100 protein-coding genes, 14 pseudogenes and 1 riboswitch (2 of these 115 cut by a window edge) are annotated in these 115343 nt (G+C 48.8%); of the genes and pseudogenes, 45 read left to right on the forward strand and 69 right to left on the reverse strand.

Annotation, left to right across the window (positions count from 1 at the left end):
* The 4 genes from RJD28_17320 to RJD28_17335 all read left to right on the forward strand — a co-directional run.
* Positions 1–183, forward strand: partial view of a hypothetical protein gene (locus RJD28_17320; GenBank protein ID WNV57899.1) — the final stretch only. It extends 213 nt beyond the left edge of the window; only the last 183 of its 396 coding nucleotides appear in the window; its start codon lies off the left edge, out of view; it ends in the stop codon at positions 181–183.
* Positions 164–2365 (forward strand): YodL domain-containing protein, encoded by a 2202-nt coding sequence (locus RJD28_17325; GenBank protein WNV57900.1) that lies wholly within the window; start codon positions 164–166, stop codon positions 2363–2365. Before RJD28_17320 ends, RJD28_17325 begins: the two co-directional genes overlap by 20 nt.
* Before the next feature lies 1 nt (position 2366).
* Positions 2367–2591, forward strand: coding sequence for a transposon-transfer assisting family protein (locus RJD28_17330; GenBank protein WNV57901.1), 225 nt, complete (start codon positions 2367–2369; stop codon positions 2589–2591).
* Positions 2592–2778: 187 nt separating this feature from the next.
* Positions 2779–3072, forward strand: a complete 294-nt coding sequence (locus RJD28_17335; protein WNV57902.1) for a hypothetical protein — start codon at positions 2779–2781, stop codon at positions 3070–3072.
* Here the strand turns inward: RJD28_17335 and RJD28_17340 are convergent.
* Positions 3056–3865 carry a hypothetical protein gene (locus tag RJD28_17340; protein ID WNV57903.1) on the reverse strand — a complete coding sequence of 270 codons (810 nt, stop codon included), beginning with the start codon at positions 3863–3865 and terminating at the stop codon, positions 3056–3058. The genes RJD28_17335 and RJD28_17340 overlap by 17 nt on opposite strands.
* Between RJD28_17340 and RJD28_17345 the strand changes: the two genes are divergently transcribed.
* The 6 genes and pseudogenes from RJD28_17345 to RJD28_17370 all read left to right on the forward strand — a co-directional run bounded on the left by RJD28_17345 (position 3864) and on the right by RJD28_17370 (position 14394).
* Positions 3864–4217: a TnpV protein gene (locus RJD28_17345; GenBank protein WNV57904.1), complete on the forward strand. Its 354-nt coding sequence runs from the start codon at positions 3864–3866 to the stop codon at positions 4215–4217. The genes RJD28_17340 and RJD28_17345 overlap by 2 nt on opposite strands.
* Positions 4145–6754, forward strand: coding sequence for a hypothetical protein (locus RJD28_17350; GenBank protein WNV57905.1), 2610 nt, complete (start codon positions 4145–4147; stop codon positions 6752–6754). The genes RJD28_17345 and RJD28_17350 overlap by 73 nt, the downstream gene beginning before the upstream one ends.
* A gap of 163 nt (positions 6755–6917) precedes the next feature.
* Positions 6918–12570 (forward strand): annotated as a pseudogene (locus RJD28_17355) (SNF2-related protein).
* 2 nt (positions 12571–12572) lie between these two features.
* Entirely contained in the window at positions 12573–13670 is a 1098-nt protein-coding gene (locus RJD28_17360) for a DUF3849 domain-containing protein (protein WNV57906.1), read from the forward strand.
* A complete protein-coding gene (gene mobC / locus RJD28_17365) occupies positions 13628–13966 on the forward strand; it encodes a plasmid mobilization relaxosome protein MobC (GenBank protein WNV57907.1) in 339 nt (112 codons plus the stop codon). The genes RJD28_17360 and mobC (RJD28_17365) overlap by 43 nt, the downstream gene beginning before the upstream one ends.
* Positions 13967–14103: 137 nt before the next feature.
* Positions 14104–14394 carry a CD1845 family protein gene (locus RJD28_17370; protein ID WNV57908.1) on the forward strand — a complete coding sequence of 97 codons (291 nt, stop codon included), beginning with the start codon at positions 14104–14106 and terminating at the stop codon, positions 14392–14394.
* A gap of 110 nt (positions 14395–14504) precedes the next feature.
* Here RJD28_17370 and RJD28_17375 read toward each other — a convergent pair whose 3' ends face one another.
* The 3 genes from RJD28_17375 to RJD28_17385 are packed head-to-tail and all read right to left on the reverse strand — an operon-like array spanning position 14505 to position 16391.
* Positions 14505–14747 carry a hypothetical protein gene (locus tag RJD28_17375; protein ID WNV57909.1) on the reverse strand — a complete coding sequence of 81 codons (243 nt, stop codon included), beginning with the start codon at positions 14745–14747 and terminating at the stop codon, positions 14505–14507.
* Position 14748: 1 nt separating this feature from the next.
* On the reverse strand, positions 14749–16185 hold the full coding sequence (locus RJD28_17380) for an ATP-binding protein (GenBank protein ID WNV57910.1): 1437 nt from the start codon (positions 16183–16185) through the stop codon (positions 14749–14751).
* Positions 16182–16391 carry a helix-turn-helix transcriptional regulator gene (locus RJD28_17385; protein WNV57911.1) on the reverse strand — a complete coding sequence of 70 codons (210 nt, stop codon included), beginning with the start codon at positions 16389–16391 and terminating at the stop codon, positions 16182–16184. The genes RJD28_17380 and RJD28_17385 overlap by 4 nt, the downstream gene beginning before the upstream one ends.
* 119 nt (positions 16392–16510) lie before the next feature.
* On the opposite strand from RJD28_17385, the gene RJD28_17390 reads away from it, so the two are divergent.
* From RJD28_17390 to RJD28_17420, 7 genes and pseudogenes are all read left to right on the forward strand, one after another.
* Positions 16511–17911 carry a relaxase/mobilization nuclease domain-containing protein gene (locus RJD28_17390; GenBank protein ID WNV57912.1) on the forward strand — a complete coding sequence of 467 codons (1401 nt, stop codon included), beginning with the start codon at positions 16511–16513 and terminating at the stop codon, positions 17909–17911.
* A gap of 544 nt (positions 17912–18455) precedes the next feature.
* Positions 18456–19040 (forward strand): matrixin family metalloprotease, encoded by a 585-nt coding sequence (locus RJD28_17395; protein ID WNV57913.1) that lies wholly within the window; start codon positions 18456–18458, stop codon positions 19038–19040.
* A gap of 23 nt (positions 19041–19063) precedes the next feature.
* Positions 19064–19666 (forward strand): hypothetical protein, encoded by a 603-nt coding sequence (locus RJD28_17400; GenBank protein WNV57914.1) that lies wholly within the window; start codon positions 19064–19066, stop codon positions 19664–19666.
* A gap of 1 nt (position 19667) precedes the next feature.
* Positions 19668–20009, forward strand: a complete 342-nt coding sequence (locus RJD28_17405) for a hypothetical protein (GenBank protein WNV57915.1) — start codon at positions 19668–19670, stop codon at positions 20007–20009.
* Between the two features lies 1 nt (position 20010).
* A complete protein-coding gene (locus tag RJD28_17410; protein WNV57916.1) occupies positions 20011–20250 on the forward strand; it encodes a hypothetical protein in 240 nt (79 codons plus the stop codon).
* Between the two features lie 25 nt (positions 20251–20275).
* Complete coding sequence (locus RJD28_17415) at positions 20276–20842, forward strand: hypothetical protein (GenBank protein ID WNV57917.1); 567 nt, start codon at positions 20276–20278, stop codon at positions 20840–20842.
* A 780-nt stretch (positions 20843–21622) separates the two neighbouring features.
* Positions 21623–21771, forward strand: a pseudogene (locus RJD28_17420) (sigma-70 family RNA polymerase sigma factor).
* Between the two features lie 189 nt (positions 21772–21960).
* Here RJD28_17420 and RJD28_17425 read toward each other — a convergent pair.
* Positions 21961–22287: a helix-turn-helix transcriptional regulator gene (locus RJD28_17425; protein WNV57918.1), complete on the reverse strand. Its 327-nt coding sequence runs from the start codon at positions 22285–22287 to the stop codon at positions 21961–21963.
* A 453-nt stretch (positions 22288–22740) separates the two neighbouring features.
* Here RJD28_17425 and RJD28_17430 point away from each other — a divergent pair, with 453 nt between their 5' ends.
* The 5 genes and pseudogenes from RJD28_17430 (at position 22741) to RJD28_17450 (ending at position 27838) form a co-directional block, all read left to right on the forward strand.
* A complete protein-coding gene (locus tag RJD28_17430) occupies positions 22741–23163 on the forward strand; it encodes a sigma-70 family RNA polymerase sigma factor (protein ID WNV57919.1) in 423 nt (140 codons plus the stop codon).
* 585 nt (positions 23164–23748) lie between these two features.
* Entirely contained in the window at positions 23749–23943 is a 195-nt protein-coding gene (locus RJD28_17435) for a hypothetical protein (GenBank protein WNV57920.1), read from the forward strand.
* 138 nt (positions 23944–24081) lie between these two features.
* The gene (locus RJD28_17440) at positions 24082–25746 is read left to right on the forward strand and encodes a recombinase family protein (protein WNV59671.1); all 1665 of its coding nucleotides are present in this window, start codon (positions 24082–24084) and stop codon (positions 25744–25746) included.
* Positions 25730–27368: pseudogene (locus RJD28_17445) on the forward strand (recombinase family protein). Before RJD28_17440 ends, RJD28_17445 begins: the two are co-directional and overlap by 17 nt.
* A gap of 14 nt (positions 27369–27382) precedes the next feature.
* Positions 27383–27838, forward strand: coding sequence for a recombinase family protein (locus tag RJD28_17450; GenBank protein WNV57921.1), 456 nt, complete (start codon positions 27383–27385; stop codon positions 27836–27838).
* A gap of 65 nt (positions 27839–27903) precedes the next feature.
* On the opposite strand, the pseudogene RJD28_17455 reads toward RJD28_17450, so the two are convergent.
* The 20 genes and pseudogenes from RJD28_17455 to RJD28_17550 form a co-directional block, all read right to left on the reverse strand.
* Positions 27904–28308 (reverse strand): annotated as a pseudogene (locus RJD28_17455) (recombinase family protein).
* A gap of 100 nt (positions 28309–28408) precedes the next feature.
* On the reverse strand, positions 28409–28591 hold the full coding sequence (locus RJD28_17460; protein ID WNV57922.1) for a transposon-encoded TnpW family protein: 183 nt from the start codon (positions 28589–28591) through the stop codon (positions 28409–28411).
* Positions 28588–29445 (reverse strand): ATP-binding protein, encoded by an 858-nt coding sequence (locus RJD28_17465; GenBank protein ID WNV57923.1) that lies wholly within the window; start codon positions 29443–29445, stop codon positions 28588–28590. The genes RJD28_17460 and RJD28_17465 overlap by 4 nt, the downstream gene beginning before the upstream one ends.
* Complete coding sequence (locus RJD28_17470) at positions 29442–30200, reverse strand: phage replisome organizer N-terminal domain-containing protein (protein ID WNV57924.1); 759 nt, start codon at positions 30198–30200, stop codon at positions 29442–29444. The genes RJD28_17465 and RJD28_17470 overlap by 4 nt, the downstream gene beginning before the upstream one ends.
* Positions 30190–30382 (reverse strand): annotated as a pseudogene (locus RJD28_17475) (hypothetical protein). Before RJD28_17475 ends, RJD28_17470 begins: the two are co-directional and overlap by 11 nt.
* A gap of 186 nt (positions 30383–30568) precedes the next feature.
* Positions 30569–32192: pseudogene (locus RJD28_17480) on the reverse strand (relaxase/mobilization nuclease domain-containing protein).
* Positions 32164–32562: a plasmid mobilization relaxosome protein MobC gene (mobC, locus tag RJD28_17485; GenBank protein ID WNV57925.1), complete on the reverse strand. Its 399-nt coding sequence runs from the start codon at positions 32560–32562 to the stop codon at positions 32164–32166. Before mobC (RJD28_17485) ends, RJD28_17480 begins: the two are co-directional and overlap by 29 nt.
* Positions 32563–33095: 533 nt before the next feature.
* A complete protein-coding gene (locus RJD28_17490; GenBank protein WNV57926.1) occupies positions 33096–33299 on the reverse strand; it encodes a helix-turn-helix domain-containing protein in 204 nt (67 codons plus the stop codon).
* Positions 33289–33735, reverse strand: coding sequence for a sigma-70 family RNA polymerase sigma factor (locus RJD28_17495; protein WNV57927.1), 447 nt, complete (start codon positions 33733–33735; stop codon positions 33289–33291). The genes RJD28_17490 and RJD28_17495 overlap by 11 nt, the downstream gene beginning before the upstream one ends.
* 204 nt (positions 33736–33939) lie before the next feature.
* Complete coding sequence (locus RJD28_17500) at positions 33940–34707, reverse strand: class I SAM-dependent methyltransferase (protein ID WNV57928.1); 768 nt, start codon at positions 34705–34707, stop codon at positions 33940–33942.
* Positions 34708–35030: 323 nt separating this feature from the next.
* On the reverse strand, positions 35031–35375 hold the full coding sequence (locus tag RJD28_17505) for a helix-turn-helix transcriptional regulator (protein WNV57929.1): 345 nt from the start codon (positions 35373–35375) through the stop codon (positions 35031–35033).
* Positions 35376–35456: 81 nt separating this feature from the next.
* Positions 35457–37377, reverse strand: a pseudogene (tet(32), locus tag RJD28_17510) (tetracycline resistance ribosomal protection protein Tet(32)).
* 362 nt (positions 37378–37739) lie between these two features.
* Positions 37740–37961 (reverse strand): annotated as a pseudogene (locus RJD28_17515) (phosphotransferase).
* Between the two features lie 251 nt (positions 37962–38212).
* The gene (locus tag RJD28_17520) at positions 38213–38353 is read right to left on the reverse strand and encodes a Maff2 family protein (GenBank protein ID WNV57930.1); all 141 of its coding nucleotides are present in this window, start codon (positions 38351–38353) and stop codon (positions 38213–38215) included.
* Between the two features lie 95 nt (positions 38354–38448).
* Positions 38449–40284, reverse strand: a complete 1836-nt coding sequence (locus RJD28_17525; protein WNV57931.1) for a type IV secretory system conjugative DNA transfer family protein — start codon at positions 40282–40284, stop codon at positions 38449–38451.
* Positions 40271–40669 (reverse strand): PcfB family protein, encoded by a 399-nt coding sequence (locus tag RJD28_17530; protein WNV57932.1) that lies wholly within the window; start codon positions 40667–40669, stop codon positions 40271–40273. The genes RJD28_17525 and RJD28_17530 overlap by 14 nt, the downstream gene beginning before the upstream one ends.
* 124 nt (positions 40670–40793) lie before the next feature.
* Positions 40794–41507 (reverse strand): antirestriction protein ArdA, encoded by a 714-nt coding sequence (locus RJD28_17535; GenBank protein ID WNV57933.1) that lies wholly within the window; start codon positions 41505–41507, stop codon positions 40794–40796.
* On the reverse strand, positions 41507–41848 hold the full coding sequence (locus RJD28_17540; GenBank protein WNV57934.1) for a hypothetical protein: 342 nt from the start codon (positions 41846–41848) through the stop codon (positions 41507–41509). Before RJD28_17540 ends, RJD28_17535 begins: the two co-directional genes overlap by 1 nt.
* A 283-nt stretch (positions 41849–42131) precedes the next feature.
* Entirely contained in the window at positions 42132–43577 is a 1446-nt protein-coding gene (locus RJD28_17545) for a ParB/RepB/Spo0J family partition protein (protein ID WNV57935.1), read from the reverse strand.
* 197 nt (positions 43578–43774) lie between these two features.
* Entirely contained in the window at positions 43775–45376 is a 1602-nt protein-coding gene (locus tag RJD28_17550; GenBank protein WNV57936.1) for an exonuclease domain-containing protein, read from the reverse strand.
* Positions 45377–45988: 612 nt separating this feature from the next.
* Here RJD28_17550 and RJD28_17555 point away from each other — a divergent pair.
* Positions 45989–46936 carry an arginine deiminase family protein gene (locus RJD28_17555; protein WNV57937.1) on the forward strand — a complete coding sequence of 316 codons (948 nt, stop codon included), beginning with the start codon at positions 45989–45991 and terminating at the stop codon, positions 46934–46936.
* Between the two features lie 160 nt (positions 46937–47096).
* Complete coding sequence (locus tag RJD28_17560) at positions 47097–47972, forward strand: transporter substrate-binding domain-containing protein (protein ID WNV57938.1); 876 nt, start codon at positions 47097–47099, stop codon at positions 47970–47972.
* A gap of 216 nt (positions 47973–48188) precedes the next feature.
* Here the strand turns inward: RJD28_17560 and RJD28_17565 are convergent, their stop codons facing one another.
* The 5 genes from RJD28_17565 to RJD28_17585 form a co-directional block, all read right to left on the reverse strand.
* Positions 48189–48863, reverse strand: a complete 675-nt coding sequence (locus tag RJD28_17565) for a hemolysin III family protein (GenBank protein WNV57939.1) — start codon at positions 48861–48863, stop codon at positions 48189–48191.
* Between the two features lie 128 nt (positions 48864–48991).
* Positions 48992–49243, reverse strand: coding sequence for a GIY-YIG nuclease family protein (locus RJD28_17570; protein ID WNV57940.1), 252 nt, complete (start codon positions 49241–49243; stop codon positions 48992–48994).
* A gap of 238 nt (positions 49244–49481) precedes the next feature.
* Complete coding sequence (locus RJD28_17575; protein ID WNV57941.1) at positions 49482–50000, reverse strand: M23 family metallopeptidase; 519 nt, start codon at positions 49998–50000, stop codon at positions 49482–49484.
* Positions 50001–50046: 46 nt separating this feature from the next.
* Complete coding sequence (locus RJD28_17580; protein WNV57942.1) at positions 50047–50406, reverse strand: hypothetical protein; 360 nt, start codon at positions 50404–50406, stop codon at positions 50047–50049.
* Between the two features lie 169 nt (positions 50407–50575).
* Positions 50576–52183, reverse strand: coding sequence for a gamma-glutamyltransferase family protein (locus tag RJD28_17585; protein ID WNV57943.1), 1608 nt, complete (start codon positions 52181–52183; stop codon positions 50576–50578).
* Positions 52184–52452: 269 nt separating this feature from the next.
* On the opposite strand from RJD28_17585, the gene RJD28_17590 reads away from it, so the two are divergent.
* The 3 genes from RJD28_17590 to RJD28_17600 all read left to right on the forward strand — a co-directional run bounded on the left by RJD28_17590 (position 52453) and on the right by RJD28_17600 (position 55098).
* Positions 52453–53118 carry an amino acid ABC transporter permease gene (locus RJD28_17590; GenBank protein WNV57944.1) on the forward strand — a complete coding sequence of 222 codons (666 nt, stop codon included), beginning with the start codon at positions 52453–52455 and terminating at the stop codon, positions 53116–53118.
* The gene (locus RJD28_17595) at positions 53105–53827 is read left to right on the forward strand and encodes an amino acid ABC transporter ATP-binding protein (GenBank protein ID WNV57945.1); all 723 of its coding nucleotides are present in this window, start codon (positions 53105–53107) and stop codon (positions 53825–53827) included. Before RJD28_17590 ends, RJD28_17595 begins: the two co-directional genes overlap by 14 nt.
* A gap of 269 nt (positions 53828–54096) precedes the next feature.
* On the forward strand, positions 54097–55098 hold the full coding sequence (locus RJD28_17600) for an arginine deiminase family protein (GenBank protein ID WNV57946.1): 1002 nt from the start codon (positions 54097–54099) through the stop codon (positions 55096–55098).
* A 111-nt stretch (positions 55099–55209) separates the two neighbouring features.
* Here RJD28_17600 and RJD28_17605 read toward each other — a convergent pair whose 3' ends face one another.
* The 10 genes from RJD28_17605 to RJD28_17650 all read right to left on the reverse strand — a co-directional run bounded on the left by RJD28_17605 (position 55210) and on the right by RJD28_17650 (position 64501).
* On the reverse strand, positions 55210–55788 hold the full coding sequence (locus RJD28_17605) for a cytidylate kinase-like family protein (protein ID WNV57947.1): 579 nt from the start codon (positions 55786–55788) through the stop codon (positions 55210–55212).
* A 66-nt stretch (positions 55789–55854) separates the two neighbouring features.
* Positions 55855–57300, reverse strand: coding sequence for an MATE family efflux transporter (locus RJD28_17610; GenBank protein ID WNV57948.1), 1446 nt, complete (start codon positions 57298–57300; stop codon positions 55855–55857).
* A gap of 202 nt (positions 57301–57502) precedes the next feature.
* Entirely contained in the window at positions 57503–58360 is an 858-nt protein-coding gene (locus tag RJD28_17615; protein ID WNV57949.1) for a sugar phosphate isomerase/epimerase family protein, read from the reverse strand.
* The gene (locus tag RJD28_17620; GenBank protein ID WNV57950.1) at positions 58357–59205 is read right to left on the reverse strand and encodes a sugar phosphate isomerase/epimerase family protein; all 849 of its coding nucleotides are present in this window, start codon (positions 59203–59205) and stop codon (positions 58357–58359) included. The genes RJD28_17615 and RJD28_17620 overlap by 4 nt, the downstream gene beginning before the upstream one ends.
* Positions 59206–59225: 20 nt before the next feature.
* Positions 59226–60065 carry a sugar phosphate isomerase/epimerase family protein gene (locus RJD28_17625; GenBank protein ID WNV57951.1) on the reverse strand — a complete coding sequence of 280 codons (840 nt, stop codon included), beginning with the start codon at positions 60063–60065 and terminating at the stop codon, positions 59226–59228.
* Between the two features lie 18 nt (positions 60066–60083).
* Positions 60084–60917: a TIM barrel protein gene (locus RJD28_17630; GenBank protein ID WNV57952.1), complete on the reverse strand. Its 834-nt coding sequence runs from the start codon at positions 60915–60917 to the stop codon at positions 60084–60086.
* A 107-nt stretch (positions 60918–61024) separates the two neighbouring features.
* The gene (locus RJD28_17635) at positions 61025–62002 is read right to left on the reverse strand and encodes a transporter substrate-binding domain-containing protein (protein ID WNV57953.1); all 978 of its coding nucleotides are present in this window, start codon (positions 62000–62002) and stop codon (positions 61025–61027) included.
* Positions 62003–62081: 79 nt separating this feature from the next.
* Positions 62082–62882, reverse strand: coding sequence for a BtpA/SgcQ family protein (locus RJD28_17640; protein WNV57954.1), 801 nt, complete (start codon positions 62880–62882; stop codon positions 62082–62084).
* Positions 62883–63005: 123 nt separating this feature from the next.
* Positions 63006–63743, reverse strand: coding sequence for an amino acid ABC transporter ATP-binding protein (locus RJD28_17645; GenBank protein WNV57955.1), 738 nt, complete (start codon positions 63741–63743; stop codon positions 63006–63008).
* On the reverse strand, positions 63743–64501 hold the full coding sequence (locus RJD28_17650; protein ID WNV57956.1) for an amino acid ABC transporter permease: 759 nt from the start codon (positions 64499–64501) through the stop codon (positions 63743–63745). The genes RJD28_17645 and RJD28_17650 overlap by 1 nt, the downstream gene beginning before the upstream one ends.
* A 535-nt stretch (positions 64502–65036) precedes the next feature.
* Between RJD28_17650 and RJD28_17655 the strand changes: the two genes are divergently transcribed.
* Both RJD28_17655 and RJD28_17660 read left to right on the forward strand, forming a co-directional pair.
* Positions 65037–66551 carry an FGGY-family carbohydrate kinase gene (locus RJD28_17655; GenBank protein ID WNV57957.1) on the forward strand — a complete coding sequence of 505 codons (1515 nt, stop codon included), beginning with the start codon at positions 65037–65039 and terminating at the stop codon, positions 66549–66551.
* A gap of 41 nt (positions 66552–66592) precedes the next feature.
* Entirely contained in the window at positions 66593–67357 is a 765-nt protein-coding gene (locus RJD28_17660; protein WNV57958.1) for a DeoR/GlpR family DNA-binding transcription regulator, read from the forward strand.
* Positions 67358–67464: 107 nt separating this feature from the next.
* On the opposite strand, the gene RJD28_17665 is transcribed toward RJD28_17660, so the two are convergent.
* The 4 genes from RJD28_17665 to ileS form a co-directional block, all read right to left on the reverse strand.
* Positions 67465–68241 (reverse strand): HAD family hydrolase, encoded by a 777-nt coding sequence (locus RJD28_17665; protein ID WNV59672.1) that lies wholly within the window; start codon positions 68239–68241, stop codon positions 67465–67467.
* Between the two features lie 100 nt (positions 68242–68341).
* Entirely contained in the window at positions 68342–69406 is a 1065-nt protein-coding gene (locus RJD28_17670) for a DMT family transporter (protein WNV57959.1), read from the reverse strand.
* A gap of 254 nt (positions 69407–69660) precedes the next feature.
* A complete protein-coding gene (locus RJD28_17675; GenBank protein ID WNV57960.1) occupies positions 69661–72138 on the reverse strand; it encodes a glycogen/starch/alpha-glucan phosphorylase in 2478 nt (825 codons plus the stop codon).
* Positions 72139–72150: 12 nt separating this feature from the next.
* Positions 72151–75300: an isoleucine--tRNA ligase gene (ileS, locus tag RJD28_17680; GenBank protein ID WNV57961.1), complete on the reverse strand. Its 3150-nt coding sequence runs from the start codon at positions 75298–75300 to the stop codon at positions 72151–72153.
* A 642-nt stretch (positions 75301–75942) separates the two neighbouring features.
* Between ileS and RJD28_17685 the strand changes: the two genes are divergently transcribed.
* Together RJD28_17685 and RJD28_17690 are read left to right on the forward strand one after the other, a co-directional pair.
* Positions 75943–76638, forward strand: coding sequence for a serine hydrolase (locus RJD28_17685; protein ID WNV57962.1), 696 nt, complete (start codon positions 75943–75945; stop codon positions 76636–76638).
* A 1-nt stretch (position 76639) separates the two neighbouring features.
* Positions 76640–77557: a hypothetical protein gene (locus RJD28_17690; protein ID WNV57963.1), complete on the forward strand. Its 918-nt coding sequence runs from the start codon at positions 76640–76642 to the stop codon at positions 77555–77557.
* A gap of 80 nt (positions 77558–77637) precedes the next feature.
* Here the strand turns inward: RJD28_17690 and RJD28_17695 are convergent, their stop codons facing one another.
* A complete protein-coding gene (locus RJD28_17695; GenBank protein ID WNV57964.1) occupies positions 77638–77817 on the reverse strand; it encodes a hypothetical protein in 180 nt (59 codons plus the stop codon).
* Positions 77804–78586, reverse strand: a complete 783-nt coding sequence (locus RJD28_17700; protein ID WNV57965.1) for a 3'-5' exonuclease — start codon at positions 78584–78586, stop codon at positions 77804–77806. Before RJD28_17700 ends, RJD28_17695 begins: the two co-directional genes overlap by 14 nt.
* A 192-nt stretch (positions 78587–78778) precedes the next feature.
* On the opposite strand from RJD28_17700, the gene RJD28_17705 reads away from it, so the two are divergent.
* Positions 78779–79090, forward strand: a complete 312-nt coding sequence (locus RJD28_17705) for a hypothetical protein (GenBank protein ID WNV57966.1) — start codon at positions 78779–78781, stop codon at positions 79088–79090.
* A 70-nt stretch (positions 79091–79160) separates the two neighbouring features.
* Here RJD28_17705 and RJD28_17710 read toward each other — a convergent pair.
* Positions 79161–80559 (reverse strand): annotated as a pseudogene (locus RJD28_17710) (sodium-dependent transporter).
* Positions 80560–80800: 241 nt separating this feature from the next.
* On the opposite strand from RJD28_17710, the gene RJD28_17715 reads away from it, so the two are divergent.
* Positions 80801–82354 (forward strand): ABC-F family ATP-binding cassette domain-containing protein, encoded by a 1554-nt coding sequence (locus RJD28_17715; protein ID WNV57967.1) that lies wholly within the window; start codon positions 80801–80803, stop codon positions 82352–82354.
* 139 nt (positions 82355–82493) lie between these two features.
* Complete coding sequence (locus tag RJD28_17720) at positions 82494–83012, forward strand: isochorismatase family cysteine hydrolase (protein ID WNV57968.1); 519 nt, start codon at positions 82494–82496, stop codon at positions 83010–83012.
* A gap of 49 nt (positions 83013–83061) precedes the next feature.
* Here the strand turns inward: RJD28_17720 and RJD28_17725 are convergent, their stop codons facing one another.
* The 9 genes and pseudogenes from RJD28_17725 to RJD28_17765 form a co-directional block, all read right to left on the reverse strand.
* Entirely contained in the window at positions 83062–84207 is a 1146-nt protein-coding gene (locus RJD28_17725; GenBank protein WNV57969.1) for an aldo/keto reductase, read from the reverse strand.
* 78 nt (positions 84208–84285) lie between these two features.
* Positions 84286–85143: a DegV family protein gene (locus RJD28_17730; GenBank protein WNV57970.1), complete on the reverse strand. Its 858-nt coding sequence runs from the start codon at positions 85141–85143 to the stop codon at positions 84286–84288.
* A gap of 90 nt (positions 85144–85233) precedes the next feature.
* The gene (locus RJD28_17735; GenBank protein WNV57971.1) at positions 85234–86562 is read right to left on the reverse strand and encodes an MATE family efflux transporter; all 1329 of its coding nucleotides are present in this window, start codon (positions 86560–86562) and stop codon (positions 85234–85236) included.
* Positions 86563–86590: 28 nt separating this feature from the next.
* Positions 86591–87446, reverse strand: a pseudogene (locus RJD28_17740) (YitT family protein).
* A 437-nt stretch (positions 87447–87883) separates the two neighbouring features.
* The gene (locus RJD28_17745; GenBank protein ID WNV57972.1) at positions 87884–88507 is read right to left on the reverse strand and encodes a PD-(D/E)XK nuclease family transposase; all 624 of its coding nucleotides are present in this window, start codon (positions 88505–88507) and stop codon (positions 87884–87886) included.
* 118 nt (positions 88508–88625) lie between these two features.
* A pseudogene (locus RJD28_17750) lies at positions 88626–88777 on the reverse strand (helix-turn-helix domain-containing protein).
* Between the two features lie 203 nt (positions 88778–88980).
* Complete coding sequence (locus tag RJD28_17755; GenBank protein WNV57973.1) at positions 88981–91266, reverse strand: ATP-binding protein; 2286 nt, start codon at positions 91264–91266, stop codon at positions 88981–88983.
* Between the two features lie 2 nt (positions 91267–91268).
* On the reverse strand, positions 91269–93113 hold the full coding sequence (locus tag RJD28_17760; GenBank protein ID WNV57974.1) for an ABC transporter substrate-binding protein: 1845 nt from the start codon (positions 93111–93113) through the stop codon (positions 91269–91271).
* A gap of 89 nt (positions 93114–93202) precedes the next feature.
* Positions 93203–93424 carry a response regulator gene (locus RJD28_17765; protein WNV57975.1) on the reverse strand — a complete coding sequence of 74 codons (222 nt, stop codon included), beginning with the start codon at positions 93422–93424 and terminating at the stop codon, positions 93203–93205.
* Between the two features lie 242 nt (positions 93425–93666).
* Positions 93667–93757: riboswitch (cyclic di-GMP riboswitch) on the reverse strand.
* Positions 93758–94270: 513 nt separating this feature from the next.
* Here RJD28_17765 and RJD28_17770 point away from each other — a divergent pair.
* Together RJD28_17770 and RJD28_17775 are read left to right on the forward strand one after the other, a co-directional pair.
* The gene (locus RJD28_17770) at positions 94271–95845 is read left to right on the forward strand and encodes a diguanylate cyclase (protein WNV57976.1); all 1575 of its coding nucleotides are present in this window, start codon (positions 94271–94273) and stop codon (positions 95843–95845) included.
* A 317-nt stretch (positions 95846–96162) separates the two neighbouring features.
* A pseudogene (locus RJD28_17775) lies at positions 96163–96705 on the forward strand (relaxase/mobilization nuclease).
* Between the two features lie 308 nt (positions 96706–97013).
* Here the strand turns inward: RJD28_17775 and RJD28_17780 are convergent.
* Positions 97014–98435 (reverse strand): putative DNA binding domain-containing protein, encoded by a 1422-nt coding sequence (locus RJD28_17780; GenBank protein ID WNV57977.1) that lies wholly within the window; start codon positions 98433–98435, stop codon positions 97014–97016.
* 172 nt (positions 98436–98607) lie between these two features.
* On the opposite strand from RJD28_17780, the gene RJD28_17785 reads away from it, so the two are divergent.
* Complete coding sequence (locus tag RJD28_17785) at positions 98608–99315, forward strand: S24 family peptidase (GenBank protein ID WNV57978.1); 708 nt, start codon at positions 98608–98610, stop codon at positions 99313–99315.
* Positions 99316–99658: 343 nt separating this feature from the next.
* On the opposite strand, the gene RJD28_17790 is transcribed toward RJD28_17785, so the two are convergent.
* The 9 genes and pseudogenes from RJD28_17790 to RJD28_17830 form a co-directional block, all read right to left on the reverse strand.
* Positions 99659–100231: a CDP-alcohol phosphatidyltransferase family protein gene (locus RJD28_17790; protein ID WNV57979.1), complete on the reverse strand. Its 573-nt coding sequence runs from the start codon at positions 100229–100231 to the stop codon at positions 99659–99661.
* 11 nt (positions 100232–100242) lie between these two features.
* Entirely contained in the window at positions 100243–101286 is a 1044-nt protein-coding gene (locus tag RJD28_17795) for an FUSC family protein (GenBank protein WNV57980.1), read from the reverse strand.
* Between the two features lie 33 nt (positions 101287–101319).
* Positions 101320–102363: a HAMP domain-containing sensor histidine kinase gene (locus RJD28_17800; GenBank protein ID WNV57981.1), complete on the reverse strand. Its 1044-nt coding sequence runs from the start codon at positions 102361–102363 to the stop codon at positions 101320–101322.
* On the reverse strand, positions 102363–103073 hold the full coding sequence (locus RJD28_17805; protein ID WNV57982.1) for a response regulator transcription factor: 711 nt from the start codon (positions 103071–103073) through the stop codon (positions 102363–102365). The genes RJD28_17800 and RJD28_17805 overlap by 1 nt, the downstream gene beginning before the upstream one ends.
* A pseudogene (locus tag RJD28_17810) lies at positions 103052–104486 on the reverse strand (phospholipase D family protein). The gene RJD28_17805 and the pseudogene RJD28_17810 overlap by 22 nt, the downstream one beginning before the upstream one ends.
* Positions 104487–104683: 197 nt before the next feature.
* Positions 104684–106243 carry a cardiolipin synthase gene (cls, locus tag RJD28_17815; GenBank protein ID WNV57983.1) on the reverse strand — a complete coding sequence of 520 codons (1560 nt, stop codon included), beginning with the start codon at positions 106241–106243 and terminating at the stop codon, positions 104684–104686.
* Positions 106244–106278: 35 nt separating this feature from the next.
* Positions 106279–106959: a GTP pyrophosphokinase family protein gene (locus RJD28_17820; GenBank protein ID WNV57984.1), complete on the reverse strand. Its 681-nt coding sequence runs from the start codon at positions 106957–106959 to the stop codon at positions 106279–106281.
* 38 nt (positions 106960–106997) lie between these two features.
* Positions 106998–107976, reverse strand: a pseudogene (gene bsh / locus RJD28_17825) (choloylglycine hydrolase).
* Between the two features lie 135 nt (positions 107977–108111).
* Positions 108112–108384 (reverse strand): hypothetical protein, encoded by a 273-nt coding sequence (locus tag RJD28_17830; GenBank protein ID WNV57985.1) that lies wholly within the window; start codon positions 108382–108384, stop codon positions 108112–108114.
* On the opposite strand from RJD28_17830, the gene RJD28_17835 reads away from it, so the two are divergent.
* Positions 108343–108564 carry a S24 family peptidase gene (locus RJD28_17835; protein WNV57986.1) on the forward strand — a complete coding sequence of 74 codons (222 nt, stop codon included), beginning with the start codon at positions 108343–108345 and terminating at the stop codon, positions 108562–108564. The two genes, RJD28_17830 and RJD28_17835, sit on opposite strands and share 42 nt — an antisense overlap.
* A gap of 55 nt (positions 108565–108619) precedes the next feature.
* Here the strand turns inward: RJD28_17835 and RJD28_17840 are convergent, their stop codons facing one another.
* The 3 genes from RJD28_17840 to RJD28_17850 form a co-directional block, all read right to left on the reverse strand.
* Positions 108620–109036 carry a hypothetical protein gene (locus RJD28_17840; GenBank protein WNV57987.1) on the reverse strand — a complete coding sequence of 139 codons (417 nt, stop codon included), beginning with the start codon at positions 109034–109036 and terminating at the stop codon, positions 108620–108622.
* A gap of 434 nt (positions 109037–109470) precedes the next feature.
* The gene (locus RJD28_17845) at positions 109471–111441 is read right to left on the reverse strand and encodes an ATP-binding protein (protein WNV57988.1); all 1971 of its coding nucleotides are present in this window, start codon (positions 111439–111441) and stop codon (positions 109471–109473) included.
* A 53-nt stretch (positions 111442–111494) separates the two neighbouring features.
* Positions 111495–111641 carry a hypothetical protein gene (locus RJD28_17850; protein WNV57989.1) on the reverse strand — a complete coding sequence of 49 codons (147 nt, stop codon included), beginning with the start codon at positions 111639–111641 and terminating at the stop codon, positions 111495–111497.
* 223 nt (positions 111642–111864) lie between these two features.
* Here RJD28_17850 and mobC (RJD28_17855) point away from each other — a divergent pair, with 223 nt between their 5' ends.
* The 7 genes from mobC (RJD28_17855) to RJD28_17885 all read left to right on the forward strand — a co-directional run.
* The gene (mobC, locus tag RJD28_17855; protein ID WNV59673.1) at positions 111865–111969 is read left to right on the forward strand and encodes a plasmid mobilization relaxosome protein MobC; all 105 of its coding nucleotides are present in this window, start codon (positions 111865–111867) and stop codon (positions 111967–111969) included.
* Between the two features lie 360 nt (positions 111970–112329).
* A complete protein-coding gene (locus RJD28_17860; GenBank protein ID WNV57990.1) occupies positions 112330–112845 on the forward strand; it encodes a DUF4367 domain-containing protein in 516 nt (171 codons plus the stop codon).
* A gap of 164 nt (positions 112846–113009) precedes the next feature.
* Entirely contained in the window at positions 113010–113756 is a 747-nt protein-coding gene (locus tag RJD28_17865; GenBank protein ID WNV57991.1) for a 3-oxoacyl-ACP reductase family protein, read from the forward strand.
* A gap of 60 nt (positions 113757–113816) precedes the next feature.
* Positions 113817–114206: a rhodanese-like domain-containing protein gene (locus RJD28_17870; protein ID WNV57992.1), complete on the forward strand. Its 390-nt coding sequence runs from the start codon at positions 113817–113819 to the stop codon at positions 114204–114206.
* 71 nt (positions 114207–114277) lie between these two features.
* Positions 114278–114583, forward strand: coding sequence for a thioredoxin (gene trxA / locus RJD28_17875; protein ID WNV57993.1), 306 nt, complete (start codon positions 114278–114280; stop codon positions 114581–114583).
* A gap of 12 nt (positions 114584–114595) precedes the next feature.
* A complete protein-coding gene (locus RJD28_17880) occupies positions 114596–114916 on the forward strand; it encodes a rhodanese-like domain-containing protein (GenBank protein ID WNV57994.1) in 321 nt (106 codons plus the stop codon).
* Between the two features lies 1 nt (position 114917).
* A protein-coding gene (locus RJD28_17885) for an FAD-dependent oxidoreductase (GenBank protein ID WNV57995.1) crosses the window boundary here: on the forward strand, positions 114918–115343 show its 5' portion. Its footprint extends 1266 nt past the window's final position; the window shows 426 of its 1692 coding nt (coding positions 1–426); the start codon lies at positions 114918–114920; its stop codon lies beyond the right edge, outside the window.

Genomic DNA, 115343 nt, shown 5'->3' on the forward strand with positions numbered 1-115343 from the left:
GCGCCGGACGCGGCATTCGTCCGGTGGGCGGCGGACCTGTGGACGCTGCGTGAGCAGAACAAGGCAGGCGACATCCGCTATCTCTGCGGAAAGACGGATTTGCAGGAATACCTCACGCGGGGGCTTCAGCTCCTGCGTATCGACCTGATGAAAGGAGGAAACTATGCCAGAGAAACCCGGTAAAAACAGAGAACAGCTCAAGGAGATCACCGACCGCATCGAGGCGGGCATCCGCGACATCTTTGAATCCGGCGATATGGAAAAGTACCGCAATTACCTGCGCACCATGAGCCGGTTTCACAACTATTCCCTCAACAATCAGGCGCTCATCCACTTGCAGCGCCCGGACGCCACACTTGTGGCGGGCTACAACCGCTGGAGGGACAAGTTCTCCCGCCATGTGCTGCGGGGTGAGAAGGGCATTACCATCATCGCGCCCACGCCGTATAAGAAGAAAATCGAGCAGGAAAAGCTCGACCCGGACACAAAACTACCCATTCTGGACGCGGACGGCAAAGTTGTCACCGAGGAAAAGGAGATCGAAATCCCCATGTTCCGCCCGGTGAAGGTGTTCGACTACGCCCAGACGGACGGAAAGCCCCTGCCTGAGCGTGTTGCCAGCCCCGTCGCCAACCTGACCGGCAGCGTGGAGAATTATGAGGCGTTCATGGAGGCGCTGCGCCGGTCCTCGCCCGTGCCGGTGGAGGTAAAGCCGCTGTCTGCGGATATGGACGGCTATTTCAGCCCCAAATCCCAGAGCATCACGCTGCGGGAGGGCATGAGCGAGGTGCAGACGGTATCCGCCGCCGTCCATGAGATCGCCCACGCCAAGCTCCACAATTACGCCTTGCAGCAGCCAGAGGAGCGCAGGCATAAGAGCCGCAATACCGAGGAGGTGGAGGCCGAAAGCATCTCCTTTATGGTCTGCGCCTACTTTGGCATTGAAACCGGCGCAAACAGCTTCGGCTATGTGGCAACGTGGTCAAAAAACGCCGAGCTGCCGGAGTTCCGTGCCAGTCTGGATACCATCGGCAAGACCGCAAACGGCATCATCACCGACGTGGAAAAGCATTTCGCGGAGGTTTGCAAGGAGCGCGGCATCGAGCTTCCCAAGGACACGGAATACGAGCTTGTCACCATCCCGCCCTCCCGCGCCGACGCGCTGGCCTTCGCCGCCGACTACGCGGCGTTCCTGCGCCGGGGTCTGAACGTTCCCGACAGCACAGAAGGACCCACAGCGGCTTCGGTTGCGGACAGGCTGCTTGCCGGAGAGGGCGCAGAGCTGCGGAAGGAGCTGGAGGATTTCGTCAAGCTGGCAGACGAGATCGGCATCGACGACGGCTCTCATGGGCTGCTGGAACGCTTCAACGGCCTGTTCCGTCAGGAATGGCGGGCAAAGGAGAAACCGCAGCCGGAGATTGAAACAGAAACGCCGAATGTTGTGGATGAGCTGCCGCCCATGCCGGAGCTGGAGCAGGGCTATCCCATGCCGGATACCGGCATCGGCTTTTTGGAAATGTATCAGTACGGCTACACAGACGGCAACGCCATGCTGCCGCTGACCAAGGAGCGCGCCATGGAGCTGTTCATGCAGGACGTTCCCGTGTTCCTGCTCTATGCCGACAGCACCGAGGCCATGGCGCTGGACGCAGAGGATATTTCCTCCCACACCGGCGTGTTCGGCGTGGAGCGCGAGGAATGGGACGCGGTACGCGGCGTTGTGACGCTGAGCGAACAGGCGGACACGGAGAAGCTGTTTCTGGAAAACCCGCAGGACGCTTTCCTCATCTATCAGATTCGGCGCGGCGGTGAATTGGACGCTTACCGCTTCATGAACTATGACTACTTGCAGAGCAAGGGCGTCACGCCGGAGCGCGGCGGCTACGACGCGATCTACACCGGCGGGTTTATGGATTATGGGAATGCCAGAACCAATCTGGATATGATTTATCAGCGGTTCAACGTGGATCATCCTGCGGATTTCAAGGGACACAGCCTGTCGGTCAGCGACATCGTTGCCTTGAAGCAAAACGGCGTAGTATCCTGTCATTACGTTGACAGCATCGGCTTCCGGGAGCTTCCCAATTTCCTCAAGCCGGAGAATTACCTCAAAAACGTGGAGATGCTGTTGGAGGACGACTACGGCATGATCGACGGCATCATCAACAACGGCCCCAAGCAGCCCACCGTGGCCGATCTGGAGGCGCAGGTCAAGGCGGGCTTTTCCATCTCCCTGACGGAGCTGGCTGCGGCCTCCCACCGCGAGCAGAAGAAGCCCTCCGTGCTGGAAAAGCTCAGGGAAAGGACGCCGGAGCAGTCGAAAAACAAAACAGCGCCCAAACGGAGCGCGGAAAGAGAGCTTTGATATGAACGACAAGCATTTCACCCACGATGAAGTCAGCCTTATGAGCATCTACAACGCGGCAGGCACCCGCGAGGGCCTGATCGCGGCCCTCACAGAAATGCGGGGGTATCTGGACGCGGAGGAGGCCGAGCTGCGGGAGCTGACGGACAGCGCCCTCGCAAAGCTGCGCGACATTACCGACGCGGAGTACGCCGCCCTTGACCTGACGCCGGATTTTGACCTCTGAGCAAAGCTGACTGTTTTACGGTCAAGAGCCGGAAAAATCGCAGATTCGCCGCAGGGAGCGCGCCGGATGAGGAATGTATCATCCGGCGCGTTTCAGTTTGAAAATCGCCGTTTTTCCCAAGTCATGAGCCGGAGAAAATACCCCAAAATCGCGCCTGCTTCGCGCAGGAGGCGCAGAAAGGCCATTTATGAGAACAGGACTGACAAAAGCGCAGAAAATCACGGAAATCACCTTTGACGAAAAAGAACCCCTTATCCATATCCGCACCCACAATACTGACCTTAGAAACCGCCTTGCCGCCTACGCCGCGCAGCACCCCGCAGAGTGCCGCCAACTGGACGCAGACCCCGACACGGGCTGTATGGAGTTCACCATCCGCAAGGGGCGCTTGTCCTTCCGCCTGACCGCACCGTACAGTGAGAAACGGAAGCAGGCGGCGAGCGAGGCGGCGAAAAGAAACGGCTTCACCAGAAACCCATGAGAGGAGGATTTTGCTTATGCCCAACAAACTGCAAGCCTACGCGGAGCAGGCGGAGCGCACCGCGCGGCAGATCACCGGCAGCCATCTGGCGTGGACGGCGTTCCTGACCACCGCCGCAAGGCTGTATAAATACCCCTACAACGAGCAGCTCATGATCTATATGCAGCGCCCGGAGGCCACCGCCTGCGCGGAGTACGACTTCTGGAACGAGAAAATGGGGCGCTATGTCCGGCGCGGCAGCACGGGCATCGCCCTCATCGACGCTACCGGCTACAAGCCGCGGCTCAAATACGTCTTTGACGTTTCCGACACCGGCGGCAAGGAAAACGCCCGCCGCGTCAATCTTTGGGAGCTGAAAGACGCGCATACCGACGGCGTGAGCGCCATGCTGGAGCGTAATTACGGCGTTTCCGGCAAAAACGGCCTTGCGGAGCAGTTCGAGGCCGTCGCTTCCCAGCTTGCTGCGGAATACTGGCGCGACCATTCCCGCGACATTCTCGGCATCGTTGCGGATTCCTATCTGGAGGAGTATGATGATTACAACATCGAGGTGGCGTTCAAAAACGCCGCGGCGGTCAGTATCACCTACTCCCTCATGTCCCGCTGCGGGATGCAGCCGGAGGATCACTTTGAACACGAGGATTTTTTCAGCATCTTTGATTTCAACACCCCGCGCACGGTGGCAGCCCTCGGCACGGCGGTCAGCGAGATCAATGAACAGGTTTTGCGGCAGATCGAAGTCACCATACGAAATTATGAGCGCGAACACAGCGCGGAAAGGACGGCAGAGCATGGAGAACAACCTGACTTACACGAAGAACGGAGATTACCTGATTCCCGACCTGAAGATCGAGGTGCCGGAGCAGCCCCTCGGCAAGTACGGACGGATGCGCCAGAAGTACCTGAAGGAGCATCGCCCCATCCTCTGGAACCAGATGATCTTGGAGGAAACCCTGTTCCCGCACCTGCTGGAGATCGAGCAGGCGGTGCAGAGCCGCTTAGAGCAGATGATGCCAAAGCTGGCGTCGGAGGCCGGAGCGACGGAAGCGCTGAAAGCCTGCGACCCAATGAAATGGGTTGGCCTGATGAACACCTGCAAGGCGCAGGCCGAGGAAGTGATTCTCGCGGAGCTGATCTACGCATAACAGAGCACCCCGCACGGGGCGGCCAGCTATCCTTTTTCCCCACCGAAGCGGAACAGATTACAGCCATAGAAGAAGCGGAGAGCGCACAGACGCCCTTCGCTTTTTCCGTTTCTCAGGCGCAGCTTGACCATGTGCTGCGGCTGGGCGGCAACGAGGACGATACCCGCATGGTCATTGCCGCCGCGTTCCAGAAGCAGAAGTCTGCGGAGGACATTGCCGCGCTGCTGCAAAACACCTTCCACGGCGGCAACGGCTTTAAGACGCCGGAGGGCGAGCTTTCCGCGTGGTATGCCGCTGACGGCATCCACATCGCCCCCGGCAGGAGCGCGGAGTATGTGCGCACCGCGCAGGTGATCGCATGGCAGGACGCCGCTGCGCGCATTTCCCAGCTTATGGAAAGTGGCGCGTATGCCTCCAATGTAGAGCTTGCCGAAGCAGGGCAGCATGAGCGGATGCAGCTTGCCCAAGCCCTCTGGTATCTGAAGCACGACCTCAGCGACGAGGCGCGGGAACGGGGCTATCTCTCCTGCATGGATGCTCTGCGGGGCGGCGGCTTCCCTGATGAAACGGCGCGGCTGGCAGAGCAACTGACAAACACAGATTCCCGCGATACGCTATCCGGCGAGTTCGCGCAGTTTTACGCCGCCCATGAACAGAACAGAAGCCTGCTGCGCTTCCATTACCACAAGCTGGAGAACATCTGGCAGAGCCTGCGGGATATGTCCTTGCCACGCAGAGAATATTCCTCCGAAATGGCCGCAGTGCCGGAGCTGGGACGCTTCATCACGGAGGACGAGATCGACCACGCGCTGGATCGCGGCAGCGGTGTCGAGGGCGGCAAGGGCAGGATCTACGAATACTTCACCGCCGACCACACCGGCAAGGAAAAGGCAGCTTTCCTCAAAGATGAGTATGGCACAGGAGGTCATACCCATGCTGTATCCGGAGCAAGCGGCAGCTATGAAGATCATAGTGCAAAAGGCATTACGCTGAAAAAGGCAGGCTGTGCCAATGTGGAGCTGAGCTGGACGAAGGTGGCAGCAAGGATTGACAGCCTCATTCAGAAGGACCGCTTCCTCTCCCCACGGGAAAAGGAGCGGTACGCGCAGCTTCAACAGGAAAAGGAAACAGAACGCACGGCGCAAAACGAATACAATTCCATCAAAGAAGCCCACCCGGACGACATCGTGCTGTTTCAGGTGGGCGATTTCTTCGAGATGTACGGCGAGGACGCAAAACAGGCGGCGGAGCTGCTTGACCTCAACCTTACCACAAGAGCGATACCCGGCGCTGGCCGTGTTGCTATGTGCGGCGTTCCGGCGCACAATCTGGAGAACTATGTGGAGGAACTGCGGGGCAAATACGATGTAACCATTGCCGCAGCGCCGGACTTTAGAGGTGAGCGCCGCGTCTATACCCTGCGCTCCGTTGACCATGAGGCGGAAGCCGCCATTGACGCATACGAAGCCGAGTTTGGCGCAGACGGTACGAGGGTATTCCGCGATCCTGCCGCAGAGCAGCCACAGCCCACGGTGGCAGAGCTGTTTGAGGGGTATAAGCTGACCGTAGGCAACGCGCTTGTCGCGGACGACGCTTTCCTCAACGCCTGCCGCAATTCCGACCGTCAAAACGCCTATCTGGAGGGCGCTGCCGCCATCCGGCGCATTGTCATGGAATCCGGCGATTTGCAGCTCACACGGCTCTATTTCGATATGCCTGCGTTCCACAACCGGCTGCATCAGGAGCTTTTGGACGAGCTTTACCCCACGCTGGCAACCACGGTCACGCCCTCTCCCTACAAGGTCACGCAGGCGGACATTGACGCGGCCTTGCAGCAGTGGAACGGCAGGATTGAAAGCAAGCACGCAGTTGTCCGCTATATGAAGGCTCACGCCCGCGACCGGGACACCGCCGCATGGCTGGCACGGGAGTACGGCTTGAAGGATACCTCTAAACCGCTGCAAATCTCCGTGGGCAGCTCCGAGCCGGTCACGCTGTCATGGGCAAAGGTGCAGCGGCGCATTGCGCAGCTCATTCAATCCGATAACTTCTACACCGAGCAGGAACAGGACAACTTTGACAATATTGACCCCATCGCCATCCGGGAAGCGCTTGCTGAACGCGGTATTGTGGGCGGGCGCATTGTGGACGCGGAGGCAAACCGCAACAGCCCCTTCATCCGGCAGGTTATGGCGGATGTGGAGCGGATCGCGGTGCAGGAAGCGCAGGCGGCGCACATGGACTCACCGGACCGTTTTTCCATCCGTCTGCACCCCAACGAGGGCGGCATTACCGGCATCTGGGACTCGGCCCTTGACCGCTTCTATGAGGAGGGTGGGCAGGTGCTTCGCTTCGCGGAGCAATCTAACGCCATTGACTACCTCTCCAGTATTCAGCGCAGCCGCGGTATGGAGCCGGACGCGCCGGTTTTTCACAACGCCGCTGGGGAATGCCTATCGCGTGGGCGACGGCTTTTCCTCCACCGCAGCCGAACAGCGGGATACTCTGATGGTGGTCGAGCGTGTAGACGAAGATAATGTTTGGTACACTCTGCCAAGCGTCCCGGAGCAGGAAACGGTCAGCATAGACCGCACCGTTTTTGAGCGTTACCTCGACACCGGCTATTTCTTCGCTGCGGAGCAGACGCAACCTGTCAAGGAGGTCACTGCCGAAAACGAACAGGAAAATATGATTTTCCGTGCGCCGTATGCGGTGGGCGATACCGTCTATCTGGACAACACGCCCTTTGAGATCACGGAGGTCGGCGCACTCAACGTGCAGCTTCGTGACCCTGCGCTCCGCTATCCCGTATTCCGCGCCGAAAGCCGCGAGAACTTTGAGCGGCTGTTGCGCAGGGATGAGAGAAACGCCGCCATAACAGATTACCTTCCCGCACGAAACAGAAACGACGACCTCCGCGACCTCCTGATGAACGGCATCCTCACGCCTGACATCCGGGACGAGGTGCGGGAGCTGTTCCGGCAGGGCGAGGGCAACGCCGCCATCGGTGCGTATCTTTCCAACGTTTTCGCCGCGTCGGACGCGGACACCATGACGCTGGAGGACGGCACCGAGGCAGATTTCATCACCTCAAGAAGCGGCTTTCAGGCGCAGGTGCATGGGGAAAAGGGCGTACACGCCCTCGGATTGTTGTGGCCGGACGCCGCTCCCGTGCTGCGCGCCGTTTTTCTGGAGGAAGCGCAGGCGCAGAGCCGGACACAGGCGCAAGCTGAACAGACCATTTCCGTTCAAGAGCCGGAAGTTTCCCAACCGGAACAGACACCACCGGAAGCAGCAAAACCGGAGCAGCCGCAGTTTACCACGGAAACCGTAGCGTTCTACCCTGGCGAGAAAAGCCAGCTTCCCTATGACATTGAAATCCAGACTATCCGCACCACCGAGCCGGAGCCGCCTGTGCCGCAAAAGCCGCCTGCGGAAAACTTCCGCATCATGGACGATGATCTCGGCAAAGGCGGCGCTAAGGCCAAGTTCCGGGCGAATATGGCGGCAATCAATCTTCTGAAGGAGTTGGAATTTGAGGGGCTTGCAGGCCAGCCCGGAGCAGCAGGAAATTCTCTCCCGCTATGTGGGCTGGGGCGGGCTTGCGGATGCTTTTGATGAAAGCAAGGATAACTGGAAAGACGAATTTGCGGAGCTGTACGCCGCGCTATCCCCGGAGGAATACGCCGCCGCCAGAGCTTCCACGCTGAACGCTCACTACACCAGCCCCACGGTTATCAAGGCAATCTATGAAGCCGTTGGAAACATGGGCTTCCAGACCGGCAACATTTTGGAGCCTGCCATGGGCGTCGGAAACTTTTTCGGGCTTCTCCCGCAGGAGATGCAAGGAAGCCGCTTGTACGGTGTGGAGCTGGACAGCATCACCGGGCGCATTGCCAAGCAGCTTTACCCCAAGGCGGATATTACCGTGGCAGGCTTTGAAACCACCGACAGACGGGATTTCTTCGACCTTGCCATCGGCAACGTGCCCTTTGGACAGTATCAGGTCAACGACCGGGCTTACAACAAGCTCGGTTTTTCCATCCATGACTACTTTTTTGCCAAAACGCTGGATCAGGTGCGTCCGGGCGGCGTGATCGCCTTTGTGACCTCCCGCTATACGATGGACAAACAATCTCCCGAAGTCCGTAAGTACATCGCGCAGCGGGCGGAGCTGTTGGGTGCGATCCGTCTGCCCAACAATGCGTTCAAGGCCAACGCCGGTACGGAGGTGGTGTCCGACATCATCTTCCTGCAAAAGCGTGACAGACCCATCGACATTGAACCTGACTGGGTGCATCTCGGTGAAAATGAGGATGGATTTGCCATCAATCAGTATTTCATCGACAACCCCGAAATGGTATTAGGCCGACAGACCTCGGAGAGTACGCAGTACGGCAGACAAGACTTTACTGTGGAACCGTATGAGGATTTGGACCTTGCCACGCAGCTCAGATACGCCATTCAGAATATCGGCGGCAAGTACGAAGCCGCAGAGCTGCCTGACCTCGGTGAGAACGACGCCATACAGGATACCATTCCCGCAGACCCCAACGTGAAGAATTACAGCTATGCCGTGGTGGACGGTGAGGTGTACTACCGGGAGAACTCCGTCATGGTCAAGCCCAACCTGAACGCCACCGCAAAGGAGCGCGTCAAGGGAATGGCAGAGTTGCGGGACTGCGTTCACCGGCTCATCGACCTTCAGATGTGGGAATCCGACGACATTTCCATACGCGCCGAGCAGCAGAAGCTCAACCGCCTCTATGACCGCTTCACCGAAAAATACGGCCTCATCAACAGCCGGGGCAACGCCCTCGCCTTTGCAGACGACAGCTCCTATTACCTGCTCTGCTCCCTTGAAATGCTGGACGATGAGGACAAGACCAAGCTCAAGGGCAAGGCGGATATGTTCACCAAGCGTACCATCCGGCAGCGGCAGTCCGTCACCAGCGTGGACACCGCCGCAGAAGCCCTCGCCCTGTCCATTGGGGAAAAAGCCCGCGTGGATATGGCATATATGTCCCAGCTCACCGGTAAAAGTGAGGAGGACATCATCAACGAGCTGAACGGCGTCATTTTCCTCGACCCTGTTTACGGCGACTGGCAGACGGCAGATGAATACCTCTCCGGCAACGTGCGGAAAAAGCTGCGGGAGGCGGAGAACGCCGCCGTTGACAGCCCCGGCTATCTGCCCAACGTGGAGGCATTGCGCGCCGCACAGCCGAAAGACCTTGACGCTTCGGAGATCGAGGTGCGTCTCGGCGCGACGTGGATCGACAAGAAGTACATTCAGCAGTTCATGTTCGAGCTGCTGGAGCCGCCTCTGTATGCCCGCCGCTCCTTGGAGGTCAACTACTCGGAGTTCACGGCGGAGTGGAACATCTCCGGCAAGAACAGCATCCCCTACAACGACATCAACGCCCGCATGACCTACGGCACTGACTGCGCCAACGCCTATAAAATCCTTGAAGATACGCTGAACCTGCGGGACGTGCGCATCTACGACACCGTAAGGGACGCGGACGGCAAGGAAAAGCGCGTCCTTAACAGCAAGGAAACCACCCTTGCCCAGCAGAAGCAGCAGGCCATCAAGGAGGCATTCCGGGACTGGATATGGCGCGACCCCGACAGGCGGCGAGAGCTGGTGCAGCTCTACAACGAGCGCTTCAATTCCACCCGTCCCCGGGAGTATGACGGCAGGCACCTGATCTTTCCGGGCATGAATCCTGAGATCACCCTGCGGGAGCATCAGCTCAATGCCATCGCCCACGACCTCTACGGCGGCAATACGCTCCTTGCCCATGAGGTGGGCGCGGGCAAGACCTTTGAGATGATCGCCGCCGCCATGGAAGGAAAGCGCCTCGGCCTGTGCCAGAAATCCCTCTTTGCCGTGCCGAACCACCTGACGGAGCAGTGGGCCTCGGAGTTCCTGCGGCTCTACCCCTCCGCCAATATCCTTGTGGCCACCAAAAAGGACTTTGAGACACGAAACCGCAAGAAGTTCTGCGCCCGCATTGCCACCGGCGACTATGACGCCGTTATCATCGGTCACAGCCAGTTTGAGCGCATCCCCGTATCCAGAGAGCGGCAGGAACGGCTCTTGCAGGAGCAGATATGGGAGATCGAGGACGGCATTGCAGAACTCAAGGCCAGCCGCGCCGAGCGCTTTACCATCAAGGAGCTGGAGCGTACCAAGAAAAATCTGGAGGCCAAGCTGCAAAAGCTCCATGACGCCGCCCGCAAGGACGACGTTGTGACCTTTGAACAGCTCGGCGTAGACCGGCTGTATGTGGACGAGGCGCACAGCTTCAAAAACCTGTTCCTCTACACAAAAATGCGGAATGTAGCGGGGCTTTCCACCACCGACGCCCAGAAGTCCTCGGATATGCTGCTCAAATGCCGCTATATCGACGAGCTTACCCACGGCAAGGGCGTCACCTTTGCCACGGGTACGCCCATCTCAAATTCCATGACGGAATTGTATACCATGATGCGGTATTTGCAGCATGATATGCTCAAACGCAACAGCCTGACCCACTTCGATTGCTGGGCCTCCGCCTTTGGGGAAACCACCACCGCCATCGAGCTTGCGCCGGAGGGTACGGGCTACCGGGCGCGGACCCGATTTGCCAAGTTCTTTAACCTGCCGGAGCTGATGAACCTGTTTCGGGAGGCGGCGGACATCAAGACCGCCGACCAGCTTAACCTTCCCACGCCCACCGCCGTCTATCACACCGAGGTCACACAGCCCACGGCGCTGCAACAGCAGATGGTGCAGGAACTGTCCGAACGTGCCGCCAAGGTACATTCCGGCGCGGTTGCTCCCACGGAGGACAATATGCTGAAAATCACCTCGGACGGGCGCAAGCTGGGCCTTGACCAGCGGGTAATCAACCCCGACCTGCCGGACGACCCGAGCAGCAAGGTCAATCTGTGCGTCAACAACATCCACCGCATCTGGCAGGACGGACAGGCGGAGAAGCTGACGCAGCTCGTGTTCTGCGACCTGTCTACCCCCAAGGGCAAGGCGGCGCAGAGCGGCAGGATCGCCGCGAAAGGCACGGACAGCCCGGAGCTTCACGCGCTGGAGGCTGCCATTGACGCGGAAACCGAACCGGAGGAGCCGCCCTTTACCATCTACGACGACATCCGGGAAAAGCTCGTCGCCAGAGGAATCCCCCGCGAGCAGATTGCATTCATCCATGAGGCGAATACGGAAGTCCGAAAGAAGGAGCTGTTTGCAAAAGTCCGCTCCGGTCAGGTGCGCGTCCTCATGGGCAGCACCTTCAAGATGGGCGCTGGCATGAACGTACAGGACAGGCTCGTGGCGCTCCACGACCTGGACTGCCCGTGGCGGCCGGGCGATCTGGAGCAGCGCAGCGGGCGCATCATCCGGCAGGGCAACCGCAACAAGGAGGTACACATCTACCGCTATGTCACGGAATCTACGTTTGACGCCTACCTCTGGCAGACGGTGGAAAACAAGCAGAAATTCATCTCCCAGATCATGACCTCAAAATCCCCGGTGAGAAGCTGTGAGGACATTGATGAGGCGGCGCTCTCCTATGCCGAGATCAAGGCGCTGTGCGCCGGAGACGAGCGCATCCGTGAAAAAATGGACCTCGACGTGGACGTGGCGCGGCTGCGGCTGATGAAAGCCAATCACCAGAGCCAGCAGTACCGTTTGGAGGACAACATCCTGCGGCATTTTCCGGCGCAGATCGAGGAAAACAAAGGCTTCCTCTCCGGCTTTGAGGCGGATATGAAAATGCTGGAACAGCATCCCCACCCCAAGGACGGCTTTGCGGGCATGGAGGTCAAGGGCGACTTACTCACCGATAAGGACAATGCCGGTGCTGCCATTCTGGAGGCGTTCAAGGACGCAAAGGGCTTGGAAAGTGTTCCCATCGGCAGCTATCGTGGCTTTTCCATGTCTCTGACTGTGGAAAACTTCGGCAAGGACTTCATTCTCACCCTCAAGGGGAAGATGAGCCACCGGGTAGAGCTGGGCAAGGACGCGAGGGGCAACCTTGTCCGCATCGACAACGCCCTCGCCCAGATGCCGGAGCGGTACAAAACGGTGCAGGGCAGGCTTGAAAATGTGCAGGCGCAGCTTGCGACGGCCAAGGCGGAGCTGGGCAAGCCGTTCCCGCAGGAGGCGGAGCTGAAAGAAAAATCCGCGCGGCTGGCGGAGCTGAACGCGGAACTGAACATCGACGACCGGACGCCCATGGAACAGGCGGCGGAGAATGTGGTGGCGAAACGCCCCTCCGTCCTCGGCAAGCTGAAAGCGCCCTGCGTCCACGGCGCTGGGGAAAAGAAAAAATCTCACGAACAGGAGGCACGATGAATATGAACGAGGCATTACAGCAATCGTTATACGATAAGCTCTCGCGGGAGCAGGACAAGTACCGGGACTGGCTGAAGGGCCAGCCCCCGGAGGAAATCCTCCATCACAGCTATGAATACACCGTGCGGGAGGATATTTTGATGAGCATGGAGGAGCTGACGCTCAGCGAGGCGGAGACGCGGGCGCTGCTGCTGTCTCCCTCGCCTATGGCGATCCTCTACGACAAGTTCTCCGATCTGGAAACCGGTTACATGGACACAATCCGCGACAGCGTGGAAGCTACGGCAAAGGACGAGGCAAAAAAGCTCCGTGAGCTGCCGGTCTATCCTTATCCCGCCGACCACGCGCAGGAGAATGGGGAGCTGGACGCCTACCGCGCGTCCTTCCGCGCCAATGTGAGCTGTAAGGACGCCATTGAAGCCGCCATCCGGGACAATTACCATGACAACCGCCTTGACACTGCGGCGGTGGGACAGGTGGCGGAGCAGTTCGGGCAGGAGCGGATGCTCTACGTCCTGGCGGCCACCGTCCGCCATTTTGATTACGACGGACGCATCTCGCGTGACAACAAGCGCTGGGCGAATACCATCCCCGTCTACGAAAACAAAGACGGTATGGATAGTGACCGCTCGGTGCAGTTTGTGGTCTGCTCCCACCCCGGCCTGACGGACCTGTTTCTCTCGCAGGCGCGGCATGAGCAGCGGCTGCGCCAGCCCCTCACAGCCGACGAGATCAAAGCGGAGGCTGCGCGGCTGCTGAGCAAGCTGCAAGAGCCTGTGCAGCCCAACAGTCCAAACGGGACGCATTTCATGGCAGAGGTGTCCCGCGACTTCATGGAGCGCGCCGGAGAAAAGGACACTGCGGCGCTGCAAAAGCTGCTGCCCTTCCGTTCCCTCGCCCTCTCCAACCTGAAGGACCGCAAGGGCGTGTATGCCCTGATCGGCAAGGACGAGGATCGCAGCCAGAGCCTCCGGCGTCCCCTCCGTCCGCTCCAAGCTGCAACAGGCGGCGGAGCAGAAGCCGACCACCGCAAAGAAGAAGGATTTGGAGCTGTGACATGGCGAAGCGGAAACGGGACATCCAGCTCAAAGTCCGCGTAACGCCGGAGGAACGGGCGATGATCGAGACGAAGATGGCGCAGCTCGGCACGACCAACATGGGCGCATATCTGCGGAAAATGGCCATTGACGGGTATGTGGTAAAGCTCGACCTGCCGGAGCTGCGGGAGCTGGTGTCGCTGCTGCGGTATTCGTCTAATAATCTCAATCAGCTCACGCGGAGGGTGCATGAAACGGGGCGCGTTTACGCCGCGGACATGGATGATATACTCCAAAATCAGGAGCGGATCTGGCAGGCGGCAAGCGGTATCCTGTCCCGGCTTGCCGCCATCAAATAAAGGGGTATTTATCCCATGCGGGGCGGCTTGCTGCGAGGTAAGCCGCCCCTGCTTTTTTGCGGTCCGGCATCCTTGCAGGGCAAGGCAGCTTCCTGTATGCTGAAAGCAGAAACAAACAAAACTGGAGGGATATTGATATGCGTTTCCTTTTGAAAATCCTCTTTGCGCCCATCCTTGCGGCGCTTGCCGTCGTCACATGGTTTTTCGTGTTCGTTGTCAGCCTGTCCAGCGGCATCCTCTGCATCCCCGCCGCCATTCTCGGCTTTTTCGGGCTGTTCATACTCTTTGTGGATTCCGTCAGCTACGGCGCGGGGCTGCTGGTGATCGCGTTTCTCATAAGCCCCTACGGACTGCCCATGCTGGCGGCATGGCTGCTGGCAAAGCTCCACGTCCTGCGCTACGCGATTCAGGACAGGATTTACGGGTAGCATCATTTTTAGAAACGCGCAAAACATTTTGAAAAGCTATATTTTTGCGCAATTTCAGAAACGCCATATTACGCAGCAAGCGCGGAGTTTTATGCTCCGCGCTTGTTCATTTATTCGATCTCGTAGTCCTCGCTGTCGTCGGCCTCGCCGGTGGTGCAGGTGAAGCACATATTCGTCCCCGTGACGCCGCTGCCTGCCGCCCAGATGGGCGCGCCGCAGATCATGCACCTTGCGCCGCTCCTTTTGGCGGCAAGGGCCTCCCGCAGCGAGGCGATCAGCTCCTTGCGGTTGGTATCCTTGTTGTTTTTTACTACGCCGTCCGCAAATTCTTCAATGGAAATATAGGTGAACATATCAGTCCTCCGATTTAACCGCAACATATTTCTGATTGCGGCTGTTGGGCTTGTCGGGAATGGTCATGCGAAGCTGTCCGCTTTCCAGCAGGGGCTTGAGGTGTGCTTTAATAAAATGGTTCTTGTTTTTCAGTCCACACATGGTCATGATTTCTTCACGGCTTTTAGGCTGCGCACAGAAAGCCAAAATCGTTGCGACTGTGCTGGTGTCTGTGGTGCTATCTGTGGTGGTGACTGGTGTGGTGCCACCACAGTTGCCGCCTAACTTCGTATTCCGAATCGTGGCATAGAGCATGAACGCCTCTACTTTGTATTCCGGCTGCGGCAGACCGGCGGCCTCCATGACCTCATAGAGCCGGTCTACACCCTCGCCGAACTCCTGCACATATTCGTACTCATGCAAAAACTGCGCGATTTTCGGGTTGCGGGAAAAGTGAACGTGACGCATATTGTTCAGCCGCACGATTCCCGGCAGAGTGCCGGGGCTTTCCACAGTGATCCGGTCGTCGAACATCTTGATTTGGATGTCGGTCCCTTTGATGCTGTAATCGCGGTGCGCAACGGCATTGATGATAAGCTCCTTCCACGCGAACTCCGGGTATTCCGGCTCCGTGACAAAGCGCGTATCCGCGCCGAGGTAGGTGCGCTCCTTGATCTGGCTTCCCACAAACTCCAGCGCTTTCTCTGTCACCTGAAGGATGCGCCCCTCAAACATCACGTCCTTGATGACGTTCATCCTTGCGCCGACCCTTGCCTCCGTTCCTTCGTAACGCACGAAGCGGATACGGGCGCGGGGAAAGAAGTGCTTCGGATTTTTGCCGAACAGCAGCATGGCCGCCGCGCTGACTTCCTCTTTTCCGCTTCTTTCGGAGAGAAATTCCTTGTTCTCCCGGAGGTATTCCTCCGGGCTTTTCCGATAGCCGATCCTTGAAGTAAACTCCCTGACAAAGCCGAGGTCAAGGTCGTCCAGCCCTGCATCGGGAACCGGCGTGTCTTCAAAATACCGCGTTCCCTTTGCATACATAAGCTGCAAGCGCTCCTCAAAATTGAGCTTCTTGGACTTATCCCCGACGCGGAAGAAAACCTCGTCCGCCTGATTCGCGTGAAGGTCGCTGCTCTGCAAGACTTCGATCAGCAGGATGTGGTCGGCCTTTCCGTTCCTGTTGGTGCAGGACAGCCGCTCCGTTTCCACCCGCACGGAGGGCTTGCAGAAGTCAAACGGCGCGCGCAGCAGCTCATTGATATTCTCTGCGTAGCTGTCAATTCCGGTAATTGTTCCGTCGTCCTCTACGCCAACAGCGATCACGCCACCGTCCGCGTTGGCAAATGCAATCAGGTGAACGGCAAGGGCTTTCGCGTCAATCCGCGCGCTCTTGCGGTCAAAGAGCGGCGATTCCACCGCACCACATATTTGTTCAATCGTCATTTTGCAGCTCATGCCCGCACCCCCTCGTCATAAGAAAAATCCAGACCGTGCTCCTCGCAGTATTTGCGAATGACGAACACCGTCATTTTATTGGGCATCGTCTTTCCATTCTCCCAGCGATTGACGGAGGTGAAGCTCACGTTCAATTCCTCCGCAAGCTGACGTTGGGAGATCCTGCGCTCGCTGCGCAGCTTGATGATGGCTTCGCCAAAGGTCATTTCGTATCACGCTCCTTATATCATAGTATAGCACATGGCAGCGCAAGCATACAAGAAAAATACGGAGGACTTCAAAAAAGAAATTACAAATCCGTCTCACAGAAAGGAGGCCGCGCCCCATGGCGACCACACGCATCATTTCCATGCACGTCAGTCACGGCAAGACGATTGCCGACTGCCTGACTGACCGCATCGACTACTCCAAGAATCCAGGCAAGACACAGGGCGGTGAGCTGATCTCCGCCTACGAATGCGACCCGAAAACCGCTGATGCGGAGTTTCTGTTCGCCAAGCGGCAGTACAAAACCCTCACCGGCAGGGAGCAGCAAAGCGACGTGATCGCCTATCAGGTGCGCCAGTCCTTTAAGCCCGGAGAGATCACGCCGGAGGAAGCAAACCGTGTGGGCTATGAATTTGCCGAGCGGTTTCTGAAAGGCAGACACGCCTTTTTCGTTGCCACGCACACCGACAAAAAGCACATTCATAATCACATCATCTGGAACTCCACCACGCTGGACTGCAAGCACAAGTTCCGCGATTTTCTCGGCTCCGGCAGGGCAGTGGCAAGGCTCAGCGACGCCATCTGCACCGAGCATCGGCTCTCCGTAATCGCCGATCCGAAGCGCGGGAAAAATCACTACGGCAGGTGGTTGGGAAACAAGGCGAAGCCCTCCCACCGGGAACTGCTCTGCGGCATGATCGACGCGGCGCTTTTGCAGAAGCCAGACAGCTTTGACACTCTTTTGAAGTTGCTGCGCGATGCTGGTTGCGAGGTCAGGCGGCGCGGGAATACGCTGTCCCTGCGGCACCCGGACCGCAAGGGCTTTGTCCGTCTTTCCTCCATCGACGGCTATACGGAGGACGAGCTGCGCGCTGTTCTTGCCGGGGAAAAGGAGCATACGCCGCGCAAAAAGCGGACGCAGACCACGCGGAAAAAGAACACGCTGCTCATCGACATCGAGGCGAAGCTGCAAGCCGGAAAGGGCGTGGGCTACGAGCGCTGGGCAAAGGTATTCAACGTCAAGCAGATGGCGCAGACCTACAATTATCTCCGGGAGCATGGACTGCTGGACTATGGGGAGCTGGAGGAAAAAGTCACTGCCGCCACGGAGCAGTTTCACGCGCTGTCCGCGCAGATCAAGGCGGCGGAGACGCGCATGGCGGAGATCGCCGTGCTGAAAACGCATATCATCAACTACGCCAAGACCCGCGACGTTTACGCGGGCTACCGCAAGGCGGGCTACTCAAAAAAGTTTCTCGCGGAGCATGAGGGCGACATCCTGCTGCACAAGGCGGCGAAGAACGCCTTTGACGAGCTGGGCGTGAAAAAGCTCCCCACCGTCAAGAGCTTGCAGGAGGAATATGCCAAGCTGCTTGCCGAAAAAAAGGCGGCGTATGCCGAATACCGGCGTTCGCGCGATGAGATGCGCGAGCTGCTGCTCCACAAGCAGAACGTGGACAGGATGCTGGGCAAGGATGAGCGCAGCGAGGAAAGAAAACAGGAGCATGACCGCCAGTAACGGCCATGCTCCCAAGCGTTTCGGAGAAACGCGCAGCCACACTTTATGTGTGTTCAAAGGGTTTCAGGGGCGCTGCCCCTGACAAGCAGAGGGCGGTTTTCGCAATGGCGGAAACTGCCCGAAAAGCAAAGTGGGTACCTCTTTGCCCTGCTTGCCAAAACTGCGTTTATGAAAAAGCCTATTATAAATTGTTGCTACTTGCAAATCCTTTGTTCTGTGGAAATAGAAAAATTTTTGTTATTATCATGTTAAAACTGTTGCATTTTCACATATAACATGATATAGTGATAGTGCAGGAGATTAACTTATTGATTTATTGTGTTTGGAGGTAGATATCATGCGTCGTTTTAATAGTAAACGGTCTGACTCGTGGTACACTGGGTTTGAACATAGATCTCAATTACGGGGAGGAAACATTAAAAGCCTTGATTTGTGCGCATAAGTCAGCCAATTAACGGTTTGACTTATGCGCTTTTTATTTTCGTATGGAAATTCGTGTGGGAATTATTATTTTTAATAATGATATGTAAAGGAGATGTGTTCAATGCGAAAAAGAATATTAGCAACATTACTTGCGTTTGTTCTACTGTTCAGTGGTGGTGCTGTAACCGCTTATGCCTATAATGTTGCAGTATCGGGAGGATTGGAGTCTACGCCATATTCGTTGCGTTGGCATAGTTCTATGACAACTGCTCAAAAAAATGCTATTTCAAGTGCATGTGGTGCATGGACCTCAGCTGGTTATGGAAAACTTGCAGAATTATCAAGCTATTCTCATACAAACTCCTATCCGACCGACAATAACTATAATGAAATTTCTTTTACGGGTAGTCTAGAGGATGATGTGTTAGCGCAATGTCATCGGGTTTTTACATCTATTTTTAGAACAAAAATTAAAACCGCAGATATAGGAATTAGCACATCTCATACTTTCTCTACTGGAACGCCCAGTAGTACCCAGTACGATCTACAGTCTGTTATTACGCACGAGGTAGGGCATGCTTTGGGACTAGGACATCCTGACGATACAGAAATAACAGCAGTTATGTATAAGTCTTTTGCTCCCGGTGAAACGAGGAGGACGTTATCATCTGATGATATTGCTGGCATTGCGGCAATATATGATTAATATATGATTAAGGAGGGATGAAAATGAGAACACATAAGCGGCGCTTTGTGCGTGTGGTTGGCTTTGTCCTTTTGGGGTGTGTGTGTTTTGCTTCGGGTTTTATCTTCACACAAACAAATGTAACTAGAGGAGCGACAACAACCTATTTGTTGGCGAACTATGATTTGGATAAGATGGTTGAACGCTCTGACCTTATTATCGGTGGCGAGGTTCTGTCTATTTCAGATCCATTTTGGGATGAAAATAACAGTAGCATTATTAGAAGGGAAGCCACTGTAAATGTAAATGAAGTGTTCGATAGCTCTGATGAAGTTTCAGATACCATCAAAATACTTTTGACTGGAGGCGTAATCGGAAATTATGTTCATGATGTTGAGCCTTCTGTTGATTTGAATGTCGGAGATGACATGATCCTGTTTCTTAGAAAAAGCAGCGATGGCGAGCACTATGTGATATTAAATTCAACGCAAGGTGCCTTGTATGCAAGTCCGATAGCTTATTCAAGCAATGATGTTAATGAAGCTGATATTGTTTATTCAACTGCGGAAAACTGGAATTTCTATTTTCATACCGCAACAAAAAGCGAACTTGCGCAAAGTATTGCAACAATAAAAGGAGATAATTAATATGAAACGATTTTTGGGCGTAGCATGTGCATTATTGATTTTGTTTGCAAATGCACCTATGGCTTTTGCGGCATCCTCTTCGCCTGCCGATGCTGTTGATACCGAGAATTTTGATGATGCATTGGAATATATATCATCGCAAGAGGTTAAGTCCCAAATCTACAATGAAATTGATTTTAATAAAGAGGGGACTCAATCCATTGACGTGGGAAATGGCATTATATTTAAGTATGTCTATTCTGAGAACGTACAATCTACAGCTAGAGCGTATAGTGTCAAAAGCGCAACTATGTCTGGGCATTTTTTATTTAAAGTCCAACGGGCAGAAAGTGGCGACATATAGTTTGGCGGCTTCATTCCATTATAATGGTAGCTCTGTTTATGCTTTAGAGAGTGAAGTCCAAGTTTCCTCTAGTGCCATTTCAGGTTGGTCTGTTACCGAAAGTTTTTCTATTTCATCCGGGTCAGGTTGGACATCAGTCGATGCATCTTACCAACTTTATCATAATGGCAACTATAATAATGATACTTTCTTGGATATGTCCTGTGATGCAAATGGAAATATAACAAAAAATTATGAATGAAATTAGATAGGAGTATTTGAAGATTATGAAAAAAATGCGGAAGAGTTTTTCTCTTATTGCCGTGCTTGTTTGTGCAGTCTTGTGTACGCAAATAAGCGCTTATGCAGCTGAAGCAGAACCTGACGTATCTGCTATCTCAAACGCTGAGATTGTTAGTGTCTCAGAAGAATCTACTACATATATAGTCAACGAAGAAATTGCCGTGATAGAAACGGTTCGCGAAGTGGAGTATGTTCCTGTTGTTCAGAGAGCATCAACTGCATCGTGGACGTATAAGGATTATACTCGCTCCAAATATTTTTACCTTATTGATACAGGGGAGAAAGTTGCAAATTATTCATTGACGGCAACATTTAGGTATGATGGTGCAAGTTTGGCTGAGTGTCGCGGCACACAAACAGATACCGAGTCGCTTAATAGTTCTTGGAAAGTAACGGGTATTGCTACGGTTGACAATCCAAGTGATTATCTTGGCGGTGCAGTAGGCAATTTTACACTCTATAAGAAAGGTTTATTGGGGAATTGGTCGGAAAACAATTCTGATGAGATAAGAATATGGTGTGATCATAAAGGCGTGATTTCGACTAATTAAGCAACAACAGGGAGCATGGCTATGTTAAATAAACACAAGTGTCTTTTTGTAAGCATCATATTTTACTGCCTTTCTATATTCATTTTTATGATAGCGCAGCTATCTATTGTAGGTGGAACTTTTATGAGTGGTAGTATTTTTAGTTACAATTACTCACTAAGAGTTGCTATGAATTGCTTAGCGATTGCATTTGCCATTCTAGCAGTTGTATTTGGAAAAACTAAAAAAAGGATAACTATAATACGGATCTTGTTATCTGCTGCTATCATTATTTTTATACTCGTTTTTGGAATGGAGAACAACGCTATTTCATAAAAATTGAATAACTCGTTTATTTCAAAAGCGCATTATAAAATAAGCTAGTTGCCGTTTTTCATAGGTCGCAGTGTTCAAAGTAGTATGATAAGTAAAAAGAGATGGACGCCTAAAAGGCAGCTGTTGATGAAAAAAATCCCTTTTGGGCACTCCCCTAGTTGTGAGGATAGGAAGCGATATAAACCGCCGCCCTATTTTTATTCGACGGCGTTCCCCAGTGTTTGCTATCAAAATTTAGCAAACACAAGGGAACGCCGTCGAGTTTTCTTCCCGGCATTTTCATGCAAAAAGTGCGAAAAACGGTCTGTTTTGAACAAAAGATTTTGGTGCCGTCAAGAGTTATGCGCAAATTGGTTTGCAGGCTCTGGCTGAATGAGGTCAGCCGGCAATAGAGGCGTCGTCCATGACCGCCTCCAAGTGCTTCATGTTCATGTATTTTTTGCAGCCCCACTGGGTGCCCGCCACATGGCGGATCAATTTATCGAGGTCGCTGACGAGGTGGCCGAAGCCCTCGACGCCAGCAGACGACAGGAGGCCGCCTATGTGGAGCGGGCTCGGTACAATAAGGCATATTATTCTCTGGACTGTGATGACGGGACCAATATTCCGCCTGCCTGATTGAACACGTCGTCAGTCAGGACAGCTTCGAAAAAATCAGGGATGCGCACAAACAGGAAAAATAGAATAAAAATTGCCCGTCGTTCCAACTGCGCGGACAAAAGCAGCCAGCGGGTAAAAAGCGTGTGTCTATGCCCGCTGGCTATTCTATAAGTTAAAGCGGCTATCCGCGTGGATGGCCGCTTTTACTCACCGTTTTTCAACTTCTCTGCGCTTTGGCACAATGCAATATACCGCTCCGCTTCTGCATCACTCTTTCCGGCAAAGAAATCTGCCACAACTTTTGGAATTTCACGCGGTTTTTCATCGTGAAACACCACGGCGTCAAGGCTGATTCTCATCTCCTTGGAAATGAGAGCCACGGTTTCAAACTTCGGATTGATTTTGCAGTTTTCAATCTCAATAATCGTGCGCGTACACATATTCAGTTTTTCAGCCAGTCCACGCTGTGTTATCTTCTGCTGGATTCGCTTCTCCCGAAGTTTGAGGGCAAAAAGGTCAAGAAAGTTCATCAGAAATCACCTCTCCTATATTTTATGGTGAGTTCTAATTCAGCTAAATATACACCTAACTCATGTCAAATGAGCTATACATCATAATTACGAAATATGTGAGGATGTCTTATGGGATTGACTGACAAAAGGAGGTATCGCTAATGCGACTATCCACCGTAAAGGAAGTGGATACAGAACATCTCAAAAAGAAGCAGGTGTTGTAGAGACTTTTGCGAGCTGCACTTATCTATGTGAGTTGCAGCTCGTTTTCTGTACATCACAGATTATCTGCGATATAGCTCCGCCCAATTATGAAATAGAATTGCAAGGCACTCGTTCAGGCTTTTATGCCTGTGCGGGTGCCTTTTTGTTTGCACTGTTTTTCTTCTCTGTGGGCTGCCGCTCCCCGCCGCCCTCCGTTTGGATTCAACCGCAACCACGAACACAAACATCCAAACGGAGGAATACAACATGACAACGATCAATCTGCGGGAGCTTTACCCGTGGTACACCGAGGATGCCTTTATCGAGGTTTCCGATGAAGTAGCTGCGTTTCTCGAAGAAGATAAGCGGCTTCAGATCAACTACGCGCAGTACATCCGCGACAACCGGGCGTTCTACTCGCTGGACGCAGGCGACGGCATCGAGGCTGAGGCGCTGAATCTGCCGGAGCAGCCGGACGAGGCGCTGGAGCGCATGGAACTGGAGCGGCTGCTGAAAGAGGGACTGGCGCAGCTCACGCCCGCGCAGCGGCGGCGTGTCCTTGAGTACATCGTTGGCGGACTGTCTCAGTTGCAGATTGCAGCAAGAGAAAACACCACCCAGCCCGCCGTGCATCATTCCATTCGCAAAGGGCTTTCTCATTTGAGGAAAATTTTGAAAAATTTCGACTAAGGGGGTTATAAAAAGCCCGATTTTTCTTGAGGTATATGAGAGGGATATTATTCTCGCTCGCCTCTGCTCCTTGACAACCGCATAGACACCGGTATCAGCACAGACCCCGCGCGGCTGAAAGGCCAAGCGACAAAAGGCGCGCCGCCATGACGACAGACCTCCCATCCTTCGGGACGGGCGGCTGTCCGAGCGATCTACGCAGCCTTTGACCCGATGCGTGGCAGCATCGGGCGCGATGACAGCGCGGGCGATACGCAACCCCAGCTACGGCCTCCCACTGACTTGAGGGGGATTCCTGCGGCGTTCGTGAGCCTTACAAGCCACGGCGCTGGCGGGAATGGGACAGCCTTGCCAAAGGCGGCTGATACCGGTCCCAGAGGCGATACATGCCTCGCGCCGGGGGCTGTGACAAATACGGCGGAACAAAACTACATGACACAACATACGCAGACAGCCGCGCCGGTGCAGTATCATGCAACATGACAGCAATCCCTCCGGCGCGGCTGCTCTGCCGGAACGAATACGAACAAGCCCCGCTGTCATATCGTGGCAGCGGGACTAAATTGATAAATCGGAGGTGCGTTTATGCAGAAGCAAGCCATCCCCAAAGAGCCGGTCGCCTCTTATAAGGAGGTCAGGATCGGCAAGACCCTCTATCGCGTGACAAGCGTGTTTTCCGGCGAAAAGGACCTTGGCAGGACGCTGGAGCAGCTTGCGGTGCGCCGCGCCATGACGGAGCTGGACGCTCCCGCGGCCGCGCAGCCTTGTCACGCATCGTAACAGACAATCAGCCTCCCTGCGGCGGCATCCTTGCGCGAAAATGGTATCCCCGGTATCATATTCTTGCAGGGAAAACCTGCGAGAGCCATCACGCCGCACGGATGTATGAATCGCAGAGAATCGGGAGGTAAAATACAGATGATCGAAAAGACATACAACGTAGGCATCTATTGCAGGCTCAGCAACGACGATGAGCGCGATGGGGAGTCCATATCCATCGAAAATCAAAAGCTCCTGCTGCAAAGCTATGTGCGTCAGCGGGGCTGGAACGAGATCGCGGTGTACTGCGACGACGGGTACTCAGGTACGAATTTCGACCGTCCCGGCGTCAAACGCCTCATCGAAGATGCAAAAGCCAAGAAAATCAACCTCATTCTGGTCAAGGACCTATCACGCTTTGGGCGTAACTACATCGAGTTCGGACAGTACACGGACTACCTGTTTCCCTCGCTGGGCTGCCGTTTTATCGCGCTGAACAACGGCATCGACACCATGAGTGACAACGGTAGCACCGACGTTATGTGCTTTTTGAACTTATTTAACGAGTTTTACAGCCGGGACACCTCCAAGAAGGTCAAGGCGGTCAAAAGAGCCTGCGCGGAAAGCGGCAAGTTCATGGGAACCTACCCCGCCTACGGCTACAAGCGCGACCCGGAGGATAAGCACCATCTTATCATCGACGAGGAAACCGCCCCTACCGTGCGCCGCATCTTCGCCATGCGCGCCGCCGGCACAGGCTTCCGCGCCATCGCCGTCACGCTCAACGAGGAGGGCGTTCTGCCGCCCGGTGCGCTCTACTATCAGCGCAAGGGGCGCAGCGACCCGCGCAACGTCAACCACAAGTGGGCGGAAACCACCGTCAAAGCCCTCATCCGCAGCGAGGTCTACATCGGGAACATGGTGCAGGGCAAAACCGGCACTCTGTCCTATAAGTCCCGCAAGCTCATCAACAAGCCGGAAGAGGAATGGATACGGGTGGAGGGAACCCACGAGCCCATCATCTCCCGCGAGATATGGGATACCGTGGTCAGCATCGACAAAAAGAAGGTGCGCAAGACGCCGCCCACAGACGGCATCCGCAGTATCTTCACCGGTCTTGTCTACTGCGCAGACTGCGGCTTCAAGATGCGCAACCACATCGAGCGCTTCACCTATAAGGACGGAACGCCGGGGCGGTACAGCTCCTTTATCTGCGGCAACTATGCCAGAAGCGGCAAAAGCGCCTGCACCATCCACTCCATCTATGAGAATGTGCTGGAGGAGCTGGTGCTGACGGACATCCGGGAAAAGGCGCGCTTCGTCGAGTGCGACGGCGAGCGCCTTGCCGAGCAGATCAGCCGTATGAAGGAAAAGGAAAGCCGCAGCCGCGTCATCTCCTATGAGCAGGAGCTGAAAGCGGCAGCGGCGCGTATGACGGAGCTGGAACGGCTGATGCAGAATCTCTATGAGGACAAATGCACCGGCACCATCCCCCAGACGGTCTTTCAGACGCTCATGCGGAAATACGAAACCGAACGGGCGGAAAAAGCCGCCGCCATCCCGGAGCTGGAGCAGAAGGTCAGGGCGCAGCTTGAGAACCGGCAGGACGCAAACCGCTGGATGGAGGTCATCCGCCGCTACACCGAGATCACGGCGCTGGACGAAAGCATCCTCTTTGAGCTGGTGGACCGCATCGAGGTGGGCGAGGCGCGGAAGGTCAACGGACAGCGCATCTGCGACGTCAAGGTGGTCTACCGCTACGTCGGCAGCGTGGACGACGCGCTGGCACAGGAGAGGCAGGAAGCGTATGAAAAAGCTATATAAGGTCGGCATCTACTGCCGGTTGAGCGTGGACGACGCCTCCAACTCCGCCAAGGCGAAAAACTATATCCCCGCTGATGAATCCGTCAGCATCGAGAATCAATATAAACTGCTTTCCAAATTCGTAATGCTCAACGGCTGGACGGAGGTCAAGTCCTACTCGGACGACGGTTATAGTGGTGGAAATTTTCAGCGTCCCGGATTTCTGGAGATGCTGGAGGATGCGCGGCACGGCCTTATCAACCTGATCCTTGTGAAAGACCTATCACGGCTGGGCCGTGATTTTGTGGAGGTCGGGCGCTATACCGACGTTATTTTCCCCTCGTTGGGCTGCCGCTTCGTATCCGTCCTTGACTGCCTCGACACCGAGGGTGACAACACGGATATGCTGCACTTCCGCAGTCTGATGAACGACTACCACTTGAAAGACCTCTCCAATAAGGTAAAATCTGTCCTTCACGCCAAAATGCGCAGCGGCCAGTATATCGCCGCCTACGCGCCCTACGGCTACCGCAAGAGCGATGAGGACAGACATCGGCTGGTGATCGACGAGGAAGCTGCTGCCGTAGTGCGCCGGATGTTCGAGCTACGGCGCGGCGGCATGGCCTACGGCAAGATCGCCGCCGTGCTGAACAGCGAGGGCATCCTGTCCCCCGCGCTGGTATTGGGCAAAGCGGTACGGAAACGGCTCCTGCAAGTACGCGAACCTTTGGATGTACGCCACGGTGAAGAATGTATTGACAAACGAGGCCTACACCGGAAATCTCATTCAGAACCAGACCGGCTCGCGCTCCTATAAGGACGACACCATGATCTATAAGCCGGAATCCGAGTGGATACGGCATGAGGCTCTGCATGAAGCCATCATCTCGCCGGAGTTATGGGATGAAGTGCAGGCCATCAACCGGGAAAGGACGCTACTCTCGGCGGACAACGCGCCGCCGAAGCCCTTTCTGTTCACCGGCAAGCTCGTCTGCGCCGACTGTAAAGCACCCCTTCAGGGCAACCGGGAGACGCAGCGCCGCAAGAACGGCACGTCCAAAAAGTACGTTTCCTATTTCTGCTCCCGCTATACGGCCTCCGGCTATGGCGCGTGTTCCCGGCACACCATCTATGAGATGACGCTGACGGAGCTTGTATTGAATGAAATTCGCGCCCATGCCGAGGCTCTGGAGCTGGACGAAGCTGCCATGCTGGACAGGCTGCAAGCGCAGCGCACCGCCGCAGACGCCGAGCGTCAGGAAAGCGTCCGGCAGGAGATTGGGAAGCTGCGCCGCCGCGTTTATGAGCTGGAGCAAATGACCGCCAAGCTCTATGAGGACAAGGTTTGCGGCAGCATCAGCGCAGCGTCCTTCGCTGTACTGCTTGAAAAGACCGAGCAGGAGCGCCGCCAGCGGACCGACCGGCTGGATACGCTTCTTGCGGAAATCAGGGAGTATGAGCAGAGCGCCGCCGACATTCAGAGCTGGGCGGCAGTCGTCCGAAAGCACCTGCATATACGGGAGCTTGACCGTGAAACGGTGGACGAGCTGATCGACCGCATTGAGGTCGGAGAAAAGACCGTCATTGATGGGAAAAACGTCCGGGACATCAAAATCTATTACCGCTTTGTCGGCAATATCTGAATGGAGGTCAAATCATGGATAGCAACAAAAGCAAGCGTGTGGTATTATATTGCCGGGTAGCAACGCAGGCGCAGCTTGACGGCGATCACGCGCTGGAAGCACAAAGCGCCCGGCTGCATGAGCAGGCCGAGCGGCTGGGTTATGAAATTGTGGGAGAAGTCAGCGAGTGTGAAAAAGGAACTACGCTTGACCGCGACGGCTGGAAAAGGGCTTGTCAGGAGGCGGTGGAGCAAAAGGCAGACATTCTCCTTGTTGCCGATCTTACACGGATAGCGCGCGACCCAATCCTTTGGATGCAGGCTTTGCGCGAGTTGAGCAGCAAGGGTGTCTGGATTCAGTCCGCTGCTGAACCGGATGCGTTTCAGGTAAATCCCTTTTTTCACCTATGGCTGCCGCCCGGAATCCAATGGCAGCTTGCACTCCATGAACTATGGAAAACTTACCGCAGGAACAACGAAAACAGCGATTGATACAGTCAAAACCATCCGAAAAGGGAGAAATCATTCCTTCCCTTTCCCGAATGGGAGATGTTCTTAAAAATGTTCCGCAGAGGGGCAAAATCATTGTCGCCCTGTGCGCTGTCCACTCCGTCATTGATAGCGATAAAGCGGACGCCTTTCTGTGGGAAAATCATTTCCGTATACATTCCCACTTGCAGATAGTTTCGCCCTAACCGTGACATATCCTTGACGATAACGGTGCCGACTTTTCCGGCTTCAATGTCCGCAAGCATGGCTTGAAAACCGGGTCTTTGGAAGTTCGCCCCAGAATAACCGTCATCTGTGTACCATTGCAGATTGGAAAAGCCGTTCTGCTTCGCATAGGTTTCAAGAATACGCTTCTGGTTTGAAATAGAATTGCTCTCACCTTGCAGCTCGTCCTCGTGGGATAATCTCGGATAAAGGGCGGTAATAAGGTTTCGGGTGGTCTGTCTTAACATAGTGTCCTCCATTTCCGACAGCCAGCCCCACTATTCCGTATGACTATCATACCACACGCCGGGGCTGGCTGTACAGTCCTTTCTGCTTCTTTACGTCCCGTCAAATTGCCGATTTTTGTGTAGCAGCTTCCGCTTCCAGCACTTTCAGCATTTTATCGGCGGCGGTGGCGGTGGTGTCCTGCTTGAAATAGCCGGAAACGACAAGGACAGAATTACCTATGCGGATTTCCGTCACGCAATCCGGGCGGCGGGTGCTGCGGTCATTCTTTGGGGTGTTGGTCATAGGCGGCTCTCCTTTCTGTTCATCAGCTTTTTCAGTTGTCCCATTTTCTCCTGCGCCGTGGCTTTTCGGAAGTTGCTCCCGGTAAAGCGGACAGGAGAACACATTTCAATCAGACGGTCATAAATGCGGGCGTGGGCGGTGTCCTCCGGGTGCTGCAAGTCCTCCAGCGTGAGATTAGTCGTGACGATCAGCGGCCTGCCGCTGCGGTAACGGCTGTCAATCACGTTGTAGACCTGCTCTAAGCCGTATTCCGTTCCCCGTTCCATTCCAAAATCGTCAAGGATAAGCAGCGGGAAGCTGCAAAGTCGGGAGATATATTCATTCCTGCCCTCAAAGCTGGCGGCAAGGTCACCCAATATCAATGCAAAGTTTGTCATGCACACGGGGATTTCACGCTCCATAAGGGCATTTGCGATACAGCCCGCAAAATAGCTCTTGCCTGTGCCAACGCCGCCCCATAGCAGATAGCCAATGTTGCGCTCTTTCATGGTTTCCCAGTTCTCCACATAGAAATGGGCGTGTTCCATTTGCGGGCACTTGCCGTTGTCGTTCTCAAACGTCCAGCCCTGCATAGCCGGGTCTGTAAAGCCCCGCCGCTTCAACCGCTCGACAGTTTCAAGGTGACTGCGCTGTTTCTCTGCGGCTTCCCGTTCCTCACGCTCTGCCCGCTGGCAGTCACATTCTGCCGGGTGGCGGTCACGCCCCAGCCATGCGGCGGTTTCTTTGGGGAAATAGCCCTCTTTGGGCTTGTGGCACTTCCCGCAGTATAAAAGCCCGTCCTCGCCGGTGTAGTCCTCCGGCTCCGGCGTGGTGTCGGTCATATTCAAAATCATTTCATCAAATCCATTCGTCATAAGCTCTCGCCCTCCTTACAGGTATAATCGGGTATGCCCTTTTTCGGGGCTTTCTTGGCTGCGTCCTCCTGCGCCCACTTGAAAATCGTGGCTGCATGGCTCTTGTATTTCCTCCCGCTGGAAGCGATATGGCAGGATAGGCGGTCAATGTAATACTCCCACTTGCCGGGAAGCTCTGTTTTCAGCCCGTCAAGCTCCGTATCGGAAAGAATGACATTGTGGTATCTGCCATAGGCGGCGGGGGCGGGGTGTCCCGTTTCTAACTCTCTCTCTTTTTCTATTTCTATATCTATCTCTTTCTCTATCTCTATCTCTGGTGGACAAATGTCCGCTCGATATGGTGGACATTTGTCCGCCCCTGTCTGCGGCAGGGCTTTTTGTTCCTGCAAAGCCAGCCGCGCCCTGCGCTTGCGCTCCCCCTCGGTAGAGGACTGGCCGATTAAAAGCTCAATGTTGCTCATGTAGAGTGCGCCGCTTGGCAAAGGCTCCACAAGCCCCAGCTTCATAAAGATTTTCAAAGCTCTCTCTACGGTACCTACCTGCTGGCGGGTAATGGTCGCAATCATCTGGGCGGTGTAGGGGATATTCTCGTCAAGCTGCAATTTCCCGCCGTTTTTCAGCGATTTCAAGTACAGCTTCAAGAGAATGTTGGAATAGATAACGCCGTCCTGCATACTTTCCAGCAGAACGATTGCATCATCGTCAAAATAGCTCTCTTTCAGCTTGAGGTAGTAATATTTGCGGTTATCTGCCATAGGCTGCGTCCTCCTTTTTCCAGCGTTTGGAATAATAGCGAGGGCATAGTATGATAACCGCCCGGAAGCTCTGTTTGCAGTCACGGGTGCAGCCCCGGCATAGGTCGTTGTAAGGTGATACGGTTGCGGTGGTTGAGGAAGAAAGACCATTCCAGCCGCCGCTTCTTGCTCATTCTCGGCAATGGTAAGCTCCTTTCTGCCGTTCCTATCGGTGTAGCGGGATAGGGGGCATTTTCTGTATGTTCTCGGTATCATTTTCGGGCTTTTTCTGCCCTGTAAGCCCCGTTTGGAAGTCGGGGAGTATTGCGGTAAGGGTTCATATCATACCTGTATTTTTGTAGGGTTTCGGTATCATTTCGGGGCGGTCTTTAACGCTCCTGTTCACGCTTTTTCTGCTGGCTCGGTGCGCCCCTTAAAATCTGGTCGATATTGCGTCTGACTGTCTGAAGCTCCTGCGCCCGCTGGCGTTTCTCCCGGTAGTCGTTATATCCGGCGTTCTTCTGGACGGTAAGCTGCTCAATCTCCCTTTGCAGGGCTTTGCTGGCTGGCAGCTTGGTTATTCCATGCTCCCGGAAATAACGGGCGGCTGTGTCCGCTATGATAAAATCGCTTTCGTGCTGTTCCCGGTAGGCTCTCCGGGCTTTCTCCGATTTCTGCGCTTTCAGACCGTCACGGGCGGGCTTCGTGCCGATATAGCCCAAAAGGTTGCGCTGCAATTCCTTTTTCTCCCGGATAGCGGCTTCCAGCCCTTTCAGTCCGGCAAGGCTCTCCTGCGTGGCGGTGTTGGCTGCGGAAATGGCAGCGTCCAGCTCGTCCGGGGAAGAAAAGCCATACTGCTGGTAGAGCATGAGGGTAGCCGACATCTGTTTGAGGTTGTGCATGGTCGCCCACTTCTCATAGCCCCGTCCTTTCCCCTCGGCTCGCTTGGCGGCTATGTCTACCATGCGCTGTACAGCGTCATTGTTCGGGGCGTTTTTCGCTTCTTTTTTTCGTCCGTAAGCGGTCTTTGATACTGCCGGGGTATTCCGCTATGGCTGCGGGTTTTTCGGCGGCTCTGGCGGCGTTCTGCTCCAAAACGGAGAGGACAGCAGCCCGGTCAAAATCGTCCCCCAGCTTCCGGGCGGTAATTGGCTTCGTCCTGTCCGGCGTGAGGTAACTTAGCCGCCCCCGGCTCTCCTTGACGGTCACACCATGCCGGAGAAGCAGGGCGGCAAACTCATCAAAGCCGGAAGCAGCGGCAAGGGCTTCCCGGATAGTCCGGCGCAGCTTCGCCTTATCCGTTTCAAACTTGGTCTGCCGGGGCGCGATACCGTCCGCAGCAATAGGGGCGTTGGCTCTGTCAAGGGCAGCCTGTCCTTTCTTCTGCGCCCAATACTCACGCTCGGTAATGCGTTCTTTGCTGCCGTTCAAAAGGTCTATCTGGTAAAGCCCCTCGCTGTGGCACATCTCCATGACTTCGGCTTTCAGATAGTTCATAGCTGCGTCCGTACAGCGGTGCTTGCAGCCTGCTTTCCTGTCCGCTGGCCTGTCCATGTGGGGCAGCATGGGAACCTCCGCAATCCGCAGACTGTTAATGACGATATGCACATGGATATTTTCGGTGTGGCTGTGTCCGTCCGGGTGGGTGCAGACAAGGGCCTGGTGTCCGGGGAAATGCTCGGCGCAGAACTTCTCGCCCAGCTCCTGCGCCCGATCAACGGTCAAGCCGTTGTCCGGGCCGTCCCGTGGGTCAAAGCTGATGATGTAGTGGTGGCTCTTTACGTCCTCCCGTTTCTGGTTCTTGCCGTAGCGGAGATTGGAGCGCATACAGGCAACGGCAAAATCCTCCCCGCCACAATTCAGAGAGGATATGCGGTAGTCTACCCTCGGTATGAGCCGCCCGTCTGCGTCAAGGGTGGGCTTCATGGTAAACTCGTCATGCTCGAATGTGAGGTATTTTTCAGCGTCCCCGTAGTTGGCATTTTTAGAGCTGATATGTTTGAGTATCGCCAACGGCTTCACCTACTTTCTGCAAGACTTCAAACTTCAAGGCGGCAAGGTCGGCGGCGGCTCCCCGCACTTCCTTTTCCAGCCCCCGGTAGGGGCTTCCGTATTCGTTCAGGCTCCGGGCAATCTGGTTTAAGTTGCCGCCGATTTTCCCGTACTCTGCCGTGAGCTTGGAGAGGGCGGCAAGCAGCCCGTCATTGACCGGGGAAACGGTGACAATGGGGCGTATGGTCGCTTTCCGTATGGCTTGCCGGATAAACTCGGACTGGCTGATTTCATAAGCCGCCAGCCGCCCGGTGAAGTCGGCGTATTCTTCATCGGTCATGCGGGTCTTTACCACATGACGGCGGTGGGGCGTATTGTATTTCTTTCGCATGGTCTGTGACCTCCTTTCTCGCCCGACAGGGCGCATAGCAGGGTTTGGGGAAGGCACTCCCCAACAAGATTCCCGCAGGGGCAAAAATAAGCGGAGAGCGAATTTTGGCACCTCGGTAGAATCTTGCTCTGAAAAACTCCGGCGTTCCCCGGCTCCCGTCCTTTCCGCTAACAAAACGTTTCAAAAGGTCTTTGCTACCCGCTATTCCGGCTTATCTTGAAAATTTTCCTTTCACTACCTACAACACCACGCAAAGCAAAATGGACGGAGATTTTTAGAATTTCCCCTCTATTCCCTACAACACCACGCAAGCCGGAATAGGCGGACAATGGCAGTATTTTTTTCTTTGATACCCTCTACGGATAAGTAAGGGATTTTGCCAACTGCGGCGGCTATTTTCCCTTTTGTTTTTTCATACTGGGGATTTTCAAAAATGCCAAACAGGAACGAAAAAAAGCAGCAAATCTGTTGAATAGATTTACTGCTTTCTGGTTGCCGGCGAAGCGGCGGTTATTCAGTTGTAGGCGGTAGGGCTATCTCCCAAAGCGGAACTTGAAAATAGCTGTGAGAAGCGTCTGGGTGATGTAGTCCTCTGTATCTTGGTCTACCCGTCCATTCACACGGGCGGCACATTGTATGCGGCGGCGGTAATACTGCAATACAGTTCCCACCGCTTCCGGCTCCCCGCTGGCGGCTTGGACGATTGTTTCATAGGGGAGAAGCCTATTATTTCTCATATGCCATTCCCTCCATTTCCGCTTGGAGCTGCCGTAGGGCTTTTCGGATATGGTAGCCCGCTGTGCTGCGGCTGCGCCCGTACTGTCTGCCAATTTCGTGCTGTGGAATACGCTTGAAAAAGGACAGGTAAATCATTTCCCGCTCCCGTTCGTCCAGCCGTGACAGGGCTTCCGCAAGTAAACCGCTGCTGAAAATGACCGTATCGCCGCAAAGGGTAAGTATGTATTCCTCGTCCGGCTCCGGGGCTTGGAAATATTCATCTGTCGTGCCTAAAGGGTAGTGCTTTTCGTCTGTGAGGTATTCAAGGGATATTTCTCTTTTGTGCTTCCTGCTCCGTGTCCTCGCTGCGTTGATCGTTGCATTTCGGATAACGACTTTGCAAAAGGCATGGAAAGTGTACTCGATATGTTCCCGATATTCTTCTGTACAGGTCATGGAAAATCCCCCTTTCCTCCCAAAAGGGCTGTGGCTGGTTAGTAGTTGCTTTTTATGATAGTAAGGGGCGGCAGCACTTTAGGCTGTCGCTCCTTGACTGCCTAACTGCAAAACCGGGCGGGGCTGTCAACGGCGGGCGAAGCCCGTTCATCTTGACCGTTGACTGGCTCGGCCGGGTTTGCTATTTATCCGGCAAACTTGAATTTATTTTAAGCTATCACGTTTTACCTTTTTAAGCCTTACTATCATTACCATAGGAATTTCTTTATTGTTTTTGAAACATTCTTCATAAAATCCATCAATGACAAATCCAGCTCTGAAACAAAGGTTAAAAATATCTTGTATGGAACGATGATAATAAATCTGCTCCTCCGGCTGCCCTTCGATCGCTATATCATAGTAACTGTGCGGTGTCATATATTTTTCAGTCAATGTGATAAAACAAGGGTGCTGCGTTGCAAAGACAAAAATCCCGTTTTCCTCCAATAGTTCATAAACAGCCATAAAAAGCGGTTCAATATCCGTAATATCCATAATTGCCATATTAGAAACTGCTTTCGTAAAGGCTCGATTTCTTTTTAATCCTAATAAGCTTTCTCTATTGGTCGCATCCGCTACGCAAAACTCAATTTGTTTTGCATATTGTGATCGCCGTCTTTTAGCCAATTCTATCATTTTTTTGCTGTAATCAAAAGCGACGACCGAAGCGCCTCTCTGTGCAAGATACGAAGAATAATTTCCATTGCCGCACGCAATATCCAAAATGTAATCCGAAGGATCAGGAGAGAGAAGTTCCGTTACTTTGGGACGTACTACCTCTCTGTGAAATTCATTGGATTCGTCACCCATTGCATCATCCCAAAATTGTGCGTTTTTCTCCCAGATCTTTTTGCTTTCCTCTGTTCCCATGTTCTCTCCCACTCCCAAAATTTGCCTTTTTGCTTCCATTAAATCTTCCTTACTATATTCCATTGTTACCCTCCATAACTTCTGATTGTTGCCGTCTTGACTATTATGTATCTTTTCTTTCCAAAATGGTATAGGCTTTTATTTTTATAATGCTGCAAAACTTTTCTTCTGTAAGGTATTCAAAGGATATTTCCCTTTGCCGCCGCTATTGGAAAGCCAAAAGCAGCGGCTTTTTTACGCGATATGACCGAAAAGACTAGAAAGCAGGATATGTCATCATTTGTCATTTCTTCTCAATGTAATAACTGCATGGCATATCAAGCCAAATACAAGAGAAAAACAGCCACCGCCAAATAGTGATGCTCCCCACCCTGCACCCGACATTGTCATAAAACCGCCAACAAAGAAAATACCAATGCCAAGAAATATCCCGACACCATAAAAAAGTCCAATTGCCATATCATACTTATTAAATTGTCGTTTCTCTTTTTTTCACATGTTTCCATTTTTGTTATTACCTCCTTCGCAAAATCGTCCATGTGGACTCCAAAAAGAAAACAAATTTTTTTCAACGTATTTAAATCGGGTTCATTAACATCTCTCTCCCAATTCGATAGCGCCTGCCGGGTAACATTCAATTTCCCAGCCAGTTCTTCCTGTGTCATTCCCGATTGTGTTCGCAGATGACGTATTTGCTTTCCTGTTGTAATATCCGTCTGTTTCTGGTTCAAAATGGTTCCTCCTCTCTGATGCTGATTTTATCAATGATATTTCGCAATAGCCAGCAATGAACGTTTGCATTGCGCAAGATGTTACATTATCTTCTGAAACATATGCCGGATCTTGTCTAAACGGCTGTTCGGGCGGCGTGGCTGAAACACAGGCTCGCCGGAAGTTTCCTGATACCCTTTTAATTCTGTAATGCAGACACTTCTTCCATTTGTATAAAAATTCAAATCATTTCTATATTCACCAATACAACGGGCAGGGATTTCCCCCTTAAAAATAACTTCATCTTTTTCAAGTCTGGTTGATTCAATGATTGCGCAATACTTTGGTGCGTCATTATAAGCCCGTGAAAGATATTCCTGCGGTGCAAAAAGGGTAAAGGAAAGGTATGGTTCCAACAGTTGTGTTCCTGCTTTTTTCAATGCCTGCTCCAACACGACAGGCGCAAGAAAACGAAAATCAGCGGGGGTGCTGACCGGGCTGTAATAAACTCCATAATCAAAACAAATTTGGCAGTCTGTCACTCCCCAGCCATATAAGCCCTGCTCCATTCCATAACGCACACCCTCCATGACGGCATTTTGAAAACTTTGGTTTAAATAGCCGAGAGATACCTCGCTTTTATATTGTGTTCCGCTTCCAACAGGAAGCGGTGTTACAGTCAAACCAATAGATGCCCAAAACGGATTCGGCGGCACTTCAATATGAATCGTGTAGCTCGCTTTTTTTTGCGGTCTTTCCAGATAAATAACCGAAGGCTCTTTCATAGCCACGCCCACATGATATTTTTTCTTCTAATAGCGAACAAATAACTTCTAACTGTACTTTTCCCAAAAAAGATAATATAATCTCATGTGTAACAGTATCAATGTCAAAATGCAAAAGAGGGTCTGTATCAGCAATCTCTGTGAGGGCATTTAACAGGGCTTCCCTTTGCTCCGGCTTTTGCGGCTCTACCGTTGTCCGAAGTAATGGCATGGGATTATCAATCCGTGTTTTGTGAGGCAGGAGTTTTTCATTTCCCAGAATCTCGTTCAGTTTCAAAGTATCATCAGCTAAAATAACAATTTCTCCCGGACAGGCATGGTCAACCGGGACGATTTCACCATTTGACGGAATACACATTTCTGTAATCTTTATTTTTTCCTTTTTTGACAGCAGCAGGGTATCCCGTAAATGGAGCGTCCCATGATACAGGCGTAAATAAGAAAGCCGTTTTTTCCGCTCTGTATACTCAACCTTAAAAACATATCCACATAATTCAGACTGAATATCGTCTGTTTCTGTAATGAAAGTTTCTGTAATCGCTTCAATCAGTTTTTCTGTTCCTAAATTGTCTTTTGCACTCCCATGATAAACAGGAAACAAAGAGCAGCATCTGGTTCTTTTGCACTTTTCATATTGTAATTCCTGTATATCCAAAGAATCCTCTGCAACATATCGTTCTAATAGTTCATCGCTTCCGGAAATAATCATATCCCATTTGTCCAAATCAGAAATATCGGTCATGGTTATCTTTGGCGACAGGGAAACCTCCTGCATGACAATCATATCACTGGTAAGTTTATCTTTAATGCTTTGGTAAACACGCCGCAGGTCGATCCCATTTTGGTCTATCTTATTTATAAAGATAATTGTCGGAATGTCCATTTTCTGAAGCGCATGGAATAATATACGGGTTTGTGCCTGTACGCCGTCTTTTGCCGAAATGACTAAAACAGCTCCGTCAAGGACAGATAAAGAGCGGTATGCTTCGGTTAAAAAATCCATATGACCGGGAGTGTCCACGATATTGATTTTATAATCATTCCAGCAAAAAGAAGTAACCGCTGTCTGAATGGTAATTCCGCGCTGCCGTTCCAAAATCATAGTGTCTGTTCTTGTAGTTCCTTTATCCACGTTTCCTTGTTCCGCAATCGCTCCACTGGTGTACAGCAGGCTTTCCGTCAATGTTGTTTTTCCTGCGTCTACATGGGCGAGAATTCCAATATTGATTATTTTCATGTGATTGTCCTCCTTTTACAGCCCCAAAAGGGCATAAAAATCCCCAGCAGTAAAATACTTTTACCACTGGGGATTATAATTTGCGGACATACACATATACAGCATACACCTGTTTGTGATTGCTGTTTTTCGGATATGTCAAAATTGATAAGGCAAAAGTATTTTTAAATTGGGTACAAAAAACCAAGCCCCCACAAAAGGGACTATCATAATCCTTTGTTCCCACTATTTGATTATAGTTTTATTTAAGAATACCTTGCCGCATATTTTTTACTCCTTTTTTGGAATGATGCTATTATATCACATTAGTTTTAGGAAAGAAAGTACCTAAAAGAAATTTTTCTTCCCCTTATATGTAACAATCATACCGACTTTCTGGCGTTCAGAATGGTTTCTGCTGTCTGCTGTGGTGTTTGGTTGGAATTGTCCAGCCAAAAGCCGATCCGTGGTGTTGTCTGCATAAATGTATCGTATAAGGTTTCAACCGTAAAGCCGGAATAGCCTGTTTTCTCCCTGTATCGTTCCCTTCCTTTTATTGTTTCCACATCTGGACAAAGAACGACAACCTCAACAGGGTATTTATGCGGCACAAAAAATATGTACATGTAACTAATTCAACACATTTATAATTTGAATAGGGACATTATAGCATTTACTAAATACAAATTCAATGTATACGGAAATAAAGATATAAGGAGTGGGAAGGATTCCGCCGTAGTCGGCATTGTAGGAAAATCCAAAAGTTTAGATTTTCCCACAATGCTTATCTTTTGGTCTTTGGTTCGGAATAGTGTAGTGCTGGCGGTCTATCTCTTGTTTTCGGTTGCTTGCTTCCTTACCGTACATGAGCATTGGAGCCCGGGTTATCCGAGCCGTAGCCCTCCAGCAGATTAACCACGCCCCACACGCCAAGGCCAGCACCGAGAGCAATAACGAGGGTCTGTAAAGTGTCGATTGCAGATGAGAAAAATGCCATATAAACCTCCATTTCTCCGGGATTTTCCCGGTAACAAAAAAGCCGCCCTTGCAGGCGGCAGGTTACAAACTTCGGGACACTTTGTCTCGAAGCGTTTATGCAAAGGCGTCTGGATCGTCGATGTCATCATAGTTGAGGATGTCCTCGTCCTCTTCCGTGAGTGCATCGTCCGGCACAGCCACCTCATACATCGTACACACCTCGTTCAGACCAGGCCGCCTGCGGCGGTTAATGAGCCTGTCGAGGTCAAAAGCGTTTTTCTGTTTATCGGCCTCCGCTGTATAACGGTAGTTCGGATGCCGTTTCAGATCATACTTGGGAGAGAAGAACGGGGGCAGGCCCCGAAGCTGCAAAATACATTTGTCTCCCGGCATGGTTGCAAGTTCGGCTGGGGTCATCAGTTCCCGGCCCAGCCGCTGGGTATTTTGACTGTAGCTTTCCGACTGGCCACGGGAGCGGCTGTCGGTCTGCATACTGATTGTGGCTTTTCCCAACCAGTTCTCGGATATTTCCTTGATGGTGCTGGCTTCGCGGCCACCGAGGAACACCACGCTGTCCATGTTGCCGAGGATTGTCTCGGCGTGTTTATCGTAAATGGCCTTGCACTGTGCCAACTGCTGATACAGCAGGCAAAGACTCACCTCGCGGGAGCGGATAACCGCGACCAGCTTTTCGAGCTGGGGCACCTGTCCCGTGTTGGCTGCCTCGTCCCACAGCACTCGTACATGGTGCGGCAGGCGGCCACCGTGAACATTGTCCGCCCGTTCACACAGGAGGTTGAACATCTGCGAAAAAGCAAGCGCCACTAAAAAGTTGTAGGTCTGCGTGGTATCGGAAATGATGAAGAATACCGCTGTTTTCCGATCTCCGATGCGGTCAAGCTCCAATTCGTCATAGGCCATGACTTCACGAAGCTGCGGGATGTCAAAGGGAGCCAGTCGCGCACCGCAGGAAATCAAAATGCTTTTTGCCGTCTTGCCGCTGGCCAATTTGTACTTTTTATACTGTTTGACCGCGAAGCAATCCGGCTTGCGCTTTTCGAGCCCGGCAAACATATAGTCCACCGCGTTCATAAAATCCTCGTCATCCTCCTTGACCTCCATGCCGGAAATCATATCCACAAGGGTATTCATGTTCCGATCCTCGGCAGGCCCCTCGAAAATGATGTAGGCAATCAGGGCGCAGTACAAAAGCGTTTCCGATTTTGTCCAGAATGGATCGCCTTCCTTGCCTTCGCCCTTGGTGTTGGAAATCAGGGCATCCACGAATTTCAGAATATCGGCCTCGTTGCGGATATACGCCAGCGGGTTATATTGCATGGATTTTGAAAAATCTATGCTGTTGAACACCTTGATTTTGTACCCGCGTTTTTGCAGAAAAGCCCCGACCTGTCCCAGCACACCGCCTTTCGGATCGACCACCACATAAGAGGAATGAGCCTGTAAAAGCTGGGGCGTAAGCCAGAAGCGGGTTTTGCCGGAGCCGGACGAGCCGATAATACAGCAATTCAGGTTTCTGGCATTTGCGGGGATTTTCGGGCGGGTGTTCATCGTGAGAAACTCCGTCCCGGTCAAAATCACGTTGTTTTCAAACTTCGGATCGACAAACGGTTTGATGTCTTTTTCCGTTCCCCACCGGGCGCTGCCGTATTCTGCATCCCGCCGGAACTTCTTAGCGTTCTTGCTTTTGAAATAGATCAGCAGCCGGAAACCAACGGCTCCTACAATACCGACAAGCCAATCCAGCGGGACTAAACCGGGCGCAAAGTCAGCAAAGGCCGGGCCAATCGTCTGGCCCAGCCCGATGAGCTTATGTGCAAAATCGTTCCCCGCCGCCAGCCGGTAGGCCGTTCCCAGCTTGAGGAACGCCCACAGGATGAACAGATAGGGAATGTTCGGAATGAGATATTTTCTGATCTTATCTGTCCTCATGGGCCACCTCCTTTGCACGTTCTTTCTGCTTCGGCTTTTCTTTGGAAAGCTGATCTGCCGCCTGTTGCAGTTGTTCCCGGATGGGAACACGGTTCGATTTTGCTTTGCTTAACACCTTCCGGGAATACTCAGAAAAGCAGGCGGTCATTGCGTCTGCCTGTCCAGCCTTGAAAAACAGCAGGTATTTGTCCTGCCCGGTTTTATAGAACGCATAGTCTACATTCCATTTCCGGGCCACGCGGTCAAAGGACTTGGCATCCCCGGATAGCTCAATGCTGTTGGTGGCTGTACCGTGGGCCATGAGCTTTCGCACACTTTGTTTTCCATGCGGTACTTGCCGCCCACGGTATGCCTTGCGGATCTTCCGGCCCACCATGCCCAGCACATACGCCAGTCCCCGCGCCGTCAGCTTGGTTGTTTTTACGGATATGGCTATCGTGCGCCGGGAAATATCTTCATCAATCAGTTACACCGCCTCCTTCCTTGGGACAATTTGTCTCGAAGTGCCATCACCGATCCCCACGGTCTTTTTTCTGCATTTGACGGTAGCCCTCCAAAGAAGAACCGTCTATGATTTCCTGATAAGCGGCCATTTGCTCCCGGATAGAGAGCTTCGGGAAAGAGAACACCTTATGCTCCTTGGGAATATCCTGCAAGCCGTGATACACTTCCACGAAATGATCGCTTTCTTTGACAACATAGCCGCCCGGGGCAAAATGGCCGTTTTCGTGGATGCAGGCATCCCGGCCATACGCCTCATAATCGAAATACGGTTTTACCTGATCCGGCACATCCAACATTTCCAGATCGTCCACATAAATACGCCCCAGCGTTTCCTCATCGGATACGCCGGGGTAAAAGCCGTAACAGTCCAGATTTTGTGTCAGATTGATGATGTCCCGCACCGAGGAACAGTGATCGCCGCTGTCGAGGACGGCCTCCAGTGTTTCCAGCTCCGATGAGGTAAGCTCGGAAAGCAGGCAGGCCAGATGATTAAGCTCGTCCAGATTTTCATACTCGCTCAAATGGTCATAGAGCCCCAGCACATCCCCATCGAAAGAGGTAATAAAAATTTCCTGATAGCGGACGCCATCCACGTCGATCCGTTTCAAGAGAGCCTCCACCTCCTGGGCGGTTGTGGGAAATTTCAGTGTTTCACCCAGAAGCTGGCCCTCGCTGTACTTCCCGGCGTTGGTAACGTAGGCTTCAAACAGGGTCGCCATCAGCGGCGGCCCTGTCCCTTGACGGTCAGGATGCCCTCAAGGGTTGTTGCCGTAATTCCCAGCCGCTGGGCCACGGCAATATCATTTTTCATGGCTTCGGTCATACTGTGCCCGCAGACAACCAGCACATGAGAACGGCGGAGCAGGTCACGGCTCATGTCGATGCCGCTTTTATGCTCCTCGGGAACAGCATCATTGAGAAACAGGGGCAAGTACAGGGGCGGGCAAATAGGAGAAAAGCCTGCCTCATACACGGTGCGGCAATACTGCGCCGCCAGTTCTGCGTTTTCGCTATCGCCGCCGAGCCATGCAGCGGTGATATAAGCAAGGGGTCGTTTCATCGTTCATACCTCCGATATTTTAATAAGAAAGTTCAACCCAAACCCCACGCCCTTTCCCAGTCTTGGGAAAGGGGGCGGCTCTGGAGGATATACCCCCGCCGCTTGCCGGGGAAATAGCACAGCCGGGGCAGACCGTCAAGGGCGAGCCGCCGAAAACGGCGGTGCGCTGCACCCTTGACGGCCCACTCCCGGCTGTACTAAAAAGCAGGCGGCGACGGGGGATATATACCACCAGAGCCTCTGCGCGAGGGCGGGGCCCTCGGGACAAAGTGTCTCGAAGTTGTTACTTGTCAAGTTCCTGCTTTTTCGGGGCTTTTGCCAGCTCCGGCGGCTGTTTTTCTTTCCAGTCATCCAGCAGGGACATAATCTGTTCTTTCATTTTGGCGGGAGTGACCTCCTTGCCAAAATACTTTTCCAGTTCCGCAGTAGAAATAATCACGCCTCGATCCTCCTTTTTCTGTTCTGATAAGATGCCGTCAATGACATCGCCGTTAAGTTTGCCTTCCTTATCCAGCTCCCGGAGCCGTTTAGCTTGGGCCAGCGAGGGCGAAGCCTGCTCCCCGTCAATGGAAACAGCAATAAGCCTCTGATTTTTCGGTTTGATGTAGGACAGTTCCACGGCAGGCATGAAGCCCATCTTTTTATCGTCTACCTTATCCAGAAGCTCCGGCACAAGGGAGTTGAGCCGCAAGTAGCGCATGACCTTTTTATAGTTCATTTCATGCGCCTCGCCCACAATCTCAACCGAGCGTTTCCCGACATCGCCTTCCGCAACGCCTTTCAGCCGCCCGCCCTGATGCTTGATGTCCTCAACCTCGAGTTCCAGCAGCGCGGCCAATTCGCTGGGGAGCATCCCGTCACGCTGCTTGTTGCTGTCCTTCATGGCCTGTACCGCTTCGTGGTCGGTCATTTCACGGACTATAAAGGGCATTTCCTCCAGCCCCGCCAGTTCACTGCCGTGGGTACGGCGATGGCCCGCTACAATTTCATAGCCGTTTCCATCTTTCTCCGGGCGGGCAAGACCGGGAACCATTACACCGTTTACGCGGATAGAAGCAACGATTTCCTGCATCTTCGCATCGTCCCGTACCTTAAAGGGGTGCGGACGGAATGTGTGAAACGGATGAACCTCGGAAAGTTTCAGATAAACCAGCTTGCCTTCCTCAACCGGGCGGGGCGGTGTAGTCGGCTCGGGAGTCGTCTGTTCCACAGCAGCTTCCTTCGGTGCCGTATCCTGTGTGGGCTTTACGGGCTCCTTGGCATCCGGGGCCTTTCCGTCACTTCGGGACACTTTGTCTCGTTTGGACGGCTTGGGCTTGTCAGGGGCCGCCTTATCCGCCTTGGGTGGGCGGCCCTTGCGGGCCCCAGCCGATTTCTCCGCTTTCTGATTTTCAGTCGCGGCCTTTTCTACTTTCGGTGGACGACCACGGCGCGGCTTTTTCGGCTCCTCCGTATTGGCGGGCTGCGGTGTTTCTCCGGGGGCTGCTGCCTCCGGCGTTTCTGGAGTTTCCGCCTTTTCGACTTCGGCGCGGGCGTTCTGCCTCTTTTCCGCCATAAGCTCATTGATTTTGTCAAAGGACACAACCACATCGCCGGGCTCAGGTATGGTAGGCCCGGTATGTTCCTGCCGGGGCTCAGACGCTACGGCCTGTTCAGGTGTGGTGATAGGCTCGGCGGCCTCCGGGGAAGTATTCTCCGCAGGGCCTGTGTTCAGTTTTTCATCGGCCATTTACGATCCTCCTTTTCGTTAAAGTTGCACAAATTTGAACGCTAAAATTTTGTAGTTATTTTTGCGCCTCCTCTCCGTCTATCCACGCAAAAAAGCCGCCCGTTTTTCATGCCGGACGGCTTTTTGCGTAATGTGATAGATCAAATATTATTTTTTCTGGTTTGTAGGCTCCGAAAAGCCTTGTATTTACAGTGTTCCTAATAGGAAGTAATCATATGATTACTCTTTTCTAATATTTTTTCATAATAATTATTAGCACGTAACTTAATTCGCTCTTCTTCAGACATCATAACCCTTTTTTTACTCGTATTCTTTGGTTTGCATTTAGGACAATCAGGAATCTTTTTCATTAATGTAGCATATTTGATATTCCATTCGTATTCACAGATTTTACATTTCAATTTAATAGGTGAACTAGTATTTTTGAAAGATTCTAAAGACACATCCGAAGATAACAAATATTTTTTAATTTCAGCTATTCTCTTCGCTCTTCGTTCTTCACGTTTTCCTTCAAACCAATTTGATGAGTTTGGCGTTCCAATATGTACATCAACAAGAACAATATGGAAAATTACTTTTTTAAGAGAATCAGTACTCTTGTCTTTTACCCATTCCATTTTTAGATGATAGATTTTTCTTCCATTTGCCTCATAAAAAAGCTGTTCTTTGTATGCAAGTGAATCAGAATAATCTGTTTTTATTTCCAATATTGTTTTTGCAGTGGAAAGATCACATAACGCAAGAATATTATTTTCAGAATTGACAACAAGTTCCTGCGATAATATATGTTCATTCTTAAAAATTTCATTTTTAATAAAATCAACTAGCGGACTAATTCGTTCTTTAAGATTATTATTAGTAGAATTTATATGTTTCTCCAATTCCTTATCTTTTTTATGAAGTGCAGTAACTGTTCCGTCTAAATTAAAAGTCATTGGAACCATTAATAGCCCATTAGGGATTTTTCCGACAAAATCCAATTTCATCTTATTTTTTCGCAAAAAAGGCTGTGAATCTTGCATATCAACATTTAACATTGAATTTATTAGATGTTCAATCGTTTTTCCTGTAATATTAGTGGGAAATTTTTCAATTCCCTTAGCTTCAATTTCAAATGTTTTAACAAGAGTACTTTGACATTCAATATATGGTCTTTCACAAAGAACACGACTTAAATTCGGATGAGAGTATAATAGACTAGCTGGAATAATATAATCCTCATTAAGTTTAAATACGTTATCTTCGCCAACCCCCTCTGTCACAAGATAAAAATAACCGTCCATTTTTTTGAATAATTCCCATTCAAGTTTGCAATCATTGGAACTACTATGAACAGTTTCAACACCTTCAACCTTAAATACTGAACACAGATTATCTTTGGTAATATTTCCATGAGAAAATTTTGAAGAAATTATATTTCTCTTTATATTATAGAAATTTAATTTTTCAAATCCAGAAATCCGATGTCTTTTCATATATTCAGCGAGAAATCCCCCATCAAAGTTCCTACCTGCATAAATTAAAATTGTTCTCTTTTCTAATTCAAATTCTTCCACTATATGATTAAACTCATTTTGCGTAAGTGCAGTCGCACCAACTAAATCTTTTTCAGTAATGCCATTTATATGTGTCGTAACAATTCTTCGATTTAATTCTAAAGGCAAAAATCTATTATATTCTTTACCATCATCAGGTTTATAAAACGAAATTGAAAGTAAGTCATCCCGTTTCGACTTTAATCCATTTGTTTCAACATCAAATACTACATATTCTGTTGGATTCGTGCTCATTCTTCTCATAAACTATCACCTTTCAAAGTACTAGGGATTATCTTGTATTTTTATTCATACCTTTAATTCATAAGTCCATTAATTACATATTATCATAGCACAAAGGGTAAAATTGGTATACAAATTTTATTTATTGAGATTGGCATAGAGTGGAAATCCACTCTTTTTTCTTTGCTCTTGGAATAGCTATATTTTTCCTTAAAGCTTTATCAGAAAAGTATTTATTAATAGTACGATAAACCTTTAAGGGAAGTACCATTATGGTACCAAAGTTCTTTGAAAGATGTTAAAAAGATGTTTTAAAAATGCCTTGATTTTGCTAGGTTCTCCTTAAGTTGTTGCTATCCATGACACAATATTTACATTCACGAGCGGAGTGAATGATGAGATGGCCCGTGACGAAGCAAGACACGGCAAGGCATTTGAGGGTCTGTTAAAGAGATACTTTGGCTAAGCTACAAGCCTGGCAGGTATAAAAAGATAATGGCTGGAAGGCATTTTGCACTTCCGGCCGTTTTCTTTTTTCACTGTTTTTTCCCCGTTTGCAATATTGACGTTCCCGCCCCTTCCGCTATATAATCAATTTCATATATCAACGAACCGAAAAAGGAGGCAATTACATTGGCTGACAATAAACACGACATTGATGCACTGGCCGGAGAACGCTGGTTCCCGCTGGAGACATCCATCACCGATGATATGACAAGGCTCTGGGGAGACTGGGGCGTCAGCTCCGAGGTAGATACCCTGCGGGATGTTATCATGCGCAGACCCGGCGCTGAAATTGACGAAGGCTTCGACTGGCAGGCGGCCCGTTTCCGCTGCCCCATCGATGCAGAGAAATTCCGCGCCCAGCACGATGCACTGACTGACATTTACCGCGCCCACGGTGTCAACGTCCATTACATTGAAGAACAGCGCACCGACCGCCCCAACGCCGTCTTCTGCCGGGATCTTTTGTTCATGACACCCGAAGGCGCCATCGTTACCCGCCCTGCCATGGATGCCCGCCGCGGCGAGGAACGCTATATGGCCAAAGCACTGGCAGATCTTGGGGTGCCGATCATCCGCACCATCTGCGGCAGCGCCACCTTTGAGGGTGCCATGGGTCTGTGGATCGACCGCCACACCGTGGTGCTGGCTTCCGGCGTCCGCACAAACCGGGAAGGCTACGAAATGGTGGAATATGAGCTGCGCCGCATGGGCGTCACCGACATCCTGCACATGCAGATCCCCTACGGCCACGCGCACATTGACGGCCTGCTGAACATGGCCAGCCACGATGTTGCCATGATCCACGCATCCCAGGTGCCTTACGATGTGTGCGATGCCCTGAAAAAGAAAGGCATCAAACTGCTGGAATGCCCCTCCCGGGTAGAGGCCAAGGAAAACCTTGCCATCAACTTCGTTGCCATTGAGCCCGGTACCGTAGTCATGCCCGCAGGTAACCCCCGAAGCCAGGAATTACTGGAAAAAAACGGAATCAAGGTCATCCCGGTGGACATCAGCGAGATACTGAAAGGTTACGGCGCAATCCACTGCTGCACCGCTTTTCTGAAGCGCGGCTAGCATTTTGATTATTCATCGGTTGCATTATTTGTGAATATTTATGCAAAATTACACCTCTTTTTTCTTGACATTTCGGAAAAAGAGGTGTAATGTCTTTGTATATTTATTGATCAAAAAGTAAATCGATACACTATCATTTATGAAGAGAGGATGAATAATTATGAAAAAATTACTTGCATTACTTCTCTGCGGATCCCTCGCTGTTTCTGCCCTGACCGGCTGCGGCAGCTCTTCCGCTGAGGACAAATCCACTGACACTGCTGCTGATGCCACCGAGGAGACCGCTGAGGACAGCACAGACGCTGCTGCCGACACTGCTGAGGCAACCGGCGAGGCTGGTTCCCTGGAGGGCAAAAATCTGGTCATCGGCTTAAGCCCCACATACCAGAACTTCGAGACAACCACCGACGACGGCAACGGCTATGAAGGTCTGGACATCGACATCTTAAATGCCCTTTCTGCGAAATGCGGTTTCACCTATGAGATCTCCAACATGAGCTTCTCCTCCCTGATCGCAGCTATCCAGGCAAATCAGGTTGACTTCGTTATCTCCGGTATGTGTGCAACCGACGAGCGAAAAGAAGCTGTTGATTTCTCCGACGGTTACCTGACCGAGAAGCTTGGTATCCTGTTCCGTACCGAAGAGGGTTTCACCTCCGCAGCTGACTTAAACGGCAAAACCGTATCCTGCGCAAACGGCGAGAACTACGAGACCAAGATCCCGAAGATCGAGGGTGCGAACCTGACCACCTTTGACAACGGCGCAGCTGCCATCCAGGAGCTGATCGCAGGCAGAACAGATGCGGTTATGACTGACGGTGCTTCCTGCAAGATCCGCTGTGAAGAGAATCCGGAGCTGTCCTACTTCGTTATGGATGCTTCTGAGATCGGCGAGGAGCCTTCCCAGTACGCCATCGCATTCCCGAAGGGATCCGAGTATCTGGAGCCCATCAATGCTGCACTGGATGAGCTGAAAGCTGACGGCACCATCAAAGAGATCGTAACCAACTGGCTTGGTGCTGAGAACGCAGACTAATCTGACGCGGCGAAAACAGACCTCGTTTTTCACGATTATCTACGCGTGTCATATGACCACAAAAAGTTAAGAATCCTTTTCTAAAATCAGAAAACCCCGGATCGGCATGTCATTCCAGGCATCCGAAACCGGGGTTTTCTATAATCTGTCTATTTGGCTCAGGTCAGTTCTCAGAATGTTTGCTGATTGCTCTCTATCCAATGGTGGTATCCGTCTTTACAGCCCCACCGGCATGCCTGCCACGAATGCATACATGACGATGAAGTGGCAGAAGCTTCCACCCATCACAAACAGATGGAAAATCTCATGGGAACCGAAGTTCTTATGCTTTGAGTTGAAAATAGGAAGCTTCAACGCGTAGATCACGCCGCCGATGGTGTAAATGATGCCGCCCGCCAGCAGCCACAGAAAAGCGGCCCGGGGCAGTGCGTTCATGATCTGGGTAAATGCCAGCACGCATACCCAGCCCATAGCGATGTACAGCACGGAGGAAAACCATTTTGGGCAGTAGATCCAAAAGCCTTTGATCACAATGCCCACGATGGCGATCCCCCACACCAGTGCCAGCAGCCCGTATCCCACAGGCCCTTTCAGTGTGATCAGGCAGATCGGGGTGTACGTTCCCGCGATCAGGATAAAGATCATCATATGGTCAATTTTTTTCAAAATCTTATTCGTCCGCTCGGACAGATCCAGCGTATGATAGGTAGTGCTGGCCGCATACAGGAGAATCATGCTGACAATGAAAATCGCCAGCGCGATCAGGTGAATGCGATCCGGTTCTCTGGCCGCCTTGATCAGAAGCGGTACTGCCGCAAACATGGCCATCAGCATGCCGATAAAATGGGTCACTGCGCTGCCCGGATCTTTGATTTTAAATGGTTTCTTCATAGAACATGCCACCTTTCCTGTCTATCATTGTTCTATTGATTAGTATATGATGTTTTGTCGATATTATTACATGTAGTTTCAAAAACTACTTGCTATATTTCCTATCTTACATCAAAAAAACAGGCCTGTCAATGCTGACCTGCCTGTTCCAGTAACTTTTCTTTTTGTTGATGGGTGAGCTGTTTGATCTCCCATTCCCGCCGCATGGCTTCTTCCTTCGTCTCAAACTGCTCGTAATACACCAGCTCCACCGGCCTGCGGCTCTTCGTATATTTCGCGCCGCGCCCGCTGTTGTGATCCTCCACCCGTTTTTCCAGGTGATTTGTCCAACCCGTATACAGAGAATCGTCCCTGCACCTGACCATATATGTGTAATTCATCGTTCTTCTCAGACCTTTATGTAAACGGTATGGAGAAGCCTCCCCATAACCGTCTTTATATGAAGCAATCGACAGAGAATGTATCTTACCTGGATGTTCCGTCACGCCTGTAAAGGTTCGATTGCGGATTTTCAGGTGCCATTCCTTCTATATTATATGATGCTTCGCACTTTGTGTTCATAAAATGTGCATCACAGTTCAGCCGCGCCATTCGCTGCTCATTTCTGCGCATGAACTGTTATTGCAAGTATTCCACCGGATCCGTCGGCGCTCCGTCTTTCTGCAGCGCAAAATAAAGATTGCTTCCCTCCGTAGAGTAGTATTTCGTGGGCTCGCTGACGTACCCCACCAGATCTCCGGCAGACAGCACGCTGCCCTCTTTCACCGGCACTTCCTTCAGCTGTCCGTAGATAGCTGTGTAGCCGCCGCCCAGATCCACGGTAACGGTCGTTCCCGTCTCTGCATGCACGGATACGTCTGTCACTTTTCCATCAGCAGCTGCCGTCACCGGCGTTCCCACCGCCCCGGAAATAACAATGGCCGGATTGTAGCGATACTGCTTCAATGTGGGAAAATAGATCGTCCCGTCCATGCTGTAGTCCAGCACCACGTTGCCGGAAATGGGCCAGGCCAGATGATCCTGGGCCTGAAAATCAAAGGTTTCCGCCGCCGGTACTGTCTGGGAAACACTACCGGAGGTCTCCTGTACCTGCTCGGCCAGGTTTTCCCCTCCGTCCTGTCCCGCTGCATCCGCCACGTCCCTATCGGCAACATGACCTGTGCCAGTCCCGGCATTTTCTGTATCAAGATCCAGCTGGGTTGTCTCCCTGATCCTCCGCCGCTATCAGATCCATCTCTTCCTGGGCGGTTTTCACCGCAAATTTGTCCGGGGTGCTTTTATTTTCCCCGGATGCTGCCGCTTCGTCCCGGCCATCCGTCGTCTGCGTCCGTCCGCCTGCATTTCCGGCAGTGCTCTCATCCGCCTGCGCCAGATCCTCCGCCTCGCTGGACTCTTCCAGCGCCACGAACTGCTCTCCGTCATCCTGCGTTTTGCGGGCGGCAGAACGGATCGCCGTCACGGTAATGGCAAGCACCAGGCAGAGCATGAGCACCGCCATCACAGCGATTTCTCCGGTAGACAGACTTCTGTTCCGTCTCTTCATTCTCATCACCTCTGCCTATAGCTTTGCCAATTCCGAGGGATCTATTCCATTCCGCATATTCTTTTCAATTTTTATCCGCGCCAAGCCAAAACACATGATCCAATTTGCCGATCATCATATCACAAAGCCGCGCTAACGCGCTTGATCGCCTGTTGACACAGGATTCGCTCTACCACACGGCGACACAGCCGTCCGCTCTGGGCTCACAGCCGCCCACATACACACCATTGTCGTTGCGGATGATGATCTGCCCGCGTCCCATGGACGCCCCCACCGGCGCTACCTCCACAATGTGCCCCAGCTGCCGCAGTGCTTTTACCACATCCTCATCGAATCCGGCCTCCACTTCCACGCGCAGGTCGTTTTTCCACTGCCAGCGGGGCGCATTCAGCGCCTCCTGGGGATTCATATGGAAATCGATCATGTTCATCAGTGCCTGTACATGTCCCTGGGCCTGCATGAACGCGCCCGTCACGCCAAAAGCCCCCACAGCCTGTTCGTCCTTGGTCAGGAAGCCCGGAATGATGGTGTGATAAGGCCGTTTTCCCGGCGCCAGATAGTTGGGGCAGGACTGATCAAGGCTGAAATTGCAGCCACGATCCTGGAGATTGATGCCCGTTCCCGGAACCACGATACCGGAACCAAAATCCTCGTAGTTGCTCTGGATCAGGCTCACCATCGTGCCTTCCTCGTCCGCTGCACACAGATGCACGGTACCGCCGCTGTACGGGTTGCCGTAAGCAGGCACCACCGCCCGGTCACCGATCAGGGATGCCCGCTGTTTCAGGTAAGTCTCAGATACCATCTCCTCCACCGGGATTTCCGCATAATCAGGGTCTGCAATATAACGCTGTCCATCCGCAAAGGCCAGCTTCAGCGCCTCGATCTGCTGATGGATCGTCCGTACATCATCATGTCCCACCGGCGTGGTCTGTTCCAGCATGCCCAGCGCCATCAGCGCCACCAGGCCCTGACCATTGGGCGGCAGCTCCCACACATCGTAGCCCCGGTAGGATACGCATACCGGATCTACCCAGTGGGGCCGGTAGCTTTCCAGATCTTTTTTGCGAAGAAGGCCGCCCGTTTTCTGAGAAAAAGCGTCGATCTTGTCTGCCAGCGTCCAGTGATAGAAGGACAGGCCTCTGCTTTCCGCAATGGATTCCAGTGTGTTGGCGATATCCTCGGAGCCCCAAATCTCGCCTGCCTCCGGCGTTCTTCCATTCTTTGTAAATACCCTGAACCACTCTTTGAACTCTTCCCGATCTGCGTAGGGCGCCATTTTCTCTCCGGCTTCCCGCCAGCAGGCCGCCGTCACCGACTCCACCGGGAATCCACGGCGGGCACAGTTGATGGCCGGATCAAAGTCTTCCCGCAGGCTCAATCTGCCAAACCGCTCGTTCAGCTCTGCCCAGGCCGCGGGAACGCCCGGTACCGTCACCGGCAGCCACCCGCGCTCCGGCATTTTGTCAAAGCCCTGCTCCCGCACAACATCCGCGGACAAAAGCGCCGGTGCCGGACCGCTGGCATTGAGTGCATACAGGCGTCCGTTCCGCCACACCTGCACAAAACAGTCTCCGCCGATGCCGTTGGAGGTTGGCTCTGTCACTGCCAGGCAGGCCGCCGCCGCAATGGCCGCGTCCACCGCGTTGCCGCCTCTTTTCAAAATACTGATTCCAGCCTGCGCAGCCAATGGCTGTGAGGCGCTTACCATTCCTCTTCGCCCGTATACCGGATTTCTCATCACCGGATACCGGACACCGCCCATATGAAACTCCATAGATTCCCTCTTTTCACAAAATAATTTTCATAAAATAGTTTCCACAAAACGAATCACATTCATGATAGCACCTGCGCAAGCCCCATGTCAACGTGCACACTTTTCATACACCTTTTTGTGTATGTTTATACACAAAGCAAAGTATATCTATCAATAATCCTCCGCTTTTCTTCTTGACAATATAGTAAAATAGGCTTATTCTTTATAGCATAGATTTTACATGATATTAATTTGAATGCATAATTATAAGAAACCTGGAGGTTAGCATTATGAATCTTGATTTCAGTATTATCCCCAAATATACCGGATACCTGCTGACAGCCACCGGCGTCACCATCAAAGTCACGCTGCTGGCACTGGTATTTGGATTTCTTCTGGCCGTACCGCTGGCTTTCATGAAGATTTCCCATCACAAAGTCCTGCAATTCATTACTTCTTTTTATACATCGATTTTCCGAGGCGTGCCGCTGCTGGTACAGATCATGCTCGTATACTTCGGCGTGCCGCAGCTGCTGCTGCACAATCTGACCCCGCTGCAGGCCAGCACCATCGCGCTGTCGCTGAACTCCGCCGCTTATCTGTCCGAGACGCTGCGAGGCGGTATCATGGCAGTGGATTACGGCCAGCGGGAGGCAGCTCTGGCGCTGGGTGTGTCGAATCCCTCCGTCATGCTGGATATCGTCATGCCGCAAGCACTCAAAAGTACCCTGCCGGGCCTCGTCAATGAGATGATCAACCTGCTGAAAAACACCTCTCTCGTATCCTGTATCAGTCTGGTGGATCTGCTCCGTGCGGCGCAGATGATCATTTCCAAATCTTACCGCGCATTTGAGCCGCTGCTTACCGTGGCGATCATCTATTACATACTGGTCGGCATCCTTGCCATTATTTCCAGACGGGTAGAAAGGTGGGTAAACATCAGTGATCGACGTTAAACATTTATATAAGAATTTCGGATCTCTGGAAGTGCTGAAGGACGTCAGCCTTCACGTAGACCGGGGACAGGTCGTTGCCATCATCGGCCCTTCCGGTTCCGGTAAATCCACGCTGCTGCGCAGCATCAACCTTCTGGAGACGCCCACCAGCGGCGAGATCTGGGTGGACGGCACCTGCATCACAGAGAAAGGGCAGAACATCCGGGCGATCCGACAGAAGGTAGGCATGGTGTTCCAGCATTTCAACCTGTTCGCCCACATGACCGTCCTGAAAAACATGATCTACGCGCCGGTGAAAACAAAGAAGCTGACGAAAGAACAGGCTACGGAGAAAGCCATGCAGCTGCTGGCCCGTGTCGGCCTTGCCGAGAAAGCCAACGTTTATCCGGTCACCCTTTCCGGCGGACAGAAACAGCGTGTGGCCATCGCCCGCGCCCTGGCCATGGATCCCGAGGTCATTCTCTTCGACGAGCCCACCTCTGCCCTTGACCCGGAAATGGTCACCGAGGTACTGGACGTTATCAAAGAGCTGGCCCAGACCGGCATCACCATGCTGCTGGTTACTCACGAGATGGGATTTGCCAGAGAAGTCGCCGACCGGATCATCTTCATGGACAACGGTACGATACTGGAGGATGCGCCGCCGGCAGAATTCTTCGCCGCACCCAAGACCGCGCGTGCGCAGGAATTTTTGAAAAAAATGTTATAAATATGTTATCAATAAGCCGTGCACTAATGCGACAGAAACGGACGCTCGAGCTTGCTTGCAGGCAGATGGCTATGGCAGCGGATGTATAGGGCGCATGCCCTACAGCGAGAACCCGCGATGCGATAGCAGCGCACAAGGGTTCGAGATGGCACGGCGTGGCAGATAACGCGCATGCCCTACAGCGAGAACCCGCGATGCGTCAGCAGCGCACAAGGGTTCGAGATGGCGTGGCAGATATTTGATAAAAATTGATACAAAGGAGAAGTAAAATGGGAATCAAAAGTACAGAAGATTATCATCGCGTATTAAAATATTTTCCTCCCATGGAGGAGCCCTCTTTTGAGAGCGAAGAAATGATGGAGTTCGTCTGGGGCAGACGCTGGGGCTGCAACAGCGAGGTAGGCCGCCTGAAAACCGTTCTGATGCGCCGCCCGGATCACGAAATGGATGTCATCACCATGGACAAATGGGATGATGAGATTGGTGCCATCATGGGTGAAAATCACTCCTGGTACTGGCGCTGCGACCGCCAGCCCAATCTGGCTCGCATGCAGGAGCAGCATGACAATTACACCAACATCCTTCGAAAAGAAGGCGTCGAGGTAATCTATCTGGAGGACGTGCCGCTGGATCACGGCACCCAGTATATCAACACCCGTGACATGGGCATCGCCGTTCCCGGCGGCCTCATCATCAGCCGTATGGCACCGAAAATGCGCCGCGGCGAGGAATATGTGCTGACAAAAAATGTGGCCGCACACGGCGTTCCAATCCTGCGTACCATCAACGGTACCGGCACACTGGAGGGCGGCAACTTCGCCATCATCGATCCGAAACACGCAGCCATCGGCTACTCCCAGCGTACCAACATGGAAGGAATCCGGCAGGTAAAAGAAATTCTGGAGCCCCTGGGCATGGAAGTCATCGTTGTGCCTATGACCGGCTACGCCCTGCACATCGACGGCGCTTTCACCATGGTAGACGTGGACAAAGCACTGGTCAATGTCACCAAGCTTCCGTACTTCTTCCTGCAGAAGTTAAAAGAGCTGGGCATCGAGATGATCGACGTACATCCTGACGACGACTGGTTCTCCTGCAACTGCCTACAGTTAAGACCCGGCAAGATCATGATGTGCACCGGCACCGACCGCACCGTAGAGCGGCTCACCGCCCGCGGCATCGAAGTTATCCAGATCCCCTATGATGAGATCATGAACGGCGGCGGCGGATTGCACTGCACCACCCTGCCGCTGGAGAGAGAATATCTGTAACCAGTTCAGTCAAACGCTCTTTGTAGCTGAACGCCGTGCTTGCACGGAAGGGCAGCTACAGGAGCGGATGAACGGAGCGCCCCATGATGAGCAGAAATAAAACATAATCATTTAAAACAATCCCGCAATGATCTCCACGCACTTCTCCAATCCTAACACGCCGCTGTTCAGCGTCAGGTGATAATTCTGCGCATGCCCCCACTTCATGTCCGTATAGAAACGATGATAAGCCGCCCGGCGTTTATCCTTATCCCGCAGCCGTTCTTCCGGCGACTGCTCCCGTTCCCCGTATACCTTGACGATGCGTTCCTCACGGAATGCCATATCCGCATGGATGAATACCTTCAGGCAATCTGCCTTGTCCCGCAAAATATAGTCTGCGCAGCGTCCCACGATGACACAGGGGCCTTTTTCAGCCAGTTCTGTGATGATCTTGCACTGATGCTCCCAGAGAATGTCCTCATTGGTCGGGCCAAACATGCGATTGGAAAAAGCCGCCGACAGGAAACCGCCGGGGGCATATTCCCCGGCCTCCTTTACATAATCCGCGGCAAAACCTGTTTCCTTCACCATCTCCTGAAGCAACTCAGAATTATAGCACGGGATTCCCAGCTTTTCTGCTACTTTTTTTCCGATGGTCCGTCCACCGCTGCCAAATTCGCGGCTGATCGTAATTACTCTGTTTTTCACTTGTTTTCTCCTTTCAAAGTCCCGGCTCCATACTATTTTAAAAAAATTCACGGTTGATCTGTTGTATCAAAACGTATTGCTCCATATCAGAAAGCCTGCTGCCGGCATACTTCTTCCGGCACGCTTTTCCCTTAACTCCTGATAGGTTTTGCGGATGATCACCAGTGAAATCACAAAGGTCAGCACATCCGACACCGGCATGGAGTACAGCACACCGTCCAGTCCGAAGAATTTCGGCAGCAGCAGTGCAAATCCCACACCGAACACTACTTCACGGAACATGGACAGCATGGTGGAGGAAAGCGCTTTTCCAACCGCCTGCAGGAAAATAAAGCATGCCTTGTTGACACATGCCAGCACCATCATACACAGATATACCCGGAACGCTTTGACTGCGAAATCCGTATAATAGGCGCTTTCGTTTTTTGCACCGAAAATGGCAATGAGCTGATGGGGAAATCCTTCCGCCAGGATCAGGGCCACCGCACCCACCAGTGCCTCGGCGGCCAGCAGTCTGGTAAACAATTCCCGTACGCGCAGCTTTTTTTCCGCTCCCATATTATAGCCCACAATGGGAATGCAGCCTGCCGCCATACCAACCACAATGGAAATGACGATCTGGAAAAATTTCATAACGATGCCCACCACGGCCATGGGAATCTGCGCATACTGCTCCTGCCCGAAAACCACATCCAGCGCGCCATATTTTCGAAGCATATTGTTGATGGCCGCCATGGCTGCCACCAGGCTGATCTGGGATAAAAAGCTGGTAATGCCCAGCGTTAGCATCCGTCCGCACAGTTTTCCATTGAGCGCAAAATCCCTTCTTGTCGGGCGAATGATCCGCATATGCTGCAAATACCAGATCGCCAGGACGGCAGTTACCACCTGTCCCAGTACCGTTGCCACCGCAGCGCCCATCATCCCCCATTTACACACAAAGATAAAAATCGGATCCAGGATGATATTGATGACGGCGCCTGCCAGCGTAGAAACCATCGCAAATTTCGGATTGCCGTCCGCCCGGATGACAGGGTTCATCGCCTGCCCGAACATATAAAACGGAATGCCCAATGTAATATAGAAGAAATACTCCTGCGCATAGTGAAATGTCTCCGCATTGACCGTGCCGCCAAACATGGCAATGATCTGGTTGGCAAAAAGCAGATACAGTGCCGTCAGCACCAGACTGCTGCCCAGCGCCAGCACCACCGCATTTCCCACACTGCGTTTCGCTTTTTCCATCTCCTGTCTGCCAAGGGAAATGCTGACAAAGGCACAGCAGCCGTCCCCGACAAGAACCGCAATGGCCAGCGCCACCACCGTCAGCGGAAACACAACCGTATTTGCCGCGTTGCCATAAGAGCCCAGATAACTGGCATTGGCAATGAAAATCTGGTCAACGATGTTGTACAGTGCACCCACCAACAGAGAAATGATACAGGGAACCGCATACTGTCGCATCAATCTTTCAATGCGCTCCGTCCCCAAAAACTGATTTCCGGTATCCATAAAAACCACCTTTCTTTTCGAGACAAAAAATGCGCAAGCCCTCCGTATCTGGACTTACGCATACCTGCTGCTCGATTTTAAAAATATCATACAAAAAAACGTGTGACGTCTCTGCAACCGGATTTACGCAGAAACGCCACACGCTGTAGTTTCATTATAATGGATACCGTTTCAAATTTCAAATGTGCTTTTTGCACAAATTTTACTTTCGAATCAGTTCACATGCATTCGCCCACTGGACAGCCTGCCGCAGTGCCGCATCGGGATCTTTGAAGTACCCGGCGCCCCACAGGCCCAGCACCAGATCACCGTCGTAATCATGAGCCGCCAGTGCTTCTAACTGTTTTTCCAACACCGCCTGATCACCCGTTCCCGGCACCATATAACCCTCTTTTCCATAACCGGAAAAATGCACATGGCCGATCTGGCCAAAGGCCTCATAATACTGCTCCACGGTTTCCTGATTGTCAGCCGCCATGAAGGTATCCAGGCAGGCCGTGATCTGTGTTGATCCCACTGCATCCAACAATTTTTTCAGATGGGGCAGGTCACGCACCAGCAAAGTGGACAGCGGATCCATCTCTTCCACAGATAACTTCACGCCCAGCGCTGCCGCCTTCTCTGCCAGCCGCCGGATGGCTTCCACCGAACGCGCAAAAGCCTCTTCCTCCGGTGCGTCCACATAGCCCCAGCCCGGCGCCAGGATCATCCGGTCTGTGCCCAGATCCAGCGTATCCTCCAGATACCGCTCCATAAACTGCATACTGCGCTCCCGCACATAGGCAATGGGCGAAGCAATATTAATGGGATACTGACGGCACTGCTCCGGCTGGAAAGCCGTCAGGCGTAAATCTCTGTCTTTTAACATCTGACGGATGTCCCGGATCCGGGCAACCCGCTCTTCCGGTGTATAATCATCTATGCAGAAATGCGGAGATGCGCCCCACAGTTCCACGCCGTGAAAACCATTGGCTGCAATGGAATCCAACGCATATTCCAGCGTGTGATGCAGATAGGGGGCAGTCAGGACCGAAACCTGTTCAAAATGCAGCTGCTTCATACGAGTTCACCTCCGTCAAAATGCTTCCGCAGTGTCTCAATATTGGCCCGGTAATGGGGCTCCGGATCCAGCTGATAAGCACCGTTGGCCATTTCCATGGTGATCAGGCCCTTATAATTGTATTTCCGCATGGCGTTTAAGTGGGCATCCAGATCCTGGGTACCGTCTCCCCATTTCATATGGCCGTAGGGTCTGCCGTCATTCAGATGCACATGGGCCAGCTTGTCCCCCAGCACCTCAAAATACTGCTCCATGGTTTCCCCCGCGTAAGCCACCGGCACCGTATCCACACAGCATTTCAGGTTTGGAGAATCGATCTCCTTCACCACCCGGAACTGGTCAAACCGGTTGGTAGCCAGGCAGGATTCCCGCTCGTTTAGGTTTTCATACATGAGCGTGATGCCATATTTCTCCGCATGGCGGGTGAGACGCTCCACAGAATCCTTTCCCCATTTGTAACCTTCAGACATGGGCAGGTTCCAGTAAGGGCGCCCCGGACACAGCAGCATCTGCGGGCATTCCAGCTCCACCGCTGTCTCAATAAACCGCTTGTACTGCTCTACCGTTTTGTTTCGGATATTCGCTTCGGGTGCGGCGATGTTTACTGCATATACATTTTCCTCCGGCATAAGAGAGGCCACGCGAAAGCCTCTCTCCTGCAGCCGTTTATGCATGGCCGGTGCCGGATTCTCTTTCTGATCGTAAAAATGAAAGTGGTGGCTGCATCCGTACAGTTCCAGCTGATGAATGCCCAGCCGGTCGCAGGAATCCAGAAAATAATCAAAAGAAAAATGCATGTATACCATGTTTGTCACCGCAAGCTGTGACATAAGTAATTCAGACATTTTATCCTCCCCGGGATGTGTTACTCCCCAAAATAATGTTTCAGGTTGTACATGTTGCGCTTATCATAAAAGAACGGATCTTCATAGTAGCCGCCGTCCGTGATCTCCTGGCTGAACAGCCCCTGATAACCGTTCTTCAGCATATCCTCCACATCCTGGCGAAGATTCCGGTTGCCGTCTCCCCAGATGTAATGGCCGTAAGGATTGCAGTCCTGGAAATGGCTGTGGATGATATTTTCCACGCCAAAGGTGTCAAACCACTGCTGAATCGTCTCCCCTGCCACGGACATGGCGGTGAGATCGATCATCACCTTGAAATTGGGGCGGTTCACCTCGTCAAACAGATGCTTGATCTGATCGATCCGGTAACCGATGCGTGACTCCTGCGGCCGCAGCGACTCGCAGGCGATCTGCATGCCATATTCCGCCGCCACCTCGGACAGCCGCTGATGCATTTCTACGGATCGCTTGAAGCCTTCCTCCTCAGGCTCATTCCAGTATCCCCAACCGGAGTTTGCCTCCAGGATTTTTGCGCCCAGCTCAGCGCCCAGACGGATCCCGTTGACGAAATAGTTGTAGCTTCGCTCCCGCAGTTCCGGCTCCTTCGCCGCAAACTGATATCCCAGCATGCAGTTATCCGGCGTGATCACCGGGCATTTTAACCCTCTGTCATCCAGCTTTTTCTTAATAATCTTCGGGTCAATGGAGCCCTTATGATCCAGCCACATATCCTGCCGCCCTGCCAGAAGCTCCACGTTTTTCACTCCCAGTGCCTGCTGGCAGTCGAGGAAGTAATCCAGCGAATAATTGATATAATGAATGTTCAGAACCGAAATCCGGTCAATAGATGCAAGTTTCATGCGCTTTTCCTCCCCCTTCTATTTAAAATACGGCTCGAAGGCTGCGATATTTTTCCGGTCAGCTTCCTTCGGATCAGCGAAATATCTGCCGTCCGTGATCTCCTGTCCCAGATAACCTTCGTAGTGATAATCGTTAAGCAGCTGCAGATAATCCTCCAGCGGATGCAGGCCGTCGCCCCAGATCAGATGCCCGTAAGGCCGTCCGTCCGGGAAATGCATATGGCAGATGTCACTGCCCAGCGTCTCAAACCACTCCTGCATCGTTTCACCGGCCACACCCATAGCGGTCACATCCAGTGCTGCTTTTACATTGGGATGATCCACCGCATCCAGCAGTCGTTTTAACTCCGGCAGCGTGATCACTACCCGGGATTCCTCCGGGCGAACAGTCTCCACTGCCAGCGTCACGCCGTTATCCTCTGCCACCGGTGCCAGTTTTCGCAGCACCTGCACGGCCCGGTCAAAGGTGCGCTCCGGCTCCTCATTCCAGTCTCCGCCGCAGCAGTTGGTCAGCATGATTTTTGCACCCACTTCCCCTGCTGCCTTGATGCCATTGGTATAATACCCCATGGAATGCTTCTGTGCCAGCGGATCATGGGCACAGATCAGATAACTGTACACGGCACACTCAGGCGTAAACACACCGATATGCAGTCCATAGGACTCCACCTTCTTTTTCAGTTCCCGTGTGTCCTGATAGCCATAATCATCCAGGATAAAATGGGGCAGACCACACCACATCTCAATAGTTTTGAAGCCAAGCTCTGCCTGACTTTCCAGAAAATAATCCAGTGGATAGTACATATAATGGATTCCCATCCCGGCCAGCTGTTCTCTTCGTAAGTACGGCATACATTCTCCTCCTTGCCTGTTTTATTATGCCTGGTCAAAAGACGGCCTGGCCGTAAAGCCACGCCGTCCTGTTTTTTTATCATATCATTTTTTCAGCTCATGCACAATTACTCGTTTGTTACATCCTTTGTCTCTTCTGCAGTCAGAGCCTCCGCATCGGAACCATCGCTCAGCGGCTGCTGGTTCAGTGCGTTTGTCATCATCTCAAGCTGTGTGTCATGATCCATAGTTGCGATAACTGCATCGATCTTCTCTTTCAGCTCGGTGTTGCCCTTCGCGAGCGGGATACCTGCGCAAAGAGAGGAAAGTTCTACGTCAAAGCCCTTGCCATCCTCGAAGGTAACGTATGTCAGATCCGGGTTGGACATGCATCCGGACTGTGCCTCTGTCAGACCGGTGATGATCGCATCCAGTTTACCGGAGCTTACACCTACGAACAGCTCAGACATTTCGCCAAGACCGGGCTGCTCCTGTACATCCGGGATCTGTTTTACAAGTGGAATCCAGATAGATACTGCCTGGGAAGTAACCTTTGCACCTGCAAAGTCCTGAATAGAAGTTGCATTTGCATATTTGCTGTCTTTGCGGACAACCATTACACAGCCGTTATTCCAGTAGTAATCAGAGAAATCTACAGACTGCAGTCTCTCTTCGGTAACACCCAGTGTGGAGATGCAGCAGTCAAGCTTACCGGATACAACGCCGGGAATCAGGCCATCCCAGTCTGTTTTGATGATCTTCAGGTTCCATCCGTAGGTATCGCAGATCTTGCGTGCAACCTGTACGTCGTATCCGCAAACATACTGGTCGGTGCCATCGATGGGCCATGCGCCGTTGGAATCATCATCCTGGGTCCAGCCAAACGGAGCTGCGCCACAGTTCATACCTACACGAAGGGTATATCCTTCCGGATATTTCTCCTCTCCGTCTGCTGCCTCAGCGTCAGCGGTCTCTTCGCCGTCTGCTGCTTCCTCTGTCTTCTCTGCTGTATCAGCAGGAGCGCTGTCGTTGCTCTTGCTTCCGCAAGCAGCCAGACCCATGGTCATTGCAGCTACAAGTACAGCTGCCAAAACTTTCTTTTTCATACTTTTTTCCACCTCTTCATTTTTTATTAGCACCCTGATCACTCAGGAAATACTACAAATCCATCTGCTGCCCGGGGACTTATCTGTCTCCGCGCGCCTCTTTTGCCACTGCCATAAAGGCTCTTACCTTATCCGCATCTACACGGCCATCTGCGCCCTTGAATGCAGTTCCCACACAGCCGCCGTCTGCGATGGTGAGGATCTTGGCAATGGTACTCTCCTTACAGCCTGTGTTGCAGAATACCGGTACATGCTTTGCCTTCGCCAGGTCGCATACATGGGCCAGCAGATCCCAGCTGGCTTCCTGTCCCGCACCCGGGCCGGACACACAGAATGCACCCACATGATCGCCCAGCGTCACATTATCGATGATCTCCTCGATGCTCTGCTCTGCCAGCAAAACATCTCCCTCCGGATTGATCTTGCACAGCAGCTTCATTTCCGGGATGCCCAGTGCATATTTCAGACGGACATTCTCACCGAAGTTATTCACATGCACGCCATAGGTTCCTGTGAAAGCACCGGCAAACGCACTTCTGCCGAAGCTTGCCCCCACTGCCTTGGCCATGCGGATCGTTTCTTCCGGGTTCATGACAACATTGGTTCCGAACGGAACGTGAATATCTTTCTTAATGGCACCAATGACACAGGCCATGGCCATCAGTGTCTCGGTATGGCTGACATAAGTCATCGGGAAGCTGAACTCATTGGCAATGAGCACACCGTCCACACCGCCCTCCTGTAATGCTTTCACATCGCAAGAAGCATGCTCGATCACAGTATCCAGAGAACCGCAGAAATCAGGATCACCAGGCAACGGATCCAGATGCAGCAATGCAATGATCGGTTTCTCTGTTCCAAATAATTCTTTTGTCCACATAGTTTTGATATCTCCCTCTGTTTTTTTCTGTTTCTATGCTGCGGATGCACACTTTTCATTCACCGACGCGGGCATCCGCTTTCTCCCAGTCACCACCTGATACACGTTTTTCTCTGCACGGGATCAGCGGTAACGGCTGAGGAATTCCCTTGTTCTGGCTGCCTGCGGATGGTTGAATACCTCGTCCGGGGTTCCCTCTTCCACAATGACACCGGAATCCATGAATACTACCCGGCTGGAAATCTCTTTGGCAAACATCATCTCATGGGTAACGATCACCATCGTCATCCCATCTTCTGCCAGGGACTTGATAACCTCCAGTACCTCGCCGACCATTTCCGGATCCAGCGCGGATGTGGGCTCGTCAAACAGCAGCAGCTCCGGTTTCATGCAAAGCGCCCGGGCAATGGCCACGCGCTGTTTCTGACCTCCGGACAGCTGAGACGGCTTGGCGTTGATATAAGCGCCCATGCCTACCTGCTTCAGGTATTTCTTCGCGGTCTTTTCTGCCTCTGCCTTGTCCTCCTTATTGACGATCTGCATGCCGATCATGCAGTTTTTCAGTACGTTCATGTTGGCAAACAGGTTAAAGGACTGGAACACCATACCCACCCTGGAACGGAACCTGTTCTTATCCTTGGGTTTATAGGAAATCTGCTCGCCCTTGAACATAATCTCGCCGCCGGAGGGCTCCTCCAGCATATTGATACAGCGAAGCAATGTGGATTTACCGGAACCGGAGGAACCGATCACACTGATTACTTCACCTTTTTTCACATCAAAATGAATATCCTTGAGCACCTCATGGCTGCCGAAGCTTTTGCCAAGGTGACTCACCTGTAAAATGATATCTTCTGCCATTATTTGCTCACCTCTTCCTCGGATTCTGTGATCAGCTCGTAATTGCTGGAGCCTGCCATAAACTTCTCAAGCAGCTTCAGCAGACGGGAAATGACAAACGTACATACGAAATAGATCACGCTGACGATGCAGTAGGTCTCAAAGAACTTGTAGTAAGTTCCGGTTACAGTACGGGCTGTGAAATACAGCTCGGTAACAGCGATAACGTTTAATACGGAAGTATCCTTGATGGCAGATACATATGTGTTGCCGATCTGCGGGATCAGGTTCCGGAACGCCTGCGGGATGATGACATGCAGCATGATCTGCAGATAACTCATGCCGATAGCCTGTCCGCCTTCCATCTGTCCCTTGTCGATACCGCCGATGGCGCCTCGCACAGATTCCGAAAAGTAAGCACCGATGTGCAGGGACAGTGCCAGGATACCAGCGGAGAAGGACGGAATATCCAGCCCCCAGATAGACATGGTTCCATAATAAATGACCGTTGCCTGTACCATCAGTGGTGTGCCACGGATCACCTCCACATAAACGGCGATGATTGCCTTGAGGATGCGGAGGATGGTCTGTGACACGACTGAAGAATGTTTATCAATATCAACGCTTCGCACCATGCCGACCACGAAACCAAGCACACATCCGAGGACCGTTCCGATCGTCGCCAGCTGCAGTGTCACGCCAAGGCCTCTCATAAAATCCGGCCCGTATTTCTCAGCCAGAAACGCTACCCATCCAAAAAAGGTTGTAGGGAAATTCATTTTCTCATTCCTCCCATATGTTTCAAATTACGTCAATAATAACACAAAACTTTTCACATTTCAATACTTTATTGCAGCAAATTGTCTATTTCTATTATTTTGTGTAAAGTTTTGCGATCCTGTTTATTTATTCTGTCTAACTTTCAATCTCCCTACTATTTTTCTTCTTTGTCACTATATACAGAAAAGATTTCTATTTTCCAATTTTATCCAATTTGTCCTGTTATCAGGGTGAAGTGGGTTTTCGGCGATTTGCGGCCTTTTTTGCGTTTATTTCATATTTTCCTGTAGGATTTTCCCGTATTCCTTTGAGATCTTTCACAGTACACCGTTCAAACTTTTCATATTCTTGCAAAATATTCCGAATTTTCCTTGCATTCGCCCCCTGAAAATGCTATATTGGCAGAAGTGGTATACATAGCTTTGATGCTCATATCGGGGCGGGTCCCAAGGTCTTTCACCCACTTATGAGCAAGCTCATGTGGGCTTAGACCTTTTGACCCTGGCATCACACATATATATGGAGGTAGTTTTCATGGCGAAATATTATTTAGGTGTAGATGTGGGAACCTTTGAGACAAAAGGGGTTCTCATCGATGAAAAGTTTCAGGTTGTTGCAGAAACGGGTGCAAAGCATGGCATGGAGAACCCGAAGCCCAATTATTTTGAGCAGGATGCAGAAGAAATCTGGTGGAAAGATTTCTGTATCGTATCCAAGGGGCTCATAGAAAAGGCCGGCATCCGGCCAGAGGAAATTGCCGCCGTAGGAAGTGATGTGCTGGGTTGTGACTGCCTGCCGGTAGATGAGAACTGCCGTCCGCTGCGCAAAGCCATTCTGTACGGCATTGATGCCCGTGCTTCTGAGGAAATTGCTTTCTTAAATGAACATTACGGAGAAGAGCGCATCAGGGAGCTGTTTGGCCATCCGCTCTGCTCTGACGACATTGCCCCCAAAATTCTGTGGATTAAGAACAACGAGCCGGAGGTTTATGCCAAAACCCACAAGTTTCTGACCGGCTCTTCCTATATTGCCGCCAAGCTCACAGGAGAATATGTCATTGACCAGTTTCTGGCAAAGGCTTCCTTCCGTCCGCTCTACAACGATGAGGCAAAGATCGATGAGAAGGAATGTGCACTGTTCTGCCGCCCGGACCAGATGGCAGAAGCCCGTTTTGTGCACGAGCTTGCCGGACATGTAACTGCCAAAGCCGCAGAAGAAACCGGTTTAAAGGAAGGCACCCCTGTTATCTGCGGCACCGGTGATTCCACCTCTGAGGCCATCAGCGTAGGCATCACCACTCCGGGAAAGCTGATGTTCCAGTTCGGATCCTCTCTTTTCTTCTATTACTGTTCCGATCATCTGACCTATGATCACCGGATCCATGGCGGGGATTTCACCGTTCCGGGCACATTCAGCGTCTCCGGCGGCACCAACACCGCAGGCACCCTGACCCGCTGGATGCGTGACACCCTCTACTTTGACATTCTGGAGGAGCAGGCAACATCCGGCAGAGAGCCCTATCAGGTCATGATGGAGCGAGTGGCGGATATCCCGGCCGGCAGCAATGGTCTGGTCATCCTGCCTTATTTTGCAGGGGAGCGATGCCCCATCAACGATGCCCAGGCAAAGGGCATGATCTTCGGCCTAACACTGGAACACACAAGAGATCATATTTATCACGCCGCACTAGAGAGCATTGCTTATTGCATCGCCCAGAACATCAAGGTCATGGAAGAGTTAAACCTGCCGGTAGCGAACCTGATCGCGGTGGGCGGCGGTACAAAGAACCCGGTATGGATGCAGATCGTGGCAGATGTCATCGGCCGCCCGGTATGCATTCCGAAGGTCAGCATCGGTGCCAGCTATGGAGAAGCCCTGATGGCCGCTCTCGGCGTAGGTGACCTGAAGGACTTCCAGGAACTCAGCTCCGTAATCGAGCCAGATCGGGTGATCCTGCCAAACGAGGAAAATACAAAGATTTACAGAAAATACTGCGATATTTATGACAAACTGTATACAGCGAACAAAGATCTGATGCATCTGCTGTAATTTGCAGACAGGAAAAAGAGAGAGAATGTGAGGGGCGCCAAATGATTCGTGCAGAACGTTTTAATTTAATTACTAATTTATCCAATGAAAAAGATGTGATCACTCTGGAGGAGCTGGCCGAGCGGCTGAATGTCTCCGTAGCCACCGTCCGCCGGGATGTGGAGGAGCTGTGCGCCCAGGGCATCGTCGATAAGACCCGGGGCGGCATCATCTTCCGCAATAAGAAGCAGGATACAGAGCCCTCGCTCCAGCTGCGTTCTTATTCCAATCTTGAAGAGAAAAAACGCATTGCACAGGCGGCCCTCCGTTATGTAGAGCCCAATTCCTATTACATGTTCGACTCCGGCTCCACCGTAGGACAGATGATCCGGCTGATCCCCATGGATTTTCCCGTATCCATTGTCACCTACGATCTGAGCTACATCACAGATCTGAATGCCCTGAAAAATGCAGACGTCTTCATTCTCGGCGGCAAGCTCCGCCGGGGACAGATGGCCTGCCATGGCCCCAGCGCCGAACAGTGGCTGGATCAGATGAACGCCGAAATTGCCTTCATAGGCGCTGACTCCATCGACTTAAACAAAGGCATCATGGGATACAATACCAACGATGTTCCGCTGAAACAGAAGATGATCGCCAACTCTGCCAGAACCATCCTTCTGTGTGATCACAGCAAGTTCGAGAGCCACGGTTTCATCAGCATCCACGGCTTTGATAAGATCGATCTGATCATTACCGACACCGGAACTGATCCTGAAATCATCCGTAAAATCCGGGAAAAAGGGGTAGACGTTGAAGTTGTATAATATGGAATATCGTCTGAGATAACGACATAAGGGCGTAGAAAAAGGAATCCTTTTTTCTACGCCCTTACCCGTCCGGGGCACATTGCCTTTGCAATGTCCCGGCTACGTCAATTTTCCTGTTTCTTTATCAGATGCAGCTTTTGAAGCGCCCGGGCAATACCTTCTTCCTCCAGAGTCCCGGTAACCAGATCTGCCATTTCCTTCAATTCGTCCGGTGAATCTCCCATAACCACACCAGTCCCTGCCGCATCAATGGCCGCCGCATCATTCATGCTATCCCCAAAGGCAATGGTATCTTCCATGGAAGCACCATAATATTCTGCCACTCTGCGGATACCGGAAGCTTTGTCGATGCCTTTCCACACAAACTCCCCAAAGCTGCCACTGTTGTTGGCATACATGTCATACCAGTCCAACAGCTCCGGCATCTGCCGGACGACCCGCCAAATATGTGCATAGTCGAAGGTGTGAATCGTAAATTTCTCAATTTTCAGATCTCTGCTCACATCTTCAATCCCTTTCAGGTGAGGAAAATCTCCTGTCAGTTCTACTTCTCCCGGCACAAAATATATCTGATCTGTCCCTTCCAGCACACCGGAAAAGTTATGGGCATAAAAGCCTTCCACCGTGCGGATCAGCACGTCCTCCGGAATATAATGATGATAAATCTCTTTCCCGCCGATGATGATCTGTGCCCCGGCTCCCGCGATTATGCCGTCAAAGCCCACCTCAAACAGACTGTCATACACATCGCAGATCGTCCGGGCTGTACAGATAAACGCCTTATGACCGTTGGCTCTGGCCATGCGGATCGCCTCTGTTGTCTCCTGTGACGGCGGCTGATCATTCCGGGCAATCGTCCCGTCAATATCAAAAAAAAAGATATTTGGGCGTCATCTTTTGTATTCCCATATACGCGCCTTCCCCCTCTCTCCCAGCTGCCACGCACCCACCGGCTTCGCAAATGGATACACCACATCGTCTTCAGCCCACAGATCCTTCCATCGTAACCAGTGCAACGCCTGCACAGTTGATCAGCAGACTCACCAGCAGGGTTGCCGATGCCAGGGATTCTCCCAGCATGAGTGCCGACAGCACCGTGCCGAAGATCGGTAATAACAGCGAGAACACCACCACTTTACTGATATTGTTGTATTTGTACAGCTGATTGGAAAGAATCAACGCCAGGCAGGACGTAAAGATAACGGCAACTGTCGGAGCCAGCGCCTGCACCAGGTCTGCCGCATGCAGACTCCCACCGCCAAGTAACCCTATAAAAATCAGTATGCCGCCGCCGGTGAGCGTCTGTGCAGCCCCCAGCCATATAGCATTTTTCCCCGGAGAAATATATTTAAGATACACACCTCCCAATGTCCCTGCCCCCTGGGAAGCGATAACCAGCAGCCCGCCGATCAGCGACACCTGCATGCCCGTTCCCAGATCATTGACATTGAGGATGATCACAGCCACCACGCCCAGTGCACACCCCAGGCCTTTGCGCACCGTCATCCGGTCTTCTTTAAACACCAGACTGGAAAACAGCATACCCAGGAACGCACCGGAGCTGCTTAAAATGGAAGCCACCACCCCCGGCGACAGCGCTGTTCCGATATACAGAAAGATGTACTGCAACACAGACATGATCAGCCCCAGCTTCAGGATCTGTCCGGCTTCTTTTCCGGAAGCCGGCAGCAACCGCACACCGCGGTACCGGCAGAATCCCAGTGCCAACAGTCCGGCAAAGAACAGGCGGATACCTGCATAGGTCAGCATCTGGGGAATATCCCCTTCTCCAATGGCATATGCCGTATAACCCAGCTTTGTCAGCGGAACGCCCATCGCCCAGCAAAAATACACCAGCAGCACCAGAAGGAAGAAATTCCGCGGAGACGAATAAAAACACCGTTCCCGGTTTTCCCACATATCATCATCTGCCCTGCCAATCTTTCCCTTTGCCCCGGCATTTTCTCCCACATGGTTGCCGCCGGTTGCCGCATCTGTGCAGATCACCGTCTTTCCGCTTTCCTCTGCTTCATTGCACTCCATCATATGATATCCTCCGTATAAATGATCTGTTTTGCAAATAATTCTAGCAACAGCGGTTATATTTGTCAATATGCTTCAATTTATTATCATTTTATTTCATCTGCTTTCCAATATTCCTTTCAAAACTCTGCATGGCCTGTCACTAACAGCTTGGGGGAAATGCCCTGCAAAAACAAACGGAATGACACAGCCGCTTTTCACGACCATGCCACTCCGTTTGCTTTTCTCTATTTGTTTTGCTGTTTTTCTGGCTTTATTTACTTATAATAATCCAGTTCCACATGCATCTGATCCAGATGCCAGATCTCATCCACATACTGCCGGATGGTTCTGTCAGACGTGAATTTGCCGCTGCTTGCAGTGTTCAGGATCGCACTCTTCGCCCATCCCTTTTCATCTCTGTAAGCCGCTTCCACCTTCTTCTGGGCATCCGCATAGGAACGGAAATCCTTCAGGATGAAATACATATCCGGTGTGCCATACTTGTCTGTCAGCAGAGAATCATAGATCTCCCGGAATCGATCCGGATCATCCGGCGCATAGGTGCCGTTGATGAGCTGCATCAGTACATTACGGATATCCTGGTCACTGTTGAAGATGTCCATCGGATTGTAGCCGCCGTGCAGCTCGTAATTGATCACCTCATCAGAGCTCATACCAAAGATAAATGCATTCTCTGCCCCTACTTCTTCTACGATCTCCACATTGGCACCATCCATGGTACCCAACGTCAACGCACCGTTGAGCATCAGCTTCATGTTGCCGGTACCGGATGCCTCCTTGCTGGCAGTAGAGATCTGTTCACTCACATCTGCCGCCGCAAAAATAATCTCCGCGTTGGAAACCCGGTAGTCCTCAATGAACACCACCTTGATCTTTCCGTTGATCGAAGCGTCATGGTTGATCACATCCGCCACGGAATTGATGAGCTTGATGGTCAGCTTTGCCCGGCGATAGCCTGCTGCCGCTTTGGCACCGAAGATAAATGTTCTCGGGTAGAAATCCATCTCCGGGTGTGCCTTGATCTGGTTGTACAGATACATCACGTGTAAAATGTTCAGCAGCTGCCGTTTGTACTCGTGCAGACGTTTCACCTGCACATCAAAGATGGAACGGGGATCCACATCTACGCCGTTGTTCTCTTTGATATATTTTGCCAGGCGCACTTTGTTCTGATACTTGATGTTCATGAACTCGTGCTGGGCTTTCTCATCGTCCGCATACAGCTTCAGCTGAGAAATCTTGGACAGGTCGGTGATCCACTCGTCACCGATATGATCTGTCACCCAGGCTGCCAGCAGCGGATTTGCATGCAGCAGGAACCGGCGCTGGGTAATGCCGTTGGTCTTGTTGTTGAATTTCTCCGGCATCATCTCATAGAAATCCTTCAGCTCCTGGTGTTTCAGGATCTCCGTGTGCAGTCTTGCCACGCCGTTCACCGAGTAGCTGGCTGCAATGGCCAGATAAGCCATCCGCACCTGACCGTCATAAATGATGGCCATTTTGCTGATCTTATTCTGGTCACCCGGGTAACGGTTCCGGATCTCGATGCAGAACCGGCGGTTGATCTCTTCCACGATCTGATAAATTCTCGGAAGCAGGCGGGAGAACAGCTCGATGGGCCATTTCTCCAGCGCCTCTGCCATGATCGTATGGTTGGTATAAGCACAGCATTTATGCGTGATCTCCCAAGCTTCTTCCCATTCCAGATTCTCCTCATCAATGAGGATGCGCATGAGCTCGGCCACCGTCACAGTCGGATGGGTGTCATTCATCTGGAATGTGACCTTCTCATACAGCCTGCGCACATCGCCGCCATGGTGCTCCTTATATCGGTTTACCGCGGTCTGTACACTGGCAGACACGAAGAAATACTGCTGCTTCAGGCGAAGCTCTTTCCCGGCATAATGGTTATCGTTGGGATAAAGCACTTCCACCAGCGTTTTTGCCAGATTTTCCTGCTCCACCGCTTTCTGATAATCGCCCTTGTCAAAGGCATCCAGATGGAACTCATTGATGGCCTCCGCATCCCAGATGCGCAACGTGTCCACCACATTGTTGCCATAGCCCACGATGGGCATGTCGTAAGGCACAGCCAGCACCGACTGATAGCCCTCATGGACAAAATAATTCCGCTGTTTTTCCTGATCGTATTCCACCCGTACATAGCCGCCGAATTTTACCTCGGTGGCATACTCAGGGCGGCGGATCTCAAAGGGATTACCGTTTTTCAGCCAGTTATCCGGCACTTCCACCTGATAGCCGTCCTCGATCTTCTGCTTGAACATACCGTAACGGTAACGGATGCCACAGCCGTAAGCCGGATAGCCCAGCGTTGCCAGAGAGTCCAGGAAGCAGGCGGCAAGGCGACCCAGACCGCCATTGCCCAGAGCCGCATCCCGCTCTTCATCTTCGATCACATTCAGGTCGCAGCCCAGCTCCTCCAGCGCTTCCTTTACTTCATCATAATAGGTCAGGTTGATCAGATTGTTGCCAAGGGCACGGCCCATAAGAAACTCCATGGACATATAATACACGGTCTTCGGATCGGTTTTCTCGATCTCCTTCTTGGTAGACATCCAGGAATCAATGATCGCATCCTTTACCGCATAGCACACAGCCTGGAAGATCTGCTGCTCCGTGGCCTCCTCCATCGTTCTGCGGTACAGCGTTTTTACATTATATACGACGCTGCGTTTAAACATTTCCTTGTCAAAATCTCGTTTCTCTGCCATCGAAACTCCCTTCTAGCGTTTCTCTACGCCAAGAGTCACCTGCTCGCCATTGATGCTCCACTCTTTCACATATCCAACGGTCTGCTCTTCCAGTATCTCGTCAGCAAGAACCTCTGCCTTAATTATAGCCGCATTCTTTTTAAATATGCCCGCGATCTTATCATTGCCCTCGTAAGAAACAGCAATACGGTCCATCACCTCAAATCCGGCTTCCTTACGCATGGTCTGGATCTTGCTGATGATCTCACGCACAAAGCCCTCTTCCAGCAGCTCCGGTGTCAGGTTTGTATCCAGCACAACAGTCACATCGCCGTCACCCTCAGATACATAGCCTTCCATCTGTGCCATGTCGATAAGCAGATCATCTTTCGTCAGATCTACAGCCTCGCCATTGACCTCAAAGTGCAGGACGCCCTTCTCGTTCAGCTCATCCATAGCCGCGTTGCCGTCCAGTGCTGCCAGATGCTGCCTGATGCCGCCCAGCAATTTGCCGTATTTCGGTCCGACGGTCTTCAGCTGCGGTTTGAAGGTATAGGTTGTAAAATCACGCACGTCCTGGGTAAATACAACCTTCTTGATGTTCAGCTCATCCTCGATGATCTCCTTGTAGAAATCAGACAGCTCCTTGTCCGCTTTGATAAACATGGTGCCGATGGGCTGACGGTTCTTGATGTTGGCGGTGTTCCGGCATGCACGGCCCATCACAACAATTTCCAGAACCTCATCCATATCTTTTTCCAGACCGGTGTTAATCCACTCCTCTTTCACAGCCGGGAAATCACACAGATGGATGCTCTCCGGTGCAGTCTTGTCAATGCTTCTTACCAGATTCTGGTAAATATCCTCAGTCATGAACGGGATCATGGGCGCTGCTGCCTTGGCGATGGTCACCAGGGAGGTGTACAGCGTCATGTAGGCATTGATCTTATCCTGCTCCATGCCCTTTGCCCAGAAACGCTCACGGCTTCTTCTGACATACCAGTTACTTAAGTCGTCCACGAACTCCTGCAGCGCTCTTGCAGCCTCCGGGATCCGGTAGTTGGCCAGATGATTGTCCACAGCCTTCACCACAGAGTTCAGCTTGGACAGAATCCATTTGTCCATGACAGCCAGTTTGTCATAGTCCAGTGTATATTTTGTCGCATCAAAATTGTCAATATTCGCATACAGCACAAAGAATGCGTAGGTGTTCCACAGAGTTCCCATGAATTTGCGCTGACCTTCCATGACGGCCTTGCCGTGGAAACGGTTGGGCAGCCAGGGCGCACTGTTAATGTAGAAATACCAGCGGATGGCGTCTGCGCCGTACTGCTCCAGCGCGTCAAACGGATCCACCGCATTTCCCTTGGATTTACTCATCTTCTGGCCGTTCTCATCCTGCACGTGGCCCAGAACGATAACGTTCTTATAAGGCGCCTTGTTGAAGATCAGGGTAGAGATGGCCAGCAGGGAATAGAACCAGCCCCTTGTCTGGTCTACAGCCTCGGAAATAAAGTTTGCCGGGAACTGCTGCTCGAACAGGTCCTTATTTTCAAACGGATAATGATGCTGTGCGAACGGCATGGAACCGGAATCGAACCAGCAGTCAATGACCTCGGGTACCCGGTGCATCTGCTTGCCGCAGTGCGGGCACTTGATGGTCACAGCGTCAATGTACGGGCGGTGCAGCTCGATATCCTCCGGGCAGTTGTCGGACATTTCCTTCAGCTCTGCGATGCTGCCGATGGAATGCATGTGGCCGCACTCGCACTCCCAGATATTTAAGGGCGTGCCCCAGTACCGGTTCCGGCTGATGCCCCAGTCCTGTACGTTCTCCAGCCAGTCGCCAAAACGGCCCTTGCCGATGCTCTCCGGGATCCAGTTGATGGTGTTGTTATTGCGGATCAGGTCATCCTTCACAGCAGTCATGCGGATGAACCAGGATTCTCTTGCATAGTAGATCAGCGGGGTGTCGCAGCGCCAGCAGTGCGGGTAGCTGTGCTCGAACTTGGGCGCGTCGTACAGAAGTCCTTTCTCATCCAAATCCTTCAGGATCATCGGGTCTGCTTTCTTACAGAACGTACCAGCCCACGGTGTCTCCTGGGTCATCTCACCCTTGGCGTCTACCAGCTGTACAAACGGCAGGTCGTATTTGCGGCCCACGTTGGCATCGTCTTCACCAAAGGCAGGTGCGATATGAACGACACCAGTACCATCGGTCATGGTAACGTACGTGTCGCAGGTCACATAATGGCCCTTCTTGTGCTGTTTTTCACAGATCTCTCCGGTAAATGCGTACAGCGGTTCGTACTCCTTGCCTTCCAGATCGGTACCCTTGTACTCCTCCAGAATCTCATAAGCCGGTGTATCCTCGGTAGCCAGCTTGCCCAGCACCTTGTCCAGCAGGGCCTTTGCCATATAGTAAACATAGCCGTCAGCTGCTTTTACTTTTACATACTCCTCTTCCGGGTTCACGCAGAGCGCCACGTTGGACGGCAGTGTCCAAGGCGTGGTCGTCCATGCCAGAATGTAGGCATCCTCGCCCTTTACCTTGAAGCGGACGATGGCGGAACGCTCTTTCACGTCCTTATAACCCTGTGCCACCTCATGGCTGGACAGCGGGGTGCCGCAGCGCGGGCAGTAAGGAACGATCTTGAAGCCCTTGTACAGCAGCTTCTTCTCCCAGATCTGTTTCAGCGCCCACCACTCGGACTCGATAAAGTTATTATCATAGGTAACATACGGGTGATCCATGTCGGCCCAGAAACCAACGGTGTTGGAGAAATCCTCCCACATGCCCTTGTATTTCCAGACACTCTCTTTACAATGCTTGATAAACGGCTCCAGACCATACTCCTCGATCTGCTCCTTGCCGTCCAGGCCCAGCATCTTCTCCACTTCCAGCTCTACCGGCAGTCCGTGGGTATCCCATCCGGCCTTTCTCGGTACCATGTAGCCTTTCATGGTGCGGTATCTCGGGATCATATCCTTGATAACACGGGTCAGCACGTGTCCGATATGCGGCTTGCCGTTGGCAGTCGGCGGGCCGTCATAAAACGTATACGTCTCTCCCTGTTTGCGCTGCTCGATACTCTTCTCGAAAATATGGTTCTCTCGCCAGAACTCTTCTGTCTTCTTTTCTCTTTCAACAAAATTCATATTTGTCGAAACCTTCTGATACATTGTTCTTCCTCCTTGTCAGATTCTCCGTAGAACTTCATGTTTTACGAAATAAAAAAACTTTCGCTCCTGTAATCAGGACGAAAGTTTCGCTACCACCTTATTACTGTATACATCCGATGCACGGCACCTTCGATATACGCTCCCTGTAACGGTGGAAAACCGTCAGATTCTACTTGCACCCTGCCTGCGGCAGGCCGTTCGGTCTGAGACTCCAAAGGGATCTTCTCCTTCCTCTACCGAATGTCAGCTCTCACCTGCCCTGACTCTCTGGGATTCCTCAAGAAAAGATACTGTCTTTTTCATAGTCTTTTACGAAAGCCATTATACGGAAAAAGCGCCGTATTGTCAAGGGTTTTCGGATGGCGCTCTCCTGTTCTGCTCCCACCAGTTCAGCCGCGCCATTCGCAAAATCGCACTGCCGTGCTCCCCGCCGCTTCGCAGCTCATTTTTGCTCATATGATGGTGCTCACTCGATGCTTCTCGGCAGGCAGCTTTTCGTGCAAGCCCGAAAGCTGCCCACCGGAATCATCGCTGAACTGGTGTTTCTTAAATTTCTGTTATATTCTGCCAGGAACCTTGCAATCATTTTTGCAATCCCCTATAATGGAAAGAAATATTGTTTCACCCAATTAAGGAGTTATCATGAAATTATCGCATAAATTACTGACAATTCTTTTAGCCGGAATTGTCGTTTTTTCGTCTGGGGGGATTTCTTCCTATGCCTCGCAGACGACGGGAAGCAACCAGTCGAAGACGCAGACCACCGGCGGCTCGGGCAGCAGTACAGCTACAGGAACAGCCGGGGAGGATGCCTCCGAGGAGGACGGGGAAAACGGCGCGGACATCGAGGCGGAGATTCCCGAGATCCCGGTGGAGTCCAACGAGATCGACGGCTGGCCCCAGGGGCCCCAGGTCAGCGCAGAGTCCGCCATTGTCATGGAGGCGCAGACCGGCACGATCCTCTATGCCAAGAACATTGACGCCGCCGAGTATCCAGCCAGCATCACCAAGATCATGACGGTGCTTCTGGCACTGGAGAACTGCTCCATGGACGAGACGGTGACGTTTTCAGAGAATGCGGTATTCAGCATTGAGCGGGGCAGCAGCCACATCGCCCGCACCACAGACGAAGAGCTGACGATGGAGCAGTGCCTGTATGCCATCATGCTGGAATCTGCCAATGAATGCGCCAACGCGGTGGCGGAGCACATCGCCGGTTCCACGGAAGCCTTTGCGGACATGATGAACCAGAAAGCAGCCGATCTGGGATGCACCAACACCCATTTCGTGAACCCCCCATGGCCTCCACGATCCCGAGCATTACACCTCGGCCCATGATATGGCGCTCATCACCCAGGCCGCGCTGAAATACGACAAGTTCCGGGAGATTGCCGGAACTGTCCGCTACACGATCCCTCCCACAAACAAGAACGAAAATGAGCTGATGATGAATAACCATCACTGCATGATCAGTACATACAAGACGTCCAAATATCTGGACAGCACGGTGTTTGCCGGAAAGACCGGTTTCACCACAGACGCGCTGAACACGCTGGTGACCTGTGCACACCGCAGTGAGATGGATGTGATCTGTGTTATCCTGCGCGGCCCCAGCGGCACCGCCTATCCGGACACGGCATCTCTTCTGGACTATGTTTCCAACCATTTCAGCCCGGCAGAGCTTCCTGCTGCTTATGCTGATCTGCCGGATACGGTCACTTCCCAGATCAGCGCCCAGGCGGGCAGCTCCGTGGATACTGCCAATATCACACTGGCTGACGGCAGCAACACCTATGCGGCCATTCCCGACGGCACCACACTGGCTGATCTGACCCCGCAGGTTTCTGTCCAGACCGGCGCGGACAGCGCCCCCACCGCAGAAATCGCCTGGTACTACGGGGCAAATCAGGACGTCTGCGTGGGCAGGCAGCAGCTTATCCTTCCCCTGATCCAGACCGCAGCCGCGTCTGATGCCGATTCCTCTCTGGACGTAAAACTAAACCAGGAAGAGCCCAGAAAGTCCATCCCCTGGGGCACCCTGAAAATCATCCTTATCGTGCTGGTGGTTCTGGTGATCCTTGGCATTCTCGTCACAGGCATCCTGCTCATCCACGCAAAAAAAGAACGGGAAAAACAGCGCCGCAGAAGAGCGCGGATGCGGGAGCGGAACCTGCGCAGGATCCGCCGGGAGATCGACACCATGGCAGACCTGGATGATGACACATACACGGAAGAAGATCCTTTTTCCAATTTATAATCTGGCTCCGGTTGGCTGCCTGCGCTAAGTCACATTCAAAACACGATCCTATCGCACAAGAAAAAGCTTTGCAGGCCCTTTTACTCCTGCAAAGCTTTCTTTTTGCGTTTTTCTTTGATATGCTCTTTTCGCTCCCGGATGCCTTCCGCTTCCTCGGAGCTCACCAGTTTTAGCGTCTTCACGGCAAATACCTTACCGTTTTCGGCCTTTTTCAGGCGGATTTTTCCTTTCAGATACCCATGCTCCTCACAGCAGGACACGCTGTAATACAGCCTGCTGCCGCCGGAAAACCACCGCAGCTTCTTTTTCGCCGGATTCCCCACACAGGTAACAGCGGGTGCTCAACACCTCCCGGTCCTTCATGGCCCGTTCTTTTGTCGCAAACTCCCGGGAAATATACTTGCTGTATGTGTCGAATACCACGTAAACCTCTTCCTTACGGTTCTTCGGCGTCCGATAATAGTCAATGGAATAATTTTTCAGAACGGCCCGGGGCAGCCCCTCCAGGATCAGCGCCGTGTAGTAGGCGTCGCTCTTTGCCCGGTGGAACGCCTCGTCCTTGTCAAATTTCAGATAGTCGATGGCATATTCCAGACTTCTGCGGCTCTTACGATCCTCGTAGGCAATGGAAAACAGCTTCTGCACATCATAATACACCAGCGGATAGCCCAGATGCCCGTCGATATCGTAATATTTCATGTTCCGCTGCAGCTCGGTGAGATCCATCATGCCCCAGGTGCAGAACCGGTAATCGCTGCCGCACCAGTCAAAAAACCGCCGGATCACATCCGGGAACGCGCCGCCGTGGGACAGCTGCTCCATATCCAGATGAATGAGCTCCTGGGTGATGCGGTGCATCTGCCGGTAAATCCGGGGCGCAATGATCTCGCTGAACTCGCTCACGATCTCAAAATCCGCATTTAATTTGATGGCGCCGATCTCCACGATCTCAAAGGGCACTGCCTTATTCTCCGTTCCCTTGCCGTTGGGACTTTGGTTCCATTCCAGATCCAGTACAATATAATCCATCGATCACGCAGCCTCCCCTTCTCTCATGCTTTCCGGCAGGATTCTTCCGGGTGATCTCTCCCGTTTCCTGATTATATTAACGTAACCCCACGCGCTTGTAAAGGATATTTTTTCTGCATCGTGTCTTTTTATCGACACACTTCTCTTTCCCTTTTATTTTCTTTGTTCTATCCTGTTTTATAGAGAAAACACGTGGGGGAAAACGATGAAAAAATCATTTATCAGGATTACATCAACTGCTATGACTGCTGGGTTCGCGCATCCTTTATCCCCGCAGCCTGGGACGCCGAAGGAAACCTGACCCATGTCATGCTCACCGACGAGGGCGCCCGGGCGGAAACCGCCGCCAACGGCAAAGAAGCTGTGGACGCATTCGCCCACAGCTCCCCGCAATATTACGATGTAATTTTGATGGACATGATGATGCCCGTACCATCCCGATTCTTGCCCTCACCGCCAATGCCTTTTCTGATGACATCAGCAAATGCCGGGCCGCCGGAATGAACGCACACCTTTCCAAACCGTTAAATATGAAAACCGTGACGAAGGTCATTCGCCGGTTCACCTGACATTTTTACATGGAAATCCATCCAAACGCATTTGCCACCGAGCTCACAAAGATGATGGCTGCAAAGATCGGACAGAGATACTGGATCATAAAATAGAAGACCCGTTTCCGTTTAAACCTGCTCTCCCCATGCAGTACTTCCTCCTCGACCCGTTTCATCCCGATGACACGGGATACAAGCAGACAGGTGGCAATGGCTGCGATGGGCATCATTACCGAGTTGGTGAGGAAATCAAAGAAATCCAGGAACTGCATGCCAATGATCGTCACCCCGGCCAACGGCCCGTATCCCAGAGAAGAAAGGGTGCCCAGCGCCAGCATGATGATCCCCACCACCAGCGTAGCTTTCTTACGTCCCCATTTCAGTTCATCCTGAAAAGTAGATACCGCACTTTCTGTCAACGCAATAGAGCTGGTCAGTGCCGCACACAGCACCAGCACAAAAAACAGAACACCAATAATCGTACCCATGCCCATGCTCTCGAACACCTTCGGGATCGTGATAAACATGAGAGAAGGGCCTGCATTCAACGTATTCGGATCTCCGCCGGAGAAGGCAAATACCGCCGGAATGATCATCAGTCCGGCCATGATCGCAATGGCCGTATCAAAAATCTCCACACTCGTGGTCGATTCCTCAATCGAAATATCTTTTTTCATATAAGAACCAAAGGTCACCAGAATGCCCATGGCGATAGACAGGGAATAAAACATCTGGCCCATGGCAGACACCACCGTCATCCAGGAGAAATGCTCCAGATTCGGCACCAGGAAATACTTCACACCCGTCAGCGCCCCCGGTCTGGTAATGGAATAAACCGCAATAACGATGGACAGTACCACCAGGACGGGCATCATCACTTTGGATACCCGCTCCACGCCATTCTGCACACCGGCATAGATGACCAGCACCGTCAGCAGCGAAAACACCACAAAACAGAGCTCTGCCGATACGCCGTTGGAAATAAAAGAAGAAAAATAACCGTCCGAAGCTAGCGTGCTGCTCTGTCCCTTCACGTATTCCATCAGATATTTGATGACCCAGCCGCCGATTACCGAATAGTACGGCACGATCAGCAGCGGGATGATGGCATTGATCCAGCCGCCGAAACACAGCCAGCCCGATTTTTTTCCCAGGTTTCGCAAACGCCCCGAAGGCGCCCACCGGGCTTTTGCCCGTCATACGGCCCAGCGCCGTCTCCGCTACGATCATGGAATATCCAAAGGTCAGTGCCAGAACAACGTACACCAGCAGGAAAATACCGCCGCCGTATTTCGCTGCCAGATAGGGGAATCTCCAGATATTCCCAAGTCCTACCGAAGCCCCTGCCGCAGACAGTACAAATCCCAGCTTGCCGGAAAACGTGCTTCTGTTCGTGTGAAGTTGTCCGTGATGTGTCTCCATAATTCTATTCTCTCCCAATACAAGATTTGGGTAATCATTCAGCCACATACCCGGCAGACAGATACTGTGCGCACACAGGAATCCAGATGCATTGATGCATGGCTGAACAATTACCCTTTATGACTACTAGAGTACCAAAAAACGCGAAAAATAGCAACCATCAAAAAGTACAGGCTTCCCACCGGCCTTAAAATACGGTACACTGATACTGTTTGTATGAATGGAAAGGGGTATACGATAAATGAGTATTTTAAATGTTGAACACCTGTCCCACGGCTTCGGCGACCGTGCGATTTTCCACGACGTGTCCTTCCGCCTGCTGAAAGGGGAGCACATCGGGCTCATCGGCGCCAACGGCGAGGGAAAGTCCACCTTCATGAATATCGTCACCGGAAAACTGATGCCCGACGAGGGCAAGATCGAATGGGCGAAAAACGTCCGGGCCGGATACCTGGATCAGCACGCCGTGCTGCAGAAGGGCATGACCATCCGCGACGTGCTGAAATCCGCCTTTTCCTGGCTTTTTGAGATGGAAGAACGGATGAACACCCTGTTTGAACAGATGGGGGAGGCCACCCCCGAGGAAATGGAGGCCATGATGGAGGAGACCGGCACGATCCAGGATCTGCTGACCATGCACGACTTCTATATCATTGATGCCAAAATCGAGGAAATCGGCCGGGCGCTGGGCCTTGCCGACATCGGTCTGGACAAGGATGTCACCGACTTAAGCGGCGGCCAGCGTACCAAGGTGCTGCTGGGCAAGCTCCTGCTGGAAAAGCCGGACATTCTGCTGCTGGACGAGCCCACCAACTACCTGGATGAGCAGCACATCGAGTGGCTGAAACGCTACCTGAACGAGTATGAGAATGCGTTTATCCTCATTTCCCACGACATCCCGTTCCTGAACAGCGTCATCAACCTGATCTATCATATGGAAAATCAGTCCCTCACCCGCTACGTGGGCGACTACGACCATTTCCAGGAGGTTTACGCCGTGCAGAAAGCCCAGCTGGAGGCAGCTTACAAACGCCAGCAGCAGGAAATCAGCGAATTGCAGGATTTCGTTGCCCGCAACAAAGCCCGGGTATCCACCCGAAACATGGCCATGTCCCGGCAGAAAAAGCTGGATAAAATGGAAAAAATCGAGCTGGCCGCCGAGCGTCCCAAGCCGGAATTCCACTTCCAGGAAGCCCGGGCCGCCGGGAAAATCCTTTTCGAAACGAAGGATCTGGTCATCGGTTATGACGAACCGCTGTCCCGCCCCTTAAATCTCTCCATGGAGCGCGGCCAGAAGATTGCCCTTGTGGGCGCCAACGGCATCGGCAAAACCACTCTGCTCAAGAGCATTCTCGGCCTCATCCCGCCCCTGTCCGGTCAGGCACAGCTGGGTGACTACCTGTACATCGGCTACTTCGAACAGGAAATGGCACCGGGAAATACCACCACCTGCATCGAAGAGCTGTGGAAGGAATTCCCCTCCTACACCCAGTACCAGATCCGCTCCGCCCTGGCAAAGTGCGGCCTCACCACCAAGCACATCGAGAGCCAGGTGCGCGTCTTAAGCGGCGGCGAGCAGGCCAAGGTCCGGCTGTGCAAGCTCATCAACCGGGAGACCAACCTCCTGCTGCTGGACGAGCCCACCAACCACCTGGACGTGGACGCCAAAGACGAGCTGAAACGGGCACTGAAGGACTACAGGGGAAGTATCCTGCTCATCTGCCATGAACCTGAGTTCTATCAGGATGTGGTATCTGAGGTGTGGCACTGCGAGGACTGGTCGCTGAAGATTTAAAATTTACAAAGATATTCTCGGCAGATTTGGCGTGACAGTACGAATCTGCCGAGATTCTTATTGCTTTTAAAGCATATAGATTGCCAAATCAACTAAAATCATGTATGGTATTTGTAAAAATAAACGGGAGGAATTTTCTATGAAGACACTGATCGTGATCGATATGCAGAAAGATTTCATCGACGGCTCTCTGGGAACGAAAGAGGCACAGGCCATCGTCCCGAATGTTGCCGCCAAAATAAAAGAATATGAGAAAAACGGAGATGAGATCATTTTCACCCGGGACACCCATGGGGAAGATTATCTGGATACCCCGGAAGGCCGGAAGCTGCCTGTGAAGCACTGCATCAGGGGCACCGACGGCTGGCAGATCGCCGACGGCCTGATGGTAAGCGGCGCTGTCTGTATCGACAAGCCCACCTTCGGCTGGACGCATTGGAATGAACGCCATTTCGACGAAATTGAGCTGGTGGGACTGTGCACAGATATCTGCGTTGTCTCCAACGCCCTGATCCTGAAAGCACAGTTCCCGGAAGTACCCATCACTGTGGATGCAGCCTGCTGTGCCGGTGTCACCCCGGAAAGCCACCAGGCAGCCCTTACCACCATGAAAATGTGCCAGATTGATGTCATTCATGACCAAACAAACGCACGCTGATAGTGTTGTATTCTTCGGCCATTGTCGGTGCGTAGGCATTCGGTTGCGTTTAGCACCCAAACAGTTCTGCTGTCTTTTCCATCCGCTCTGCGATGGGCACACCGAAGGGACACCGCTCTTCACAGGCATGACATCCGATGCACTCGGAGGCTTTGTGCTCCAGCAGTTCATAGTGGGATCTGACACCCGCCGGTACTTCCGGCTGCATGGTGGCCAGATCGTAGAATTTGTTGATCATGGCGATATCCAGGTTTGCCATGCAGGGCTTACAGTGGCCGCAGTAGGTACACTCGCCCCGGTAGGAATGGAAGGGCGCGTTGGCCAGCACGGAAGCATAGTCCTTCTCTTCCGCAGAGGCGGTCTCGTATGCCAGCGCCGCATCTACCTGGGCTTTGGTGTCGTAGCCGCACTCGATGGAACAGACTGCGGGTCTGGTGAGGGCATAGTGGATGCACTGCACCGGAGACAGGCTGACGCCAAAAGGCGAACGTCTGGCATCAAAGAGGCGACCGCCGGCGAAGCCTTTCATGACGGTGATCCCAATGTCATTTTCCTCGCATAATTTGTACAGATACGCCCGCTCTTCATCAATGCCTTTGAATTTTTCATCGAAGGTTTCTGCAAATAACGTCTCAATGTTATCACTGCCCGGCAGCATGTCGAAGGCCGGGTTGATGCTGAACAGGATCATTTCCACATACCCGCACTGGGCCGCCTTGATGGCAACCTTGGGGTTGTGGGAGCTCATGCCGATATGACGGATGATGCCCTTTTCCTTTAATTCCATGACGTAGTCCATGTAATCGGAGTGTTGGATCTGCTCCCACTCTTCCTCCGAATCCACGTAGTGGATCATGCCAATGTCGATATAGTCGGTCTGCAGCCGTTTCAGCAGATCCTCGAAGGTAGGGCGCACGTAGCGCATGTCCCGCGTCCGGTAATACTGCTCATCCTTCCAGGTAGCGCCGATATGGCCCTGGATGTACCACTGTTCCCGGTTTTCCTTGATGCCCTCACCGATGATATTTCTGGATTTCGGATCTGGCATCCAGCAGTCCAGAGTATTGATCCCTTTCGATGACGCATAACGGATCAGCTCCACGCCCTCCGCTTCGGGGTGACGTTCCAGCCATTCCCCGCCAAAACCAATTTCACTGACCTGCAGGCCAGTTTTTCCCAATCTTCTCGTTTTCATAATTTCTCCCTTTTTCTGGCCATATACAGTCCCCTTACTACATACGGCTCTCTTCCTATAAAGATACGCTAAACTTATTTATATTTTCTCGATAAACAATACCCCCAGCGTTCCCGGCCCGCAGTGGCTGGACACGACGCACCCGGCCCTTGTGATAAGAATCTCCTGAAAAACATGCAGGTCTTCCAGGTACTGCCGCACGTCCGCAACGATCTGGGGATCACACCCGGAATGGGTGATGAATACCCGGTCGGGTTTCGCCGCTTTCAGGTCACTTTCCATATCTTTCGTATAGGACATGATGACAGACGCGATTTTACCACGGTATTTCTTCGACGCATCCATGGCGCCGTCCTTCACAACGATCTTCGGATGCAGCTTCAGCACGCCCCCTGCCATGGCTGCCAGCGCACTGCAGCGGCCGCCCCGGCGCAGATACACCAGCGTATCTGTGACAAAGCTTGCCCGTACCCGGGGCCGAAGCGCTTCGATGGCCTCCCGGATCTCTTCCGCCGTTTTGCCCTGCTGCGCAAGAATGGCAGCTTCCACCACCAGATGCCCGATACCGGTGGAAAGATTCTGGGAATCAATGACGGTCACCAGATGCTCTGCCTCCAGTTCCTGTGCCGCCAGACGCATGGCATTGCCGGAGCTTGACATAGAATCTGAAATACTGAAGCAGACAACCTCTCTGCCGGCTTCCACAAAGGGGCGCATCAGTTCCATCGCCTCTTCCATAGACGGCGCGGAGGTCTTTGGCGTAGTGTTGTTCTCATCTGACCATCTGTAGATGTCCTCCGGCGTAATATCCACCCCATCTTTATATTCCTTTTCCCCCAGAAGTACATGAAGCGGCAAAATAGAAATATCATATCTGTCGATCAATTCTCCGGACAAATCACATGTGCTGTCAGAAATAATTTTCACATATTCCATATGCGTCCCAACCTTTCTTTTTTCAATATTTTCCTGCGTCAAAATACAGCCATCCTTTTTCTTCGTCATGCACAGACCAGTTGATGCCATTCATCTGCCATAATTACGGTAGCTTCTGACCAGCAGCGGCAGCTCCGCAATGAGCATGCCGATCCACCCGACCAGATAGGAAATCGGCAGCGCCTCGATCTGCAGAGAAAACACAAACACCAGGATCACAGCTGCGATCACCCGCACGCCCATGTTCACAAAGCTGCTGATCAGCGTCACCTTCAGATCTCCGATGCCCCGGAAATATCCCTGAATGCCGTTGGTGATGGCGGGCAGCAGATACATGAACGAGATCAGCCGCAGATAAGTGGCGCCGTGCCCGCACACCTCCGCATCGCTGGAAAACAGGCGCATCAGCGGATCCGCCAGCAGGAAGCAGACGATAAAGATAAAAATGCCATATACCACTTCAATGCGGATGCCGCACCGAAATGCCTCCTTCAGACGATCCTTCTTCCCGGCCCCTTTGTTCTGCGCCATCAGCGCCGTCATGGCATGGCCGATATTCTGCTCCGGCGTATAGGCAAAATCGTCGATCCGGTTGACCACGGCAAAAGCCGCCGCAATGGAGACACCCATGGAGTTGACGATGGCCTGGATACCCAGTTTTCCCAACTGCACTGTGGCCTGCTGCATGGCAGACGCCCAGCCATAGGCAATCGTCTTTCCCAGCTGTGCCCGGTCAAATACAAGCCATTTTCTGCCCAGCTGCAGAACCGGCACCTTCTTCTGAATATAAATGATACAGAGCAGACAGGACAGTGCCTCGCTGAGCACCGTGGAAATGGCGCAGCCCTCGCTGCCCATGTGCAGATACAGTACAAAGAACAGATCGCCCACAATGTTGACCACCGCACTGGTGATGAGAAAATAGAGCGGCGACTGGCTGTCCCCCAGGGCACGCAAGGTACTTGCAAAAAAATTATACATAAACGTAAACAGAAGCCCGGCAAAAATGATCCGCATATAGTGCATGGTCATCTGCAGAATGGAGGCATCCACCTGCATCAGAAGCAGGATCGGATGCGCAAACACGATACAAAACACCGATAAGAACACCGAAAACACCACACCGGACAGCATGGACGTGCTGATCTGCCGGTGCAGAAGGTCATAATCTTTGGCGCCAAACTGATTCCCCATGAGAATACTGGCCCCCATGCAGAGGCCGTTTAAAAACAGGATAAACAGTGTCGCAATGGGATTGCAGATACCGACCGCCGCCAGTGCCTCCTTACCCACATACCGGCCGACGATCACACTGTCCACCGCATTATAGGTCAGCTGAAAAATATTTCCCAGCACCAGCGGTATCGTAAAACGCACCAGCTGCGGCATAATTTTCCCGGTTGTCAGATCTCTTTCCATATAAACTCCTCTTTTTTGTGCCTATCCTTTACGGTTTTGGCTGATACCGCATATTGGATACATGATAAACCGTAATAAACGCTTTCGGATCCTTCTGATTGATAAATTTCATCAGCTTCTGATATTCGCTCTTATCCACGATGGTGATGATCTCGTTATGTTTTTTCCAAATTATACGCACCGATCGCTTCATACACGGTAGCGCCGCTGTGCAGGTCATGGATGATAAACTGCCGCAGCTCCTCCTCTTTTTCCGTGATGATACAGACGCGCCGCTTGATGTTGTTGTCAAAAATAAAATGATCCAGCACCATGCCATTAAAATATGTACCGAGAATACTCAGTACCACGGTTTTCTTGTCGTACACCAGTGCCGCAGAAAGCGCCACACACATGCCCGAAAGGGACATGGCTTTTCCCAGCTCCATATGCAGATATTTATTCATGATCTTCGCCACAATATCCAGGCCGCCGGAGGACGCATTCCGGTTAAACAAAATGCTCAGGCCCACGCTGACCACCAGAATATAGCAGAGCACATCCAGCTCCTGACTGTCTGTCATGGAACCAAAATCGGGGAATACCTTTTCAAAAAGCCCCAGGAACAACGGCAGCATGATACTTGTATACACCGTTTTCACGCCAAATTCTCTGCCGCACGTCACAAAACCGATGAGCAGCAGCACCACATTCAGGATCATCGTGATGGCCGACAGCGGCAGCGGTACAAAGTTGGACAGCACAATGCCCAGACCCGAAATGCTGCTTACCGACGTATGGCTCGGCACCAGGAAAAAATACACCGCCGCCGCAATGATCGCCACCGCGACGGTCAGAATGACGGTTTCCTTTATGATCTCTATCGCATGCAAATCCTTTTTCACGACTTCATAAACCTCCATAAAAAATGACGGGTGTCTTACCCGCCGTTTGGTGGGCCCAGGTCTTCCGGCCAGCCCAAAGATGCGATCATACGCATCTGTATTGCACGAAAATACTAGCATAAATCAATATTTTTTTCAAGTGGGGGATGTTTATTGACACTCATCCTCATTCAGCTGACTATACAAAAATTCTGTAAGCACATACTTTTACGCAAAGAAAAACAGCAGGTTGTTGGCCTGCTATTAATTAACAACTTTTGTTTTATCATTTAAGTCACTTCTGGAGCTGCTTTGTAATATAAGTTCTGGATGATCCATGGATATCAAGCGCATTTAAAGCCTGCTCCAATGTAAGCTGTAAATTTTCCATAAGTTTTTTACTTTTGTCACATCTCGTTCATCCGCATATTCTTTTGCATATTCTTTTACTGATTCTTTTACTGATTCACACATAATTTCACGGTCTCCGCTTCGCTCCGGTCGGTTCTAACCGGATGTCCACCGGACATCCAGAACCCTTCCTCAGTTTCCTTGAAATGTTTTACCCCATCAGCCAATGCCTTATAATGCATATCCTCTGATTCCTTTTGGTGAAAGTCTTCTATAAGCTGAGCAATCTCACCTTCGCCCTTGTAACTACCATTCACATATATAATATGCGAACCGTCCTCAAAAAGTTTTCCAGTCTCCCTGACATATCGGTCAATATGATATATCGGTAATCCTTCCTTGAATTTATCTTTTTTATAGATAAAAATCACGTAGGAATCCTTGAGTTCTTTAAAATCCTGACTTACTTTCAACATTCTGGCATCAACCATACTGCTATGGAATCTTGCACGTTCCACAGCTGCACCCTTTACATCGCCCTGAACTTCTATATCAATCTCTTTCCCATGAGAGTCTATTGCATGTACATCCAGAGTAATATTACGGCCATCTACCAGAGGATTCTTCAACTCATCCTGTCCATCCACCCTGATTACCTTAATGTCTTCTCCAAGAATAATGCGAAGTATAAGCTCTGTCGCTTCTATATTTTTATCAAACACATGACTCATCAGATCATCATCAAAAAGAGTCATATCATCAACGAGTTTATTTACCCGTTTCTGCTGGTTTTCATCGTAGCACGAATTTACCTGACTTACAAATTAAATTTACATAAGATAGGTTTATCTATCGGTCTGAATAGTGACTTATGCGATACTTTCCGCCATCCAACTGGATCCACCGGAATTCCTTTTCTTTAAAAGGTTATAAATAGTAGGTCTGCTGACTCCTAAGATTTCCTGTAACTCCTGAACTGTATAACATCTTTTCTCTGACATTTCTTTATCCTCTTTTCTTTGAAATACGAAAGAAAAATTATTCCTTCATATAACGAAACGCTCAGAGCATGTTTTACAGTGGTCAAAAGCAATCTTTTTGAATTTTTTGCATTTTTTCTGAAATTAAGTAAAAAAAAGAGCATATGGAGTTTGAATCCATACACTCTATGATTAATAATATTATTATTTTTAGTGGTTATTGATTAATGCCTTGAGTTTCGCCCCCCCCCGCCGGATTTTATGCTTCTGATCGTCTTTTCCAACACCCTCATCTCAACCGGTTTTGAAACATGAGCATTCATACCGGCTGCCAGAGAATGCTGAATATCCTCCGAGAATGCATTGGCGGTCATTGCAATAATCGGAATCTTCTTTGCCAACTCATGAGAACTTCTGCGGATTGCCCTCGTTGCCTCATAACCATTCATAACAGGCATCTGCACATCCATCAGGATCATGTCATAATCCCCTGGTGCAGACTTTTCAAATGTCTTCAAAATCTCTTCACCATTTTCACAGATGGTACATTCTGCACCCTCAATCTTTAACAGTTCCGTCAGGATTTCTGCATTCAGCTCATTATCCTCCGCACACAGGAATCTCATTCCTTGAAAGATATTATCATTCTGTTCATTCTTTTCTTCCTGTACTGCTGACGAAACAGATCTATTTTCTGCAATTCTCAGATCTATAAGAACCTCAAAACAGCTTCCCTGGCTCAGTTCACTCTCCACATCAATGGTGCCTCCCATTGCTTCAACCAGATTTTTGGTAATAGCCATTCCAAGACCGGTTCCCTGTATCTTATTCGTCACAGAATCTTCAGCACGAGTAAACGGATCAAAAATTGTCTTCTTGAAATCTGCCGACATTCCCATTCCATTATCGCTGACTAAGAAACGGTACTTTGCGTAGACAGATGACTTTGTCTCACATTCTTCTACCAGAAACTGAATTTTTCCACCTTCCTGCGTATACTTCACTGCATTAGAAAGCAAGTTGTTGAAAATCTGCATTAAATGAACCTGGTCCCCATTTACCCACTCATGCCGGATATTTTCTTTTGTGACAGTAAGCGTCTGATTTTTCTCAGCTATCTGTGGGTGGAATATGGTATTGAGTTCTGTAATAAAATCCAAAATGGAAAAATCTGTATACTTAAAAACTGTTTTTCCTGCCTCAATCTTACTCATATCAAGAACATCATTAATGATTCCTAACAGATGCTGTGATGAAATGTCTATTTTATCTGCATACTCTATTACTTTATCTTTATTTCCGGCATCATGTCTGATCAATGATGTCATTCCGATAATTGCATTCATTGGTGTACGAATATCATGTGACATGTTGGACAGGAAATCTGTTTTCGCCTTATTTGCATTTTCAGCTGTCTGCAGTGCTTCCGTTGTAATGTCCTTTGCCTTTTTCAGTTTTTTATTGGACGCTTCCATTTCCCTCAATGCCTGCATCTGAATCTCATTATTTCTTTTTTCATATTCAGCTTTTTGATCAGCAAGATTGCATCTGGAAATACTGTAGAATAATCCGACAAAAAGCAAAAGTATAAAACCTGCCATGAGTATTGTCGCAAACACTATCGTTTTCTGATAATCTCTCAGCACATTATCTACGACACCTTTTTCTACAATGCAGATCAGCATGGTGTTATTATTTTCTATCGGACAGTATCCCAGATAGTAAGGTTTGTCATTTCCCAGGAGTTCTACTCCCTGCTCTCTGCCATCCAGCTTTTTTTTGAGTGAATCAGCCTCTTCCTCTGTGATAGCCTGTCCTCCTTTTAAATGTTTTAACAGGGAATAGTTTCTAAAAAATTTATCTTCCTGCTGGTTTGTATAAGTTATATTTCCGTCATTGTCCAGCATAAACAGATACGCATTCCCATTATAGCTTTTCACACTTAACATGGAATCTAATTTTGAATGATTATACACAGTTCCAATTGCCGTATAAGTTTCCCCATTAATCATATATTCCTGACATGGAATTGCAACCAGATAACTATCTTTTTTCTTCTGCTCATAATCAAGAGAAACCAATTTTCCAATATTATATCCGTTCTTCAACTCCAACAAAAGTTTACTTGGCATGTCAACCCGAATTTTTGTTCCATCAGTGGTGATTGCCTTTCCATTTTCCTGGAGAAATATGAGTGTACTTTCAGATTCTTTTTGCCATGCCTCAAAGAACTTTTTGTTACTATCTAGTTCAAGAGATCTTTCTTCCTCTTGAATAAGAGCATCCTCAAGCATATGCAGCTGACTGTAGTATCCATTCACCTGCAGATCATAGGTCTGCTGTATCTGTTCAATAACGGCTCCCATACTGCTTTTCCCGTTTTCCGCAATATAGCTGTTCATCCTGTTTAAAAGGAGTTTTACAAAAATCAAACTTGAAAAGATAAGAATTAGAAAAAACAATGGTACTATGATCTTTTTTCTTTTTGTTATCGCTTGTTCTGTTCCCACTTTTATTTTTCAACCTCTATATAATCTTCCGGTGCTGACGGCTGCTGTCCGTTTGCCGTTGCTGCGGTCCATGCACTTGATAATGTTGTGTTCCCAAGCTGCCTGATCTCACATTCCGGATTTATTTTTTCCAAAATAGACATTGTGGTGTTTGTAAGAAGAATAGAATACTCCTTTTCTTTGTCTATTTTTTCCTTATTTACTTCTATGTCCTTTAATGAGAATCCGTTTTCCTCTTGCCTGACGATTATTTTCATACCGGATGCAATTGGTAATTCATATTTATTGATTACACGAAATTTCTCATCGGACTCAGCAAGATATTTCTCCGCAAGCTCATAAACCTCTTTGCCATTGATCTTTGCCAGGTATAATGATGTATCTGAACTCTTTGCTGTCATCAGACCAACCCGGCTGTCGGTACACTCCCCTTTGTAAATGGAAGAAGTAAAATAATAATATGGCACCAGCGCCAGCTGCGCATCATTTTCCTCTCTGATCGTAGTTAAAATAGAAGATGCCGCATCACGACCGTTTTTATCATTTAGTGAAATGGCATATTCGTTTTCAAAATTTACTGTGATTTTTTCTTTTGAATCCTTACGATTCATTGTGCTGCGAAAAGCATCATAAGCCTGTGTTTCATCCATTTCCCCTGACAATAATCCGTGAACGGCCTTAAGGCTGGCCTCAAATGATTTTTGAGCAGAATATCGGATATAAACAGAATTATTATTAATTTCATTTTCCAGGCCAGGTACATCTTCCATCATGTTTGGAACATCTACATTTAATGAAATTACACCCTTTCCATCTGCAATCAACGTTTGTCCTTCTTTTGAAATCATACAATCCAGGACATCGAATGCCAGGTCCAGTTTTTCCTGATCTTTTTCCAGATCTTTGTTGAATGCAATATTCAAAGAAGGGGTCATATTTATAAAAGCTTCATCCGAAATCTGTGAAAAAAACGGTATACGGGTTAATTCTGCATCCATCTGTTCCTGATATTCCTGCATAAGTGCCGGATAACCATGAAACATTGCTGCTTTTCCCTCAAGGAACATCTGCGCTGCAGTATTAATATCGACGCTGATATCATCTTTCGCAAAATGTGAGTCCTTCAGAAATGTATGGGTTTCTGAAAAAATACGTTTCCATAATGCATCATCAAACGCGATATCCCCTGATGCACTTTCAGCTGATCTTCTCCATTCGATTCCATCCAGACTCATGAATTCACCAATTGCACCTGCCTGAATCACCTCATGAGCAGACCAGTCTTCTGCAAGATCCAGGGAATACGGTTTTATACCATTATCATAAAATTGCTGGCACGCCTGTGCATATTCCTTATAATTTTTCGGTATCTTGATTCCATACTGTTCAAACAATGTCTTGTTGGCAATGATTGTCTGCGGCATACCGCAGACAGGAAGCCACTGAATCTCATCTTTTGAATTTTTATAGTATTGCAATGCATAGGAGTAATACCTGGAAACAACATCATAAGAAGCAAAATCCATAAGATATGGCTCCAGATCCTGTGCATCTGTTCCTGAGAATCGACGCACGGTTATGACATCCGGCAGTTCACCATGTTCTTCAAAATAGCTGTATAAATCGGTATCATTATTACCTGTAATAAACTCAATATCCTGATCTGGAAACTGCTCATAGATATAGGGTACAATATTTTTCATTAAACTATTTTCCCACAGATACACAGTAAGATGATCATCATTTTTAGATACCGCTTTTTGAGATTGTCCACATCCAGGCAAAACAGTAGCTGCTACAAGCACCCCTGACAATAACGCTATCAGATAATGTTTTACCTTTTCCATACTCGTATTTTCCTCATTCTTTCCTGATAAAATCATTAATTCAATAATTGGGAAGCAATTACAGCCAGCTTTCCAGAACATTATTCAGCTTATTCATATCCAACGGTTTCGCAAGATGTCCATTCATGCCTGTATTTTTTGGCTAGCTGTACGTCTTCTGCAAAAGCATTGGCAGTCATGGCAATAATTGGCAGCTTTCCCTGGTCACCAGGAAGGCTCCTGATTGCTGCGGTTGCCTCATAACCATTCATTACAGGCATTTGGATATCCATAAAAATAAGGTCATATAAGCCTTTCGGAGAAGCTTCCACTTTTTCAACTGCAATTTTTCCATTTTCATTTTATAAAAAGCCTCTCTTCGTTTTACGCCTTCTTCATCCTGCTTTTCTCTGTATACAGAGAACTTTTCTCACACATTTTGGCATACAAAAAGGACACCTGCGACAATCTGCCAGTGCCCTTTCTACATTTCTTTAAGATCACGCATTCATATCGTATAAGATTTATCAAAATCTCTTCCGTTCTCACATTTTTCCATATATGATATGGAAACAGTAGCAACCGGCTGACCTGGTCAAAATTCCTGACTTTAGCCCCTTCTAGCTTTGCGTCCCTGCTTTTCAACAAGTTTGCCTTTAAATAATTTCCATTTTTCCCAAAATAAAAATACCATGAAGTTTTTTACACGTCAATAATATTGGATGGAAAATCTGTATATTTTTTTATCTTGATACACTTCATTAATCAAAGTCACTATTCTTGCTTCCAGATTTTAATTTTACATTCATTAATTATCAATAACCTCCCCGCTATTTTTTACAATATTTTTATTCAAGTACTCTGCCATAAAAAAACTTTATCGTTTTAACGTAAACATATTGTCTTTTATCAGAAAATTTATTGTGTTTTTCAACTTCTGTGATATAATGCTTTATTATAAAATACCCATGGATAAAACGAGGTGAACCAAGTGAAGAAGAAAACACTTGTGCCTCTTATCATTTTTTTTACTGGGAATATGCCTTGTTAGTTTAATTGTATACAAAACAGACACCCATGAAAAAGAGCAGAGACACATAACAGCACAATTAAATGTAGCCACCTATGGTGAACGCATAAAGAATGAAATTACATCCGGAATTGAGATTACGAATGCTTTGAAGCAAATCTTAATAAGTGAAGATGGTGACATCCATCATTTTGAAACGATTGCCGGAAATCTTATATCTGATTCTATTGAAAGCATACAACTTGCTCCTAATGGTGTTGTAACCGATATTTATCCGGCTGCCGGAAATGAGGCAGGTAAGATTGATCTGATCCATGATAAAGACCGTGGAAAGATTTCCTGTTATGCCAGAGACAACCATACAATCATTACACAAGGTCCTTTCAAATTGAAACAGGGCGGATATGGAATTGCCGTCCGCAATCCAGTCTACCTGAAAGATAAAAACGATCAAGAGTATTTCTGGGGATTTACGATCATTATCCTGCATGTTCCGGACATTTTTTCAGACTCGATCCATGCACTTTCAGATTTTGGATATGAATATAGAATTTTAAAAACAGTTACTCCCTGGAGTAACACTTATAAAGTGGTTTATCAGTCAGATGATCAAATAAACCATCCTGTTTCTTATACTTTTACAATAGGAGATGAAAACTGGAAAATTGAGATAACACCTAAAAGTGGATGGAGGAATAGCACATTAATCATAATCACCAGCGGAATATTTGTTATAATAATCCTTTTTCTGACAGTTCTTACCAGAGTATGGTTAGTAGCAAAAGAACATAAGAACAAATATCAAATACTGGCACATACAGATTCTCTTACAGGTATTTATAACCGCTATGGATTTGATGAGTTAGCAGAAAAGATGATTTCTAAAAATCCGCAAACACATTTTGTGGCTGCACTCCTTGATATCGATGATTTCAAGTTTATCAATGATATCTATGGACACAGTTACGGAGACATGGCATTAAAGAATCTTGCAGACAGCATGAAAGCTTTTTTCCCATCCGATGCATTACTTGGAAGAAACGGTGGTGATGAATTCTGCATTCTTTTACCAAATTGTACCTTTACAGAAGCAGATGTACAGCTACATCAATTCACCGAACTTCCCAAAGTATTCTCATGTCATGGTGAGGAACATGCATTTTATATTTCTCTAGGATATGCAGAATATCCAACATTTGCATCCAACCGTTCACAACTCATGCGCTGTGCAGATGCAGCTCTTTATGAAATAAAGCTTCATGGTAAAAACGGATGTATGGTCTACAGTGAAGGTCTTCAGTCAGGTATCCGCAAACAGCTTGGATTCGCATTCAAGGATATTTCAAAGCATCTCCCAGGTGCATTTATCATATACAGAGCTGATAAAGAAGATGATGAACTATTTTATGCAAATGATGAATTTCTTCATATGTCTGGATATAAAGATATAGATGAACTATTCAGACTTACTAAGAAAAGTTTTCGAAACCTGATTCAGGAAGATGAACAACAACGGATAGAATCAAGTATCTGGGAACAGATTGACAGTGGTAATGAAAATGACTATATTCACTTCCATCTTCGAAAAGCTGACGGAACTTACCTTTCTGTACTTGATCACGGAAGAATCGTAGAAAGCCAGCAATACGGAAGAGTATTTTACGTATTGTTCATGGATTGGGATGATATGTATATTCGATACCGTGATAAATTCTCAAGATAATAAAATATCGCAAAAGGAAAAATCCAGGGCACATCGCATGATGTGAACTGGATTTTTCTCTTTTAATGGTTTCTAACGTATAACATAAAAAATTCTTGTAGTTTTTCTTTTCTCCCACTATAAAACAGCCTCTGAGCGTTTCGTTATATAGAGGGGTACAATTAAGAGCAAGATCCACCCATGTTTAACAGTATTGCCGTTTGGCATCCTGTCATCCTATGGGATTTATCTTGATGGGGATCTCCCCATACCCTCTCAATAACAGACGTTTCACTTGTCTGTTGGTTCCACCTAAAGGTGTTCACAGCACTATTTCTAAGAAAACTGTCATGGATCGGTGCCAACAGGAAGGACTTCACCAGATAGATCTTCTTGCTCCGGCTGAAAGAAAAATTACTCAGAAAGAGTATATGGCACAGAAACATGGTCAGCAAAAACTGGATGAGATCAATCAGAAAATCATCGAAGATGGTCTCAAACCAACATCCACCGTGTTCCTTACACAGAAAGAATATTTGCGTAATGCGATTGATGAATGTGCTGCCACATCCAATAGTTTTGATGAATTCCAATCTAAGCTTCTGGAACAATTTCAGATTTCTGTGATTGAGCATCGTGGCAGATACAGCTATCTTCATCCTGATCGACAGAAGCGGATCACTGAACGTGCACTGGGAACACGATATGGAAAAACACACCTGGAACAGACCTTCTTACGCAAGGATCCATTGGCCATCCTCTATGTCAGATCTCACCTGCGACTGGTTGTAAATCTCCAGACAAATGTGAAAGCAATGCAGAGCCCGGCCTATGCTCATCGGGTAAAACTTTCTAACCTGCAGCAAATGACAAATACCATTACAGTACCTTCATTATTTTTAATTCAATTCTAACTCGTTTTTAACTCGTTTCTTTTTGAGTTAAACTGCGTTAAGAATTAACCACTTTGTACTTAGAATATTTTCCCCCACATAACAATTTCAAACGACCTTCTCCTTGAAGTTTTTTTATAACTGTATATGCCTGTGAAGGAGTTACTTTCAACAATTCAATTACATCTTGCTTTGTGATAATTCCGTTCTGAGTATTTGCCAGCTTCATTACTAATTCAGGATATCTAATACTGTCTATGTCTGTCTGTCGAACATACTGTATTGCTTTTTTATTCTCACGATAAATCTTTTTTCCCAGAATGCAAGTACGATTTTTTTCCTTTTCCAGATGCTTCAATCAATCCAGATTCAATCATAAACTCAATTGCCGATCTGATCTTATTTTCTCCAAGATTTGTCAACTCAACAATCCGTTCAACAGTACATCTTCTTTCATTATTAAGAACCGACAAAATCATTAACACATATATTGATAACGGTTTCCCCTGTCTGTTTTGCTCATCCGCAACAAATTTTGCAAACGGTAAATCTGCTTTTGCTCTTTGAATAAATAATTTAACAGATCTACTGGTGGACTCAGAATAGTCTGGCCAAGGTCTTCCAAAAATGATAGATCCTTCATAAATTCTATCAATTCCTCTTCCCGTTTTCTCAGCTAAGCCAATTCGTTTCATTGCATCTGCAAGTGCCGGATTACGTCCATGTGGTTCTACTGTAAGAAGATTTTTTAAATTAACCCCATCTATAAATCCGCCAGGATTACTAATAGTCATTCCTTCATCATCTATCAAAACCCTTACTGAGCCAAGCATAGTATAATCCCTATGGCAAAATGCATTTACCAAACCTTCTCGAAAAGCAGCCCAGTCAAACTCCGGGATTGGAATTCTAAATAAGCCATACTCGGTCTCTCTTTCCGGATTCCATGCTTTGATATATGTCTCATAGCTCTCGAACAATTCAAGAAGAGGTTTATTACTATCCTCATTTACACGGACAGCTGTTCCCTCTAAAACCTGAAATGCAGCTTTCGCTGTTGGTAGCAACTCTGCAATGCGTTCCTCCTTACCAATTAATAGCATACCTGTAACTGTTGGAACATAGTTACCAGCAACATTTGTAACAAGACGCAATGCAATATCCAATTCCTCATCCGGTAAAGAAAGTAAAGTTTTTTCGCCCCCAGATCTATTCTGGATGATTCGCCGAAGTCTTACTCTCTGATTTGGGTCCAAGTCATCTAAAGTAGCTCCTGCTAAAGGCTGAGCGGAATAATCAAGCATCCCAAGCTCTGCAAGACGAGATGGGATCTCATATGAATACATTGGTATTACTTCCGGGCTTCCATCCAGCTTATTCCGCCTTCTCAATATTTTCCCTGATGCAGTAGATACAACCCCTCGACTTCTTGGCACTTCAATTTTCAAAACATCCTTATCTTCTTCAGTAATTATCTCTGCCCTCACAGCTATAGGCGGAACAGTGCTATTGGCAATCAGCGCAGTTACTCCTATAGGGTCTCTATGTTTTTTATGAACACCGGTAATTGTTCCATCATCTTCAACGCCAAGGAATAAACATCCCCCGGCCGTATTTGTCATTCCAACAATTTCTTCAATAAGATCGTGATCCGGGTAACATTTTAAATCACTCTTGAACTCGATATCTAAACTTTCCTCTTTAGGAATTGTACGCATCTCAATCCCTCCTATCATTTAACTCAAATATAGTGTAACTCGTTTTAACTCATTTGTCGAGTTAAATATCTCATTTAATTCATTTTTACGAATTAAGTTGAATTAGGTATGCTAAATGCAATCTTACATATTCGAAATCATCTATTTTAGTTTTATTACATGGAGGTGTATGATGATAAAGAAAGATTTTGGATCCATTATTGCTAATAAAAGAAAAGACCGAAAACTGTCTCAACCACAACTGGCAGCTCTTCTGTGTGAAAGAGGCTTAGATGTAAAAGCTCATTCTATCAGTAAATGGGAAAAAAATGTAAACCTGCCAAATGTTTTACAATTTTTTGCCCTCTGTGAGATTCTTGAGATTTCCGATATAAATAGAACATTCCAGATTGGAACGGATGAGAAACTTTTCTCCAAATTAAATGACGAAGGACAAGCCAAAGTTCTTGACTACATGAACCTATTAATGAAAAGTGGGGAATACATTCGAGAAGAACCAATCATTTATCAATTTCCACGAAGAACTCTCAGTCTCTATGATCTCCCGGTTTCAGCTGGAACAGGACAATTCCTTGATTCCGACCGTTTTTCCGAAATTGAAGTTGGTGATGAAGTATCTTCCAGTGCTGACTTCGGTGTCCGGGTATGTGGTGACAGCATGGAGCCTCTCTATCTGGATGGACAGATCATCTGGATTCATAAACAAGAAACACTTGAAGAAGGAGAAATCGGTGTCTTCTTCCTTGATGGTGATGCTTATGTAAAGAAATATCATCAATCCGATTCCGGTATTCAGCTTATTTCTCTAAATAAAAAATATGCCCCTATCCAAGTCACTTCCGGATCCACCTTAAAAACTTTTGGAAAAGTAGTTGGCTAATTTTAAAAGGCTGATGGTTCAGAACGAGGACCTGGATTATTTCGGACTCTGCAGTTCATTAAATGCGACTCCGGAACTAATGAGCTTTAAATTATACAGCCTGACAAAACGAGGCCAGGCTTATCATATGCCGATGGAGATTCAGAGCAATTTCCTGGCAAAATAAAGTAAATAAAGATCCTGTTCTATATATCATAGTATGAACAGGATCTTTTTATAATGATTTATTTTCTATCTAAAATTTTATTAAACTGACTAAAGACTCCATAGTTTGTGTGTTTGACTTACTGTTTATATCTATCTTCTCCTAAATATTTTTCTAGTCATTGCAATATAAAATTGCTTATACAGTCTCTTCCTTAAGAGTCCTGGTATTCTGGATAATATACAGAGCGACCGATATGACCATCATTATAGCGCACAAACCAATCAACAGATCTGATACCATCGGTGTAATGTGGAACCATATAATATGCACCGCTGCAGTTCCATATAATAAAAAGGTTACTATCTTTCCATGCCAGTCTGCACCATGTACTTTTCCTGTCTTTCGTATCACAAGACATCCACTGACTACCATATACAGCTCCTTACCTGCCATTATTACGATTAAAAGAAGCACATGCGGAAAACGAGTAAACAGACAGATTAACATCGCTGCCTGTGTCAGCTTATCAGCCACCGGATCAAGTATTTTTCCTAAATTACTAATCCTATGGAATCTTCTTGCGATATATCCATCAGCAAGATCCGTAAGACCAGACAGCAATAAGATTTCACCAGCTAACAGAGGATTTTTCTTTACACAATAACTCCATATAATTACCGGAATCAGACAAAGCCGAAAAAAAGAAAGAAGATTAGGAACCGTAATAATTCTATTCAAATTTTCTTCCTGATTCACTTCACTCTGCATGTACGGTCATCTCACTTTCCTTTTTTTTTAGACATAAACCAATAAAATATAACACAAAATGCTAAAGCAAACACAACACCAAAAACATTTTGAATCACTCTAAGACTAACCGCTCCTTGTAGTCCATAAGTCTCTGCAGCAATGGCTAAAGCACCAAATGTGTTAAATACTGCCTGCCAGCCATATTGTGCTGAAAATCCTACACCGATTCCACCAAGAATTCCTATATATGCATAGATTGACGAAGGAAGCAGAAAATATAATACTGTAAAACATATAACACCTGCAATATTTCCGACAATCCTTTTACGGACTCTGTAGTGCATATCTTCCATAAACGGCAAAATCGCGGACATGGCCGCAATACCAGCCCACATTGCACGTGGCATATTACAAAGTTCTGCAATGCAAAGGACAATCGGTACGCATAAAATCTGACATATCTGCCATTTTGTTCTGGAAGAAGTGATATCAAATTCTTGTATCAGATCTTTCAGATTTCTTTTATAAGTTCTGTTTTTATGATTTCGATAAAATACGAAGCAGGTAAGTGCTGCACCTAAAGCCATTCCGACTAATCGCATCTGATAGCTTTTTCCCGTAACATCATAACCATATAGCAGCAGATACCCAAGAACCAATGTAGATTGATTAAACATGAATGGATTATGGCATCCGAACAGAATCAACACAGCCAGTGCCGCAATATTTAATAGCATTCCCAATACCGGTGAAAACTGATTTGCCAAATGCGGACATACAGTCATAATTACAAAGAACAAAGCCAAAAGCATCGTAGATTGTCCGGTGTGGATCCCCAGATCCGCATTTCTAAACACCATGAGACATAATAAGACTACTACACCTACAATGCTGTTCTCATTTCCAAATAGGATACTGAAAATACTAACAAAGAAAAAACAAAATGCCATTGTAACAGCTATCTTCACCAGATATACCCACATATGATATAATTTTTCTTTTAGTGTTTCACTCTTTTTCAACAGGTTTTTAGAACCTGCCTGATTTAACTGCAACTCCTGATAAAATGTCATATAAATCCTCCCATCTTCTAATTTATCTTAAAACTATATAATCTCATCTTTCTGCTTTGGCAGCTCTATAACAAATCTGCATCCACCATATTCACGGTTTTCTGCTTTGATTGTTCCTCCGGCACTATCTACAATCCGTTTTACAAGTGCAAGACCTAGGCCATTTCCTTCTGCTTTATGAGATCCATCTACCTGATAGAACTTGTCAAATATTCTGGATTTTACATCATCCTCTATTCCTGGTCCTTCATCTTCCAGAATGAACTTAACAGAATCCTGTTCTTGTTTCAGAAACATCGTAATTGTCCCCTTTGAAGGGCTGAACTTAATCGCATTATCCAAAAGATTTATCCAGACATGCATAAAAAGACCTTCATTCCCAGTATATTTAACTTCCTCCAATTCTACCTGAAAACCAATTTCTTTTTCTGTCCATTTTGTTTCCAATGAAAGAAATGCCTGACGGATCTGTTCATCCAGACGATATTCTGTTTTTTTCATTGGTATATTCTGATTCTCTAACTTGGATAACAGCAAAATATTACCAACCAATCCGGAAAGTCTTTGGGTGTTAAATAAGATTTTTTCTACATATTCCTCTTGATCCGGAGACAGTTCTTCTCCCTGAAGCAGCATTGTATATCCTTCAATGGCATTAATCGGGGTCTTAAACTCATGAGAAACATTAGATACAAAATCCATCTGCAGCACCTCTGTTGCACGAAGTTCTTTTGTCATAACGTTAAAACTTTGATAAGATTCTCCAACTTCTGCTATACGGCTGTTCGTTTCCAAATGCTGTTCAAAATCTCCCTGAGAAACTTCCTTCATTGCTTTACTAAGTCTGGTAATTGGTTCCAGTAACTTTGCATTGATAAAGGAAGTGATCAGCCCTGCAATCAATGTATTGAAAATCAAAAGCCAGCCAAGCACAGGTATGCTGCCCGGCAGATTAAAAAAATGATTCAAAAAAGCAAATAATAAAGCAGATATGACTGTTGAAAATACAAGTGCCAGCCAGATTGCACCAGTCAGACAGGATCGGATCCGCAATCCTTTTTTTTTCTTTTGTTCCATTATTTTTTCACCACCTTGTATCCAATTCCACGCATTGTTACGATTTCAAAATCCGGGTTATCTTTAAAACGCTCTCTGAGTCTTCCTATATGTACCTCTATTGTATGTGGGTCTGCCTCCGTCTCGTATCCCCATACTTCATCCATCAACTGTTGTTTTGTAAATATTCTGCCTGGCGAAGCTGCAAGCTTATATAAAAGCAGGAATTGTTTTTTAGGTAAAACAAGACTTTCCTTATCAGTTGTAACCGTCATTGCATCATAATCAAACTCTGTTGAACCGATCACAATTTTGTGTTCATTCAATATCTGTGCACGGCGAAGCAGTGCTCCGACTCTTAAAACCATTTCATTCACATTTACCGGTTTTACCATATAATCATCACTTCCCGAAAAAAATCCCTGACGCATATCATCAAAGGAACCTTTCGCAGTGATCATAAGCACTGGTATCTGATATCCTGCTGAACGAAGTTCTGACACCAGTTCATAGCCATCCATAACCGGCATCATAATATCAGAAATGATCAGATCAATATATTCCTTATCCAATACTTCTAATGCCTGTGCTCCATCCGATGCACTTTTGACTTGATATCCATTCTTCTCAAGCACTTTTTGGAATAGCTGGCTTAATTCTTTATCATCTTCTACAATCAATATTTGAAACACGTTTTCCTTCCTCCTTATTAAAACAGATACCTTGCCCATCCAAGCAGATGCTGTACCAAAAATATTTTTTCTCTGACGTTTCTTTGTTAATTCGATTGGCTCTACATGATATGGATCATTATAAGTTCCGCCTTCTAATATCTGGCGGGACACTTTTTCATATTCCATCATGCCCTCTTCCAACTGTTTATTAATATCTTTACTGCGTATTACAAGCATCAGTTCCGTATCCAGATATGCACTTCTCATGTCCATATTAAAGGAACCGATTACAGACAGATCATCGTCAATCAGAATACTTTTTCCGTGGTATGAATAACCGCCTTCATATTCCCAGATATCAATTCCTGTACTTAAGATTCTATTTCTGTTTTTCGCATAATCGGCAGCCCCAAATGGATTCCCATTATTCGCAACTGAATTTGTCATGATAGAAAAATCTGAAACGTTCTCTGCAATCTCCTCCCATGTATTATACATCATATCATTACAGATAATATATGGCGTGTGGATCTTCACACGATTTTTTGCATTTTTCATCAATTCTCCCAACTGATACCACACTACTGGTTCTTTGGAACCTGTGTGAATAGGATTTGACACTAATGTAATCTTTTCTGTCTCAAAAGTTTCGTCCGTATAATCGGTCTCGCAGATTCTTTCCTTATTCTCTTCAAAATATTTCTGATAGCTGTTCTGCAGCTCTAAAATTGCGTTCTTTACAGATTTTCTATTTGCCAGTTTTTTATTGTCATGAAAATAACCACTGTCTTCCTGATTCCATATGGTTTCAAAATACTCTGACAACTGGTTAACTGAATTTTCTTTCTCAGGTTCATCGCAAACCACTAACACGTCTCTGTCATAGTTCTTATGTCCCGGAAAATCACCCAGGAAATAATTGTATGTATTTCTTCCCCCAAGAATATATCTCTTTCCATCTGCAATCAAATATTTATCATGCATTCTACCCATCATTTTCCACGGTTTCAACGGATTGGCCTTATTATACAGTTTAATTTCAACATTCTCATGGGAAGATAATCCATAGAAATACGGATTTCCTTCCATATCAATCCAACTCTCCATTCCATCTACTAACAGACGAATATGTACACCTCTGTCTGCCGCATCATGCAGTGCTCCTAAAATCAATTTTCCACTTTCATCGGATTGAAATGCAAAAGTAGAAAGAATAATTTCCTTTTTTGCATTCTTGATCAAACGCACTCTTTGTAAAAGCGCTTCTGGATTCTTTTCTATGATTACTGCCCGTTCTGTATTTTCACTGCATTCGTTCCATGACCCATTTTTTGTTTCTTTTTTGGTTGTATTGGACACTTCCGGCTGCTTTTTATATGCAACGCAGATTCCGAGCAATTCATAAAAAACCACACATAAAAAAATTGACAGTATAGCAAAAACAATTTTAAATATCTTACGTTTTCCCATCGCACATCACCTGACTTTTTTCATCTTATGTCTATACAATACAAAGTCAGCCTCAATTTAACCTCAACAAGGTTTGTTTTTTTCATCCATGCAAAATCTTCTTTGTACAACAGACTGTTAGATATAGCAAAAACGGCCTTTCAAAAACAGTTAACTTCTAAATCAACTGTTTTTTGAAAGGTCGTTTCATCAAATTCTTATAGCAATCCAGCAAATAATCTCATAAATAATTGTCCCAGTCGCAAATATGCACTTCGTCCGGTTTGATATTGGTCTGTCACATCACGACATTCTCCCATCGTTCTTATCAGATCATTTTTTATTTCCACAACTGCCTGACAATCTGCCATAAAACAGCCGTTTTCAAAATGGTGATATAAACTTCGATAATCCAAATTAATTGTTCCACAAGTTGCCATACAGTCATCTGCCACACTCATTTTTGCATGACAGAAACCAGGGGTCCACTCATAAACACGAACACCATGTTTAACTAATCCATGATAAAAAGAACGAGTTACATTATAAATGAATTTTTTATCAGGGATACCAGGTGTGATAATTCTTACGTCTACCCCTCGCTTAGCAGCCAGACATAACGCATGCGTCATTTCATCTGTTATGATTAGATATGGAGTCATAAACCAACAATATTTTTCAGCTTTATTTATCATACTGATATAAACTTCTTCTCCGACCTGCTCATTATCCATAGGACTGTCTGCATAAGGCTGAACAAAACCTGTTTGCTGTGCTTTATAATCGTAATGAATAATGTATTTACTAAAATCAGTATCATTCGTAGCTTTTTCACTAACAGCATTCCACATTTCTAAAAATGTCACTGTAAGCGACTGAACAGCATCTCCTTCTAAACGAATACCTGTATCTTTCCACTGTCCATACGGGTGTGTGTAATTAAAATATTCGTTTGCTAGATTATATCCACCTGTAAATCCGACTTTTCCATCAATAACTGTTATTTTTCTATGATCACGATTGTTCAAAAACAGATTTAAACCTGGCATAAACGGATTGAATACACGGCAATGAATTCCTATTGCCTCCATTTTTTTCACAAAATCTGTGTTAATAAAGCCTATAGAACCCATATCATCGTAGAATACTCTAACTTCCACACCTGCTTTTACTCGCTCTTCCAGAACATCTTGAATCTTATGCCATGCTTCAGCGTCTTCTATCGCATGATATTCCATAAAGATAAACTTTTGTGCTTTCTCCAAATCCTTAAGCTGTGCCTCTAATCCTTTCACTGCTTCATCAAAATACACAATATCCGTATTCTGATAGATTGGATACTGCGAATTTCTTTGTATATAACTTGCAATATTTCCTGCCTTCGGAATCGTTTCGTTTATTCTGTTTAAGCACTCCTGATTATCGGAAAGCATTGGTAACAATTTGCTATCAATTTCTGCATATCGCTCACGCATTTTATGTGTGCCACCATTCAAACCAATCAACAAATACAGGCCTACACCCATAATTGGGAAAATTAGAATTAAGATGACCCAAGGCATTTTCATAGAGGATGTCTTATTTGATGCGTACAATCCCAAAACCAAGATCCCACTCAAAATCCTTGTAAATAAATTTATGATTTCTGCATATTCATTCAAGCGTGTTACGATAGTAATAATAAAAATCACTTCCAGAAGAATGCAGATTATGGAAAAACACAGCCGTTTTACCCCATTTTTTGTTTTTGCTTTGCCCTCTAAAGTATCTTGTTTCATATATATTCCACCTTCCTACTTGCTCAGTTTTCTCCCTAAATTTCGTGGAACATACCAATTTTGTCTTTTATTCTCTGCATTTCATTATCTGCTTCAATGATAGCTCTTGCAGAATGAAGTAATTCTTCACTTATCTCATCATAGCCAGGCATTTCTTCAATTCCTTTTTTATAGCGAAGTTGATGTTCCAATGTTGCCCAGAAATCCATACCATTGGTTCGAATCTGTAATTCTACACGCATAGGTGTTTTACCCTTAGCAAAAAATACTGGTATTTCAACAATCATATGATAGCTTCGATAACCATTCGATTTTGGATTTTTTATATAATCTTTTATTTCAATAACTTTAATATCATCCTGTTGGGTAATCAAATCTGATATCATATAAATATCGTCAATAAACGCACAAACTATTCGAACGCCTGCTACATCATTGAGATATGTCTGTATATTTTCTGTTGTAAATTCATATCCCATCTTCTGCAGTTTATCGTAAATACTATTGGGCTTCTTAATTCTTGTTTTTATAAAAGAAATAGGATTTCGATTGTTCTCAACTGAAAATTCATCATCCAAAACCTCAAGTTTAGTTTGTATCTCCCGAATAGCACAACGATACATCATCATTAAATTATAAAATTTTGTAGCATTATTTAAAAACTGTAGTGATTCCGGACTGTTCATCCTGAGTTTTTTTACTTCATCTTTTGTCATGGAACTTTCCTTTCTACCTCATCCCTGATTTCAAAACATTATTTATTTTGATAGTTGATTCGTTCTCCTTGAATTACTGAATAACAAATCATTTTATCACTATCCAGATTTTCTACATGCATATCTACTGCACTGATCTGATGGTTTTCATAAGTATTGTAATAATAAATACCTTTTGTAACATTACAACACGACGTATACAATGTGATTTCATATTTTCCATCCGCTACTTCGCAACATCCTCGTTGCTGATCCACAGATCCGAGAATGTGGAAGAATTGGCTAACGCTTTCTTCCTCTGATTCACCTGAAATTGCATTTACCTTTGTAAAAGCTACACGTACAAAGCGTGAGGAAGATGAGAGATCTCCCGGAAGACCTAATCCTCCCATACCTCTACTATATGCATCAAGAGCCAAATTTTCGCAGAAAGTATTTCTGGGCTGTTTAGGAGATAAATGCATATAATTATTTAGTTGAAACATCTGCTGTGGAAATGGCGGATTATTCGTAAGCACTCCTACTGGATTATCATAAATATGCAAACCATCTGACATAGATTCTACCGTAATTGACTCATTCTCATCAGAAATGATCCAGTGTAATTGTGCTAATGGCAATTGCTCGCTGAAAGGAGTATTAACAATATTAATTCGTTCAAGAAGCTCGCGAACTTCAACTAAAGAAGAACACTGACTTAAAATCCACGGAATAAATTCAAACTGTGCAATATTTTCCACATCTGGCTTAATCGCGGCATAAACAGCATTTCCGACAAAATTCAGTCCTGCCATTGCCACTCCTTTTTTCATTCATAGCATCATAATACAAAGGATAATCCTCTGCAACATGAGCCATTCCAATAATTGCATAATGATTTTTCATATCGCCAACATGGCGAAAATTAAACGCATAATTACGTGGTGTAATTACTATCTGATCACCATAAGAGAATTCATAATCGAGGGTTCGTCCAAAGTAAAAATCTTTTGTCTTATAAGTTGCTGCTGTACACATGATCGTTTATCCTCCTAAATAGATTGAAATATGTCAATGAGTTTTTTTTCTTGAACAATAGTATAGCACAATCTTTTATTTTGTTCCAACTTCATACATGATCATAACATGTAAACTTTAAACTATTTTCCTGGATTATTTCTCCATCAGTTTTTCAAACCAAGTATCCATAGCTAGGATGAATTGACCTACGTCTGGCAATTCTTGCAGCATTTCGTTTAGGGTTTTGTGCTTCACATATTTCTGCACATACACCCAACAGGCAAGGCTACTGGCTTCTGATACAATGTCAGCTATGGTTTTGCGCATAAGCTCTTCAAATTCAGCAATTTCTTCTTTCGGAACAACATCATATGTGGTGACAGTATGGAGCCTCTCTATCTGGATGGACAGATCATCTGGATTCATAAACAAGAAACTCTTAAAGAAGGAGAAATCGGTGTCTTTTTCCTCGATGGTGATGCTTATGTAAAGAAATATCATCAATCTGATTCCGGTATCCAACTTATTTCTCTAAATAAAAAATATGCTCCTATCCAAGTCACTTCCGGCTCCACCTTAAAAACTTTTGGAAAAGTAGTTGGCTAATTTTAAAAGGCTGATGCATTAACAGCTCACTTCTGCTATGCACCAGCCTTCTATTTTATATTTCTTCATATCCACAAATTTCTTCCACAGGTTTTTCAAAAAATTCTGTGAAATCATGATGGAGCTGATATGTAGGATTTATAAATTTGTTCCTCTCCAGTCTCCTTATATTATCCTTGCAATTTTCCACCATCTCGGCAAGTTCTGCTTGTGTAAATCCAGCTTCCATGAGAATTTTCTTTAAGCTTGTCCTTAGTTCTTTCATTGGCAAAAATTTCCATCTGTTTCTGCGCCATATATTATCCATTTCATAAACATCCTGCAATGCTTCATCTTTGGAAATAAACTGTTTGTCTAAATTTGATGTATCTCCCGGAAGTGTATAATGAACATTCCAATGATCATTTTCTGCCTGCACTGTATATAAGCCCTCTTTTCCAAGAAGCAACAAATAATCTGCCTGCTCTTCCAAAAATACTACACCATTAATCATTTTCTATTATATTGCATTTTTCTACTTTCCAAACCCTTTCTGCTGAATTTACTCTTTATAATAAACGTATCAAAATGAAAAAAATCACAGCAAATTTCAAATTATTTTATTTTTGTACAATATCACTATAATTTGTCTCAGGGTAAAGAAACAAATGCACCTGTTATAGTGGCTCCGCCGTAGTTCCAACTTTTACATGGAATAAAAGGAAAAGGACAGCACAAAAAAGACGAAACTGCACTGCCTTTCCTGGCCAGATACAGTTCCACCTCTTTACATTCCTTTTTTGTTATTTAATGTATTCTTTTATTAACATCTGATCTTTTAGACAATGCTTAAATACTTTGTTATAAAGGATTCAGATATCGTCACTTTTTCTCACTAACGATGCGATTTTCCTGATGCTCCGACACTTATCTGTCATTTTGTTTCTGCTTCAGTTCCTTTTCCAAACATGTATCGTCTTTAATGTATTTAGCGATTGTATCAGTTACTTCTTCCATGTTAATCGGCTTGGAAATATGGTCATTCATGCCTGAATCCAAGGATTCCTGAATATCATCTATAAAAGCATTTGCAGACAAAGCTATAATTGGAATCGTAACTGCATCGGACCGTTCTATACCCAAGGCTCGAATGGCTTTTGCTGCTTGGTGTCCATCCATGTTTGGCATCATAATATCCATCAAAATAAGGTCGTATGTGCCTCGTGGATGATTTTTAAACAAATCCACAACTTCTTTTCCGTCTGATGCGCGTGTTACGGTCATACCAGCATCTTCCAGTATTATCGTAGCAAGTTCAGCATTTAGATCATTATCCTCAGCCATAAGAACATGAATACCCGTCAAATCTCTATGTAGACGTTGTTTTTGTTCTGATTGAATAACCTGTTCTGGCAACTCCAGTGGGATCTCCACTGTGAATGTAGAACCTACACCTTTTTTGCTCTCAACAGCAATCGAACCGCCCATCATATCCACATATTTTTTTGTGATGGCCATACCAAGACCGGTTCCCTTATATTGAGTTCTGGCATTAGCATCATCTTCTTGTGAAAACGGATCGAATAATTTTTTCTGGAACTCTTCGCTCATGCCAATACCGTTATCTCGAACAACATAACGAGTTATGATATGTTTCTCATCCGCTCCTGGGTAACTGCTGATATCCAAAGTAATCTTTCCGCCGTCCTTGGTGAATTTCACAGCATTGCCAAGAAGATTCACCAAAACTTCTCGGATACGCACAACATCCGCAAGGACATATGGGTTCTTTGGTCTTTCTCGATGTACTTCAAACTTAAGATCTCGGTTATAAAGAAGTCCATTCATAATCGCCTGGACGTTATCTGTCAATTGAGTAATGTCCACTGGCTCGGGCGAAATAGTAACTTTTCCACTTTCAATGCGAGTAAAATCCAGAACGTCATTCAACAAAGAGAGAAGATGATTCGAACTTTTTTGAACTTTCTCCAAGCTATCATGAATATCTGAAACCGTGTTCTGGTGAAGCGCAATGTTTGTAAATCCAATAATGGCATTCATCGGCGTTCTGATGTCATGGCTAATACTAAGCAAAAACGCAGATTTTGCTTTGTTGGCAGCATCTGCTTCCTCAGCGGCGGTCATTAATAATTGTTTTTGTTTTTGCTCTTCTGCCTTGCTTTTCTGGTAAACATAATAGGTATATAGACAAATTAAAAGCAATACAGCTCCTGCGACTAAACCGCAGATGATGGAAATATGATTCGTCTTTTCAACCATTCCATAAGCCGATTGCATATCCATTTCAATGCAAAATGCGCCAATGATTTCTCCTGTCCCATCATGATTTGCGCTTACAGGATAGCAAGCCGTAAAAATCGGCCCCCATGTTGTATCAATGATATCCTGAGAGTACACACTCTCCCCAGAAATAGCCCTATCAATATACGGAACCATTTCTTCCTCAATATAATCTCCAGGGTGCCTTACATCATCCGCATCCGAATCCAAACCGTCTACCACGTAAACGAGTTTTCCTTCTTCATTTTTTTTAGCGGTGTAAATATATCGAGTAGAATTCAGTGTTCTGATTTCATTGAAATATGAAGAAATATCCTTATATATTTGCTTCTTTTCATCAGATTGATCTTTGATTTGATCAAAATCTTCTTTGCTGATTCTTCCATCCACAAGTTTGTGTACTGCATCTGCACTCGCTGTATCACGCGCAATTTCTGTTTCAAGGGCGGTCTTAGTGTAAGAACTTTGCAGGATAAATGTGTACAGTGCTATTACAAAAATTATCGAAAGCCCCATAAGCACAAGGATACTACCTGTATTCTTCAGTCTAAGGAATTTCTTTTTCTTCAAATTAACTCCTTCTTTTGTTTTCTTCATGTCGTTCACTCATATCCTCTCTTCATTCTCTTCCAAATATTCCGAGCATTTTATTATATCACAGCAACATATTGTTCCGCTATCAATTTTTCAAGACATGTGTCTATGACAAATACATTATTAAAAAATGGTACAATGCCAATAGCTGTCATCTCTCTTCTCCATTTTTTAGCTGCTTCAGCAATAATCCGCACATCCAAAATAAACATTTCTTTGATTTTTTGTGTTTATACCTGAGAGCTAAGAATAGCAGGGACAGGCAGTGTATATACACTGCCGGGCATTCGCCTCAAAAGCGGGACCCTCCCCACTTTTGGAATCTTCGCTTCGCTCGATTTTATGAAAACATAAGGGAGATTTTTATATGGCAAACAGAAAAAGAGATGTACAGATACCACTTATTTGAAAGCAATGTATCAGGAAATGCACAAGATTGGTGTGAACATCAATCAGCTTACCAAAGTCGCAAATACAGTAGGTACTGCCACACCACAAGATATTCCTTGTTGGGCGAGACGGAGAATTTGATCAGCTTGTTTCATCAACGGTTCGCAGATGCAAGCGAACCATCCGTGATGACAACAGTTCTCTCGTTCTTGTACTGCCATATATGACGGCAGAATATCGGGACAATGAACAGGCATTTCATGAGTATTATGATGAAATTGAAATCTGTCTCGAATCCGCAGAAAAGCACTTCAAGTCCGCCCATCAAGTCAGAAACCGGTCCATGGTTGACCGGTCGGATTTAGTTATTTTCTGCGTAAAACGCAATTCTGGCGGAGCTTATCGGACCATGCAATATGCAAAAAAGGCAGATGCAAAGATCATGAATCTGCCAGATGTACCTCGTTGACTTTCGTATTATTTTTCTCGGAAAGGAAGAACATGAATAAAAAGAAACGAATAGCCATTCTACTTGCCGTCATTATTGTTGTGGCAGTTGGAATTATAATTGCGGTGGCATCACATCAGAAACAGGAAATGGACTTCGATGAATTTGCTGACCGTTTTGAAAAGAGCGCAGAAGAAGTTCTTGGAGAAGATGTAAGGAAGATCTCCAAAACAGAACTCGCAGCCACACTGACCTATGGAGACCCAAATGACAAGGATAACAACATCTACTACCGTATCCTTAAAACCACATTTTACGAAGGAGGCCCGGAAGAAATCACCGGATTACATACGGAAGCCCTGGGTTTGCTTTTCCCTGTTGACAGTATGGACAGTTGTGAGGAAATGATGATTCAGGATTGGCCGGGCGCTCTTTACAAGAAAGATGACACGGCATTTCTCTGTTGGACTTATTCTCCGGAAGTCACTTATGTTCTGGAATACACTCCAAGCAAACTTGATGATTCCGAAATCATCAAAATGGCTGAAAGTGCAGAACCTGTAAAATAAAAAACCACAGTCTACACTTCAAATCGGAGCGTGACTGTGACTTTTTTATTTATGCACGGGAATGATTTTTCTATTATTCCTTCTTGGAAAAATGTGATTTTATCACGGAGAGTACCCCCGAAACAGGTTATAATACGAGTACAAAAACACAAGGAGGTACTCTTATGAGACTGAAAGATAAAGTTGTAATTATCACCGGAGGCAGCCGTGGCATTGGTTACGCTACCGCAGACAAATTTTTGAAGGAAGGTGCTACGGTAATCCTGACCGCAAGCTCGCAAGGTTCTGCTGATAAAGCGGTTGAGCAGCTAAAAGAAAAATACCCTGATGCAACAGTTGCTGGAATCAGTCCTAACCTATCCAATTTGGAATCTGTCCGCAATGCTTTCCGAGAAGCTGCCTCAAAATACGGTTGCATTGATATTCTGGTGAACAATGCCGGTGTATCCGAAAGCACTCCCTTTACCGAGTATACGGAGGAAACCTTTGACAAGGTTATGGATCTGAATGTAAAAGGCGTGTTCAATGCTACAAGAGCCGCCAGTGAGTGCATGATTGCAAAAGGTCACGGTGTTATTCTCTCCACCTCCTCAATGGTTAGCATTTACGGCCAGCCCAGTGGCTTTGCATATCCAGCATCCAAATTTGCTGTCAATGGCCTGACGGTTTCCCTTGCCCGGGAATTGGGTCCGAAGGGTATTCGAGTGAATGCAGTCGCTCCTGGTATTACCCTGACTGATATGATGAAAGCTGTTCCCAAGGAAGTAATTGATCCGCTCATCAAACAGATCCCCCTGCGCCGCCTGGGTCAGCCGGAGGATATTGCCAATGCATTTGTGTTCCTGGCATCTGACGAAGCATCCTATATCACAGGTGTTGTACTCAGCGTAGACGGCATGGCAAGAACATAAAAATCGGAAACAGGGCAGCTGGAAACGGCTGCCCTATCTTCAAAATATGGAGGTCTATACATGAAAAGATTTATTCCCATTTTAATGATGCTTCTACTTTTAACAGGTTGTGGAGCCCAGTCATCTGAAACTACCTATCGACAGATTTCCATGGAGGAAGCTGTCACGATGATGGAGGAGGAAACCGAATACATCATCCTCGATGTACGGACTGCTGAGGAATATAGTGAAAAGCATATTCCAGGTGCGATTAATATTGCCAACGAATCCATCGGCACAGAGGACATTCCGGAGCTGCCGGATAAAGATCAGTTGATTCTGGTATACTGCCGCAGCGGTAATCGGAGTAAGCAGGCCTCTGAAAAGCTGGTAAAACTGGGCTACACCAATATCGTTGAAATCGGCGGTATTAATAGTTGGCCCGGTGAAACCGTCGCCGGCGATAAGTGACAAAATCACGGAAAAAGCAACGACTACTGGATATACTAAAGCCATAAAAAAGAAAACAGGAGGACTTAAATATGTCTGCTATCAATGTAAATAAAAACAATTTCAATCAAGAGGTTTTGAACTCGGACAAGCCCGTCCTGATGGATTTTTGGGCTCCCTGGTGTGGTCCTTGCCGCATGGTAGTTCCTCTGGTAGAGGAAATTGCCGAGGAGCGCTCCGATATCAAGGTTGTTAAAATTAATGTGGATGAGGAACAGGAACTGGCTATGCAGTTTGGTGTGATGAGCATTCCCACTCTGGTGGTTATGAAGAACGGCAAAGTCGTAAATCAGGCCACCGGTGCCAGACCTAAGGCTCAGATTCTCGCCATGCTGTAAGGAGGTGCAAAGATGGGATTTTTTGATTTCCTGAAAGGCCCTGACATCAATCAGGGTGTCAAAGAATATAGCGTTACGGATGGCGCAGTCCTGCTGGATGTTCGTACCCCTGACGAATACCGGCAGGGGCATATCCCCGGCAGTAAAAATATTCCTTTGCAGTCCATTAACAAAGTGGCTGGCGTGATTGACAATAAAGCTACCCCCATTTTTGTTCATTGTCTCAGCGGTGCAAGAAGCCGTCAGGCAACTGCTATTTTGCAGCAGATGGGTTATACCAATGTGAAAAACATAGGCGGAATTTCCGCTTATGCAGGAAAGGTGGAACGCTAATATGAAAGTTGTTATTGTAGGTGGTGTGGCTGGCGGTGCTACCGCTGCCGCCCGCATTCGCAGACTAAATGAGCAGGCAGAAATTGTGGTTTTTGAGCGGTCAAAGTTTATTTCCTATGCCAACTGCGGTCTGCCTTACTATATCGGAGATGTAATTACCGATCCGGAAGATCTGACCTTGCAGACCCCGGAGAGCTTCTTCTCCCGTTTCCGTGTTACCATGAAGGTACGGCATGAGGTGACCGCCATTCATCCTGACAGAAAGACGGTATCTGTGAAGAACCTCGAAACCGGTGAAGAATTTGAAGAAAGCTATGATAAGCTGATCCTCTCTCCCGGTGCAAAGCCCACGCAACCGAAGCTGTCCGGTATGGATGTGGACAGGCTGTTCACGCTGCGTACCGTGGAAGATACCTTCAAAATCAAA

Source organism: Oscillospiraceae bacterium NTUH-002-81 (assembly GCA_032620915.1).
Taxonomy (GTDB): Bacteria; Bacillota; Clostridia; order Lachnospirales; family Lachnospiraceae; genus JAGTTR01.

Excerpts from the sequence above, each read along its gene's own strand:
- RJD28_17325 (WNV57900.1), top strand. The coding sequence starts at position 164 with ATGCCAGAGAAACCCGGTAAAAACAGAGAACAGCTCAAGGAGATCACC.
- RJD28_17330 (WNV57901.1), top strand. The coding sequence starts at position 2,367 with ATGAACGACAAGCATTTCACCCACGATGAAGTCAGCCTTATGAGCATC.
- RJD28_17335 (WNV57902.1), top strand. The coding sequence starts at position 2,779 with ATGAGAACAGGACTGACAAAAGCGCAGAAAATCACGGAAATCACCTTT.
- RJD28_17345 (WNV57904.1), top strand. The coding sequence starts at position 3,864 with ATGGAGAACAACCTGACTTACACGAAGAACGGAGATTACCTGATTCCC.
- RJD28_17340 (WNV57903.1), bottom strand. The coding sequence starts at position 3,865 with ATGCTCTGCCGTCCTTTCCGCGCTGTGTTCGCGCTCATAATTTCGTAT.
- RJD28_17350 (WNV57905.1), top strand. The coding sequence starts at position 4,145 with ATGGGTTGGCCTGATGAACACCTGCAAGGCGCAGGCCGAGGAAGTGAT.
- RJD28_17360 (WNV57906.1), top strand. The coding sequence starts at position 12,573 with ATGAACGAGGCATTACAGCAATCGTTATACGATAAGCTCTCGCGGGAG.
- mobC (WNV57907.1), top strand. The coding sequence starts at position 13,628 with ATGGCGAAGCGGAAACGGGACATCCAGCTCAAAGTCCGCGTAACGCCG.
- RJD28_17370 (WNV57908.1), top strand. The coding sequence starts at position 14,104 with ATGCGTTTCCTTTTGAAAATCCTCTTTGCGCCCATCCTTGCGGCGCTT.
- RJD28_17375 (WNV57909.1), bottom strand. The coding sequence starts at position 14,747 with ATGTTCACCTATATTTCCATTGAAGAATTTGCGGACGGCGTAGTAAAA.
- RJD28_17380 (WNV57910.1), bottom strand. The coding sequence starts at position 16,185 with ATGAGCTGCAAAATGACGATTGAACAAATATGTGGTGCGGTGGAATCG.
- RJD28_17385 (WNV57911.1), bottom strand. The coding sequence starts at position 16,391 with ATGACCTTTGGCGAAGCCATCATCAAGCTGCGCAGCGAGCGCAGGATC.
- RJD28_17390 (WNV57912.1), top strand. The coding sequence starts at position 16,511 with ATGGCGACCACACGCATCATTTCCATGCACGTCAGTCACGGCAAGACG.
- RJD28_17395 (WNV57913.1), top strand. The coding sequence starts at position 18,456 with ATGCGAAAAAGAATATTAGCAACATTACTTGCGTTTGTTCTACTGTTC.
- RJD28_17400 (WNV57914.1), top strand. The coding sequence starts at position 19,064 with ATGAGAACACATAAGCGGCGCTTTGTGCGTGTGGTTGGCTTTGTCCTT.
- RJD28_17405 (WNV57915.1), top strand. The coding sequence starts at position 19,668 with ATGAAACGATTTTTGGGCGTAGCATGTGCATTATTGATTTTGTTTGCA.
- RJD28_17415 (WNV57917.1), top strand. The coding sequence starts at position 20,276 with ATGAAAAAAATGCGGAAGAGTTTTTCTCTTATTGCCGTGCTTGTTTGT.
- RJD28_17425 (WNV57918.1), bottom strand. The coding sequence starts at position 22,287 with ATGAACTTTCTTGACCTTTTTGCCCTCAAACTTCGGGAGAAGCGAATC.
- RJD28_17430 (WNV57919.1), top strand. The coding sequence starts at position 22,741 with ATGACAACGATCAATCTGCGGGAGCTTTACCCGTGGTACACCGAGGAT.
- RJD28_17435 (WNV57920.1), top strand. The coding sequence starts at position 23,749 with ATGCAGAAGCAAGCCATCCCCAAAGAGCCGGTCGCCTCTTATAAGGAG.
- RJD28_17440 (WNV59671.1), top strand. The coding sequence starts at position 24,082 with ATGATCGAAAAGACATACAACGTAGGCATCTATTGCAGGCTCAGCAAC.
- RJD28_17450 (WNV57921.1), top strand. The coding sequence starts at position 27,383 with ATGGATAGCAACAAAAGCAAGCGTGTGGTATTATATTGCCGGGTAGCA.
- RJD28_17460 (WNV57922.1), bottom strand. The coding sequence starts at position 28,591 with ATGACCAACACCCCAAAGAATGACCGCAGCACCCGCCGCCCGGATTGC.
- RJD28_17465 (WNV57923.1), bottom strand. The coding sequence starts at position 29,445 with ATGACGAATGGATTTGATGAAATGATTTTGAATATGACCGACACCACG.
- RJD28_17470 (WNV57924.1), bottom strand. The coding sequence starts at position 30,200 with ATGGCAGATAACCGCAAATATTACTACCTCAAGCTGAAAGAGAGCTAT.
- mobC (WNV57925.1), bottom strand. The coding sequence starts at position 32,562 with ATGCGAAAGAAATACAATACGCCCCACCGCCGTCATGTGGTAAAGACC.
- RJD28_17490 (WNV57926.1), bottom strand. The coding sequence starts at position 33,299 with ATGAGAAATAATAGGCTTCTCCCCTATGAAACAATCGTCCAAGCCGCC.
- RJD28_17495 (WNV57927.1), bottom strand. The coding sequence starts at position 33,735 with ATGACCTGTACAGAAGAATATCGGGAACATATCGAGTACACTTTCCAT.
- RJD28_17500 (WNV57928.1), bottom strand. The coding sequence starts at position 34,707 with ATGGAATATAGTAAGGAAGATTTAATGGAAGCAAAAAGGCAAATTTTG.
- RJD28_17520 (WNV57930.1), bottom strand. The coding sequence starts at position 38,353 with ATGGCATTTTTCTCATCTGCAATCGACACTTTACAGACCCTCGTTATT.
- RJD28_17525 (WNV57931.1), bottom strand. The coding sequence starts at position 40,284 with ATGAGGACAGATAAGATCAGAAAATATCTCATTCCGAACATTCCCTAT.
- RJD28_17535 (WNV57933.1), bottom strand. The coding sequence starts at position 41,507 with ATGGCGACCCTGTTTGAAGCCTACGTTACCAACGCCGGGAAGTACAGC.
- RJD28_17540 (WNV57934.1), bottom strand. The coding sequence starts at position 41,848 with ATGAAACGACCCCTTGCTTATATCACCGCTGCATGGCTCGGCGGCGAT.
- RJD28_17545 (WNV57935.1), bottom strand. The coding sequence starts at position 43,577 with ATGGCCGATGAAAAACTGAACACAGGCCCTGCGGAGAATACTTCCCCG.
- RJD28_17550 (WNV57936.1), bottom strand. The coding sequence starts at position 45,376 with ATGAGAAGAATGAGCACGAATCCAACAGAATATGTAGTATTTGATGTT.
- RJD28_17560 (WNV57938.1), top strand. The coding sequence starts at position 47,097 with ATGAAAAAATTACTTGCATTACTTCTCTGCGGATCCCTCGCTGTTTCT.
- RJD28_17565 (WNV57939.1), bottom strand. The coding sequence starts at position 48,863 with ATGAAGAAACCATTTAAAATCAAAGATCCGGGCAGCGCAGTGACCCAT.
- RJD28_17570 (WNV57940.1), bottom strand. The coding sequence starts at position 49,243 with ATGAATTACACATATATGGTCAGGTGCAGGGACGATTCTCTGTATACG.
- RJD28_17580 (WNV57942.1), bottom strand. The coding sequence starts at position 50,406 with ATGAAGAGACGGAACAGAAGTCTGTCTACCGGAGAAATCGCTGTGATG.
- RJD28_17585 (WNV57943.1), bottom strand. The coding sequence starts at position 52,183 with ATGGAGTTTCATATGGGCGGTGTCCGGTATCCGGTGATGAGAAATCCG.
- RJD28_17590 (WNV57944.1), top strand. The coding sequence starts at position 52,453 with ATGAATCTTGATTTCAGTATTATCCCCAAATATACCGGATACCTGCTG.
- RJD28_17600 (WNV57946.1), top strand. The coding sequence starts at position 54,097 with ATGGGAATCAAAAGTACAGAAGATTATCATCGCGTATTAAAATATTTT.
- RJD28_17610 (WNV57948.1), bottom strand. The coding sequence starts at position 57,300 with ATGGATACCGGAAATCAGTTTTTGGGGACGGAGCGCATTGAAAGATTG.
- RJD28_17615 (WNV57949.1), bottom strand. The coding sequence starts at position 58,360 with ATGAAGCAGCTGCATTTTGAACAGGTTTCGGTCCTGACTGCCCCCTAT.
- RJD28_17620 (WNV57950.1), bottom strand. The coding sequence starts at position 59,205 with ATGTCTGAATTACTTATGTCACAGCTTGCGGTGACAAACATGGTATAC.
- RJD28_17625 (WNV57951.1), bottom strand. The coding sequence starts at position 60,065 with ATGAAACTTGCATCTATTGACCGGATTTCGGTTCTGAACATTCATTAT.
- RJD28_17630 (WNV57952.1), bottom strand. The coding sequence starts at position 60,917 with ATGCCGTACTTACGAAGAGAACAGCTGGCCGGGATGGGAATCCATTAT.
- RJD28_17635 (WNV57953.1), bottom strand. The coding sequence starts at position 62,002 with ATGAAAAAGAAAGTTTTGGCAGCTGTACTTGTAGCTGCAATGACCATG.
- RJD28_17640 (WNV57954.1), bottom strand. The coding sequence starts at position 62,882 with ATGTGGACAAAAGAATTATTTGGAACAGAGAAACCGATCATTGCATTG.
- RJD28_17645 (WNV57955.1), bottom strand. The coding sequence starts at position 63,743 with ATGGCAGAAGATATCATTTTACAGGTGAGTCACCTTGGCAAAAGCTTC.
- RJD28_17650 (WNV57956.1), bottom strand. The coding sequence starts at position 64,501 with ATGAATTTCCCTACAACCTTTTTTGGATGGGTAGCGTTTCTGGCTGAG.
- RJD28_17655 (WNV57957.1), top strand. The coding sequence starts at position 65,037 with ATGGCGAAATATTATTTAGGTGTAGATGTGGGAACCTTTGAGACAAAA.
- RJD28_17660 (WNV57958.1), top strand. The coding sequence starts at position 66,593 with ATGATTCGTGCAGAACGTTTTAATTTAATTACTAATTTATCCAATGAA.
- RJD28_17670 (WNV57959.1), bottom strand. The coding sequence starts at position 69,406 with ATGATGGAGTGCAATGAAGCAGAGGAAAGCGGAAAGACGGTGATCTGC.
- RJD28_17675 (WNV57960.1), bottom strand. The coding sequence starts at position 72,138 with ATGGCAGAGAAACGAGATTTTGACAAGGAAATGTTTAAACGCAGCGTC.
- ileS (WNV57961.1), bottom strand. The coding sequence starts at position 75,300 with ATGTATCAGAAGGTTTCGACAAATATGAATTTTGTTGAAAGAGAAAAG.
- RJD28_17685 (WNV57962.1), top strand. The coding sequence starts at position 75,943 with ATGAAATTATCGCATAAATTACTGACAATTCTTTTAGCCGGAATTGTC.
- RJD28_17690 (WNV57963.1), top strand. The coding sequence starts at position 76,640 with ATGGCGCTCATCACCCAGGCCGCGCTGAAATACGACAAGTTCCGGGAG.
- RJD28_17700 (WNV57965.1), bottom strand. The coding sequence starts at position 78,586 with ATGGATTATATTGTACTGGATCTGGAATGGAACCAAAGTCCCAACGGC.
- RJD28_17715 (WNV57967.1), top strand. The coding sequence starts at position 80,801 with ATGAGTATTTTAAATGTTGAACACCTGTCCCACGGCTTCGGCGACCGT.
- RJD28_17720 (WNV57968.1), top strand. The coding sequence starts at position 82,494 with ATGAAGACACTGATCGTGATCGATATGCAGAAAGATTTCATCGACGGC.
- RJD28_17725 (WNV57969.1), bottom strand. The coding sequence starts at position 84,207 with ATGAAAACGAGAAGATTGGGAAAAACTGGCCTGCAGGTCAGTGAAATT.
- RJD28_17730 (WNV57970.1), bottom strand. The coding sequence starts at position 85,143 with ATGGAATATGTGAAAATTATTTCTGACAGCACATGTGATTTGTCCGGA.
- RJD28_17735 (WNV57971.1), bottom strand. The coding sequence starts at position 86,562 with ATGGAAAGAGATCTGACAACCGGGAAAATTATGCCGCAGCTGGTGCGT.
- RJD28_17745 (WNV57972.1), bottom strand. The coding sequence starts at position 88,507 with ATGAGTCATGTGTTTGATAAAAATATAGAAGCGACAGAGCTTATACTT.
- RJD28_17760 (WNV57974.1), bottom strand. The coding sequence starts at position 93,113 with ATGGAAAAGGTAAAACATTATCTGATAGCGTTATTGTCAGGGGTGCTT.
- RJD28_17780 (WNV57977.1), bottom strand. The coding sequence starts at position 98,435 with ATGCGTACAATTCCTAAAGAGGAAAGTTTAGATATCGAGTTCAAGAGT.
- RJD28_17785 (WNV57978.1), top strand. The coding sequence starts at position 98,608 with ATGATAAAGAAAGATTTTGGATCCATTATTGCTAATAAAAGAAAAGAC.
- RJD28_17790 (WNV57979.1), bottom strand. The coding sequence starts at position 100,231 with ATGCAGAGTGAAGTGAATCAGGAAGAAAATTTGAATAGAATTATTACG.
- RJD28_17795 (WNV57980.1), bottom strand. The coding sequence starts at position 101,286 with ATGACATTTTATCAGGAGTTGCAGTTAAATCAGGCAGGTTCTAAAAAC.
- RJD28_17800 (WNV57981.1), bottom strand. The coding sequence starts at position 102,363 with ATGGAACAAAAGAAAAAAAAAGGATTGCGGATCCGATCCTGTCTGACT.
- RJD28_17805 (WNV57982.1), bottom strand. The coding sequence starts at position 103,073 with ATGGGCAAGGTATCTGTTTTAATAAGGAGGAAGGAAAACGTGTTTCAA.
- cls (WNV57983.1), bottom strand. The coding sequence starts at position 106,243 with ATGAAACAAGATACTTTAGAGGGCAAAGCAAAAACAAAAAATGGGGTA.
- RJD28_17820 (WNV57984.1), bottom strand. The coding sequence starts at position 106,959 with ATGACAAAAGATGAAGTAAAAAAACTCAGGATGAACAGTCCGGAATCA.
- RJD28_17835 (WNV57986.1), top strand. The coding sequence starts at position 108,343 with ATGGAGCCTCTCTATCTGGATGGACAGATCATCTGGATTCATAAACAA.
- RJD28_17830 (WNV57985.1), bottom strand. The coding sequence starts at position 108,384 with ATGAATCCAGATGATCTGTCCATCCAGATAGAGAGGCTCCATACTGTC.
- RJD28_17845 (WNV57988.1), bottom strand. The coding sequence starts at position 111,441 with ATGAAGAAAACAAAAGAAGGAGTTAATTTGAAGAAAAAGAAATTCCTT.
- mobC (WNV59673.1), top strand. The coding sequence starts at position 111,865 with ATGCACAAGATTGGTGTGAACATCAATCAGCTTACCAAAGTCGCAAAT.
- RJD28_17860 (WNV57990.1), top strand. The coding sequence starts at position 112,330 with ATGAATAAAAAGAAACGAATAGCCATTCTACTTGCCGTCATTATTGTT.
- RJD28_17865 (WNV57991.1), top strand. The coding sequence starts at position 113,010 with ATGAGACTGAAAGATAAAGTTGTAATTATCACCGGAGGCAGCCGTGGC.
- RJD28_17870 (WNV57992.1), top strand. The coding sequence starts at position 113,817 with ATGAAAAGATTTATTCCCATTTTAATGATGCTTCTACTTTTAACAGGT.
- trxA (WNV57993.1), top strand. The coding sequence starts at position 114,278 with ATGTCTGCTATCAATGTAAATAAAAACAATTTCAATCAAGAGGTTTTG.
- RJD28_17880 (WNV57994.1), top strand. The coding sequence starts at position 114,596 with ATGGGATTTTTTGATTTCCTGAAAGGCCCTGACATCAATCAGGGTGTC.